Below are 115343 nucleotides of genomic sequence, written 5' to 3'. Positions count from 1 at the left end.
GCCCAACGCAAAGACAAACTCTTCTTGGGCGTTGACCAAGGTCGGCGAATACAAATCGAATAAGGGGGCCCCCTGTTTTACCTGATCGCCGTTGGTTTTGATAAAGCTTTTTTCAATCCAGCCATCGACCCGCGGATGCACATGTACGACCTGTTCTTCGTTGTAACCAAGGTAGCCCACACTACGTATATGGGTGCTGAGCTGCCCCTGTTCAGCAAGTCCGGTACGTACGCCAAGGTTATTGACCACTTCGGAAGCGATGCTAATGGTGCCTGCGCCCATTTGTTCGCCCCCTTCATCGCCGTAGAATGGAATTAAGTCCATACCCATTGGTGATTTTCCTGGCCCATCACGACGGTAATTAGGGTCCATAGGTGCGACCCAGTAAAGCGGCTGTTTTTCACCCGTGGCTGCAACTGGAGCGCCTTGATCGGAACCAGTGTTCGGCAAGAGCCCTAATTCCAAAGCGCCATAAGTTAATACGCCGCCCAGCACCAATGTCCCCACATAGCCTAATGCTTTCATAGCGTCTCTCCTTTACTGCTTGACTCAGTCTGGTTGGCAAGCAGATATTTTAATTCTGCGGCTTGTTTGCTTTGCTCGACTTGAATACCCAGCAACTCAACTTGGGCATTGAGCTCGGCAATGCGTGCTTGGACGATGTCGACAAAACGACCATCGTCGCGGGTATAAGCATTTAGCGCGGCTTCACTGCTGGCGTGGTATTTCGGTAGTAAATCTGTTTGATACAGAGCTTCGCGATTTTTCAACTGCTCAATATTGCTCAACAAAGCTTGGTAACGGGATTGCAACTCGTTCAAAAGTAGCTCTTTATCCGATAGCAAAGCTTCAGCTTGTAAGCGTGCAGCAGACACTTCGGCATCCTGACGTGAGGTTGAGAAAATCGGCATGCTGACACTGACCGCTAATGAGGCAAGATCGGCTCGATCACTGCCATTCGGCGCATCGCCACGATAACCATAACCTAGAGTCACTCCCCATTGCGGTTTGTATTTTTGCTCAGCCAACGACTGATCTAAGCGAGCACTGTCGGTGCGCTTGTCGATCAGCTTTACCAGCGGATGATTCTGCAGTTGCGTTAGCACTTGCTGTGCTGATAAAGCCTCTGTCGTAAGCATGCTTTCTATATTCGCGGTCGACGTGGCAATAGTTAATTCACTCGACAATTGCTCTGGTAGGTATTGTTTAAGTTGATTCAAGGCGTTGTCGCGGGCTTGGGTCAATTCAATCAAGCGCTGATCCAGCTTACTTAGCTCAAGTTCGGCGCGTACCAAATCTTGCTGTCTAGCAGAACCATAAGAGGCGCGATAATTACTCGCCACGGCATCGTTTAACTGCTCAAACAAAGGTTTACTTTGCGTAACAATCTGCAAGGCTCTTTGATAGTAATAGGCTGTTAGCCACAGACGTGAAACGTCTTTCTCAATCAGCCCGATACGATTAGAACGCTGCCATTCAGACTGCTCCGCTTTGGCACGATACTGATCACTGTTGATCTGTAAAGTGTCGCCCACCGGAAACATTTGCGTGACCTGCACGCTCAGCTGGGTCATAGCTTCCTGTTCAAAATCAAAGGTGTCGGTCGGCATATTGAGTAAGCCAAGCGAGATTTTTGGATCAGGTAACGCCATGGCACCTTGGCTCATCGCCATAGACGCTTGCTGTTGTTTACTGTTGGCAACCAGCCAAGCATCTTGCTGGATTGCTTGTTCAATCGCTTGAGTAAGGGTAATTGGCGCGGCATTGGTCGTCGTCGCCAACGCCCATACGCTTAACGCACCACAGGTACGCAGCATAAAAGTACGAATTGGGAACATGGTATTTGCTCATCACATTAATACAAACTGATTCGGACAAACGCTAAAGGTTATCCGAGCAAAAACGGTATTAAGGATTAAACAATCGGTGGGATATAGGGAGTACTCGGCTCACCAGCGCGCATCTGCGGGGTGGCCAATTCTTGAGATTCAGCCGCTAACGCAACTGCTGAAAAATTAAATGGCGTTGCTAACACAGGCAAGGTACTACAATGTGCCTGACTACAGCCTTGATGATCATGACCACTCTGACTCGCCTGGCAATCAGCTGCTTTATCATTATGACAATGCTGATGATCTTGAACATCAGCATGAACCATCTGCATGGCATTTGAACTTGGCTGATCAGGAAACATCGACAGCGTCATTTTTAGAGAAGCGACACTCGAAAAAATCAACGCCATAAGCAATAGCAACAGACATAAGTAGCCCTGTTTATTACTAATTTGATTGATTAAGTGCATTCGTTGCATCGGTTTGAACATCACGCTGAATTGAAATCATCGCTTTAAGGTAATTAAGATTTTTACTGAAAGCAAACGCTTTCATAATACATGCAAACTTTTTATCACTTTTAGTTTTCCTATAGAGCAGCTTTATACGATAGGACAAACATTGAAAAGGATTGGGCAAGTGAACCGCCCAGTATAAAACCTATACTAGTGCCAACTGGGCAAGATGCCTTCCTCCCTGTCATTAAATGGATGTCTAAGAGTTAATTAATTATGAGTACTTCCCAAGCTTTTATCGAGCAAGCTGAATCTAGCCCCACTTCGTCTAACTGGTGGGCCATTCTAGCCATGATGCTAGGGGTCGCGGCTCTGATTTCAGCGGAACTTTTGCCAGTGAGTTTGCTAACGCAAATGGCTCAAGAACTGAATATTTCCATGGGGATCGCGGGACAGATGATATCCACCACCGCAGGTGTGGCCATGCTGTCGGGGCTGATCTTACCGTCACTTTTGATCAAAGTGGATCGCCGCCACTTAATCCTAGGCTTTAGCCTTTTATTGGTTTTATCCTGTTTTCTCACCGCCCAAGCGCAGTCCTTTTGGATGCTATTGCTAGCACGGGTCATGCTAGGCCTAGCGGTGGGTGGCTTCTGGGCCATCTTAGCCGCCGTCACCATGAAATTAGTTCCGGCTGAGCGTGTTGGCCCAGCATTTTCATTTATCTTTTCTGGCGTGTCTTTGGCGCTGGTCGCGGCGGCACCATTAGGTAGCTATTTTGGAGAGCAAGTTGGCTGGCGTTTGGTATTTAATGCCGTGGGGGTCATCTCAATTGCCATTCTGGTATTGCAAGTCTTTACCCTGCCATCTGTTAAAAGCCAACGTGAAGCGCATCATGACGGTATGGGTAAAATTCTGAAACGCCCAGGTGTGCCACTGGCGTTTATTGCCATGCTATTAAGCTTCACTGGCAATCAGATGCTGTACATTTACATGCGCCCCTACATGGAACTTTACTTAGGTTTAAACATTGAACAGATTTCTATGTCATGGGTATTGTTCGGTGTCGCCAGCTTTATTGGTGCGACTTTCGCGGGCTTCCTCGCGCAAAAAGCGCTGAAACAAATTTTGGTCGGTATGCCCTTGACGATGGTAGTGGTTGCCTTCGCCCTTTTGTTGGGACAAAGCCTGCATCCATTGGCGTATTTCTTAATTGCTTGCTGGGGCTTTTTTGGCGCTGTACTCCCAATTATTTGGTCGACCTGGATTACCAAAGCACTGCCCGATGCCGCCGAAGCGGCTGGTGGCCTATATTCCGCAGCGCTACAAGTGGCGGCCATTATCGGAGCGGCGTTAAGCGGCACCTTTATTGATCAATTTGGCGTCAGCGCCAATATGCCATTAACCGGCAGTGTGATGATGGTGACCTTGGTTTTAACCATTGCTTCATTGCAAAAAAAGCGCATTGATTAATGCGCTTTTAGGATCCCTAAGTACACCGATTGCTATCAGTGTACTTCTACCATGTGTTTTGGGCATAAATGCGGTGCCCAAAGCTGCATGGCTTCAAGCAGACTCTCTTTATCAAAGCCGATCAGCTTAGATGCTTCTAAAATATCTAAGTATTGATGCTCTGACTCGTGCTTTGGGGCCTGACCTGATACACGCAACAGATCAGCCTTATTGAAATAACGCCCTTCTTGCAACTCTGCAACGCGAATATCGTTACCAGCAAACACTTCTGAATGGATAGACATAACCAACCTCCTCTACTGACCTAAACAGGCTCTTAGTTGACGCTTTAGTGAATAAGGACGTTATACCTCAGCTAATGATGACAATATGTTACAGCCGCACAAAAATTGATCTACTTTATGATTTCGATAAGTTTCACAGTGCTTGGCATAAATTTTATTTGTACCGTTAAGCCAGTCTTAATTTTAAGCCCTGATACTGGCCTTCTCTTATATATGTTCCGCTCTGCAAAAGACCCTTGCTCACCACAAGGGTCTTTTTATTTGCACAATGTACAAAGATTACACTATTTGAATATTCGGATTTACACAGCTTTGCCATAGTTATTACACCTTATTAACAATGATAATAACGAAGGCTGTAAAGTATGATGAAAACAAAAGTAGCGTTGGCAGTATTGGCCGCAGGTCTTTCGTCGCAAATCTTCGCTGTAGATTTAGGCGAATTCAATGGCACAACATTTAGTGTAGGGGGCTACCTAAAAGCGGAAGCCATCTACGATCAACCTGATGCAGGGGAAAACTCGTTAGAAGGGAGTGTTCGTCAATCTCGTTTCAATCTTTCTACATCTAGCATGGTTGATGGCCATAAAGTACGTGGCTTCATTGAAGGCGACTTCTGGGACAACAACACTGCATCTGATAGTAGTTATGCTTGGCGTCTTCGTCACGCTTACATCAACATCGACAACCTAACTGTCGGTCAAACATGGAACGGTCAATTCTTTGCTAACGGTCCATTTGATACAGAACTCATTAACTTCTGGGGACTTGGTATCGGTACCATCGCAGGTAACGGTGCACCAATTCGTCCTGATCTAGTGGTTCATTACGTTAAAGACGGTCTACGCCTAACGATGCAAGACCCGCTTTACAGCAACGCAGATTCTCCAGATCTAGTGGGTCAATACACAATTCGCACGGAAGGTGGCCACGCATTTAACGTTGCGTTAACAGGCCGTGAAGTGGATACAACGCCTACAGTATCTTCTGACGATGAATCTGAATACGGTGTAGCAATCTCTCTAGCAACAAAACTGAAATTTGGCGACACATCCGTTAGCCTAAGTGGTTTCACGGGTGAAGGCGCGGCAATCTACGCAGGTTGGGGTTACAACGGCTCACGTGGACTTGACGGACAAATGGAAGTTAACGCCAACGGCGACTTGATCACCACAACAGGTTTCAGTGCGGGTATCGGACATAAATTCTCTGACACACTTCGCGCTAACCTACGTTACGGCCAAGTGAAAGCGGATGAGTCTTCTCTATCAGAAGATACGCTAAAACAAACAGCGTTTAACATGATCTACACTTACATGCCAAATGTTGAGTTAGGTTTTGAGATTCGTGATCAGAACGCTGCGAACCGTCCACCTTCATCACAAGGTAGCTCTATCCGCCCTGCGGGTCAGCAGCTAGAACTGATGGCGATGTACAAGTTCTAATGTTCTGATTCACTTATTTAGCTAGCGACTTCAAATAACCCAGGCTCCCCTTTGCTTGGGTTATTTGTTTTTAAAGACAAATTTTTTTAACAAGCAATACTGCGTAATGTTTGCGAAGGCAATTCACCAATGTGCTCACGATACTGAGCCGAAAACCGACCTAGATTTGTAAAGCCATATTTCAACGCTACTTCCGTGACATTACGAATTCTTTCATTATGACTGAGTTCTGAATGAACACTTTCAAGCTTCAAACAACGCACATACGCAGATGGCGTCATACCGAGTTCACGATCGCATAAGTTGTAAAGCGATTTTCGACTGATCTGACAAATCTCAGCTAAGTGATCGATACTGATATCCTGCGTAATGTGGCTTAACACATACTCACGGATACGTTCAATCAATCTATGTTGACTGGTTTGCACTGCACTGGCTTGATTCAAGTTGCTCGCAAAGGTACCAAAAATAGCATTGGCCAACAGTTTGCTGTAGTACATTAAACCGCGTTCACACAAACCACCCTGTGGCTGTTGCAAAATATCATTCAGCAAACTGATAAATGAGCCCGTCGTTGGCAAAGGCTGTTTTTCAAAAGCAAACACAATACTGTCTTTTGAAATGCGATAGCCAAACTCGCGCGCAGTTTGCATCATAAAATGCACTGGAATACGAATGATCAGCTTGCGGCAGTCGGCACTGTAATCACTCACCAAAGCAGAATTTGGAGATACGATCAACGCATCACCCGCCACTAGATGCTGTGACTTACCATGACATTGCACCAGACTTTCGCCACTGAGCAAGACCTGCAAATGGTAAATATCCGACATCATCGGTGTTTGCATCTGCACCTCACAGCCAAAGCTGTGTTCTGAAATCGATAACTCACCGAAGCTTTTAAATTTAATGCCAGCCTTAGAAAAGTAAGAGGATTTTTGAATGAGTTCGTGTTCTCCAAAACGCTTACTCATCAAAAAGCTGGACACAGATTGTGCTGAAATACCGCTGATCTCATGATCACAAGCAGTTAGACAAATTGTCATATCAACCCCCAAAGTATAATTATTGTTATGTAACCAAGGATAGAGAGTTATTCCCTTAGACATTTTGTTTATGGACTAAACAATTAAAGTCTAATGCTTGTTTTGAAAAGTAGGTTATCCAAATTTGTGAAAGAACTATCAATTATTAGCATAAGCCTCCTGCTTATAGCGCTTAGGAAGCTCTAGAAAACCACTGTTTACGCGGGATTTTTTGGTCCAAACACTGCAGCAAGTGAGCCAACCCAAAACACACAAATAGTACAAGAATCACGGAGATCACGACATTTACCCCAAAATCCATCAACCATGTCAGCAAAAACAACAAGGGCACATGAATTAGAAACAGTGCAAAAGACAAATCACTTAACCTAGCAATGGGAGCTTTAAGGAATTGAGGCAAACCATTCAGCAATGACCATGTCGTCGGCTTTAATTTCAAAGCCAGCCAAATACCCAAGCCAAATTCAAACACTCGGCACAAGATAAACCAATCTCCGGGCCTACCCGGCATAAAGCCATATAAACGATAAGCCCAACCTTCGACGTCGTCTAACCAATTACTTGGTACAAACGGCACTCCATATTGCCCCACATACCAACGACTAATAAGACTGATCAACAGCAGAGTTAACAGCGTGGCTTGACTCCAACGACGTAGGCAATAAGCCATCAAAGGGAACAGCGCATAGAGAGGAATGATCAGAGCAATAAACCAGCTGGGTGGGTTGTATGGCCCGCCCCAAAGCCCGAACCAAGGATAAAAACCAGTTAAACTGCCAATGCTGTCTGTTATGAAGCCATTCGGAAACAGGTTACGCCAATCACCATCGATCATGAGACCTTCGAGCAAATAAGCAATCATCACAAGCGGAAGCGACAGCCAATACAGTGGATAAATCCGAATTACTTTTTTCAATAGATAAGATAGGTATGCAGTACGTTTAGGCAAATCTGTGATGCCGGCCAAGAGTCCCGACAACACAAGAAACATACTGACCCCGACGCCACCCAAACTCACATAATAGAAATTCTTTAGACCAAAAAAATCCCCCGTCCAGTGGCCAAGCACCTGACCAAAATGGGCGATAAAAACCAGACTAATGGCCACAATTCGTAGCACATCTAATAGAACTGAGCGTGTCATACCGACTCCGAAGTAATCCCTTTGAAGTCGGTTGTAGCAGGTGAAGATTGCAAAAATGTGAGCAACCATCGCTAGGCGATGGCGTGCGGTCCTTGACGATATAATTGACGAGCCAGATGCTTAATTTCAAAATCCATAGAGATAGAGCGATGCCAATCCTCTGGAATGCCATCAAGACCGTAAAAAGCGCCCGCAATCTGGCCACAAATCGCCGCGGTGGTGTCCGCATCGTCGCCCAAATTCGCGGCCATGAGTACTGCTTCACGATAGCTTGAAGCATGATAAAAGCACCACATGGCAGCGATCAAAGACTCCACCACAAAGCCTGAGCCTTTAATTTGCGTCTCATCCAAGTCAATAAATGAACCCTCTAACAGTGGCCGATATTCTTCGCGATACAATCGATCGCTTAATCCGGTAAAAATCTCAGTTTTTGATTGCGCGGTAAAAGCACGCACCAGCAACTCTGCGAACAACTTACAGGCATCGATACAAAGTGGTGATCCGTGGGTAGTTCGAGAACTCTCCCCTGCCAACTCGATACAACGTGACAGATCATGAGCATAATAAATCGCTACTGGGGCTAGACGCATAATCGAACCATTGCCGGAATAACTTTCATCTTCTAAACCACTAAACGGCTCGAGGGTTTCTTCATAATTCAGCAACGCATTAGAGACCGTCACGCCCACATCGAAGCAGATACCATTACTGCTTAAATAGCCCTCTTGACGCCAACGAAGGTAACGCGCCATTTGATCCTGTGCATCAAAGCCCTTTTGCTCCAAGAGACTAAAGCCCAAGCAAAGCGCCATGGAGGTGTCGTCGGTCCATTCTCCTTTTTCAAGGCGAAATGGTCCACCGCCCACCATATCGATAATGGGAGTAAAGCTACCTCGTGCTTTAAATTCCAGCGTAGTTCCCACCGCATCGCCACAGGCTAAGCCCACCAAAGCACCGATTACACGATTTTCCAAATCCTGCTCCGTCATTAAATTCCCTCTTACTAATAAATAGATTTTATAGCTTAACGCTACAGCACATTGACGTTATAGAAAGATTACAGATAAACACATTATTCATGCATCAAGGCCGTTTTAGTAACAAAACAGTATCATTTTATGATCGCAGCTTAGCGAATAATCTGACTAATTGGTCTACGTTTACATATATGCTCAAAGGACTTGAATGTATGTACAGCAAACATATAAAACACACACAAAAAAGGCTGGCTCAACTCATCGATGACACCCTCTACCCTTTAGGAAGTTCATGGGCAGACATTGCTATTATCGTTCGCAGCAATCCACAGATAACGCACTATACCTTGAGTGAGCTTGAAGATCAGATTGGTATAAAGGGCTTTGCCACTTTAGTCACTGTACTTAGGTTATCTATGCCGCCCTATAACTTATTTACGACAACTTTTGAAATTATGGCAGAGAACGAAGATTGTTTGATATTAAGTTTAGAGGAGTACCAGAAAGCGGTTATGAAGGGCGGAGTTTTGACCGCAGCAGATCAATTTATGGACGTTGAGACAATTAATCAGCGGGCAATTATACACTTATACGTAAACCACTAGCGGCTCAACGCATTTACGCTAAACATAAAAATTCCCCATGCTAGTCTGCACCAACATGGGGATTATTGAATTAGGTTTAGTCGTGAATCTTCACACTTAAACAACCGCGAACAAAGTCTGGGTCAAAGTGCTTAACCGCTTCACCTACGTAGCCAAGATCCAGCGAGGTGATTTGCTCCATTTCAGCATCGCTTAGCGCGAAGTCCCAAATCGCGAAGTTTTCTTCGATACGCTCGGCACGAACCGATTTCGGAATCACGGTTACACCGCGCTGAACATTCCAACGCAGGATCACCTGAGCAACGGATTTTCCATGTGCTGCGGCAATGCCTTGTAGCATTTCATTTTCATATGGCTTGTGACGACCACCACCTAGTGGCGCCCATGCTTCTGGCTGCACCTTGTAATGCTGCATTGTCTTCAGAGCATCGGTTTGCGCTAGGTATGGGTGCAGTTCAATTTGGTTCACCATTGGAGTGATACGAACCGTTTCACAGAAGTTGGTCAACACGTGTGCGTAGAAGTTCGACACCCCAATAGCCTTCAGTTTGCCCGCTTCGTAAGCATCTTCTAGTGCTCGCCAAGCGCTGAAGTAATCGCCCATTGCTTGGTGCAATAAATACAGATCAAAGTACTCTAGTCCAGATCGCTCTAATGATGCTTCGATACCAGCTTTAGCCGTATCGTAACTTTCCATGTCTTGTACCCAAAGCTTTGACGTAATAAACAGCTCTTCACGAGTACAAAGGCCTTCAGCGATAGCTTCACGCACGGCATCACCCACTGCGTCTTCATTGCCATACACTGCAGCCGTATCAATTAGACGGTAACCTGCACGAATGGCACTAACAACTGACTGTTTACATTCTTCTTTGTCAGTAACTTTAAACACACCGAAGCCTGCCATAGGCATCTCAAGGTTGTTATTTAGTGCTGTATATTCCACGGCTTACTACCTCTATCTTGAGTAAAAAATTCATTCTAAAGCAAACAGCAACATAAAATTAGTCGTTAAATCTGAATAGACTTGTGTGCCAGATTCATTAATCAAGCTGCTCTGCTCTCGCCTAAGCTCGAATCACACCGACAAAAAAGCCGACGGATAAAGTCGGCTTTCAACGCTAAAAAGTTAGACGCTTATTCGTTTAAAAGCCAGATTTGGAAGGCTTTTTGATCTTCAGCAGATGCCTTTTGGAACCAGAAACCAAGCATTTCATAAGCGGTCGTCGACGCCTGTGGTTGATGTGATTGATCCACCATCCAAATGCGAATGTCTTTACGAGTCGTTGCATCGGCTTTGTTGTACCAGAACTTCAACATTTCCAATTCTTCTGTGGCAGCAACGCTTGCTGCGGCAGGAACAGGGCTATCAACCGCTGGCTTTTTGTAAGTTGCCGTAAAGTCACGTACTTCTCTCTTGTAGTCACGCAAGATCTGCATGCCAGGCTCACGAGGTAACTCACGTAGTTCGTAATCGAACTCAGCGCCTTGATTGACTAAGGTAAACTCAGGTTTCTTAGCAAAGGCAGCCGCATCATCCTTACGGAAGAAGTAAGGTGCCTTCAAAACCACTTCAGCATCCTCAGCAAGATTCACATCGATGATGTAAGGCTCTGATTGGAATTGCTCCGCGTTACCACCGCCACCAACACGTTGATTAAAGCGGACCACAAATTGGTGCTCACCTGGCTCAACGTTAGTTTTAAAATCACCGCCAAAGCGGCCAGGATCCTGAAGATCCACATACATGATTTCAAAGTTGCGAGGCACTTCAAATGTGGCCGCAAACGTTGGCAGACTCGTCGCACCTAGCAACATACCCAAAACCGCAACACCAGAACGTAAATTCACCTTAGCGACTCCTTAGCAGTGAAACTGACCATTCAAATTTTTCAGATGCAGTAACCTACCACAAAGTATTCGCACTTTATCTTTCTCAAACTCTCGATCAAACACAAATGCAACTTTTTGCCACTTTCAAAACAAAGACAAACATAAAAAGGACAAGATAACCAAATCAATATATCTAAATTCAGAAAGTTTATATGCTCGTGTAAACATCTTTTAAAGAACACGTGCAAAGCACATTTGAGTTTTTACATACTCCGCCAAGGCACGCTAAACTAGTGTTTTATTAAGACATTGTGAGCCCGTTATGAAAGCTTTCTTTACCGTTTGTTTTACCCTCCTTCTCAGTGGCTGTGCGACCTTGTCACAATTGTCCACTTACACCGTCTCAAACGCCGAATTAGAGCAAGCGTTAGACCGCAAGCTTGGAGAGTTACAAACAGATGCCAAATTAGGTGCTATTCCGCTCACATTAGCGGTCGATGATATTACTGTGGATATCGGTCCAGATGGTCGAGACGTGGTGCAACTAGGTACCCTAGCCACCGCTAGCATCGGTGTTTTTGGCTTCAACTACCCAGCAAAATTGAACCTAAAGCTTGAAGGGACGCCATATTACGACAGCGAGAAAAAAGCGATTTTCGTACATTCACTAGCACTACTGGATAGCACCATTGATGCCGGCGGCTACAAAGGCAACATCGCCCCCCTAAGCAATGAAGTGATGATGCTGATCAACGGCTACCTAGCTTCCAACCCAGTGTACACACTGGATACCAGCAACAATGCCGTACAGCTATTGTCCAGCGTGCCACTGAACCTAACCATTGAACAAGGCAAGCTAGCGCTGAAGCCAAGACAGTAACTCGCTTTTTTGAGCGAGCCTTCGCTTAATCTAGGCTCTCCTAAAATAAACAGGCGCATCCCATTGGGATGCGCCTGTTTGCTTTATAGAATATAAGGATTCCTTTGCGTCATATTTTGTCACCGATATTTAGTATGATTTTCCCTCGATAGAGCATGTTTCCAATTGAAGCATTCTGGCTATCCGGCAAGTGCTAATCTGGGTGACGGGTTCTAACTATCAATCGTATTCTTAGCCGTTAAAGGCGCTTCTTTAAACAACAGGATGCAGTTCTAATGACTAACTTTTTCGATAAGAACAAAGACATTGTTCTTATGCTCGCTTTGATCCTATTTGCTTGGATTGGCTTTATTGATCGATATGCTGAAGCCTACATAAACTCATCATTGGTATCAGCAGGCGCTTCTTTTGGGATAGCTAAACTGTTCAATGCGACGGTCTCAGTTCTCTCAACGATTACACTCAACGTTCCTGTTATTGGCTCAATACAGATTGGTGAGCTGTTAGACCCGCTTAATGACCTAGTTGAAGACTTTTCGTCTGTCATGAAGTACGCAATTTCTTCTCTACTGATTCAAAAGTTCTTAGTAGAGATTTTGCAAACCATTCATTTCAAGATCTTCCTAACGCTTTCAGGTGTCGCTTTCCTATTTACAAAATATGCTTTTACCAACTTCCGACTTATAACCTACAAGACCTTTCTATTCGCCGTTATTTGCAAGTTTTCGATTGCAGCCGTTGCGGTAGCAAGTAGCTGGGTAGACAGCGCATTCATAGATGACGTTGTGCAGCGCGAAAACGCCACATTAGAAGCATTCCCAATTTCACCCGATCAACTGGACGAAGCCATCGATCTGACAAGTGAAATAAAGGAACAGATGGTAGTTGAACTTCAGACAAGTCAGACCAAGTACCAGCTACTAGAACAGCAACAACACAGTCTAATGCTGGATGAAGATGACAAACAGAAGCAGGTTGATGGTATTAACTTGAAGCTAGCAGAGTTAAATAAAGGGCGTTCAAGCTTTAGCACAATCTTTGAAGCGGACACTGAAGAGCAAAAAACTTTAGAAGCGCAACGTGGCGTTCTACTTTCACAACTTGAACGAATTCAAGATGACCTAGAAGAATCAGAAGAAAACCTAGAAGACCTCAATGAGGATATTGCTGACTTACAAGACCGATTAAATGGAGAAATCAGCACTATTGAAGCGATTAAAAGTGGCTTCACCCAAATCACCATGGCGGCGAAAAAGAAAGTCACAGGTTTCGTGAGTTCACTAAACCAATCGATGGATCACTTCTTAAACTTGATCGCGCTGTTTGTTCTCAAGACAGTGATTATTCCACTGGTTTTCTTAGTCATCATGTACAAAGTGTTTGTGAAGCTATGGGGCATGACACCACAGACTGCGGTCAATCGTTTTAGAGATGAAGTGAAAGTAACAACCAATGGCCCTGTGATCGAGAAGCAAGAGCCAGTTGATAGACTACCTAAGAATTAAGCTATTCTGAACATCTGATGAAAGGCCTTGGTACTGCAAGTGCCTTTCATCAACGTCTAATGAACTTGTGGCGATTCAATCAGCTACAACCGCACTAATTTTGTGCAGTTCAAAAAGCATACGGTTTAATTTCATGTTTCTAAGAAATTAGCTTTAAAAACACGAAAGCCCCCATCCAGTAAGGGATAGAGGCTTTTTAGCAATTTTTGGCCTTAGAAAAGTTTAAGGTGCAATTCCTAGTTTTTTCGCCAAAAGTTTAAGGTTAATTACAAAGTATACGGTTTAATTGTTTGTTTCCAATTGGGTGCAAGAAATTAGACCGTTAACTTTCTTGCCCTACGAGCGCGCCCTTGTGAGATCATTTTTTGATCAATTTTAAATTGCGCCGTTAACTTTTCTTCACAGGCTACAACTATTCATAAATCATACAAATTAAACCGTTAACTTTTGACAACTACTCCGCACCATAAAGGTGCAGATAATCCATGCATAGTTTACCTGCTACAACTTTTAATTCTTTCATCAATTTGCTATTAAAAGGTAGCAGTACAAGAGACACGTCTAGTGCGACATATTTTGCCGCATCAACATGCCATTATTGATCTAACAGTTAGATTCTTCAAATAGGGACGTTTAATGAATTTCTTCTCTTTCATTCAAAGATCATCGATTGAAAAAGTTCACTCATCTGCGATTGCGTGGCTTCTCTCTGACTTTAACACGGCATTTACCAGCCATGAAAAGAATCTGTTGATCTCTTGTCTAGTAAAGTCTGACGTTAAAGGGCAACTTAATGCTGTTCATGTTGAGTACTACAACATTGACATTCTGCTTGACTACGAAGACGTCGTCATTGCTATTGAGAACAAGATAAAAATATCAGAGCACAGCAATCAGTTAGATAATTATTCCAATACTCTTCAGACAGAATTCCCCGACAAGAAGACCATCAAGGTCTTCCTTAGTTATGCCAATGAGGAGCCATCCGAGAGTGATTGGATAGCATCTTCATATGATGACCTATTGAGAGGAATAGAAAGTATCTCAACTGAAGATCAAATCATTTTAGACTATCGAGCTAACCTGAAAGAGCTCGTTGACTCAAAAAATCAATTTTTAAGTAACCACCAAGCATTCCCAAGTGTCTTCTCTGATGGTTACAAGAAAAAGCATGAGAAAACTCGTTCGCTTTCTAATGTAGCTCAGTACATTTCAGAAAATGGCTTAGAGACTATTCTACAAAAAGCCTTCTTCTTTAAAATGAAAGAAAAAGTGGCAATTGAATGTGCTCATTGCATCATTGCTGAGTCTAGAGGTAATGCACTTTTAGACTTTAAGAATCCATCTCAATGCCCATTCATCGATTTCAATGGACTAAAAATCGATACGGGGATACAAATCCAGGGAAGGAGCATCAAGGTCCAATTTGAAAATGGTTTAGATGAAGAAGGTAAATGGAGAGATAAATCTCCAGAATTTAGGAGAAACCTTCAAGAGATGATCGAATCGATTTTCAGAGTGATTGATGGTATCAACAATGTTCATGGATGGAGGTTGAACAAGCCTAGATCTGCTCAATCTAACTATTACTCGATATCTAAAAAGATAAACTTGCCTGAAGGAGCGAATGGCTTCCAAGATGTACCATTTGACACGCTAGTTAATGTAATTAAAGATGAAATTCAACTTTGCTTTCAGCTTCTTTCTAAATCCAAAGATATCGTAGAAAGAGTCTGCCACACGAGTAGCGATAAATTCTTTGATAGCCGTGATGCAAGTACTTGGAATACTCCTTGCGAGTCATCAATGACATAAGGACTGTTGATATGTTTAAAATTGATACTGATTCTAATCGTATTACTCGCTTAGAGACCAAGCGTTTTAGTGAGCTCGGCTTTCGTGAGCGAGATCATTTACAAGAGTGGCTAGCACATCAACCAGATGCTCTTGGCGAAGAGCTGTTAATCATTCAGAAAGAGTTTGATGGCTTTGAAGACACACGAGAACGTTTAGATCTTCTGGCACTAGACAAGGAAGGCAACCTTGTCATCATTGAAAACAAACTTGATGACTCTGGAAGAGACGTCATGTGGCAGGCTTTGAAATACGCCTCATATTGTTCAAGTCTGAAGAAGGCACAAATTATTGATATTTACCAAGGTTATCTAAATCGTTACTGCAATGGAGGTAATGCATCGAACCTTCTATGCGAGTTTTTAGATACACCAGACCTAAGTGAGATTGTGTTAAATTCAGGAATAAGCCAGCGATTAATACTTATTGCAGCAAATTTTAGGAAAGAAGTTACCAGCACTGTGCTTTGGCTACTCAATCATGGCGTTCAGGTTCAGTGTATGAAAGTGACACCTTATGCAATGGATTCGGCGCTATTCATTAATGTTGAACAAATTATTCCTACACCAGAAGCCAAAGAAATGATGATTGGGATGAGCGAAAAAGAAGCTGATGAGAAAAACACTGAAGCTGAGCTTAAAAGTCGTCATACCATACGATTAGATTTCTGGGAAAAAGTGTTAGAAGCAATGAAAGCCAGTCCTTGTGCCCTATTTAATAACATTAGTGGGAGTAAGGATCACTGGATTAGTGCAGGCTCCGGACTAAGTTCTTGCCCATATACTTTGATCTTTGGAATGAAAGAAATCAGAGTACAGATTGAGATGATGCGATCTAACGCACAAGAGAATAAATTCGTTTTTGACGCTTTGTTAAGCAACAAAGAAGCTATCGAAAGCAACTTTGGTCATCAGTTAATCTGGCAACGCTTAGATCAAAAGAAATCTTCTCGAATTCAATTTCAAAAAGACGTCGATGGTTACAACCGCGAAAATTGGCCAGATATGATCAATTGGTTGGTGAGTAATATGATTAAGTTGGAAAATGCCTTTAAACAGCCATTAGCTGAAGCAAGCGCGGAACTAAGAAAGGCAAATCTAACTACCACTGAAGATAATTGATTTATCCATACTGAAATTAATTTTTAGAATATAAAATCAAAGATATACAATTTTCAGATCAGACTTGTATATAGAAAAGGCTGGTAGATTCAAACTTCCCTACAATGCCGTAGCGGTTATAAACCTTATATAAGAAGAATCTACCAAGGGCCTATAGCGTAACGATCAAAGGTCGCGGAAGTAACTCTCCACGCACTAATCCTGTGCACTCATTAAAAGTATACGATTTAATTTCTTGTTTCTAAGAAATTAGTGTTAAAAACACGAAAGCCCCCATCCAGTAAGGGATAGAGGCTTTTAATCAATTTTTGGCCTTGAAAAAGTTTACGGTGCAATTCCTGGTTTTTTCACCAAAAGTTTAAGGTTAATTACAAAGTATACGGTTTAATTGTTTGAATCCAATTACACAAACTGCCCTGCGGCGAATCCTGACGACCAGGCAAACTGGAAGTTGTAGCCCCCGAGCCAACCGGTTACGTCTAGCACTTCACCGATAAAGTAGAGACCTTTGACGCTATTGCACTCGAAGGTTTTCGAGCTGACTTCGTTGGTATCAATGCCACCAAGGGTCACTTCGGCGGTGCGGTAGCCTTCGGTACCATTTGGCTGTACGTCAAAGTGGGTGAGATATTGAATCAGCTCACTGAGTTGATCATTAGAAAGCTCTGCCATGGGTTTGGTCATCCAGGGCAGATCTTGTTTGATCACTTCAACTAGGCGTTTAGGCAGTAAAGTGTTTAGCTCGGTTTCTAGTGCGCGTTTCGGTTTGTCCTGACGCAATGCCTTAAAGTGTTCTTCTGGATGGATATCAGGGAGTAAGTTGAGCTGAAGCTCGTCACCTGGTTGCCAGAAGTTGCTGATCTGCAGGATCGCAGGACCGCTGATACCTCGGTGAGTAAACAGCATCGGCTCTTTAAAACTAACACCATTAGCGGTTGCTTCAATATCCACACTGACACCAGAGAGTGTGGATAACTTTTCTTTCATAGCAGGCTGGATGGTAATAGGCACCAAGCTCGCACGACGAGGCAGTACTGTTAAACCAAATTGCTCTGCGATTTGGTAACCAAAACCACTGGCACCTAATGTGGGAATAGACAATCCCCCCGTCGCAACGACCAAGGAGTCACATTGGATCTCACCGCTGGTTGTCATGAGCTTGAAGCCTTGCTCAAGTTTATCGATGGCTTTGATACTGGTATCCAAACGAATTTCAGAGCCGGACCACTCACACTCCGTTAATAAGATATTGAGCAAATCTTTGGCAGAATGCTCACAAAAGTATTGTCCAGGTGCTTTTTCGACGTATTCCAATCCATGTCGATCGACTAGCTCAACAAAGTCATTTGGGGTATAGCGTTTCAACGCAGAAATACAAAAATGCGGATTCGCCGAGAGGAAATGTTTCGGTGCGGCATCTAGATTGGTGAAGTTACAACGACCGCCCCCAGACATGAGGATCTTTTTGCCGGCTTTGTTGGCATGATCCAATACCAACACCTTGCGGCCTCGGTAGCCAGCCTGTGCGGCACAAAATAAGCCAGAAGCGCCTGCGCCAATGATTACAACGTCGAAATTTTCCATTATTACCCCTGTATAGTCAGGGGCGCATTATACCTAAGTGGCGAAAAATATGCCCACAATGTGCAATCCCATACAGCAAAAGGCATTCCAGCTTATTTCCACAGAAACCGTGAAAAAGACTGTGGGCATTCCAGTTTTTTCCTTATAAATCAGCGGACTTTTTTAAAGCAAGCGTTTTTTTAGATTTTCTTTCAAAGCTTCGCTTTGCATCAATTTCGATATTTGTTCAAGAAATCGTCAACAAAAGACTTGCGCCACTAAACTGTTTTTATATACAGTACTGTATATCCATACAGCAAAGGTGATTTTATGAACGCTTTCATCCACTTCTTACGCGGCAAAACACAATTTTTCGCTCTAGCAGCCATTGTAGTTGCCATGTACGCTCCGGCTAAAGACCTACTTTCTTATGCTAATAAAACGATCGCAGACGCAAAAATCGAGCTAGCCACTATCTCGTTTGGTGGCTACACACCTTGGCAAAGTCACTCTTCTGATCAAGGCTTTGTTAAAGCCAGTCAGTCACTTTCCGTACCACAGCAGATTTTTACTAAGTTCACATTAAAGAATCCGAGTAATGTTGCGGTCACTTACCGAAAGATTTGGTTGTATTTTGAGCACGCAAACGGTAACCGAGAATACACTACTGATTACACTCTGTATGACCCAGCCACTCGTCAGCGTTTGATTGGCCATTCCATTGAGTTAGGTCCAAACAGCGAAGTGGAAGTGTTAGCCTCGTACCGCTTTATTCCAAGTTATAAACAAAGCACGCCTGAATCCGTGTCGATTTCCTGGGAGTCGAATGACCACTTCCGCGATTCGAGTTGTCAATATCCCTTGTCCACAGATTCACTGAGTCAATTCGGTGTAACCTGTGAGTAACTCTCTAGAAGGCTTGTATTCTCTTGCCTAGCCTTATTTTCGAGAGCGCTATCACTTTTTGCGCTAAATCAATCAACTGACGCGTTGAGGCAAAAAGCACCATTGATAATCATTTTCATTTTAACTAGAATGTGGACACAATTTGCATATGGAGCAGTAACAAATGAAAAAAGTATTGACCCCAATCGCAGCGCTTGTAGCAGCTGGTCTACTGACTGCATGCGGTACACAGTCTGTTAAATCAAATGATGCTGTGGCACTGACACCAAGCTCGGTTGTTGATCAGTATGCCAACATTGCTGAAGCCGCTTATGGTGATTCATACACAACTGCTTTAGCCCTACAAAACAGCATTGACGTATTTCTAGCTCAGCCAACGGAAGCAAACCTTCAAGTGGCGAAAGATGCTTGGATTGCAGCCCGCGCTCCATATCAACAAACGGAAGTGTTCCGTTTCGGTAACGCTTTTGTTGACGACTGGGAAGGTAAAGTCAACGCATGGCCACTAGATGAAGGCTTGATCGACTACGTTTCGACTTCCCAGTACGGTTCTGAATCAGACATTAACCCACTGTACACAGCAAATGTGATCGCCAATACCACTATCAAAGTGGGTGGCCAAACAGTGGATGCAAGCACTATTACCCCTGAGCTGATTTCTGACTTCCTACACGAAGCCGACGGTATTGACGCAAACGTGGCCAGTGGTTACCACGCCATCGAATTCCTACTATGGGGCCAAGATCTAAACGGCACTAACCCAGGTGCAGGCAAGCGTCCAGCAACGGACTACGATGTAAATAACTGTTCAAACGGCCACTGTGACCGTCGCCGTGAATACTTAACAGCCGTTACCGCACTATTAGTGTCTGACCTTAAGTTTATGGCCGATGCCTGGAAAGTGGGTGGTGATGCTCGTACCGCACTGCTTGAACAATCTCCAGAACAAGGTCTAAGCACCATGCTAACGGGGATGGGTAGCTTGGCTTACGGTGAACTTGGCGGTGAGCGCACTAAGCTTGGCTTAATGCTGCATGACCCAGAAGAGGAACACGATTGCTTCTCTGACAACACGCACTGGTCTCATTACTACGATGCCAAAGGCATTAAGAACGTTTACCTAGGTGAATACCAACGTGTTGACGGTAGCTGGGTAAAAGGCCCTTCTTTATCGGCATTGGTGTCAGCTAAGAACCCGGCGCTGGATGCAGAAATGAAAGCAGACTTGCAAGTCACTGAATTTGCCGGCCAAGCCATGGTGGACGCAGCGAAACAAGGTCAAACCTTTGACGTGCTGATCGCGATGAACAACACCGCAGGTAATGCATTGGTACAAAAGTTTGTCGATTCTCTTGTCGGCCAAACACGTACGACTGAAGAAGTGATTCGTGCTTTGAACCTTGAAGGCATTACTCTTGAGGGTTCTGACAGTCTAGACAACCCAAGCGCAGTTTTCTAAACGCTGGATGATTTTGATCTATTAGGGGTGACTCGTTCACCCCTTTTGTCGTTTTAGGTTAGCCATGATGACCCGCTTGTTACTCTCCTTCAGCCTCACTGTATTCAGCAGTTTTAGCGTTTATACGTTTGCCGACAGTCGCGCCTACAACCAACCATTTCCTACGCTTTCTCCTGAAGACAAACAGGCGTTTTATTTGGGCGAAAGTATTTTCGAGCGTTTTTGGGTACCCTCTCCTTCTTCTACTACAGCCAGTGACGGTCTTGGGCCTTTATTTAATGCCCGTTCTTGCCATAGCTGTCATGTGAATAGCGGACGTGGACATGCTCCTCGGTCAGATCAGCTTGGCAGTGAAGTGCCTTCCTTTTTTATCCGCTTTGGTCAGACATCAGCGCAAAATCATAAAACCCTCTTAGGGGATGTGGTTTACGGTCGTCAATTTCAGCCCTTAAGCTCTACCAATGTAAGCCCAGAAGGTGATTACAGAGTCCATTGGCACGAAGTGATCGAAACCTTCCCGGATGGTTATCAAGTCAGCTTACGTAAACCAGTGCTTGAATGGGATCATTTAAACTATGGTGCTTTGTCACCGGACACTGGTATTTCCATGCGTGTGTCACCGCCTTTGGTCGGCATGGGCTTATTAGATCTAGTACCTGAATCCATTATTCTCGAATACGCCGACCCAGACGACACGGATCAAAATGGAATCACTGGCAAGGCCAACTGGATCGAGGACGATCAGGGTAAACGATTAGGCCGCTTTGGCCATAAAGCCAGTGTCGCAAGCCTGAATGAACAGAATCAATCTGCCTTTAATGGTGACTTAGGTTTATCCACTGAACTGTTCCCTTATCCAAGTGGGGACTGCCGCCCGGCTCAGGTGGACTGTATGCGTGCACCAAATGGTAATAGCGCTCATTTGGATAATCTGGAAGTCAGCAAAGAACAAATCGCTTTACTCGACCAGTATGTGGCGTTAAGCATGCCGCCCGCTATGCGTAACTTGAATGAGCCTTGGTTTCTAAAAGCCAAGCAAACCTTTGATGAGTTAGCCTGTGGTAGCTGTCATCGCCCAAAGCTCAGCACCGGGCCGTCGCAATTTAGCGTGCTCAGTAATAGAGATTTCTACCCTTTTACTGATATGCTTCTGCACGATATGGGGCCTGGGCTTGCCAGCGGGTTCCCTGTGTATTACGCATCCCCAAGCGAATGGCGTACGGCACCGCTTTGGGGAATTGGCTTGTCAGAATCCGTTTCTGGTCGCAATGGTTTTCTACACGATGGTCGCGCACGCACCATTGAAGAGGCCATCTTATGGCATGGGGGTGAAGCCCAAGCCAGCAAAGATGCCTACAAATCACTTAACGCCAAACAACGTACCCTATTCGTAAGATTTTTGGAGTCTCTCTAATGCTAATGACTAAAAATATGTTTGCTGCCTCGGTAGTTCTGATGGCAGGAAGCTCTGCATTTGCCGATCAATGGGATAACACCCTTGGGCAAATTCAATCACAGTACATTGTGCCAAAGTATGAGAGCTTCAGCGCTAGCGCCGACAAGTTAGCGCAAGCCACCGCAGCCCTTTGCGCAGCGCCAAACAGCGCAAACTTAGACTCGGCCAAACAAGCTTTCAGCGACAACATCCGCGATTGGCAACAGGTGCAGTGGCTGAATTTCGGCCCAGTGACCTACTTTATGCGTTACTACGCTTACGAATACTGGCCAGACAAAAAAGGCGTGACGCAACGTCAACTGCGCTCATTGAGTTCTGATCCAAGTTCTATGACTGCGCCAAAATTCTGGACTTCAGCCAGTATTGCCGTGCGTGGTATGACTGCGATTGAATCCTTGCTGTATCACGGTGATTTCAATGTGGTGAGCAAAAGCAGCGATTGTGAAGTGTTGGAAGCCATCAGCCGCCATCACGCTACCACCACTCATGATGTGTTAACACAATGGCAACAGAGCAAAGCCACCGACTGGATCTTCCCTGAAGAAGGCGCCACAGCGACGCCCGAACATTTGGTAGTTGAGCAGCTAATGCAGCAATGGATTGAGCACATGTCAGTGGTCAAGGATTCCAAGCTTGAAACGCCGATCGGTTACAAAGATCAGCCAAACTTAAAATTGGCGGAGTTCTACCGCAGTGAGCAAAGCTTGCCTGCCATCGTGACCAATTTAAAAGCCTACCGTAGTTTGTACCACATGGGGCAACCCTCATTGTTTGATACAGCCATGGCAGAGCAATCTGAATTGGCCAAAGCTTTGGAGACCGCTCTAGAGGAAAACGTTAAAGCAGCTACGCAATTACCAAGCGACTACTTCACTGGAGAATACACTCAAGCCGAACGCATCGAGATGGCCAAACCACTGGTTCGCTCTATTTCAAATAGCCAAACCAAACTAAGCAATTTGGTGACCAAATTAGGTTTCCAAATAGGCTTTAACAGCCGTGATGGGGATTAATCTATGTTGCTAAGCCGTCGCGCATTTTTGGCTTCGTCTTTAGCGGCCATGTCGATTCCCACTTGGGCGTCGGCAGTGCCTATTGCAGCCCAAGGCGAGCTGTTTTTTTCGGCCTTTTCCAAGAGTAAAACCGATCACTATATGGGAGCCTTTGGCAGCAATGGTCATCTACTGTGGTCCATGCCGTTACCAGATCGTGCGCATGCTCCGGTAGTGCATCCGACACATTCGGTGGTCGGTGCGGTGGCACGTCGCCCTGGTTTTTATATGGATTTTTTCAATCCCTTGACCGGTGAAGCCATTCAGCGCATTGAACCACTGGCCGAGCATCATTTTTACGGCCATGCAGTGTTTAGCCAAGATGGCAAGCGTCTGATTACGCAAGAAAACCACTTCCCAACGGGTGCCGGTAAGATCGTCATTCGCGCTTGGCCTCAAGGTGACGTGTTGAACGAATACAGCAGTGGCGGTATTGGACCTCATGAGTCGGTATTAATGGGTCAGGACGTGCTGGTCATTGCCAACGGTGGTTTACGAACTCACCCCGATAATGATCGCGAAATCATGAACTTAGATAGCATGAGCCCGAATGTAACATTTCTGTCATTAAAAGACGGTACTGTGCTCAACCAAGCCCAACATGAGCAATCGCTACATAAACTCAGCATCCGACACCTCGATGTGAATAGCCAAGGTGTGGTGGCGCTGGGTTTTCAATACCAAGGTGAATTATGGGAAAACGTTCCATTGGTTGCCTTAGCGTCTATCGACTCGGATACCCTTGACTACCTTGAAATGCCAGAGCAGGTTCGCACTCGTTTCAAACAGTATTGTGGCAGTGTTTGCTTTGATGCAAGCGGCGAAACGCTGGCGATCAGTACCCCACGCGGTGGTTTTGTTGCCTACTGGGATGTGCCGTCAAAAACCTTTTTAGGCGTCGATAATTGTCGCGATGTGTGTGGATTAGTCGCAACAAATGAGAAAAATGAATTTGTCTTGACTAGCGGCACAGGTAAGCAGTTGATTTCCTTGCCTCGTACGCATCAAATAGCTCAGATAAACCAACTCGCTGATCTGCATTGGGACAATCATTTGAGGCGAATTAACCTAAATATATAATTTTTAACAAATTGCATCATACTCAGGATGGTCAGAAGCAGTTTTTTTCGGTAATGTTAATTGGTTAGCTTGCACATTTCGTGCTGTTATAGCGACCAATAATCTGATTGTAGTAGTTTGATGTTATTAAACTTTTTAAAGCAGTTTTTTGTAATCGATGACGCTGAGCACGAATCCGGAAACCCACAAAGCTTCCGTATTAGCGCGCTACGAATTCTATTGGGTGCAAGTTTACTCGTTACCTCAGCGTTTACTTTACACAGTATCCTTCGTTTAGATGGCACAGATACCGCTTACTTGTTGAGTGCGATCGGCGCCACCTGCTCTCTCGTCCTGTTGCTTTTGTTTGGCACCTCAAAACGTTTTAACAAGCAATCATCGTTCGTGTTCATTGCTGCAATCGCAGCGTCCGGAGTGCTTTTTATCAGCTTTTCAGAGCACCTCAGTGGCATTGAGTTTGGCGTTATCTTGCTGTATTCCCTGCCCCTATTAGCGCGTTTGTTTTACAGCTTTAGAATTTCTTTGCTATTTGCTTTTGCTAATACAGCAACGCTGGCGATGGATCTACACTTCTCTGAGAATTTGCCGATTGGCTCCAGTGAAAACGCTTCATTTAGCAGTTTATATGCCCAGTTGATGGTCTTCATGCTGCTAAATTTTGCCTTACCCTTGGCCGTATCACGCTTGATCAAAACACTGCAACGCAGCATCAATCGTTTAAAAGAGTTAGCTCAGAGTCTGAACCATCACTCAGATTTATATGAAGAAATCTTTGAGCACACAGGTACGCCAACCCTGCTATGTGACAAGCGTGGCATCATTATTAAACTCAATCAAAAAGCGTTAGATCTGTTCCCAGGCGTAAACCCAGAAACCATCGAGGGTTCCAAGATCAACGACTGGATTGCTTCTATCTCAGACTCTTCCAATCGCTTTTTCTGGCAAAGCAATGTGTCAGAGTGTGTGCTGAAATCCAATACTCAGAACTCCTTAGAAGTACATCGCTCAACCCTGACCACCCACGGTCACTATGTACTGCACCTACAAGACATCACCCATCTGCGCGCCTTAACCGAAGAGCTGGAAACCACTCAGCAAACCAACTCGCAGCTAGCCCATTTTGATGCTTTAACTCGTTTACCGAACCAACAAAAGTTCTGCAATCAAGTGAATCACCGCATCCGTAATGTCTCCGATTACTACACAGGCGCCATGTTTATCATTCGTATCAGTCAGTTCAAGCTATTGAACAAGCAATACGGGCGCGAGCAAGCCAACCGCGTGATTCTTAATTTTTCTCGCACCCTGCAGTCACGCTTATCTGACAAGACCATTTCTGGACGCTTACGCGGGGTGAAATTTGCCTGTTTCATGCCGGTCGGTCAGACCTATTTAATCCAACGAAACCTGCGTACCTTGATCAAATCAGTACTACCAGATCAAATCCGCATTGGTGATGATGTACTGAACCTCGACTATCAAATCGGTGTGGCCTACTACCAAAATGAAGGGGAAACCGCGGAAGAACTGTTAGAACGCTGTGAAATGGCATTGGAGTACTCCACTTCCACAGAGCGTATTGCTTTCTTTGATCAACAGCTGGAAGCCAAGCTGATTCAAGAGCACAAGTTAGGTCTGGCGCTTGGTGAAGCCATTAAGAACAAGCAAATCCAACTTTGGCTACAGCCTCAAGTGATTTCCACTGGCGATATTCGTTCCTTTGAAGCCCTGTCCCGTTGGCAGTTAGAGGACGGATCCTTTGTCTCACCAATCGTCTTTATCAAGCTCGCCGAAGAGTTAGGATTACTGCCTAAGCTGGCAGAGAACCTATTGAAACAGCTGGTTGCAGTGTTAGAAGAATGGCATGCAGAAAGCATCAAGACTCCGATTGCGTTTAACCTTGCCGGCCAAGAGCTGATGAACGATGTGTTCTTTGCCTTGCTGATGTCGATGACCTCTGAGCGCCCTTGGCTAAGTGAAATGCTGGAGCTTGAGATTACTGAAACCAGCCCTGTGATGACCCATCCGTTGATTCATAAACGCCTGCGCGCCCTGTCTCAATACGGTTATTCCATCGCCATTGATGACTTTGGTACCGGTCAAGCATCCCTTGGACAGCTGATCGATATTCCAGCCAATATTCTAAAAATTGACCGTCGCTTTGTGGCTCCGTTACCGAATGATAAGCGCCACTTGGACATTGTTAAGTCCACTGTGCAGTTAGCGAAGTCTTTAAATATGAGCGTAATCGCGGAAGGGATTGAGACACGTGAGCAGGCAAGCCTGTTGATCGGACTAGGCTGTGATACGTTGCAGGGCTATTACTTTGGTAAGCCGTCACCGATTTCAGATTGGACGCACAACAATCACGAGAAAGCCAAACAATTGCGCATGGTGTACTAAAACACCCGCAACCAAGTCCAAAAGTGAAAAAGCTGGCCTAGAGCCAGCTTTTTTATTTTTGAACGTTAAGATGCGATCAGAATAACAACTTATCAAACACCGCACAGTCGGTGTAATGGTATTCCGTATTTGCTTTCAAACGCGCCGCTTTATCCAGTAGCTTTTGCGAGGCTTCTTTCTGACGCGGTGCAATGTAGTCCGATGCCACATTTTCGCGCAGCGTGGTTAAGTACTTCTCAAGTCGCGCGGTACAATCATCTGCCTCACGCTCGGCAGCATTCACTGCTAACGTTGAAGACGCAAGCAACGCCACAGACACTAATTTCAATGTTTTTGAGAAAACAAACTTCGCCATAACCAACCTCAGACTAATTTCTTTGGCCTATTAAACCACATTGGCCATGGCGAGAGAATGCAACAAAATGAGAGCTGAACTAGTCGCGATAGCTCGGCGAGACTTTTTCCAGTAAGCGCAAGTAACCCATCCATTCCGCGTGTATACCATCACGGATACTCATTTCATCAAATTGCAGGTATTGCTTGTACACCAACTCGCTGGTCTCAGCGTCCACGGGCATAATTGGCTGCCCACTGCTTAAGACCGCCAATTGCACCTTGCAAACACGCTCTAAGTTATACATTAGTGAAAACGCTTCCCAGACACTCTCACCCATGGTCATCAAACCATGATTATCCAAAATTAAGGTTTTATTCTCAGGCCCTAGGTCGGCCACCAAGCGTTCACGCTCTTCAAGGTTTAACGCAATACCCTCGTATTTATGACGCGACACCCCTTTGTAGAATTGCAGCGCCCATTGATTAAGCGGCAGAATCTCAGATTGCATCGACGAAAAAGCCACCCCAGCGACGGTATGAGTATGCAGAGCGCATTTCACATCATGACGCGCCCCGTGAATAGCCGAGTGAATGGTAAAACCTGCTGGGTTCGCACCCATATCGCATGGGTCATCAATGATGGTGCCTTCAAGGTCAATGGTCACCAGCTCACTGGCTTTGACCTCGTCGAATCGAGTGCCGTAGGGATTAATCAGAAAATGCTCTTGATCGCCTGGTACTCGTGCGGAAATGTGCGTGTAAATACTGTCACTCATCTGAAAGTGCTCGATGAGGTGGTAAGCAGCCGCTAAGTCTACTCTGATACGTTCCACCTCAGATAAGTTTGGGTAGACATCACGTACAAAATCCTGTCCCGTTTGAGTAGTCATACTGGCTCCTTGTTATTCGAATAGTGTTCAATACCTCTGAAGCTCACGATAACCCTTCTGCGCCAAAGCAGAGGAGCTTGCTTCACTATTTACCTTAACCGAAACCGGAACCCAAATACAAAAGCTCACCTCACGACCCTTCTCCATTCGAGAAAGATGATTGCGCAAATTAACAATTTTCACGAACGTAAGGCATTTTTATACTGGTTCTAAATAACGATAAGCATCCGTTTTATAGGGCCAGTTATGCAATCACCCATTCGCGAATTTAACCATCAAGATCAATCTTATTTAATCTACGATCTTGAAGCGATTTTAGGTCAAGAGACCTTAAACGCACTGCCATTCAGCTTGCGCATCCTTGTTGAGAACATGGCTCGTAAAGCGCCACACGCTCTGGCAGGTTTTCTAGATTACTTACGTGGCGCATCCAGCGATGCCGAAGCCATGTACTACCCTAACCGCTTAATGTTCCACGACACGACTTGTCTGCCTGCATTAGCAGACTTTGCGGGCATGCGTAATATGCTAAGTGAATTGGGTGGCGATCCTAAGCAAATCAACCCTGCCATCGAAGCCGTCTTAGTAATCGACCATTCAGTGATCGTCGAAGCTTATGGTAGTGACGATGCGCTGGATAAAAACCTTGATAGCGATTACAGCAAGAATCGCGAGCGCTATGAGTTCATCAAGTGGGCACAAGAAAGCTTAGATAACTTCAAAGTGGTACCACCAGGCACAGGCATTATCCATCAGGTTAATATCGAATTTTTGGCCAAACCAATACTGACTACCAAAACTGAGCAAGGCACATTTGTTCACCCTGACAACATGGTCGCAACGGACAGCCATACGCCAATGATTAACGGTGTGGGTGTATTGGCTTGGGGGGTCGGTGGTATCGAAGGTCAAGCAGCCCTATTGGGTGAACCCATAACCTTGTCATTGCCAAAAGTGGTGGGTGTTCATCTAACAGGTGCAACGAAACCTGGCGTAACAGCGATGGATGTCGCCCTGACTTTGGCACAAATGTTCCGCAGCCATGGCGTGGTCGGCAAGTTCATCGAATTCCACGGTGAAGGTGTGGCAGCACTGGATTGGGCGGCTCGTGCGACCATTTCCAATATGGCACCTGAGTACGGCGCCACGGTGGTGTACTTCCCTATCGATAACGAAGCCTTGTCTTTCTTTGAACAAAGTGGTCGTGACTCGGCTGACTGTGATTTGGCCAAACACTACTACCAAGATCAAAAACTGTGGCATGAAAACACAGAAACGATCCGCTACGATGAAACCCTTGCATTGGATTTAAGTAAAGTAGAGCCATCTGTTGCTGGCCCTCACCTACCTCATGAGCATTTAGCGCTAAGCCAACTAGCGACGAGCTACCGTGATGCGGTGCAACCTGAACCTGTTGCTGTCGAACGCGATGCAAACCGTATCAACACTTGCTTCCAAGATGACCAAGAAATTGACCATGGTTTGGTCGCTATCGCGGCCATCACCAGCTGTACCAACGCGGGTAACCCACGTGAATTAATTCAAGCAGGTCTGTTTGCACGCAATGCGGTTACTAAAGGTTTACTACCAAAAGCGTGGGTCAAAACGTCGTTCTCCCCTGCTTCTAAAGTGGCTCGTCGCTACCTAGATCGTACCGGATTGCAACAAGACTTAGATCAACTTGGCTTTAATATTACCGGCTTTGGCTGTATGACCTGTATCGGTAACTCAGGTGATGTATTACCGGAAGTAGATACCCTGATTTCACAGGGCGTCGATTGCGTCGGTGTATTGTCAGGTAACCGAAACTTTCAAGGCCGCGTCAACCCACGCATTTCCAACGCTTACTTAATGTCACCAGTGATGACTATCGCCTTTGCCTTGGCGGGTAATGTGAAAGCCTCGTTAACGGATGCTGCTTACCTTGATCAAGCGGGTCAGGCGTTTGCACTGATGGATTTGATGCCGACGGATCAAGAGGTGGAACAGGTACTTAATGAGTGCATGGCAACCGATGACTATCAGCAAGAGTTAGCCTCTCTTTGGAACGGCGATCATCGCTGGCAAGCACTGAGTGCCAAAGAGTCGGTGTTGTTCCCTTGGAAAGAAGAATCGAATTACTTACGTCGTCCGCAATACCTACAGTCAGTACCGGCACAAAAACCTGGCGTCAGCAAACTAGAGAAAGCCAAGGTGCTGATGCATTTGGGTGACAACATCACCACCGACCATATTTCCCCAGCCAGCAGTATTCCAAAGAACAGCTTAGCGGGTGAATACCTAATCAGCCGTGGTGAAGACCCAAGCAAGCTAAACCAGTTTTCAACCCGTCGTAGTAACCACGAAGTGATGCTACGCGGTGCCTTTATCAACCCGAAATTGGTGAATAAGCAACGCGTTGCACAAGGTAAATTGGCCGTGCTTGGTGCAGATGGTGAGCTTTACCACTCAGTTTACCAAGGTGCTCAGACGCATATTGCCAAAAACCAACCGTTAATGATTTTTGCGGGACGTAACTTTGGCTCTGGTTCAAGCCGAGACTGGGCAGCGAAATCACAAGCACTGCTGGGTGTAAAAGCCGTCGTCGCGATCAGCTTTGAACGTATTCACCGCAGCAATCTCATTGGTATGGGTGTACTGCCTCTGGTGGTAGACGATGTTCACGCTTACGAACAAGTGTCTCTAAACGGTACTGAGTTGGTCAGCGTCACCTCTGAACAAGCATTAAATGTTGGTTTCAACCAACTCACCGTTGAAGCAGAAGGCCTAGAGAGTTTCACCGTGTCGATCTTTATCGATTCGAAGCAAGAACTTGAATACTTGGAACACCAAGGCATTTTACCTTGCATGCTACGTAAGAAACTTGAGGCTTAAGTATGTTTGCATATGTTGGCTGCCGTACAACTAAACGACGCAATGCACGTGGCACAGGCATACAAGTATGGAAGGTATCTGACGACTTTAAGAATTGGACCAAAGCCAGTTCATTTGAGCCGTTAGAAAACCCTTCCTACCTGTTGCTCAACACACGTCAAGATCGTTTGTACTGTATCCATGGGGATCGCAGTGAGATCTCTGCCTTTGCTATCGATCCTTTTTACGGTTCATTAAGCCTTATTAATCAGGTGAGCACCGGTGGGGCCAATCCTGTACACCTAGCCTTTGATGCAGATGAGCGACATATCATGGTGTCAAACCATATTTCGAGCTCTGTCGCTTTGATTGGCGTTGATGGGCAGACAGGGGCTTTAACAGAGCGTACGGATATCTTTGAGATAACCGATAAGCCTGGGCCTCATCGTTTAGAACAATTGTTTCCAAAACCACATGCGAATCCATTACATCGTAATGGCCGTTTTTATGTGCCGGATAAAGGGACCGATTTGGTGCTGTCGTTTGCTGTAAACGAAGGCCAGTTCGTTACTGAAGATGTCCATAAAACACCGATGAGAGAAGGCTCAGGTCCACGACACATGACCTTCCATCCAAAGTTGGAGATTGCTTATTGCGTTAATGAGCTCGACTCCAGCTTGACAACTTTCGCCATTCGGGAAAACGGTGAATTGTCACCGCTGCAATGTATCACGACGGTGAAATCCTGCTTCACTGATTTTAACCGAGCTGCTGGGATAACGATTAACAGCACTGGCACTCAGTTATTTGTCTCCAATCGTGGTGAAGACTCGGTGTCCGTCTTTAATCTGGACGCGCAAGGATTGCCAAACTTTGCTTATAGCATCGCCACCGAAGGGAAAACTCCGCGTTTTATCGATGTTGACACCTTTATGGGGTATTTACACGTCGCCAATGAAGACAGCGACACCATCACGAGTTTCAAAATAAATGAAAACACTGCGGAGCGTGTTCATACGCTCCGCACACCAAGCCCTGTGTGCGTTGTTTTCAAATACTAGCGTTAGATCACTCATGAGGAACAATAAAAATGAAAAAAGTACTCAGCTTTACCCTATCCGCCCTGCTTGCTACTGGCGCAGTTACTACGATAGCCGCACCAGAACAGCCTAAAGGCAAACTGGAATGTATCGCACCGGCCGATCCTGGCGGCGGTTGGGACTTTACTTGTCGTCAGTTCGCATCCGCACTGCGTCAAGAAGGTTTGATCGATAAGGGCATGCAAACGGTCAATATGACTGGTGCTGCGGGCGGTGTAGCCTTTGCTCACGTGGTGAGTAAACGTAATGGTGATGCAGGCTTGATTGTAGCGGCATCATCCTCCAACGCAACGCGCTTGGCACAAAATCAATACCCTGGCATGGATGAATCCATGGTGACTTGGATCGGCACACTGGGGGCTGACTACGCCGTGATTGCCGCACGCAGTGACTACCAATACAACACGATCAACGAAGTAGTGGAAAGTGTTAAGCAGGATCCGCATTCGGTCAAATTCGCAGGTGGCAGCGGCATGCTGGGCTGGGATCAATTAAACCTTTTGCAAGTGATGAACAGCGGCGGCGTGTCCGTGGATAACCTTAAAAAGCTGACTTACTTAGACTTCAATAATGGCGCGACAGCCATCACGCAGATATTGGGCGGTCACTTGGACATTGTAGTGGGTGACATGTCAGAAGTTACCAGCTTCTTAGAAAGTGGTGACTTAAAAGTATTAGCGGTGCTGGCTGAAAAGCGCTTACCAGCCCCTTACGCTGATCTTAAAACTGCCAAAGAACAAGGAATTAACGTGGTTGCCCCTAACTGGCGTGGATTCTACATGCCTACTGGCATCTCAGAAGACGAGCGTCAGTACTGGATCAACAACCTAAATACCGTCTACGAAAGTGACTACTGGAAAGACATTATGAAGAAAAATGCCCTTTCCCCTTTCAATATTTCAGGCCCTCAACTTGATGAGTTCCTGACTCACCAGATCGGTGAAATCCGATCTATTTTTGAGATCCTGCGCTAGCGCAGGGTCTTCTTAGGTCATTGATAAAAATAAGGACAACACAATGAAACTAACACGTACCTTAATTGCTACCGCAGCTGTGTCACTATTCAGTTTGTCAGCCAGCGCTTATGAGACACCAAGCAAAGTTTCCTGTATCGCCCCATCAAGCCCAGGTGGTGGTTGGGATTTTACCTGCCGTATCGGCGGTAAAGTGATGCATGAGTTAGGTATCAGTAAAAACCCAGTGCAAACCGTGAATATGCCTGGTGCAGGCGGCGGCGTGGCTTTTTCTCACGTGGTGAGTAAACGTGAAGGCGAGGAAGGCCTCTTGATCGCTGCATCGACGGCCGTGCCAACGCGTTTGGCACAAGGCCAATACCCAGGTTTGAGTGACGACATGGTGACTTGGATCGGTACCCTAGGCTCTGACTATGGCGTGATCGCCGTAGCAAAAGATTCTAAATACCAAAACCTAAACCAGCTAATGGATGCCATGAAAGCGGATGCTAAATCAGTAAAATTCGCCGGTGCCAGCGCAACAGGTGGCTGGGATCATTTGAAAATGCTGATCACGGCTAAAGCCGCAGGTGTCGAAGACTTGAAACACATTGGCTACCTATCGTTTAACAACGGTGGTGATGCGGTGACGCAAGTGGTGGGCGGTCACGTTGATGCCTTCACTGGTGATGTGTCGGAAGCGAAAGGTTTTATGGAGTCAGGTCATCTACGTGTGTTAGCGGTGCTATCTGATCAGCGCTTACCTGGAGAACAATTCTCACACATTCCAACAGCGAAAGAGCAAGGTATTGATGCAATCGGCCCTAACTGGCGCGGTTTCTATATGCCAGCAAAAATCTCTCCAGAAGCAAAGCAATACTGGATCGATTCTTTAAACAAGATGTATGACAGCCCTGAGTGGAAAGCTGTGATGGCGAGCAACGGTCTGATGCCGTTCCATTATTCGGGTGAAGCGTTTGAGCAAATGATCCGTAAGCAAGAAAAAGACATTGCTGAGTTATCTAAGGAACTAGGCTTCTAATTATGCAAATCGACAAAACCATTTTTGGTGGTGTCATGTTCTCCCTAGCCGTCGCGTACGGCTGGGGAGCTATGCACATCCCTGAACCATACGGCGGCTCTGAGGCCATTGGCCCAGCAACCTTTCCTTACATTTTAGCAGTCATTTTAGGGATTTGTAGTCTGCTTTATATGATCAAACCTTCGGCTGAGACTAAATGGCCCATTGGTCGATCTTTCATCGAAATCTGTGGTGTGATTGTCACCCTATTTCTGTACACCATTTTAATAGAGCCCGTAGGCTTTATCTTAGCCACCATTATTTGTGTGAGTTTTATGTCTTGGCGCTTAGGAGCCCCGATAAAAACAGCCGCACTGGTGTCATCTATCGGCTCAATTGTGATTTTTAGCTTGTTTAACTTTGGCTTGGATCTTCCCTTGCCAATCGGTTTTGGAGTGTAAGCTATGGATGTATTTTCCCATTTAATGGACGGCTTTGCCGTCGCCCTTAGCCTACAAAACTTAACCTTTGCTTTATTTGGTTGTTTTATTGGTACCCTAATCGGCTCTCTCCCTGGACTTGGTCCAGCAAACGGCGTTGCGATTTTAATTCCGCTAGCCTTCAGCCTGGGTTTACCAGCCGATACGGCCTTGATCATGCTGACCTCAGTTTATTGTGGTGCCATGTACGGCGGTCGAATTTCATCCATCCTGTTGAACATTCCAGGGGATGAACCAGCGATGATGACCTGTCTAGATGGTTATCCAATGGCGAAAAAAGGTCGCGCCGCAGAAGCGCTAGCCCTATCCGCTATTGCCTCTTTTATCGGTAGTTTTATTGCCACTATTGGCATGATTTTCTTAGCGCCAATCATGGCAAAGTTTGCTCTAAGCTTCGGCCCTGCGGAATACTTTGCCCTATTTGTTTTAGCCTTCGCCACCCTAGGTGGTGTGACGGGTGGAAACCCAATTGGCACCTTGATGGCGGCGGCGATCGGTCTAATGATTGCAACCGTGGGCATCGATATTTCCACCGGCACACAGCGCTTTACTTTCAACATGCTTGAGCTCTACGAAGGTGTTGATTTTATTATCGCCATCGTCGGTTTGTTTGCTTTATCTGAACTGATCTTATTTGTGGAAGAGCACCATAGTGATGTGGTGCGTAAGATGATCAAGGTAAACAAACTAAAGCTTAGCTGGAAAGACTTTACCAACATTCTACCCACTTCTATTCGTGGCGGTTTGCTGGGTTTCGTTGCAGGTGTATTGCCTGGTGCCGGCGCATCACTGGGCAGTTTTATCAGTTACACCATCGAAAAACGAATTGTGGGTGATAAAGGTCATTTTGGCGAAGGGGATGCTAAAGGTATTGCCGCACCAGAAGCCGGTAACAATGGTGCTGCATCGGGTGCCCTAGTTCCTATGCTAACCCTAGGGGTACCTGGCAGTGGCACCACAGCGGTGTTGTTGGCCATGCTCATCTCGCTAAACGTGACGCCAGGTCCGCTGATGTTTACTCAGCATGCGGACGTGGTATGGGGCGTGATCGCAGCTCTATTACTGGGTAACGTTTTACTGCTGGCAATGAACATCCCTATGGTGGGTATCTTCGTTAAATTATTATCGATCCCAACACGTTACTTACTGCCAATGGTGGCCGTAGTTGCTTTCGTTGGTATTTACTCAATCAGCCACTCGGTATTAGACCTACTGTTCATGTGTGTCTTCGGTGTGATTGGTTACATTCTTCGTAAGATCGGCATTCCTTTAGTGCCTATTATCTTGGGTATGCTACTCGGCCCAGAGATGGAGAAAAACTTACGTCACGCCATTCAGCTATCAAATGGCGACTGGAATATTCTTTGGAGCAGTGGTTTGTCCATTGGTCTTTGGAGCGTAGCAGCAATGGGCTTAATCCTTCCTGTGATTATAGGCCCTCTCATTAAGAAACGTATGGCGGCAAAGCAAGCCAAAGCTTAATGAGTTGCCCCTCATCGAACATGAGGGGCTTTTTTTTGGATAAGAACAATTTGGAGAACAGCCATGAGTCATATTGAAACGCTCCTGCCGAACAAAACCCTTCGCGTAGCGATTAACTTTGGCAACGCCGTATTGGCACAAAAGATCAGCGACAGCGAATTTACAGGCGTGTCGGTATCCCTTGCTCGGTTTATCTGTGAGCAACTAGGCGTGACACCTGAATTCAAATTTTATCAATCCGCTGGCAGCGTGGTAGACGATGCCGAGCACAATGCTTGGGATATTGCCTTTTTAGCGCGCGATAAACAGCGCGCAGTTCATCTAGGCTTTACTAGCCCATATGTAGTCATTGAAGGCGCTTATTTGGTGCATACCGACAGCCCATATCGGGTTTCAGCAGATATTGACCAAGCAGGCCTGTCTTTAAGTGTCGGTAAGAATGCTGCCTATGATTTGTTTCTAACACGCACTCTACAACACGCAAAGATTGTTCGTGCTCCGACCACACCTTTAGCCGTGGATTACTTTATTGAGCAAAACTTGACGGCAGGTGCCGGCGTCCGGGCACCATTGCTTCGCTTCGCTGAAGCAAATCCGCAATACCGTGTGCTAGACGATAGCTTTATGTCGATTGAACAAGCCTTAGCCTTTAATCGTCGTTTAGAACCACTGCGCGACACCTTGCAAGTGCTAGTCGAAGAGTTTAAAGCCAAGGGGATGGCTCGTGCAGCGCTGGACCAAACCGAGCAGCACGACGCGGCCGTTGCTGAGCTTGATCAAATTTCTCATTACGAGATCATCTAGTTTTGCGTATGATTGGGGGCTGATATGGACTCTCCAGTGCGAAATAGCAGTATGAAATACGACCTTACCAGCCTTTATCTTTTTATGTGTGTTGCGGAAGAACGCAGTATCTCTGCGGCTTCCAGACGCGCTCATACCGCCATATCGGCAATAAGTAAACGCATTACTGATCTTGAAGAAAAAGTCGGTGTGCAACTGTTTATAAGAAAAGCCAAAGGCGTTGAACTTACATCCGCGGGGCACTTAATGTACCAACGCTGTGGTGTGATTTTTGATTCACTGCAAAATATCGATTTGGATATGTCTGGATTTGCTGAAGGTATTAGTGGTGAGATTCGCATCGCTTCTACTACCGCCGTGCTGACGCAATTCCTACCTAATGATATTGCCAAGTTTTCTCGTGAATTCCCGAATGTGTCTTTCAATATTGAAGAGCGCATGGGCTATGGTGTAGTAGATTTGATCTTAAATAACGAGGTGGATCTTGGTTTCCTTTCTGAAAACACACCAGTCCCGTCGGGAATAGAGTTGCAACCCTACCGTCAGGATCAGATCGTCGTGGGTGTCCCACTGAATCACCCTTTAACAGAATTTGAATCTGTCACCTTAAAGCAAGTTCTAAACTACCCAATTATTGGTTCCCATAAAGATAGCGCGCTTTATTCATTACTGACGCGACACGCCAGCTCGATCACCCACCTGTTTGAGGCCAAAATCAAAGTCAGCAGCTTTGATTGCATGTGTAACCTTATTGTTGGTGGACTTGGTATCGGACTTTTACCAAGCTACATTGTTGATATTTACGCAAACAGCATCGGTATGAGTAAAGTGACTTTGAATGAGCCTTGGGCAAATCGTAACCTATTCGTTGCCTACTCCGCTTATCAGTCTCAATCCCCAGCGGTGAAAAAGTTTTTAGATCAGGTGCTTTAAAGGTTTTGTGGTACAGTAAGCCACCACACGGAAACAGTGGTGAGACATCTAATGTTTGTGGTGATCTTGTTGACACATGGAGGTGATAGACAGTGCTATTTCAGATCGTAAAGGCTGCCTTGATGACGCTTGCTCTGACCGGTGGCGCAGTGCAGGCACAGCTGCTTAGTTTCACGAAAACATCTGAGCCACCGCTGACCGACGCAGCTAAAGCTCAGATCGAAGCGATGAATATAAGTGAGCTTCGAGCAGTACAAACTCATTACCGAGAGCTATTGGAAAGCACTTTTGGTTATCTTCGACTTGTGAGCGGTAGCCGTCCTCAAGACCCTTCTCTAGTCCGAGCTCTGCTGAAAAGGCAGTACATTAGTAATATTTATGCCCTTAAGCATAAAGCCGCAGAAGTCATACCGCAGTTCAACCAAGCCGTAGAGTTGGCGTTAGAAAAGCGCCAACCGGTACAGTTGTTTTTACACGATATAAAACTGATCGGAAACGGTGAAGAATGCTCCGTCAATCCCATCCTTGAAACAGTCAGCATGGCTGAGCTTCACGGGCTGATCTTTACCTGTAATGAGCAGGATTTGCAGAAGCTGGAACCTGAATACCTCCAAGTAATAGCCTACTCCAGTGACTACTTTATTCGCTTTAAAAACGGCGGCAAAGTTATTCCAGTAAACCCTCTTCTGAGCGATACGCAAACTCGCCCATTTACCCTATCCGATTCAAAGACTGAGATTGTGGTGACTGGCAAGATCAGTATCAAGCCAGTGAAAAATGGGTTCTAAGATAAATCGTCATCTGACTTGGTTTTACTCACCAAAACCAAACAATATGAATCACAGCACGCACCAATAAACCAACACCTGCGCCAGCCAAGGCATAGCGAAAAGTTCGCCCAATGCGTGGACCAATCGCTGAAAAAAGCGCTAAGCCAACCAAATCCACTGGGTTACTGGCCAAACCAGCGATAATATTTAAGTCTCTAACCGACAAGGCGCCTTGTTCTACTTGGTCAATGATGACACCAAGATAGGCTGTGCCCCCTGCGATATATTTAGTAATGATCGGTAGTACTGCGGCCCCTGGTAACCCAAGGATAGAAAACACAGGCGCAAGCCATTCTGATAGCACTGAGATCACTTGAAAGTCTTTCAGCAGGGTAAGAATAAACAGTGTAATGACTAACATGGGTAACATGTTGATCGCTATCTTCATTCCCTCTGTCCCACCTTCGGATAAAGATTGCACAATCGATTTCTTAACGGGTTGGGTGGTGTCTAATAGCTCAACTTGACCATCAGGAATGGTCACATTACGCATTAACAAGTAATAGGTTACCCAAGAGGCTATGACACCACCAATAATGGAGGATGCCAGCAAGACCCAAATATTGATGCCGTAAGCAATCATAGGAAAAGAGGCATTGCCTTGCGTCAGGGTTAAAACCAGTGCCATGGACGCTGCTAATTTGCGCGGATCGGGCTCTAATATCTCGAGTTTTGCTAAGGAGGGAAACGGAGCAATCGAACTGACAAATAGCATTTTGATGGCCGCGACAAGACTTAAGCCCGACGCGCCAAAACTATTGGTAATGCGCGAAAGTTTAATCGACAGCCAGGCTAGAACTCCCTTATTTTCAAATAGCTTCATTAACCCGCCCATTACGACGGTAATAGGAAGCATAAGATATAAGACTAGATCGATCGCCAGCTTTCCCGAATATTGAATGTTTTCAATAAAATCCATTCTACATCACTTCTAAATGTATTTTTGACCATGCATAAAAAAGGAGAAGTATGCCTAATTTGGGTCGCACATACTTCTCCAACAGATGATTAAAACAGACAATAACATAACGCTTTATTAGCACAGGACTGTATTACTAGACGGTCTCCCCATTTACGACTATCTGGCCCTGCCTTATTGCCTGTTCAAATCAACGCCCCCCATAGAGCTCAAGGAACAGCAGCTTACATGTAGCCAAATAATTTAGGCAGATATAATGCCAACGGCGGCCAGTAGGTAGTCACTAACATCACTGGCAAGGCCGCAAAGAACATAAAGAATAAGGCTGGCTTCATGACCTGACTCATCCCTACCTTACCAATACGACAAGTCATAAATAGAATTGGTGCCATTGGTGGGCTATTACAACCGATAACGACACTGGTACCCACGATGGCGGCAAATTGAATTGGGTCGACACCAATACTCACCATGACAGGCAGTAGCAAAGGACTAATAATCGCTACCACACTCACATCGTCCATGATCATACCGAGCAAAATCAAAAACACATTAACAATTAATAGGATCAAGATTTTATTTTGGAATGTGTCCATGAGTAGTTCAGTTAACTCTTGTGGCACACGTTCAAAAGTAAAAATTCGGCTTGAAACAAATGAGAACAGCAAAATAACCATGATGACACCGGTAGTTGCTGCTGCGCCGATTAAACAACGACCTAATTCTTTAAAAGACAATTCTTTATAAACAAATAAACCGACAGGAATTGCATATACCACAGCGATGGCCGCCGCTTCTGTTGGCGTAAATACACCTCCATAGATACCACCTAGAATAATAACGGGTAGCATCAAAGCAGGAATGGCCTTCCAGAAATTTTTATTAATTAAATCAGCACGCTCTTTGAAAGTTAACTTAACAACTTCGCCTGGGGCATTGCGCATTTTGAGCCAGTTAAGAAAACATAGCAGGATGATTAATAGGATACCTGGACCAATGGTCGCCAAGAAACAGGCTGCGACCGATTGGCGTGTTACAACCGCGTACAAGATCATGGTCAAGCTTGGCGGAATCAACAAACCAAGCAATGAAGAAATACCCAACAAAGCGCTAGTGTATTCACGCTTATAGCCATGTTTCTCCATGGGACCAATCATAATCGTACCGATCGAAGCCACAGCAGCCGATGCAGTACCTGAAATAGCACCAAATACGCCACAGGCCATCACCATGGAAGAGCCCATACCAGTACGTGATTTACCTACTAGCGATTCCACGAAATAGACCAAACGTGAAGCCATACCACCGGCTTGCATCAAGTAGCCCGTCATGACAAATAAAGGTAACGCTAACAGAATAATTGAGTTAACTGACCAAAACCCTGTGGTCATTAATGATGAAACGTCCACTTCATACACAATGGATAAAACTAAGGTCATAGCAGCGAATGAATAAACAACCGGAACACCGATCATCATTAACACTATTACTGCCCCGATTGCTAATAAAGCACCCATAAAATAACCCTCAAACAGTCATTAAAGTTTAATAAATTTCTGGCAATCTTTAATTAAATCTCTAAACAAATAGAAAGCCAAAGCAACGCTACCGGCAAACAAACTACTTTGAGAGATATACCAAGGCATTTTAAATACTGGAGTGGTCTGCGACCTTGCAAAAGAGAATGACATTAATTCATAACTCCAAGAAACAAAATAGCATGCCATAATGATGGAAATGATTGTTGCAACGACAGAGAAACCGGCAAGAACCTTTTCGTTTTTAAAAATAACAGCAACAAAGTCTGCCGTTAGATGTGAGCGATCCTTAGCGGCCATCACGGCGCCCAAAAGGTACAGCCACATAGCTGAGATCAGAACCAGCTCTTCGAGCCCAAAGACTGGAGCGTCTAATATAGATCTGCTAAATACTCCCCAAGCCAACATTGTGGCAATTGCAATACTTAGTAGAACTATAATAGGTGATATTACAAACGTTATTACCTTATCGATTAGAGCGACAAGACTGTTGAGAGAGAACATAAAAACCTCGAGGACAACAGATAAAGGCAGTTAAAGGATTAACTGCCTTTAGATATAAGAAATTATAGACAGTAATTATTGCGGTACCGAAGCATTCGCACGAATTTTATCCATAATTTCTTTACCAATTGATTGCTCCGCAATTGGCCATACTTCTTCGCGTACTTTCTTAACCCAAACGCTCATTTCTTCTGCGTTCGGCTCAATGTACTGCATACCATTTTCTTTTGCCGTCTTGATCCATTTATCGTCTTCTAACTTAGCTTCAACAAACTTTAGGTTAATCACTTGTTGAGCTGCGTCTTCGATAATGGCTTGGTCTTCTGCATCCAGAGACTCCCAAGTGGCATTATTCATTAACATACCGTAAGAAGAAAAATTATGTTTCGTATGGACATAGTAATCTAGCTGATCGCGGAAGTACTCGTAGTCGTAGTAAATAACGTTGCTTGAATCACCATCAACCACCCCAGTTTGAATTGAGGTGTACACTTCGTTCCAGTCGATTGGCACCGCTTGGAAACCCATCGCTTGGATCGTCTGTGGTAGCGGGAACACTGGAGCTGAACGTACTTTCAGGCCTTGCTCCACCGCTTGTTGGTAGTTGGTTGCATACTTGCCCTTAGTGGCTACACCACCAAAACCTTCTGGGTAAGGACCAAAGTATTTAAGACCGATGTCTTGGTACAGTGGGCCAAAAATTTCTTTCAACCAACCGCCTTCGCCGTAGGCTTTTAGTGCATCTTCCCAGCCCAACGTTAGGTAAGGAATATAATTCACACCAAGGCGTTCATCGTAAGAGGTTTGTGGCCAAGTTAGCATCATATCAATGTTGCCATGGACTAGCTGGTCAAATAGCTCTTGCTGACCGCCTAGCTCGCCTTGATAAAAGATATTGACCTTCATTCGACCGTCAGAATTCTTTTTAATCAGATCCGCCCACATCTGCATCGATTTACCTGAAGCAGAATCACGATCACCCGATTCTAAAGCCAAACTGAACTTGTGATTATCACTGCTAGCAAAAGCTGCACTCATACCTGCTACCGCAAGCGTGGTAGTGACTGCGAATAGCTTGGTGTATTTCAAGCTTGTTGTAATTACTGTATTCATCGTTCCAGTTCCTTTATTTATGGTTTTTAAACTCGGTTTAAAAACCATCTTGTTAAACTTATTCTGGGACTTACAGAATATGTTTTGGGCTCCTGAAGCGTCCAATAATATATTTAGCCATCAAACCATAACCTGAAGTCATGGATCTTTTGATCAATAACTGAACGAAAAAAGCCACCGTCTTTTTCAAGACGGTGGCTTAAAGACTTGAACTTAAGGATAGTTCAAGTGGGAGGAAAGTCAGTGCCGAGGAGTAAGGTCAGCACATCAGACTGTGGCTCTAGCTCATGTACAATTCATAGAAATATCAGACAAACTCTTTAGAGTTCAATACCTGACAACCACTCTTTCCACCTTAAGGTGGCGTTTGCGCCCACGGAGAGGAAAGGCTCAGGCGGCAAACGCTTCGGTTCTTGATAAATCAAAAATTCTTTTAGTCGCTCCGAGCTGCCAAGGATCGCTTGTTCAACGGCCATCATCCCAGATAGCATGCCCTTCACTGTACCTAGGCCATTTTGGCAACAGGCAGACCACACCCTATTCTCAATTTCACCGAAGGCAGGCACCGAGTTATAGGTCAGGCATAAACGCCCGCCCCAGCGGTATTCCATCTCCACGCCACTCAGCATAGGAAAACGCCTCGCAAAGGATCGATCCTGCAATCTTGCCGCGTCTTTAAGATTCCCTTCTGAGGCTTCTAGATTCTGATTGAGCGTCGCATGGTTACGGACAATAATCCGGTGTCCTGAGCCGTTATGATCAGATATCTTTCTGATCGTGCTACCCATCGGATCCGCCGGCAATACGCCCCAGTTATCCATTCCCCCCAATGCCTTGAGTTCATGGGCTTTCAGCGCTCGAGTCATGGAAGAATAGGTAAAAATATGCAGCAAAGACTGTTTGAAGAAACCAAATGACTGTATATGCCCGTTGACCGCCATAATGACGTTCTTCGCTTTGATGGTGCCATTCTTACATATTAAGGTATGCACACTGTCCCCGAGGTTCATTTCAAGCACAGGTGAGCACTCATAAATTTGTACACCTTCACTTGCAATGCCTTTATAGGCCGAGTGAATAAAGCCTGCCGGCTGTATCATGGCGGTTTTTTCAGTGCGCAGCCCTTTGGTATAAAACTCAATACCCAATAACTCTTTCAGATCGGCTTCATCCAGTAGCTCAAAAGGCTCATTTAATGCGCTTAAGTGCTTAGCATAGGTTTCAATGCTCTTATATCCGCGATTGGTTGCCGAAGCCGTTATTTTGCCAGATCGACTGAATAACGCTTTATCCATACCGTATTGCTGGGCAATGCTCTCAGCTAAGTTAATGGCTTCACGGTTTAAACGAATTTGCCTCAAGTCTTGGTCTTTTGATCCAGCGTAGGTATCAGAATTCAATTCATGAGGAAGATCGAGCATAAAACCACTGTTTCGACCGGCCGGGCCTTGGGCAATGCCTCGCGCCTCAACCACGGCAATTTTTTCATTCGATCCAGTTAATTGCAGCAAGCGTTTCGCTGCCCCTAAGCCAGCGAAGCCACCACCAACGATGACCCAATCCACTTCAATATCTGAATCCAATGCTGGGAAAGAAGATTTATCGCGGTAGATTTCATTCCAACCGCTCAGGCCAGGATCTTTAGGAAGACGTTTTGTCTTTATTGTTTTGCCCATAAGGATTACCACATTACAACAAGCCAAAAGCTACACTCGCATGTAGCCGACACTAATCAGGCAACACCTCTCTGGTGCTGCCTGACCGCAATGCATTACTTAGAGTGATCAGTCAGATCCACCCAGATGGTTTTCAGTTCCGTGTACTGATCGTGCGCGTGGATCGAGTTATCACGTCCACCAAATCCCGATAGTTTGTAACCACCGAATGGTGTGGAGATATCCCCTTCACCGAAGCAGTTCACTGTTACCGTACCCGCTTTAATAGTGCGAGCCGCTTTGATCGCACGCTTAGCATTGGCAGTAAACACAGACGCTGCTAGGCCGTACTCGGTGTCGTTTGCCACTTCCATGGCCTCTTCAAAGCTAGAAACCGTAATCACAGACAGGATTGGACCAAAGATTTCTTCTTGCGCCATACGATCACTGTTTTTCACGCCAGCGAAAATCGTTGGCTCAATAAAGCGACCGTCACGGGAGTGACCACCGATCACGACTTGATAACCTGCTTGTTTGCCAAGCTCTAGGTATTCACACACCTTGTTAAAGTGGCCTTGGTCAATCATCGCGCCGAGGTTGTTTTGTGGATCTAGTGGATCACCTAAACGCCAATCTGCTGAGTACTTCTTCACCAGTTCAAGTAGCTTATCTTGGATCGCTTCGTGAACGATCAAGCGTGAGCCTGCTGAGCAGTTTTCCCCCATGTTCCAGAACGCTGCAGCACAAACTTGTTGCGCCACTTGGTCTAGATCTTCCGCATCATCAAGCACCACACAAGGGTTCTTACCACCAAGCTCTAGAACAACTTTTTTAAGGTTGGATTCGGCTGAGTACTGTAGGAAACGACGACCTGTCACCGTTGAGCCAGTGAAGGTCACCATGTCGATGTCCATATGACGACCAATGGCTTCACCCACAGCCACACCACCGCCGGTGATAACGTTTAAAACACCGTTTGGCATGCCTGCTTCCGATGCCAATTCAGCGATACGAATGGCCGTCAGAGAAGTTTGCTTGGCAGGCTTGATAATCATTGAACAACCGGCCGCTAACGCTGGGGCAATTTTCCAAGCCAACATAAGTAACGGGAAGTTCCAAGGTAACACTGCACCGACCACGCCCACAGCTTCACGCACCACCATCGCCATGGCATTAGAACCAACTGGCGCCGTTTGATCGTAAATTTTGTCGATCAGCTCAGCGTGCCAACGGACGGTGTGCACAAATTCAGGGATATCAATCGACTCACAATCACAAATAGGTTTGCCTGAGTCTAAGCTTTCCATCACGGCTAATTCGTGCTGGTTTTGCTCCACAAGGTCACATAACTTCAGTAGCACAGCTTTACGCTCATTTGGGTGAAGATCACTCCACACACCGCTATCAAAGGCACCGCGGGCACAAGACACGGCGTAATCCACATCATCGGATTGGCAAGCGGTAATATTCGCCAACACGTCGCCAGTCGCTGGGTTAATGGAAGTAAAGGTTTCGCCACTCATAGCACGGTAGGCTTCACCATTAATGAAACTAGTTTCTGGTAGTGCTAGGGTTCTAGCGATGACTTTGTATTGCGCAGTCGTTAGTAATTCAGACATGTTCCTTTCCTATGTTGTTATGATTGAAGAGTGAGGTTGAATTCGTAATTACTCAGCAGCAATCGCCGCGATTTCTTTTTTCAGAGAGATAATTACTTGCTCTAATTCACCTTTCTCAGCGTCAGAAAGGCCCATCAAAGGAGAGCGTACGATGCCAGCCTCACGACCATCGAAAGTCACGCCGTGTTTTACGCTTTGAATGAACTTGCCACCTTGCTCTAACACACTCATTAGAGGCATAAGCGCTGCCATGATTTTGCGCCCTTTGTTAAAGTCGTTCTCAATCACACAAGCTTGGTACAGAGCAATGTGTTCTTTTGGTAGGAAGTTGGAACCCGCGCACACCCAACCTTTCGCGCCCCAAGCAAAGAACTCTAGTGCTTGGTCGTCCATACCACAGGTCACTTGAATGTGTGGAAACTCATTGATCAGTATGTGTAAGCGGTTGATGTCGCCAGAGCTTTCTTTGATACCGCAGATGTTTTTCGCACCTTTCACTAATTCAAAGAACTCGGCTTCCATGTTCACACCCATACGATCTGGGTAGTTGTAAAGCATCACAGGAAGGCCCGCGACGCGGTCGATTTCTAGGGCAAGGGTTGCCAATTCTTGTTGTGTTGGCAGAGAGTAAGGTGGTGTTGCCAATAGAATGCAGCTTGCACCCGCTGCTTTCGCTCGCTCTGCTAACCACAAAGAATCTTGTGGATTTACTGAGCCCGTACCAAAGATGATGGTTAGCTCTTCGCCCACCGCTTGGCGTACTGTGGATAGGATTTCTAGACGTTCTTCAAGTGTTTCAACGTAGTACTCACCCGTTGTACCGCCAATCATCAGACCGTGTACACCAGCCTCTTTTAGATACTTAACGTGCTGGGAAAGTGACTCAAAGTTGATCGAGCCATCGTCAAAGAAAGGGGTAATAACGGGGGTGTAGATCCCTTCAAATTTCATATCGTTCGCCTTATATCAAATACGTTTACCTATGGGTGAGCACTGTCACCTAACCTAAACTGATATTACCGAGCGTCATGAAACTGCCACAATCAACCATTTTTCCAAGCTAATGATGAGATTAGGTTATGGATAAATCCAATGGAGCGAGTCTGTGAGACATAAAAAAAGCGGCTTAATCGCCGCTTTTCCTAAAATAATATGGGGAGGTTGTCGTGGATATCTTTTAAGAACCAAGCCCTAAAAGCTTGCAAAGCTTCATTACTTTCATTGCGTTCTGAGTAGGACAAGTAATGCTTCTTCTCCCGATAGACGATCTCTTTACCACCGACTTGGACTAGCGCCCCCTGCTCGATTAACGGCGCCACCAAATGGTGCCAACCTAAACAGACCCCATGACTGGAAACGGCAAGTTGAATCAGCATGTTGTAGTCATTGGTTTTAAAATAGTGCACGTTACCTATGACTTCCGGCCCTAACCCCAAGCTGTTCAACCACACATCCCAATCCACATGTTCTGCCACTTGGGAACGACCGTAGGGGGTTAAATTCAGCAGTGTCACAGTGTCCATATTTTTAAAGTGATCTAATTCAGGGTGCTCCTCTAAATAAAACGGAGAGCACACTGGGTAAACCAAATCGTGAAACAAGGGCTCAGAATGATAGCCTTCGCGGGGATCACTCAGCTTACTGATGAAGATATCAGGGTGAACACCCGGTTCGGTATTAAGCATACTGCTGGTTGAAATCACATTGATATCAATATCAGGATATTGCTCAACGAAGTCAGGCAAACGGTTGGTGAGCCAAAATGAAGAAAACGCTGGGGTACAGCAGATACTCAATTCTTTTTTCTTTTTCGCAGTGCTGTGTATACGTTGTGCCGCTTGGGCAATGTTCACAAATGATAAATAGGCCGCGTCATAAAAAATCTGCCCTGCTTCTGTGAGCTCAACGGCACGTCCCGTTCGTTTAAATAGAGGTACCTCTAAAGCAACTTCTAGTTCACGAATCTGTCGGCTGATCGCCGCTTGCGTGACACATAACGATTCTGCCGCGCGGGTAAAATTTAGATACTTCGCCGCCGCAACGAACGACTTCACGGCTCGCAGCGAAGGCATTTTTAACAGTATTTGATCGGGCTCTACGGGCTTTGCCATGCGTTATTCTTCTCTTAATTCTTCACTTCATTTTAGTCACATCAACAACATCGGAGCAATTTTCAGTCCGCACCACATTGTTAATGTCTTTGCTAGAAAATGGCAGCAGCTATTATCCAGCCCCTTAATTTCGTCACAAATAACTTTTATTGCCCACAAACGATAACCTCGCGTTATTAATAAACACTTATAAATCAATCACTAAAAGAAAACTTGCAAAGCCCTTCTCACTCCTCAACACTGCTCAAGCAAATGTGAGCTAGTAGGCTCTGCAAAAGAGTATAAAGATGCAACACCAGATTCTTCACAGAAGAATATTGCATACTTTTTGTTCTTGGAAACGTTAACTAAGGTAGGGATTTGTGAACGAATTTCAAAAAATGATTGCTGGAGAGTCCTATCAGCCAAACGACGATGAGCTGCTTTCACTTAGATCACGCGCAAAAGCAATACTCCACCAATTAAATAGCTCAATCTGTGACGATGCGAAGAAGCCACTTATTAAAAGCCTGTTTGGGCATACTGGTGAAAATATCTCGCTCCAAGCAAATTTCTACTGCGATTACGGCAGTAATATTTACGTAGGTGAGAATTTTTTTGCCAACTACAACTGCGTGATTCTCGATTGCGCGCCAATTCACTTTGGTGACGACTGCATGCTAGGCCCTCAAGTAGGCATTTATACGGCCACTCATCCCATTGATCCCGATGAAAGAGCCAGCGGCATTGAATCCGCAAAGCCAATACACATTGGTGATCGATGCTGGATTGGGGGCAACGCGACCATTAACCCTGGCGTTACATTGGGCAACAACGTGGTGGTGGCCTCTGGCAGCGTGGTAACCAAAAGCTTTGGTGATAATGTGGTGATTGCGGGAAATCCCGCCAAGATCATTCGTGAAATTGAAGTGACCGAAAAGTAAGGTTAAACCCTTAAAGAACAATGCAGAGCTAAATGATAGCTCTGCATTTTTAGCAACCGTTTTAAAGACCGGCTTTCTTCGCGCGGTGAGCGTGAAGCTTTTTGTAGCTGTCGATCAGTTTCAAATGACGATCTAGGCCTTCTAGCTTCATGCTGGTCGGCGTTAAGCCATAGAACTTCACTGTGCCATCTACTGAGCCGACTACGTTTTCCATCACTTCTTTGCCGAACATGCGTGATAGGTTTGGTAGGAAGTCTTCCAGCTCTAGCTCATCATCCAAGGTAATCTCAAGGACAGCACTGATGGCTTGGTAGAACAAACCACGTTCCACGGTATTGTTGTTGTAGCTTAAGAATTCCTGCACCTGGTCTTTGGCTTCTTCGTGCATTTGCAGCGCTAGGAACAATAAAAGTTTCAGCTCACCCACATCCAACTGCCCCCATGGGGTGTTTTCATCGAACTCCACACCGATCAAGGTACGAATATCGTTGTAGTTATCCAGCTCGCTTTCTTCTAAGCGTTCTAGTAAAGCTTCAAGGGCTTCATCGTCAAGCTTGTGGATGTTGAGAATGTCTTCACGGAACAACAAAGCTTTGTTGGTGTTGTCCCAAATCAGGTCGTCCGCTGGGTACACTTCTGAGTAATCCGGTACTAGGATGCGACAGGCGTTGGCACCTAGATCATCAAACACCGCCACATAGACTTCTTTGCCCATGTCTTCGAGGATGCCCATTAGGCCGTCGCGCTCTTCCTCATTGGTACCGGAGAAATCCCACTCGCAGAATTCATAGTCTGCTTTGGCGCTAAAGAATTTCCACGAAATCACACCGGTTGAGTCGATAAAGTGCTCTACGAAGTTATTCGGCTCTTGTACCGCAAAGGAGTTAAACGTCGGCAGTGGCACATCGTTTAGACCTTCGAAGCTACGACCTTGCAGCAGCTCAGTTAAGCTTCGCTCCAGCGCTACTTCAAAGCTTGGATGCGCACCAAACGAGGCAAACACACCACCTGTACGTGGGTTCATCAGCGTCACGTTCATCACAGGGAATTGACCTCCCAAAGAGGCGTCTTTCACTACGACAGGGAAGCCGTTTTCTTCTAGGCTTTGAATGCCTGCCAAGATACTTGGGTATTTTTCCAATACGGACATGGGCACATCTGGCAACACGATTTCTTGCTCGATGATTTGCTTCTTCACCGCCCGTTCGAAAATCTCAGACAAACACTGCACCATGGCTTCTGGTAGCGTGTTACCGGCACTCATACCGTTACTTAGGAATAAGTTTTCGATCAGGTTCGATGGGAAGTAAACCGTTTCTTGGTCTGACTGACGCACGTAAGGAATCGCACAAATGCCACGTTCGATATTGCCTGAGTTGGTATCAATTAGGTGGGAACCTTGCAACTCTTGCTCTGGATCGAAGATGTCGAGACAGTAATCGTCTAGTAGACCTTCTGGCAGTGAATCGTCCTCGGTCAGTGGGAACCATTTTTCCGTTGGGTAATGCACGAACTCGGCGTTCGCCAACTCTTCGCCAAAGAATTGATCGTTATAGAAGAAGTTACAGCTGGCACGTTCGATAAACTCACCTAAAGCAGAGCACAGAGCACTTTCTTTAGAGGCACCTTTACCGTTGGTGAAACACATATGGGATGCAGCATCACGCAGATGAAGAGACCAAACGCCTGGCACAATGTTACGCCAAGACGCCACCTCGATTCTCATACCCAAATCCGCTAACAAGCCAGACATATTGGCAATGGTGTCTTCTAACGGTAGGTCTTTACCTAGGATAGTCGTTTTCTCTGTGCTGTCGGACTGCGCCATCGCCATCAGCGACGTACCCGCATCTAAGTCCTCAACATCTTCAATCTTAAATTCTGGGCCTTCTTGGACAACCTTCTTCACCGTACAACGATCAATCGAGCGTAGAATGCCCTGACGGTCTTTGTCGCTGATGTACTCAGGTAGCTCTACTTGGATTTGGAAAATCTGGTTGTAGCGGTTTTCCGGATCAACGATGTTGTTTTGCGATAAGCGAATATCCTCGGTTGGGATATCACGTGCTTTACAGTACACCTTAACGAAGTACGCCGCACACAGTGCAGAAGACGCTAGGAAGTAATCAAATGGGCTTGGCGCAGAGCCATCACCTTTGTAGCGGATAGGTTGATCGGCAACGACGGTGAAGTCGTCAAACTTGGCTTCTAGGCGAAGGTTGTCTAAAAAATTTACTTTGATTTCCATGATGGGATTCCAGCGTCAGTGTGGCGCGAAGTCTAGCATCATTCGCGGCGTTGTTCGCCTGATTCACTGTGTAAAGCTGGGGTATTTTTGTCGTCGTAGAAGTATCAAAACCTTAGATGTGAACGACAGTTATGGGCATAGCGCAGGCGATTTCGTATTAACCACTGTTGCCGAGCGTCTAAATGGCGTCCTCCGCCAACTTAGTGATCAGCTTGAGTACTTTCTTTGTCGTACCGGTGGCGATGAGTTTGCGATTTTGTTAGAGCAAATGAGCGAAGCTCAAATCACTAAGGCTAGCCTGCTGCTACAGCAAGCAATCCAACCCGTGATGACGCTACCGCAAGGAAGCGAAATATACATTTCTGCCACACTAGGTGTCAGCATCCAATATCAGGGTGAAAGCCGAGACCTATTGCAAGAAGCGGATGCGGCGCTGTATTCCGCTAAACATCAAAGACGTGGCTCCGTTGGATTTTATGAAGAACGTTTAACCGCGATCAGCCAACGTAAATTACTGGTCAGTGCTCGCCTAAAACAAGCACTAGAGAATCATCAACTAAACGTGCTCTATCAACCACAATATTCGGGGCGGGAGCAGCGCCTAGTGGGCGTTGAAGCCCTAGTGCGCTGGCATGACAGTGAGCTGGGCAACGTTTCGCCGGTAGAGTTTATTCCTATCGCAGAGGAAATGGGCATGATCGAAGCTTTGGGCGAATGGATCCTATTCCAAGCTTGCCAGCAAGGCCAACTGTGGTCTGAATCGTCCTCTCATCCCATAAAAGTATCGGTCAATGTGTCTGCGCATCAACTGCGCTTTGGACGCTTTATTGAAACCGTCAATGAAGTTCTCAAAAACACCCGATTCCCACCCTCTTTATTGCAATTGGAGCTCACCGAATCGTCCTTTATTGAGCGAGAGCAAGAAGTCATACCGCAACTCAACGCACTAAAGGCCCTCGGCATCTCATTAGCCATTGATGACTTCGGTACAGGCTACTCATCATTATCCTACGTGGCATTGATGCCTTGGGACACGCTAAAAATCGATCGTAGCTTTATCGATAAATTACCAGACGACGAAATTCAACAGAAAATGGCTGCCACCATCATTCAATTGGCTAAAAATATGTCGCTGCAGGTGGTAGTAGAAGGCGTAGAGACTAAGGCACAACTGGATTATTTAACCAAGTTAGGCTGTGATGTTATTCAGGGATTCTATTTCTCTAAGGCCATCTCCGCGATAAGGTAAACGATCAGAACACGCCTAAGCTATCAGAATGATAATTCGTGTATGACATCTAAAGACGAAGATGAATGATGTAACAGTTAGAAACTGTCATAAAAGAAATAATACAGAAGATGTGAAAATACAGATAAATATGAGGTATATAAAAGAAAATTGGTGGGTGTGGAGAGGTTCGAACTCCCGACATTCGCCTTGTAAGGGCGACGCTCTCCCAACTGAGCTACACACCCATCCTGAGATCTTGAACTTACTTTAAGGGCTAAAGTAAGTGGCGGAATGGACGGGACTCGAACCCGCGACCCCCTGCGTGACAGGCAGGTATTCTAACCAACTGAACTACCACTCCATTGTCATAAGTTGTTTTTCCACTGCTTATAAAGTGGTGGGCGTGGAGAGGTTCGAACTCCCGACATTCGCCTTGTAAGGGCGACGCTCTCCCAACTGAGCTACACGCCCGCTCATTGTTTTACATCTTGGGAAAGATGGTTCTTTACCAACTTACTTTAGAAAGTAAGTGGCGGAATGGACGGGACTCGAACCCGCGACCCCCTGCGTGACAGGCAGGTATTCTAACCAACTGAACTACCACTCCTAACCTCAACACAAACAATCATCTGCGTCAGAAGATGGAGGGTATTATAGGGAAACTTTTCTTGAACACAACCACTTTATTAAAAATAATTCTTTAATTAACAGCAGGTTAAAAAGCAGACAACCACAAGACTAAAGTACTAACCCTTTTATACCTTGTTGGACGTTATGCTTTGTCTTAGCAAACTATCAATTTTGAATGTCCGTCCATAAAAAATCATTTCAAAAGAAACAGTATTGCACCCATATTGAAACATCACGTTATAAGCGATACCCCCAAGCGTTATTAAAATAAAAACCGTAACAAGGAGAACGAAATGACAGTCATGCTACATATTGGTGGTCAGGATAAAGCCGCCAGCCATGGCAAAACCTTTGATCGCATCGATCCTGTGACAAGTGACGTGGCGTCAAGCGCAGCAGCCACCTCCGTTAGCGATGCTTTGGAAGCGGTACAAGCAGCTCACAATGCTTTTGCTACTTGGAGCACATCCACTCCCGCTGAACGCCGTAGTTTGTTAAACAAGGCGGCGGATATTATGGAAGCGAAAAGCGAGCAGTTTACTGCGGCCATGATCACAGAAACCGGCGCTACTACTATGTGGGCAGGGTTTAACGTGTTTTTGGCTGCGGGCCATATCCGCGAAGCCGCCGCGTTAACCACTCAGATTAACGGCGAAGTGATTCCCTCTAACAAACCAGGCACCCTCGCCATGTCGGTCCACAAGCCGAAAGGCGTTTGTCTGGCTATGGCACCATGGAATGCACCAGTGATTTTGGGTGCTCGCGCGATCGCTGCGCCACTGGCTTGTGGCAACACTGTCATTTTAAAAAGCTCCGAGTTCTGCCCGCTGACGCACCGTTTGATTATTGATTGCTTTATCGAAGCAGGTTTTCCTGATGGCGTCGTGAACGTTCTTTCTAACGCCCCAGAAGACGCGGCAGAAGTTGTTAAATCCCTAATTGAAGCCCCACAAGTACGCCACGTGAACTTCACTGGCTCTAGTCCGGTGGGTCGAATCATTGGTCGTTTAGCGGGTGAAAACTTAAAGCCAGCCCTATTAGAACTTGGCGGCAAAGCGCCCATGTTGGTGTTATCCGATGCAGACATAGACGGTGCTGTGAACGCTGCCATCTTTGGTGCCTTTATGAACCAAGGCCAAATCTGTATGTCGACCGAGCGTTTGATTGTCGATCAAAGTATCGCCGATGTCTTTGTTGAGAAGCTTGCCGCCAGAGCAGCAGCCTTACCATGGGGTAATCCTCGTGATCAGGTGGTGCTCGGCTCTTTAGTTAATCCGAATGTCTCGGTCAAAATGCATGAACTGATTGAGGATGCGGCCAGTAAAGGCGCCAAAGTGGTCTGTGGTGGTGAGTCCGACGGTGCCATGTTCGCGGCTACCCTACTGGATAACGTGACCTCAGATATGCGCATTTTCTCTGAAGAAAGCTTTGGTCCAGTGAAATCGATTATTCGTGTGAATGGGGATGCCGAAGCCATTGCTGTGGCAAACCAGTCTGAATACGGCTTGTCAGCGGCCGTGTTTTCACAGGACATTAACCGTGCCCTCGCCTGCGCCAATGCCATTAACAGCGGTATTTGCCATATTAACGGCCCAACCGTGGGTGATGAACCGCATATGCCATTTGGCGGTGTGGGGGATTCTGGTTACGGACGCTTCGGTGGTAAGGCCGCTATTGCGGAATTCACCGATCTGCGCTGGATCACCATCGAAGATCCTAATCAGCACTATCCGTTTTAATCAATACAGTTGTAGTCATCTGCTTGGGTGCCAACTAAGTGGATGACTTGTTCAATCAAAGCCCCTCTTCGTAACCACTCTGCTTATGCGTTAGCATGCAGGGTGGTTACTTTCTAAACAATTGAGTCGTGCCGTAGGTCACATGAATTATTTACACCTTACTTCACGCAGGAATCCCTCTAAAATACCCTCACTTAATAAATCTGGTTATGGAGTTCCAATGAAAGCCCTGTTTTCTGCTGCGTTACTCGGCACTGCACTGTTCAGCCCCCCAAGCCTTGCGGCAACAGATTACCCGCTGACGATTGAAAACTGTGGTTGGGAGCAAACGTTCAAACAGGCGCCAAGTAAGGTCGTCACCATTGGTCAAGCGGCGACTGAGATTCTGTATAGCTTAGATTTGGCTGATAAGGTTTCTGCAACGTCCGTTTGGTTTAACGAGGTATTGCCAGCCTACCAAGCACAAAATAATGCCATCCCGCGCCTAGCGGACAATGACCCAAGCTTTGAGTCCGTACTAGCCAAACGCCCCGATTTTGTAGCGGTGCAATACGAATGGCATGTGGGTGAACAAGGCATAGTGGCGACCCGTGCGCAATTTCATGATGTGGGCGTGCCTACCTACATTCTACCCATGGACTGTGACCAGAAAGACAATTCGATTGGTTTGGATGGCACCCGTTTAGATCAGTTTTCTACCGCGGCACTGTATAAAAGCATCGACCAACTGTCGGCTATTTTTAATGTCCCGGAACGCGGTCAGCAAGTCATCGCCTCACTTAAATCTCGTGAACAAGAGGCCATGCAACGCGCTCAAGCGGCCCAAACTCAGCCGCGCAGTGCGGTTTTTTGGTATTCCAGCGCCAACATTGCGATAGACCCCTATGTGGCTGGTCAAAAAGGCCCAGCAGGGTATTTAATGAAAACCTTGGGCATTGAAAACGTGGTTCAGTCCGATGAAGAATGGCCCAGCGTTGGCTGGGAAACCATTGCCAAGGCCAATCCTGACATTATTGTCATTGCTAAGATGGATCGCCGCCGCTTCCCAGCCGACGACTATCTTAAAAAAATTGAGTTTTTAAAGTCTGATCCCGTCACCAAGCAAATGGATGCGGTGAAACATGACCGAATTGTGGTGTTGGATGCGCTGGAAATGGATGCCACCATCCGCTTAATTGATGGCTTAGAAACGCTAACCCAAGCCTTAGAAGACTTATAAGAGATGCCGTTTCGAACCTTGCCAGGGCTGCTACTGCGACATCCTATCAGCTTGGTCTTACTAAGCTTGGTGTTATTGATACTCGCCATCACATCGGGCATTGCCATTGGTGAAACCAATATTCCGTTTAGCACTGTGCTCCAAGCGCTAGCAAATGGCACCTTAGCGGGAAAGTATCCCGTGCATCCTATCGACCAGGGTGTGATCTGGAATTACCGACTGACACGGACTCTGGTCGCAGCCTGTTGCGGTGCCGCTCTGGCGGTCACGGGACTGGTTTTGCAGTCCCTGCTGCGTAATGCCTTGGCGGACCCTTATCTACTTGGTATTTCTGCGGGCGCGTCCACTGGCGCTGTGACCATTACCATTGCTGGTATCGGCGCAGGGGTATTGAGCATGTCCTTTGGCGCGCTGATTGGCGCCATGCTGGCATTTGCCTTTGTCATGTTATTAGCGGCGCTGGCATCAGGCCGCAGAATGAATCATATTTCCACGCAAATCATTCTTGCCGGCATCGCTGGCTCGCAACTGTTCAATGCCCTGACCGCCTTTATCATTGCTAAATCGGCTAACGCTGAGCAGGCGCGAGGCATTATGTTTTGGCTATTAGGCAACCTGTCTGGTGCCAGATGGCAAGAAGTCAGTATTGCAGTGCCAGTGCTGATTGCAGGCTTATTAATCGTCATTTGGCATGCCCGCTCTTTAGATGCCTTTATCTTTGGTTCCGATGCGGCTGCCTCCATCGGCATCTCAGTGCGTCGAGTACAGCTAGTGCTCATCCTCGCTACCGCCATGATGACCGCCGTGATGGTGTCCATGGTCGGAGCGATTGGCTTTGTCGGCTTAGTCATTCCCCATGCGGCACGCTTTTTATTTGGCAGTTCACACCTCGTGCTAATTCCTGCCTGTGCCGTGATTGGCGCCATCTTTTTGATTATCTGTGACATTGGCTCTCGCACTGTGGTGCCAGGACAGGTGCTCCCGATAGGCGTGGTCACTGCCTTGATTGGTGCGCCCTGCTTTGCTTTAGTCCTTATAAGAGGGCAACGCAAATGAACCTCGTCGTATCCAATTTGGCCTATCAGCAAGGCAAGAAGTCTTTATTACAGGATATTTCCCTTAGCATACATCAAGGGGAACGAGTGGCCTTAATTGGCCCCAATGGTTCAGGCAAATCCACCTTACTGCGGCTGATCTGCGGCTTAAACCAGCCATCTGCAGGACAAATATTACTAGAGGGTCAGTCTGTTCAGCGTTATCCAAGGCGTTTATTGGCTCAGCACCTATCCTTTGTGCAACAAAAGGCCAATACCGAAGAGCAGATCAAAGCAGAAGACGCCGTCGCACTGGGCAGGATTCCTTGGCTCAGAGCCTTTGAGCGCTGGAGCAAAAGCCATCAGCGTTATGTGGATCAAGCCCTACAGCAGGTAAATATGAGCCATAAACGCAACCAATCTTGGCACACGCTTTCTGGCGGTGAACAACAGCGCTTACACATTGCCCGAGCCCTAGCACAAGACACGCCTTTTATTGTCATGGACGAGCCTACCAATCATCTAGATATCAAGCAGCAACTGGGCGTATTAAGTTTGATTGAACACATTCAACGCACCATGCTCGTCGCGGTTCATGACCTAAACCATGCCCTGCGCTTTGACCGCATCATCGCACTCAAGGAAGGTCGCATCGTGGCACAAGGGACGCCTGATAGCTTAATCAGCGAAGACTTTATTGCTCAGGTATTCGATGTACAATCACGAATCATACGCTCGCCTGAACATCCAACACACATCCAGCTGCTCACCTAATCATCGGTCAGCAGCCTGTGTTTCTGCTTGGTGAGCAATTAATCCCCCAATACCACTCCTTCTCTGCGCGGGTCTGCCCCGCCATACAGCTTACCGCTTTCAATAAGAATGCCTTGCAGGCCTGAATTAAGGTCTGTAACGGAAACTTTAAAGCCCATCTTTTCTAATTCTGGCGCTAACGCTTCAGCGCTGGTTCCTTGCTCAACATCATAGGTACCAAAGCGGTTGAGCATATTCGGTAATGAAATCGCCTGTTGCATATCCATGTCCCACTCTAGCTGGGCAATCAAAGCTTTTGATACATAACCAATGATGCGACTGCCCCCTGGCGAGCCGAGTACCATGTACGGCTGGCCATCTTTCATAACAATGGTGGGTGCCATAGAAGAACGCGGACGTTTACCGGGTTCTAGGCGATTCGCAATAGGGTAGCCATTGCTATAAGAAGCAAACGAAAAGTCAGTCAGCTCGTTATTAAGCAAAAAACCATGGCTCATCACTCGTGAGCCAAAGCCATTTTCAATGGTGGTAGTGACCGACAAGGCATTACCGTCGCCATCCACAATAGAGATATGACTGGTGCTAGGGAATTCGATGGCCTGATCATCCGCTTGAACGATCGCCTTTTGCCAACGAGGTTCACCGGCCTCGACACTGGTTAACGCTTGCCCTGGTGTGATTAACTTAGCCCGCTCTGCTAAGTAGCTTTCATCCAATAGCCCCTCTGGCATGGGAACAAAATCTGTGTCCGCCATATAACGTCCGCGGTCGGCAAAGGCTAAGCGCGAAGCATCACCGATGATTTGCCAAGCCTCCGGCGAATCAGGCCCCATGCCCGCTAAATCAAAATGCTGGGTAATACCTAAAATTTGACCTACAGTAAGCGCACCTGAGCTTGGCGGCCCAATGCCACAGATATCAAATTGCTTGTACGGCAAACAGGTGGCCTCTCGCTCTTTCACCTTGTAGAGCATGAAGTCATTGAGTGATAGCACACCAGGATTATCCGACACCGAACGGACGGCGTTCACAATGTCTTTTGCAATCTGACCTTGATAAAAAGCGTCCGCTCCCGATTGCGCAAGGCTAGTGAGAGTGCTGGCGTAAGCGGGATTTTTTAGTAACGTCCCTTCTGCTAACGGCTCGCCCTGCTCTGTTAGAAAATACGCCGCCGTATCAGGATATTTAGCCAGCGATTCCTTGCTACTCGCAATGGCCCCCGCCATGCGTGGCGATACCGAGAAACCGTCATTGGCTAACTGGATCGCCGGCTGAAATAAGCTCTGCCAAGGCAACTTACCATTCACGTCATGTAGCGTTTGCATCAAGGCAACAGTGCCAGGAGTGCCCACGGAACGACCTCCGATCACAGCATCATAAAATTTATAGGTGCTTCCATCGGGATGTTGAAACAATTCAGGGGTAGCCTCTTGGGGCGCGGTTTCTCGGGCATCAAAGGTCGTTAAGCGCTGCTTGCTGGCATCGTAATACACGGCAAACGCACCGCCTCCTAAACCAGAAGACTGCGGTTCAACCAACCCCAGTACCGACTGAACCGCCACAAAGGCATCCATGGCGGAACCACCTTGCTTAAGCACTTCATAACCCGCCTCTACGGCTTTAGGGTGCGCCGCTGCCACCATAAAATGTTGCGCCTCGACTAGCGCTTTTTGCTGAATATCACTGGTCGCTTCCGGTGCATAAGCATCGGCCAGCTGACCCGCCGCCAGCGCACTGTGACAGATAAACAGAGAGAGCGAAAGTGCCAAGGTATTGAGGGGAAAAGTCATATATACATTCCTTATATTGGGAGCTCGGAAATCAAAGGGCTGTCTTAACTGCCCATATTAAGGAATTTAGAAACGATTGCTATGTAAGAAAAACCAAGACAGATGAGCCTATTTTAAAATTAATGCGATAACATAACCCCAGATACATAAGCTTGGAGTTCGCCATGGCCGCATTTCGCTATCAAACTTTGGAAGTATTATTACGTCAGCAGGTGCTCACTGGCCGCTTTAAAGTCGGCGAAAAATTGCCCTCTGTTAGAACCTTATGCAAACAACATGAGCTGTCCAAGGCCACGGTCATGCACGCCTTGCATAAGTTAGAGTCTGATCAGCTGATTTATGCGGTGCCAAAATCCGGCTACTTTGTTGCAGACCTCGACCAAAAGGCAAACACGCCCGATAAGGTTGTCACTCCGCCCGCTCCTGCCCAGGTGAATGTGCCAGATCTCTTCCGCGATATTATGTCCCGCAGTGCAGCGTTTGATATTTTACCAAGCGAACATAGTGCGCCAATCGCAGCGCATCTAGTGACCCTAAATCGCATGATCGCTAAAGCGGCACGTTCTCATCCGGAGAAGAAAGCCCATTATTACGATGAGCCAAAGGGCAACCTTAGCCTACGCCAAGCCATCTCTGAGCTTTACCGACAGCGAGACACGGCCGTTACAGCAGATGACCTGTGCATCACATCTGGCTGCCAGCATGCGCTGTTTTTGGCACTAATGGCCACCTGTCAGGCGGGCGATACAGTTGCCATTGAATCGCCCGCATTCTATGGGGTATTACAGCAAATCGAGCAGCTCGGGCTGAATGTGATTGAGGTATCGTCCGATCCTAACAGTGGACTGGACTTAATCGAGCTGGCACAAAAGATCGCGCAATTTCCAATCAAAGCCTGCGTCGTCACGCCTAATTTTCATACTCCGACGGGGGCAAAAATGTCCGTTGTGGATATGACCACCTTGGTACAGTTAGCCAATCAAAACGACTTTTACCTTATTGAAGATGATATTTACGGCGAATTAAATTTTAGCAATGAGCCACGTCCTGCTCTAAAAAGCGTCTGTCGCGAGGGGCGTGTGATCTTATGTGGCTCATTTTCAAAATGCTTGTCACGCGACCTGCGTATCGGCTGGGTCGCTGGCGGTAATCTGCATACTAAAATCACACAGCTAAAACTCATTACCCAATTAGCCAGCCCGCAAGCGACACAACAAGGCTTAGCAGAATTTATTCACCAAGGGCATTTTAAGCGCTATCTCAATCAGCAGCGTCAGCAACTTAAAGAACAACGGGATCAGTTGCTACAAGAATTAAAGCATCACTGGGGCAGTGTCATTAAATTCAGCAAACCAAGTGGCGGTTTGAGCTGTTGGGTAGAGTTGCCTGAACAGATTGATACTCAGACGAGTTATCATGCTTTATTAGAGAAAGGCATAGTGTTAACACCTGGCGTGCTGTTTTCGGCGCAGGGTCTGTACAAAAACCATATGCGTTTGAGCTTCTCACAAGCGCTGACAGAGAACCGCAAAGCGGCACTCCATCAACTGTTTAAAACACTCTTAAACACTTAAACAAGCCTCAGCACTAAAGTGAAGCGGCGCTTTGAGAAACCAGCGCCATGCGTTTGACGCTCACTCGATAAAACGCTGAATAGGCTCGGTATAGATAAGCAAACATCGCTGCTACCACAATGACTGTTGCCCATAATGCCAGCGATAAGCTCGCGTGTTCTGCGGCAGCGTTATGAACCGTCACCTGGGTAGGCAGGATCGCCGGCCAAAGGCAGGTAATTAGGGTGAAGTAAATGGTGCCTAAGAAAATCAACACAATCGAAATCGGCCATACTTTCCAAGTGGAAAAGCGAATCACGTAGTAAGCCCACACGAATGCCATCAAACCTAACATTGGCACAAAGCCCATGTAGAAGAAATTTGGCAGTCCGAGCCAACGCTCTCTCAAAGCCTCAGTTAAAAACGGCACAATAAGCTGCAAGCAGGTAACAGCATAACCGAGCCAGACCAATAAATGATGGGAATAACGACGCATGGTCTGATACAGCATTGGCTCCTTGATGGTAATCAACAACCAAGTGGCGCCCAATAATGCGTAGGCAAGCACTAGACTTACGCCGGTCAAGACACCAAACCAGCTGAGCCATTCCCATGCCTGACCAACATATTCATGATTATCAACCGTCACCCCTTGCAGTATGGCTCCGACCATTGCACCTTGGCAAAAGGCCGCTAGCAGCGACCCCATACTGAATAAGAGCCGCCCCGTGGCTTGATGATTCTGAGCAGCGCTCAGTTGATATTTAAACCCCATGCCGCGCAGTACTAGACCCGCTAGCATCAGCAACAAAGGCACATTAAACGCCTCCATCATCACTGAATAGGCAGTGGGGAAAGTCACCATTAGCGCAAGACCACATAGCAGTAACCAAACCAGATTTGCCCCGCAAACGGGTGCTAAGGACTGCATCAGCGCGACTTTATCTGTTGGTTGTCGTACTCCTAACAGGAGCGCCCCAACGCCTAAATACACACCATCCAGCAAGACATACACCATCAATCCAAACGCCAGCACTAGCGTCCAAATCGTTACCAGATCCAAACCCATGATATTTCCCCATCTCGACTCAACATGACCTGACCATACTAGGAGCGAAGTCAAAACTAGGACAGGCACACATTTTTAGAAAATAGATAGGGACAGATTTAACTGAGCTAAATGCCTCTTATGCTAGGAGAAATCCAGCAGCAATTGTTTGGCATTTTCTTCTGGCTTCAACATGACATGCAATCCAAGCAGCCTTATTTCACGGCCATTTTGTCGGGTTAAGACTTCCTGCAATAAATCACGGAAATACGCTAAGTCTAAAGCACCGTGCACATGTTCAATGGTGGTTAACTGAAAGTCTGCGAACTTAACCTTAATGCCCTGCTTGGCAATGGCTTTAGTGGGTGAGGCTTTACCTAAGCGCAAATAAAGCTCGGGGAAAAGCTTGTTTTCAATGACCTGCCAACATTCCTCAAAGCTTGAGATATTGCTGGCAAAAGTGCGCTCCACGCCAACCGACTTACGCTGTCGATGGGGGGTGACTTCCCGCGGATCAATGCCGTGACTGCGATTCCAAAGTGACTCCCCTAGTCGCCCAAATTGTCTGACAAGTTTTAAGTAGTCACTGCTACGAATGTCTGAACAGACATAGAAACCGGCCTTATGTAGCTTCTGCAAACTCACTTGACCAACACCGGGGATTTTCTCTAACGGTAGCGAGTCGATCACGCTCTGCATTTCATCTGGCGTGATAACAAATTGGCCGTCCGGCTTATTGAGGTCTGAAGCGATTTTGGCAAGGAATTTAATCGGGGCAATGCCCGCTGAGGCAGTCAGGTTTAACTCGGTACGAATCTCATGGCGGATCGCCTCGGCGATTAGCGTGGCTGAGCCATGTAATTGCTGGCATGCGGTCACATCCAAATAGGCTTCGTCCAACGACAGCGGCTCAATCAGCTCAGTATAACGAGCAAAGATCTCACGCACCTTCTGAGACACTTCACGGTAGACATGCATTCTGCCCGGTACCACAGTCAGCTGTGGGCAAAGCTTCTTTGCCAGCGCTGTCGACATGGCCGATCGCACTCCGTACTTACGAGCTTCGTAATTACAGGTACTGATCACACCACGCTGCTTTTCACTACCGCCCACCGCCAGTGGAATGTTGCGATATTCTGGATAATCACGCATTTCAACCGACGCGAAAAAGGCGTCCATATCGATATGAATGATTTTCTTTGGTGGCGGACTAGAAAGCGGCATAACAAAGCACTGTTTAAATAAACAGTATTAATACAGGGGTAACTTAGGTTTGTCTAGATAAAGTAAGAACGAAAATTAATCTTTTAATTAAAAGAGGAACACGAAAGGGACTTACTAAGAAAATGATCTGATGGGTATTGCTTGAGGAAGTATGGTGGGCGTGGAGAGGTTCGAACTCCCGACATTCGCCTTGTAAGGGCGACGCTCTCCCAACTGAGCTACACGCCCGCTCATAGTTTTACATCTTTGGGAAAGATGGTTCTTGACCAACTTACTTTAGAAGTAAGTGGCGGAATGGACGGGACTCGAACCCGCGACCCCCTGCGTGACAGGCAGGTATTCTAACCAACTGAACTACCACTCCAATGTCATAAGTTGTTTTACCACGGCTTATAAAGTGGTGGGCGTGGAGAGGTTCGAACTCCCGACATTCGCCTTGTAAGGGCGACGCTCTCCCAACTGAGCTACACGCCCGCTCATAGTTTTACATCTTTGGGAAAAGATGGTTCTTGACCAACTTACTTTAGAAGTAAGTGGCGGAATGGACGGGACTCGAACCCGCGACCCCCTGCGTGACAGGCAGGTATTCTAACCAACTGAACTACCACTCCGTTGTCATAAGTTGTTTTACCACGGCTTATAAAGTGGTGGGCGTGGAGAGGTTCGAACTCCCGACATTCGCCTTGTAAGGGCTAAATATCAAAAGAACTTTAACTTACCTCAACTAACCTTGCAGAGCATTCTAACTTAATAAACACTAAAATCAATAACTTATAAAAAAAATTATTGGTTTATTTCAGCTCTACAAGAAAGACTTCTTTAGCAATATGTCCAATTTTCTAAAAAAAGTGGTCACAACACAAATCTATTAAATCAACAGAAATGCTACTTACTAATGAGCTTCGCTCTACAACGGGCGCAGATAATACAGCATTGATTCTTTTTGTCTAGTGTTGTCTGATATTTTTTAAAAATAGTACTAAACACGAGAGGCTCATTAGCTAAAAAGGCTACACAACTTTTATCAAATCATCCTATACAACTAAGGTTGTAAAGTGTTGAAAACCGATAGCCTTATATTTAAATTTGGTAGCGCTCAATTTTCTTAATGAGCCCTTGGCGCGACAAGCCGAGAAGCTTCGAAGCTTGAGTTTTGTTATACTCCGTTTTCTCAAGCGCCGCTTGAATCAGCGAGATTTCCAATTCTTGCACTTGCTCTTCTAAGCTACGTTCCAGGCTGACTTCAGCAGAAGTAATATTTGTTACCGCAGACAATATGCACTGAGACTCAATGGCGTAATTTAGCAGCTGAATATCAGCCAAGGTAATCTGGCCGCCCATACTGATGGCGGCGACACTTTCTAAAGTATTTTTCAACTCACGCACATTACCCGGCCACTGGCGTTGTCGAAACCATTGCAGAGCATCGTTGGAAAGATAAAAGCGCTTACCCTGCTTGACCTCGAGCGCACTTAAAAAGTTTTGTAATAAGGTCGGAATGTCCTCTGGTCGCGTATCCAAGGCCTGCGTTTCAATGCTCACGCCCTTGATTCGATAATATAAATCTTCACGAAACGAGCCCTGCTCAACACGCTCAGCCAAATCAGCATTGGTGGCTGACACAATACGCACATCGATTTGCTCTAAGCTGCGTCCACCGACTGGGTAATAACTGCCTTCTTGTAGCACACGCAGCAGCTTGATTTGCATTGGAACCGGCATTTCACCGATTTCATCGAGAAACAAAGTACCGCCATCCGCAAGCTTCAGTAAGCCCTGCTTATCTTTGTCTGCCCCAGTAAACGCCCCTTTAACATGACCAAATAGCTCGCTTTCTAATAACTCTGCAGGAATGGCACCACAATGCACTGAAATAAACGGCCCTTTCGCGCGAGCACTTAAATCGTGGATTGCTCGAGAAACCACTTCTTTGCCCGTACCAGAAGGCCCTGTCACCAACACTCGCACATCCGTCGGCGCGATACGCTCGATTAGAGCTCGAATACGCTGAGTACTCGCAGAAATGCCGATATAGGTATCGGCACCAGCTTTTGTGGCGCTGCCTTGTAAGCGTGCCACTTCACGCTCCAAGTGCGTTTTCGCCAATGCTCGGCGCACCACTACCGCCAGCATATCCGGATCAACTGGCTTAGCGATAAAATCCCAAGCCCCTTGGGCAATGGCTTGCAAGGACAGCTCACGCTCAGCGTGGCCAGTAATAATTATCACTGGGCAGCCTTCAAACTGCGGCATGGCCAATAGAGTTTTCTGCGGGTCAAAAAACGGTGGCAGCGACAAATCAAGCAGCACCAAGTCTGGTAACCCTTGGCTTTTTTTGGCTTCTAAGGCTTCCTCCACTGACCCCACCGTTTTAACTTTGAAACCTTGCTGAATCAGCCAGCCACCGGCCAATTCACGAAAAGCCGGCTCATCGTCAACTAATAAAATATAACCACTATCCGACATCCGGTGTTTCTCCTGAAAATGCTTGTGAAGTAAGAGGCAAACGACATTCAAAGGTCACTGGCCAACCTAAATCGCTGCGATGACAAATCTGACCATTGTGAGCATCCATAATCCGGCGCACGATCGCTAATCCTAAGCCGCTACCGCCCTGTCGTTTACTAACAAAAGGACGAAACAGCTGATCTTTTTCGATGCTAGGATCAAGCGCTGGGCCGTTGTTGTGAATACGACAGACCAACTCAGTTCCCTGTTGATGGGCTTCGATGCAAATAGAGCCGCCTGACTGATTGCGTACATAGACCAAGGCATTATCAATCAGATTAATAAACACCTGCTGCAACCGATGTGGATCGGCACTCAGCTCAAGACCGTCTTCCAGCTGCAAGGTCATCAGCACCTGATCCGTATTGAGAGAACTTAAGACAGTGCCCAATAATGGTCTCAACGCCACAGGTTGATAATGCAAGGTAAGCTTGCCTGAGTAGACCAACATATCACTGACCAGACGATCGGCCCGACTCAACTGCTCTTGGATATGACGCCGCGTATCAGCGGGGGCATTGTAAGAAGCCATCGATATGATATTTAACGGGTTGCGTAGCTCATGGGCCATGGCTGCCGACAGACTTCCAAGCTCTACCAAATGCTGTTCATCTAGGCGTTTACGCTCAGCCTCCGCCAGTGCTAAAGAGCGCTCTAACGCTGCGCATTGGGTGGCGAATAGCGAGCCGAACACATCTAATGTTAGGCGCATACCAGGACTGATATCTTTACTGTTAAAAGGCTGGGCAAACCAACCATTGGCATCTTTTTCAACGCTCACATGCAGACCATCAAAACAGTCCTCCTGATTCAAACGGATGGTGACAGGCTGTCGCAAATGCCGCGCTAGCAGCTGCTCCCCTTGAGTTTTCAGGGCCTGCCAAGAGGCCGCCTGATTGAGTTCGCGGTTCCAGTTTTCTAAAATCTGCTCGTTTAATACCGCGCCTGGGAAAACTAAGCGCTCACTAAAACGGCGTACCCATGGATACACCGCAGCGGCGATCAACAAGACGATTAGTGAATAAAGCCACAGTTGCCATATGGGGACATTCGTTAACGCCTGCAAGCCAATCGGTCCTGACACGGCACCTAGTACTGCAATCACGCACAGCACTATCAGCATCATAACTAAGGCTAATAAAGCTCGATTGGCAAAGCGATTCACATCAAGAATTTGATAGCGCACTACGCCATATACCAATAGCAACAAATAGCTTGGCAACAGCAACATGGGATAAGGAAAGACATTGATCCCAAAGGATGGAAAGACAAAACTTGTCGCTAGCAACAAGCCCCACGCAGCGACGCCAAACATGGCTAAGATTGAGCGCTTTTTATTACCTGAGTGCTGCTGCCAGCCCAAAATCAATACACCATGACCGAGCATGCCGATCAACACGGTATAAGCAAGATTCACAGCACCAAGCTCGTTGAAGACAAAGAATGGACGACCGTCTATAAGAGGCACCGTATCCCCTGCACTCACCCAAACACTGTACATCACGATGGCACCACTGGTGGCGTACACCCAAGGAATATGGCTAGCAATCGACGTTAACCAAGGCCGCTTAGCGGGCCCTTGATTGACAAACAAAAGCGCGAAATGCAGGAAAAAAGTCGGCATCAATGGATTGGCTAACAGCAATACCATGCCTAAAGATTGCTGATTATGGAATAAGGCTAAATGACCAAAACACCACAACGCCATCATGGCAGCGAAGCCCGCTAGGGCACGCAAATCTGCTTGATGACGTGCGCGCCAAAGAAGCCACGCCGCCACCAAAACGCCACACACACTGGTCACCCAGATAGACAGTTCAAACGCAATCGATAGTGCCAAAACGTAAACCTCGTTTACACCTATAATTCATCTAAAATCGTAAACTTAGTTTACACACACTTCAAATTTAATTTTTTATCCAATGATTTCAATACGTTAAAGAATCTATTTTGTTGGCACGCATGCTGCTATAGATCAATTGAACTGATTTAACTCAATACACTAATAACGATACAGTCGACGAGGTTACACCTATGAATTACAGCCAGTTTCTTATTGATGCCAGTGTTCTATTTAGCATTGTGGGTCTTGCCGTGGCACCACTCGCTCTGCGCCGCTTAGTTTCTAAAGCCTAGATTCCACTTTTTACCTGACAACGGATTCGCTTATGGAACTTGATACAGCGTTACTCTCGCGCCTGCAATTTGCATTTACGGTGAGCTTCCACATTATCTTCCCCAGCATCACCATCGGCTTGGCGACCTTGATCGCTATATGGGAAGGCTTATGGCTTAAAACCCACGATCCACGCTATCTGCAATTGGCAAAATTTTGGATCAAACCTTTTGCCATCACCTTTGGCATGGGGGTGGTGTCTGGGATTGTTTTGTCCTACGAATTTGGCACCAACTTCTCTAAATTCTCCGACATCGTCGGCCCTGTTTTAGGTCCATTAATGGCCTATGAAGTATTAACTGCATTCTTCTTAGAAGCTGGCTTCTTAGGGGTAATGCTATTTGGCTGGCAACGGGTAGGACGCAAGCTGCATTTCTTCTCAACCGTCGTGGTCGCCATTGGTACTTGGATTTCCGCGTTTTGGATCATTGTTGCCAACTCTTGGATGCAAACGCCACAAGGGCACATCATTGTTGATGGCCAATTTCACGTCGCCAGTTGGTTTGAAGTGATTTTTAATCCTTCGATGCCTTATCGCTTAACACATATGTTGTTGGCGTCTTTTATCACCGCCACATTTGTTGTCGCTGGTGTCAGCGCTTATTACCTACTCAAAAAGCAACATATGGCGTTTGCCAAAAAGGGCTTGTCTATGACCATGTGGATCGCTCTGATATTAGCGCCACTGCAAGCGCTGGTTGGCGATCATCACGGTTTAAACGTTAAAGAACATCAGCCCACTAAACTCGCCGCGATGGAAGGCATTTGGCCTGCTGAAGAAGAGCGCGTACCGCTGTTGTTGTTTGCAATGCCCAACATGGAGACTGAGTCCAATGATTATGAGTTAGGTATTCCAAGTTTGGGCAGTTTGATTTTGACGCATAGCTTTGATGGCGCGGTACAAGGTCTTAAAGCCGTGCCACCTGAAGATCGCCCCAATGTACCGCTGGTATTTTGGTCTTTCCGTGTCATGGTCGGATTGGGCTTTGGCATGATTGGTCTAGCTGTGCTCGCCCTGTGGCTGCGTAAACGCGGCACCTTGTTTAGCAATAAACCCTTCTTAGCGGCATTAGCTGTGTTTACGCCTTCTGGCGTGATTTCAGTACTGGCTGGCTGGTATGTGGTCGAGGTCGGACGCCAACCTTGGCTCGTGTATAACCTAGTGCGCACCAGTGAAGTGGTCTCGCCGCTGCCAGCGGAGCGTGTGCTATTTACTCTGATCGGCTTTGTCGTGATCTACACCTTACTACTAGGGGTTTATCTCTACTTTATGCGTAAGCTTATCAAGAAAGGCCCGCCGTCGATGGCACATCTTGAAGAACAATTAATCGGCATGAAAGCCCCTGGCTACGCGCTCGCGTGGGTAAAAAATCTAATACACGAAGACGGAGAAAAATAATGGATTTGGCACTGTTCTATTTCTTAATCCTTGGTTTTGCTGTCTTGATGTACGTGTTACTGGACGGCTTTGACCTAGGCGTTGGCATTCTCTACCCATGGTTCGACCAAGATGGTGAGCGTGATCACTTAATGCGCTCGATCTCGCACGTATGGGATGGCAACGAGACTTGGCTGGTGTTTGGTGGCGTGGTGTTATTCGCCGCTTTTCCAGCCGCCTACGCGGGCATTTTATCGACTTTTTATCTGCCGATTATTTTGATGCTGTTTGCCTTGATCTTTCGTGGCGTGGCTTTTGAGTACCGCTTTAAAGCGCACCGCTCGCGCCCTTATTGGGATTTTGCTTTTAGTGCTGGCTCCGCCACCGCAGCGTTTTGCCAAGGCTTGATCTTAGGATCGATTGTACAAGGTGTGAATGCCAGCCACATTCAGCTGGACAGTTGGTATTGGCTGTCACCATTCGCCATCTTAACGGGCTTTAGTGTTATGGCAGGTTATGCGCTACTAGGTGCAAGCTATCTCTATATGAAAAGCCGTGGTCGCATTCAGCAACATGCTGCTTACTTAGCAAAGCGACTGATTGTGGCCGTGATGCTGGCTATGTTACTGGTCAGCCTGTGGACGGTACTTTCATCAGAAGACATTCGAGCGCGCTGGTTTGCTGATATGAACTTCTTATATTTAAGCCCACTGCCGCTGCTCTCCATCCTATTCGCCATTTTAGCTTGGAAAGGACTAAGCGATACCGCCCATGAAATCCGCCCATTTTGGTATGCAGCAGGGATATTTGCGCTGGGTTTTATGGGGTTGGTGGTGAGCTTATTCCCTTACCTAATGCCGAATCAGCTCACTATTTGGGACGCAGCGGCACCCGATTCTAGCCTAACGTTTCTGCTGGTTGGCATTGTCATTTTTGTGCCGCTGATCTTGGCTTATACCCTATGGGGTTACCGAGTCTTTGCCGGCAAAGTCGAAGACTATCAGGAGGGCTATTAATGCAAAAAAATAAGGGAAAATTAAAATCCTGGCAGTGGTTTGTACTGCTGTATTTGCTTGGCTTTCTTAGTTTAACCATTCTTGCTTATAGCCTAAAATTTTTTATAAACGCTTCATTTTGATCAAAAAAACGCTAGGTTGGATGAGACACTCCACCTAGCGCGACTGTACAACCTTTGCTGATAAGCAACTTTTTAACCCTCTTCTTTCATCCCAGACAATATACTCAAAGCCCAGCTACGACTTTCTAGGTAAAAAGAATTAAGCATCTCTACTGTTTTCCCGCTTGCCAAGTTCAGTTTCGCATTTTCAAAAGAAATTACGATGGTCAATATTCTGCCTATTTTTCCCTCATGAAATAATAAAGCATTATATAACTCATCACTTAACGGTAGCTGATCGCAGATTTCTTTCAGGCTTTGGTCTAACATTAAATCTGATAAAGAAAGTAACCCCACCAAGAAAGCTTCGTCTGCTTCAACTTTGAAGTGCCGTTCCGCTAAAATTCGACACATAGAAGCCCTAGTGAGTACTTTTGGTAACAATAGCATCTTACAAGGATGATCGTTTGCTAATACGAGAGTGCTAACTAGAGTTCGCAGCTTTTGTATTCCTAGCAACGTAACAGCCTGATGCAAAGTATGAATGGTATTCACACGTTTGTAATAGGCAGAATTAATCATCTTAAGTAGACGCAGTACCAGTTGAGGTTCTTGAACTAAAAGGGACTCTACTATTTCGAAATCCACATCTTCTTTATAGAGCTCTTTTAAAATTTCTAATCGCACTTTAGCATTACTACTACGCTTTACCGATGTTGCACTTTTTACCTCAGCCTTTGCATAAAAGTAACCTTGAAATAAGCTAAAACCCAACCTTTTACAATTTTCAAAAACTTCAAGATCTTCTACTTTTTCTGCAAGAAGAGTTAAGCCCTTAGAAAGATAGTAAGCAATATCATCGTCACTTTGATAAGTCAGCATATCAAGTTTAACAATGTCTGCTATCTCTAAAAGAGGCTCAGTATCCGCACAAAGCTCAAAATCATCCAGCGCTATTTGATAGCCCAAAAACTTTACATTTTTTAATGCTTCAATTACCTCATAGTCTCCCTTGACACTTTCCAAAACTTCCAGAACTACTCTATCAGGGTAAGGAGGAAGTAACTCTGGATTTAGAATCCATTCTCTAGGTGCATTAAAAAAAAGCTTTCCATTTCCACATAATTTTTCTATTCCAGTTTCATAAAATGCAGCGTTACACACTCTTGCTGTAGCAATTAGATCATCATCAATTTGAGCATAGGGTGCCGTTGATGTTGACCGGTATAATAATTCGTCGGCAACATGAATCATTTCACGGTCACATATTGGCTGTAAAGCTACGCAATAAGACGGAGACTTTGGCATAAACAACTAAACCCTAAAACTAGTAATCAACAAATCTATTTATACATGCCATATCTAAAACATCACGACAATATTCATTAACTCCACTAAACTCAATAATAGAGGTTTTTTTTGAATAAATAAGATGGAAAAGGCCAATAAAAAAACTGTCTATTGTTTCTACGCCCTCAAAATAGAATTCAATTTTCTTAGCACCAAGGGTTTTAATACTTTCAAGCGAATAATCATCAAATCTATTAACCCGACCAAACATCTTCACCTTGATCAAGTCATCATATATCTCTATATAACTCATCTCACCAAAACTCACTTAAATATCAGATGTCAATTTACTAAATTCATTAACCATACTTGAAAGCTCAATAAGATTATTAGATGCTTCATTTATAGCTCGATCTGATAAATCAGCGTGAGATTTAGTGAGTGAAACATTATGCACAAGATCTTTTATAAGGCCTGAGTTAATGTTAATAACGGTCGTTATCTCGTCAGATTTTTCACTGGTTTTCAGCGCAAGTTTCCTAACTTCATCGGCAACAACAGCAAAACCTCTTCCATGTTGCCCTGCTCGAGCTGCTTCTATTGCTGCATTAAGAGAAAGAAGATTTGTTTGAGACATAACTTCTTGAATTGAATCAACTATAGATTCAATTTTTTTAGCTTGCTCTAGAAGAGACTCAGATATTCGTTCAACCTTAAGCATTTCCGAAGACACTTCTAATGATGCTTTCCTTGCATCAGCTAGTTTTTGCGCACTTTCTTCAGAAAGAGCATTACTCTTATCAGCTGTTATAATAGCAACTTCTTTTATTTTCGCTGAATTTTCAACATGAGCAGAAACGTCCAGAGCAAATTTAACCACTCTATAAACCTTGCCATTACTGTCATACACAGGGCTATAAGATGCATCCAGCCAAACATTATTTCCTTGTTTTGATTTCCTAAGAAATCGACCTTTCTGACTTACTCCCTGTGATAGCTGTTTCCAAAAATCAGGATTCGCCTTATAAAAGCCGTCTTCACAGAATATTTTATGATGTTTATTGACTATTTCTTCACTCTCATAGCCCATAACTTTCAAAAAGTTATCATTCGCATCAATTACTGTTCCAGAAGGGGTAAACTTGATAACAGCCATATTAGCATTTAAAGATCGAAGTAGTGCTTCGTTTTCCTTTATCTCATCCATGCTGCTAGTTACATCTGAAGCCAGCTTAACTATATTAACAACTTCTCCACTTTCATTTTCAATAGGAAAATATGATGATTCAAGCCAGACTCTATTCCCATACTTTTCTATTCTAGCAAAAGTGCCTTTTTTAAACCCTCCAGATCTTAGTGACTCCCAAAACTCGATATAATCTTGACTTTCAGAATAATTCTTGTCACAAAACCCTGAATGATGTTGACCTAGAGCTTCTCGCTCACCAATGTTCATCAATTTTAAAAAGTTTTGGTTTGCATCAACAACGTAACCTTTAATATCAAAAACAACGTAGCACAGCCACTTCCTTTGAGCTTTAATGATTGAAGATAGTTTCTTATTACGTTCCATTAGCGAAACAATCTCAATGTCATTCTTAGTATTTTTGCCTATCCTAAACAAAACAATCACCCTACAACATCATCTGAATAATTTAATCATAATGTAACACTATCGAGTAAAAATAAAACAGATAAACCTAATATATTTGTTAAAAAACAACCAATTAACACTAAATATAGGTCTAATGTACGATCTATGTAAAATTACGTAAAAGAATGTAACGGCATTATTATCCACAAAAAAAGAGTGGTTTTATATTTTAATAGCCATAAAAACATTAAGTAATTATTAATCAAGTCTGTAAGATGGATTTAAATCCATCTTACAGACCATTTCTGTTATTTATCTAGTTTAACAGTTCTTAGATAAGGTAATTTGACATCCATATTGCCAAACTTTTCTGTCACCTGCTGATCACTAAGTGATAATGAAGCAATAACATCATCTCCTACTTGCCAATTCGCAGGCATCGCAATAGGTACGCCATAACTGGTTTGCAGCGCATCCAAAGCACGCAATACTTCAGAAAAGTTTCGCCCTACTGACATTGGATACGTCATAGATAACTGCAGTTTTTTATCTGGGCTAATGATGAAAACTACACGAACACTGGCGGAGTCAGCAGCAGTTCGCCCGTCAGGTAAGTAGGCATCGGCAGGAAGCATATCTAATGCTTTTGATACATCTAAGGATTCATCTGCAATGATCGGAAAAGTTGGAACCGCACCAGAGTACTTTTCGATATCGGCTTTCCATTGTTTATGTTCTTCAACACCATCCACGGATAAGCCAATTACTTTGGTACCTCTCTTTTCCCATTCTGCTGCAAGGCTTGCTACAGCTCCAAATTCCGTTGTACATACGGGCGTAAAGTCTTTTGGATGACTGAATAATATTGCCCAACTGTCACCAATCCAGTCATGCAGACTGAAGTTTCCTAGATCAGTCTCAAGCTCTAAGTTTGGTACAACTTCATTGATACGTAATGACATAGTATTTTCCTCATTTAGTGATATCAGCATTACAAATCTCCATATGCAAAATATACATATACTTATAACCAATAAATATTAGGATTTAGCTATGCCTTTAGTAGTTTTACACTATAAGAAAATTATTTTTTATTGATAATTCGCTGGACTTAGCCCTACATAAAATGAGAGCTAAGCTCGGAGGTAAGTAGACATAGGAAAAGATCAGGTTTTATAGAGAAGGAGTAAGCTTATGTTTCAAGTTACATCAATGTACTTAACCCTTTCATCTTGACAAAAATTTTTTCTTTATGTGTTTAAGACGATTGATTGTAACTTTTGCCGTGGGGGGATTGAGAATGGTGACGATGGGTTACGCCCCTACTATGAAAAGTAGGGGCTCTGGTTCCTATACAAGCAAACTGCCTTTTGAGATATTCAGGGAAAGCCAGCTAACTATCTAAAAGAGCTAGACGTTCGCATTTTTCGGAGATCACACGATTTAAAGAAATATCTCCTTTGAAGACTACTGACAGCCAACAAGTAGTTACTGATCACTAAGCGATTGAATCCGATGCAGCTGTTCTCAGTGAGTTCTGCCGTCTAATTAATCGCCAATACCCTGCTACTCAACTTCATTTTCAGGAATATACTCCGCCAGCTCCTCTAAAGAGCATCCAAAGTAAGCACACAGCTTATCTAGGTTATCAGTGACCGTGCTGTACCCTTTGTGGTTAATCATCTTTGACAAGGTCATGCGGTTAATCCCTGTTTCTTTGGCAACCTCACCAATCGTGATCCTTCTTCCCTCTTGAAATGACTTCTCAGAAATCATCTCGTTCAATCTAAATCTGATCATAAATAAGCTCTTTTGATTATTTTTTTAATCAAAAACATTGACAACTTACAGCCTCTGCCCTAAATTTACACATATTGATAATATATATTATCAATTATTAGAGTTTCTAATCATTGGATAGGATATATACATATGAGTACTTACCTTAGCACAGAACAGCTGTCAGAGAGAATCCATTACACGCCTCGAACCATTCGAAATGAACTTTTGGATTCCTGTCTATTCGAAGGACGCCACTACATTCGTCCATTTAACCGTCGCAAGATTCTGTTCATCTGGGAAAACATTGAAGCAGATATGTTGAGCCAAGATGACTCCCTAGCATTGGCATATACAGAGGAGGCTTAAGTATGGCTAGTGTCAGCATTCGCAAGGAAACCAATACCCTCTACCTCGATTTCCGCTACATGGGGAAACGTTGTCGAGAACAAACCACGCTAAAGCCAACCTTGGCAAACCGCAAAAACCTCGAACGTGTGCTAGTGCAAATTGAGTCTGAAATCGTTGCTGGTACGTTTCGTTATAAAACGCATTTTCCTAATAGCAAATCGGTTGAGTACTTCACAGACTTAGAGTTACAAATTCATCTGCCTGATGAATGGAAGGCTCTTCAAGAACAGGTCGAGACACCATTTTTTGAAGAGTTTGTTGAAGGCTGGATTGATCGCAATAAAGTCGCTTGGCGTCGTTCTCATATCGTCAATATTGAAAGCATTGTTTCCAAACACTACTTGCCTTTCTTTGGAAAGATGAAAGTCGACGACATCACTCGAAACGACATTCTTAAATTTCGCACCTCACTCGCCAAAGTTCCGGGTCGAAATGGAAAAGAAAGCCTAGCTAACACACGTATCAATAAGATAGTTAACCCATTAAAACGCATATTTGAGGACGCCGCCGACGAGTACAACTTTACCACGCCTTACATCCGTATCAAACCGCTTAAAAGCCCAAAGACGGACGCTTTTCCGTTCACTATTGAAGAGGTGAACTTAATTCTTGATACCGTCCGTCCAGACTATCGAGACTACTTTTTGATTCGCTTTTTTACGGGTATGCGCACAGGCGAGATTGATGGCCTGAAGTGGAAATATGTCGATTTCGATCATCGAGTAATCAAGATCCGCGAAACTATCGTTGCTGGTGAAGAGGACATTACAAAGACAGAATCATCTATCCGTGATATTCACATGAGCACGCCAGTCTACAATGCTCTACTGCGTCAGAAAAAACACTCAGGGCATTTCGGTAAATTTGTCTTCTGCAATCGTAATGGCGAAGCCATCAATCACAATAATGTCACTCAACGTGTTTGGTACCCTCTTCTCAAACGCCTCAACCTTGAAAAGCGACGTCCTTATCAAACTCGCCATACGGCTGCGACATTATGGTTAGCTTCTGGCGAGTCTCCGGAGTGGATTGCTCGTCAAATGGGCCACTCAAATACATCCATGTTATTCCGTGTGTACTCTCGATACGTACCAAACTTGACTCGCATGGACGGTTCCGCCATTGAGAAATTGCTACAGAAAAAATTGGGGGTGAAGTATGCATAGTCTAACGGCTCAACCAAGCTTGTCAGAGGTTGCAAACTGTCAGCGTTTCAAGGGCTGCTACCTGCTAGAGTCTGTAAAAGTAAAGATTACAGATAGCGGCTGGCCAGTACGTGTAGCAACCATAAAGGATGTTGAGGGGCAGAATTCCTTGGAACTACGACTGCTAGGAAGCAACTTCTTAGCAATCAATCTTTTCGTTGGTGATTATGTTCAACTGGAAGCCGCAGTAAAGCGCTACAGAAATGGTCAGTTTTATTATTTGGCTTGGTATGAGCCTGTAACAGGGCTTTTAATGGAGCAGAGTATTCGTGATAAGAATGCAGTGCAACAAATAAGTCGAGAGGCCTGTTTACTGACTTTAAGACACCACATTCAGTTTTTCCAATCTAAACAGGAACAGTCCTTGTGTTTTGGCATACTGAAAAACTTCAGCCATGAATTCTCGACCTATGGACTACAGAAACTATGCCAACGGCTTATCCAATTAGACGACAACCAATTGGTCGTTGAACTGGTACACCAAGCTGAGAAACAAAGTGATGACATTGGCTCAACAGGCAAGCTATTAGATCAATTAAACAATAAGTTGCCTTACCAAATCTGGGAGCAAAAGCTCTTAGGCCTTTAACTTAGAAAGCTGCTATTGTGAAATTTCACATAGCGGCTTTTGTCCTATCAAGAAATTGCTACTCGGCTAGGCTAGCTCCACAGCTTACTTACTCACTTCCCTAGCCCCAAATTCCCTAAGATGCTTAAACACCCAAGGATATACCGTTGCAGACTTATGTTTGATATGCCAAACCATAAGAGACTGCCAGAACCACTCAGGTATAGCTCCTGACAGTGTGCTTGTAACATGATAGATATGGTGAAAATTATCTAAGTCCTGTTTCGAAGGGCCTGAAGAGCCAATTGAGTAAAGGCCATTCTCACGATTACGCCAAATTCCAGCTGTTATGTACATTGGGCCATCCTCAGCCGAACGCCAGCTGGTTTTGATTCGATAACCGCATTCCACTAAATAGTGATAGAACGCTTGATTTAATTTGCTTCTATAACTGATTGCCTTAAATGCACTGACTGGGATAGCTTGCGAATGAGTATCTAAAAGCTTTACTAAGTCTTTCTGTAACTCTGAGCCTTCTAATTCTACCTTGTGACAAGCCAAATACTCTTCAAGCAAACTTTTTGGCACACCTGAAGCCGTAGTTTTATCCAATTCCTTGATGAGCTGGTACACATTCACTTCATTTGGCAGAGTGATGGCGGCAGTATCCGTGATTAACATAAATTCACCAGAATCAGGCCAGAAAATCACATCTGCACGATCGAAGCCAGTAAACACTTGAAGCTTTTCAGCTGGCGTTAAGTTAATTTTTAAGGAGTCTTCCATTTCAGACGTCACCCAGCCAAATTCCAACCCTTCAGCGCCAACACGACAATAAGATAATGGCCAAGGTACTTTATGAGCATCGTTCACATTAGGCCTTACTGGATGAATAAACCAAGCATCGGTTGGCAGTGCCGGATAGCCGAGCTGCAATTGTCGATGTTGCACTTCAAACTTCACAAGCAGCTCTTTCAATAAAACCTCAACCACGCTGTCTCGGCCTTTGCCTATAAGGCTCTCAGGATAACAAGATTGAACAACGGCTTCGGGATACTGTGCACGTAATACCTGATAAGGGTCTGCCTCAGGTGCTTCTTTATAAGATTCCTTGGGGTCAACAATCAATATTGTTAATTGCTTCGGCTGCAGCATTTCAGAGGCAGTAGCGGGTATATTCTTAGCACTAAGCATTGATAGCAGCTGCTGTCCGGCTTCAAGTGTTTGGCTTTTGTTTACAACATTCACTGGATGATTTGTGAACCACTGTTGGATTTCTTTGTAGCTCTGGGCCATATTGCCTTTATGGAGCAGACTATGATCATCTGCTTGAATGGTTTTAAGTTTGATCTCAAAAGCGCCACTATAAACATCTTCGATATCTTCCAGAAACATGGAGATCACGCCTAGCCGAGTTTTATAATAAGCTTCTAGGGTGTTGCTATTACTTAAATTAATCGCTTTTACTCGGTTTTTATTATTTGGATACAACGCCTTTTTTATGTATTCACCACTTGGACAGCGAATTAGTTGCTGAGTGATGGTGTCGAATGTAAAGCGGCGTAGCTTAGCGACTTGATACGGCAAGTCTCCATTTGGCAAACGATGAGCCTGCACATTAGAAAATGTTGCGACGCTTACGTTTAATACCCCCTTTCCCGTAAACGTACCAAAAAAAGGTTCCACTTTGACGGCCACGATCTGGTAGCCGCGAATCGTTTCTTTACTTTTCACCACATAGTGCAGTCCATCTGCTTCGATACGATTCTGATCTCTATTAATCGGAGAAAGCACACGAGGCATGGCTCTAACAAGGAGGCAGGCAAGTAGCCAGTCAGGCACCTTTTCAAGTCGTTCTCTACGGTAAGCAACACTGTCTTTATCAAGAAACAATTGAGTTCCTCGGGGTCTCAACAGCCAATACTCACTTTGCTTTCGATACTGAACAAGAGACAAGACTGGACCAGATTGATATATCTGATTAGGAAGGCTAAGCAACTTTTGGTCGCGCATTTCACTATCCCATCCTTTATAGGATACACAATCAACTTCAAACTGATCGCTCAGCTTCTCATAATCAAAGCTAATTTTTTCAATAAATGTTGTAAAAACATCCATTAATCCGCCTCCTTCATCCATAGCAAAAAGTGATTTATATGATTTACTAAAGTGGCACCTGTTACTCTATGAACCAAGCCAGATATTTCTAAAATGGGGGACATTACCTCACTTGTTGGGATGAACTCTGAATCCAACCGACGACAATGAGCCTCACCATCACCAAAGAGATTGATATAAGCAAAGCGCTTTACACCTAATGCACTATGTAAGTTTTCCAATTTAGACTCATAACGCTTTACTTCTCCAGCATAGCGCCAGTGTTTTGCATCCACCGCAACAGGTTCACTATTTGAAGATAAGCGAACAATAAAATCACATTCCTCATATGCTGCACTGGGTACTGATTCAATAATGCATCCTGCGTGCTCCAAAATCGCTTTAACCCCTTCTTCGCCGATCGCCCCTTTATAGAGATTAAAAAACGCCGCTGGATTCATCGCCCAACAAAAAGACTGCCATCGAACAGCGTAGCCATGCCGTTCAAAATAATGCTTTACGACTCCATTTTTCATTAAAGTTGGTAAGCCACTCTCCTCTTCTGATATCCAGCGCTTAGCCTCCAACTCATCAAAAAAAGCCCACTCTTTATTTAAATTTGTCAGTTCATCATAAGCATCCAAATTGCCAGAAAACTGATAACCATCCGCAGACGGTGCCTCAAGGTACAAACGAGGGTAATCTGATACAGGAGACTCTACTGTTGGGTACATTAAAAGCTGCTGTCTCAATTGCTCCCAACCAGAGATCGAGAACATAACCTTAGCTCCTTTAAACCCTGACAAGAATTCACCGATCTGCGCCAATGTTCCGGCCGTATAAAGTTTAGCGAGATTACGGCGCTGCAATGCTTGCCGATCAATAAGCGATGAGTCCTGCAACAGATATTGAGCACTGTCACGAAGCGCTGCATACTCAAGCGACAAGGTATCCGAAAGTCGATGATCCTGTACTAAGGCCTGCACTAAATCACTATCCGCCATAATCAAAATCTGAGCACGTTTGAACGCTGTTCGAGCAGTCCTCCCTATGGCTTGCTCCAACACTTTTTGAATAAGCGCAAAGTAATCTTCTGTCTCGTAGTACTGACTTAGATTTGTTGTATGGTTCCCTTCAATGAGAAAACGATAGCTCCAAGCGCGTGCTTGATTCATCGAGATATAGCCCCGCTCCTGCAATGAAAGAATCTGATGAAGCTGCAATAGTTGATTTGTATGATATTGCTCGCTGCTAAGCAGCTGATGGGTTGGCTTCTCTAAATACAGGGTATCAATATCCGTTTTTAATCGCCCTTCCGGAGCACCATCACCAACCCAAATCAAACGCTCCTGATCACAACTTTGCTTAACGTAATAGTCAGGGTTCTTGCCTTCCCCCATCGTGGCGTAGGTTGATAGCACGATGACTTTGTCAGTTGTATCAGACAGGGCCTGCTGTACATCGCTAAAACGACCTTGTTTAAGAAACTGAGCATCCACTCCTGAAAATAGTCGCACCTGTTTAGAACCGTTTTGTGTGACAAGCCAGTTTAGAAACTCGATCAATTTAGCGTGCTTGGTGGGCTTTATTACTCGGTTTAACAACACGAGCATATATCGATTACCGTCTTGCCCGACAAATTGTTCTAGCGCTTGAACAAGGCGTGACACCCAACTGATTTGAAATGTGCTGTTCTCGGCAGAATCAATCGCTAACCAGCTTGCTAAGACAGAACTGGGATGACGAACCTTTTTTCCTGTGTAAGCTTCCAGTCTAGCCTTCAAGATATCTGAGTCAGCCTTGAGAAAAGTCGGTTGTATCTGCACACCTCGTTCAGCATATTGTCGGCGTCTACGATAATACTCACCAATACGTTGTTTCTGGCGATCGGTCAGCTCGACAAATTGCGTTCCTAAACGCGTTTTTAAATACCCAAGGTCAAAGTTCTTAATCACCGTATCTGAGGTTGCCGTCGCACTGATACCCACAATTTTAGTGCCGCTTTCAACTAAGCGAGCAAGCAACCCAGATGGTGTCAGTGCAAGTCCTGTGTAGTGACATCCCACAGTATCCTTCGCGCCATCATTAAGGCTCACTTCCGTCAGCTTAAGACCAGAATCATGATAAGTACGAACCAAATTACTGCGCTCTGACTTGGCAAGCCCTTTACGTCCAGTGAAGCTCACTTGAGCATCCAACGCATCAAATACAACGGGGATGAGATCTTGAAGATTGAGATGTCGCAGAATAGATACAACGGCTTCTTGCTGAGTTGGCACATTAGTCTGCCGTGAAGAGACTTCATGACGAGTGTACGTCCAAACAGACGATCGAATCAGATAAATAAAACGACGGAATAACCAGTCAGCTTCATTAATAAATCGCCCTAATGTTCCATTCACTTCATGACTAGACAAGTTCGCTTCTAGACGATTTTCACTATGAATTAAATTTTTTTGCAGTTGAACATGCGTCTTTAAGTGCAAAGTATGCTTCGCGCTGTGCACATGAGTCACAGTGCGATCTGAAAACAAACGCACACGTTCTTGCTCCAGACTAATGCCATCAATATTGAAGGCATATTGTAATTGCCAGCGCTCAGCAAAATCTTTCAGGGAATCGGCTAGCTCATTAAATCCAGACTGCATCCCTTGATAACGGTCTGATTGCTCTAGTTTATACTGCGGAATATTGGCATATAGAGTACGCATCAGCTCTATTAGATCGATGACCTGTTGTTCTGCCATGGTTTGCAAAATAACTTCATTTTGGCGATCTACTTCATCAATCAATAATAAGGCATTCCCCAACTCTCGCGTAGGGTGCATTACACCTCTCATAGTTTTATAGCCTGCTAAAAACTTTTTAGTGGTCATAAAACCAACACAAGCATCCCCCCTGTACAAGCGATCACCGGGGATCAGTGCATCTATGATAATTTCGTCTTTAGCTTTAAGAGTAATCGCGGCAGGACTTTTCTGCCGTGCCTGCAACGCGCTAATTAATTGAGAATAAACCTGTCCTGCTTTCGCCTCTATATCACGACTAAATTCCGCCCGAATGGCGGGATGCTCTCTGATAACCTGTCGCTGGGCTTTTAGTTGCTGCCACTCCTGAATGAGTCCCGAATGACCCGATAACTCGAAACGCTCAATCAAATAATCGATATCTTGTTCAGAAACACTTAGCAACTGACTGCTTTGATTGGGTAAATAGACAATTTGATCTTTAAGCGATTGACAACTTACTAATGCATCACTCGAATCACTGTATTCAGCATCAATCAACTCCATAAGCTCTTGATATGTAGAAGAAACATTATCAACGGAGTTCGTAATATAATAGATAGGGCGAGATTCAGATTGACCTCTAACGATCTGCACGACCTCTCGTAAAATCGCATTCTTAATGGTATGTGTTTTGCCAATACCAGTTTGAGCGGGGACCAATAGCAGACAACCACGTTCTGACTCAGGGCATAGAACTTCTTGGAAGTCATGCTGTAGCAATTGGTCTAAAGGTGATGATTCTTTCTGTGCCATTAAGCCCCCTCGCAATTTCGTAACATTCTGCACGGTTAGGCTTAAAAGCATAGAAGAGTAAGGCGACAAAACGTGTCGCAACCTTTACAAAGAAATAGCGAATGGCTGAGGATTTATCACACAGAGTTTGATAACTAATATTACCCGACAACAGGCTGTGAGATAGGAATTATCAAAATTGGATCAATGTACCCAATCTTCCCACGTTAAGCCCTCTACTCGCTGAAATTCCCTAGCGTTGTTTGTCACCAAAATGCAGCCAGCGGAAATAGCGTGCCCCGCTATGGCGGTATCATTTGGGCCGATGGGTGTGCCTCGCTCCATCAAGCCACGCTTAACTGTGACCGTAGCATCTACCGCCGCTTTGTCCCACGGTAAAATAGCATCTACACGTCGCAAGAATTCATCTACTAGTAACTTATGTTTTTGCGAAGCATTTTTACCCAATAAACCATATTGCATCTCTTGGTAGGTAATCGCCGAAATTACAACGCGATGATGTTGCCCTACTACCTCCTGCAATCGCTTTAATACTGCTAGTGGGTGTTCACGCATGATAAAAGAACAGATACAGGTATCTAGCATGTAAGTAATAGACTTATTCAAAGCTGAAACGCCCCTCATCTGGAATCATCTCTTCTCTTTCAACCATAAAATCCTTGTCGGCTTTTGCTTGTTGAGCGAAGGACAACCAATCTGGTCGTACTGGCCGCAGTATGATCATGTCTCCTTCTTTGTAGATTTCCAGTTCACTGACCCCCTCAAACTCAAAGTCTTTAGGTAAACGGACTGCTTGGTTTTTGCCATTCTTGAAAATAGATACGGTTTTCATAAGGCCTCCTTTAACAGGCATATGCTTGACCTATGTTATAGTTCGTCATAAGACATATGTCAAACCTATGCCTGAATGTCTACCTAGCATTTGTTCACTAAACTCCAGCCTCGCTTGACGATAATGATCCTTATGATTGGGTCTCTTCAACCACATCATGCCCACAATAACGACACACTTTTGCATCTGGTTTGATCATCTCAGCGCAGTAAGGACATTTTTTCATTCCCTCTGAAAATTGCTGCTTTTCTAATGTTTGTTGATCCGCTTTCATGATCAGCGCATGAGGCATAGCCACGATAAAAATCGCAGCGCCATACAACCACCAGAGCAGAAATGATTTACCTTTACTTTGAGCAACAAGGGCAGGAATCAAACCAATAAAAATTGCAGTAACAAAAACTTCCATTCGCTTACCTCGAATATTTCTTGCCGTTCGTAGAAACTAAGTAAAGCGTCTCGCTATATGGTAAACGCATTATGATGTTCGACTTATTGACTACTCCGCTTAACATCAGACCTCGACACAGTAAACTGACTCCGCCTTGGCTACGTTCACACATTGCATCGGGGCTATCTATAAATTTTGTTTTGTTTAATCGCCACAACACCACCGTTTTCCCATCTGGCAAAGCACCTATTGGAGGAACAACAAACAATGTTAACTGTGTGTATGCACCAAGCCCTAAAAGAGCTAAGAAAACCAATGAAATCACTACACCTTTATTTTTCATGTCTAACAGTCCTTGTTAATAGTTTTGCATCGCATCAAAGCCATTTTTTTCATTCTGCATACACACGGCTTGTAGCTGAAAAGCTTCGAATATTTGTGCTCAACGGCTTTTAGCCTTATGAGCTTCAGTCACTGAGAAGCCAAAATTCCCCTGCATTGCTTTATAGCCGTTTCTCTCATTGTCCATACAAACGGCTTGCAGTTGATAATTATCAAACAGCTGGGCACAGTACTTGGCGGACTGTTGTTTCTCCACTGACCATGAATTTTGCCAATCTGCCGCCTGACCAAAACTACTGAAGACCACCATACCTAAACCACAAAAGCTCGATATAAGCTTCACCATCCTTTTCTCCTTTATCAGATTTTTGGTTGTAGAGAGACAGCACACCAAAGGTTTGTTTGGTAATTGGTCTCAGCTGTTCTTAGTGAATAGTGATAGCGTAAGGTAAAAAAGCGACAAAGCGTGTCGTCATATCTATACTGAAGACACGCTTTGAATAGGCTAGGTGTGATAAGGGACTGTAACCTAGAACAAAAGGTAAACTTATTTAAACAACTAACTTCCCCTCAGTTTATCAAGCGTGTTCATTAAACGCCTGCTTGCTTCGAAAGTATCGATGCAGTAAACCTTGTTAAATTGGCTTCTAAGCTCAACTAGTGACTCATTTATCACTTCAGATGGTGATTCTAATACATCCCAAAAAGGGTGAACGACCATATAAGCCTCTGCTCCATCGGTCACTACCGGCAAGTTAAGTGCTCCTACATGGACCACTTTCCTGGTATTGGGATTTAGCCTTTGAATTGATTGAGCTGCGCTTTCTGCCAATTCGGGCCAATCGCTAAGTTCTCTGAAATCCTGAAAATTACCATCTAGCCCTACGCGATGTTCAGGATCTAACAGACAACGCATAAAGCTGAGACCGAGACGCCAGTCAAGAAGGCCATGATAGTTTTTATTGCCAAACCGTTGAATACAGCGATAACAGGAAAGCGCACACTGCTCAAGGTGCTGCGGATCAAAAAATGCACTTGTCATTTGATCATTTTGCTTATCAAGCATCGATCGCATCAGCTCTACAGCTAAAGGCTCATTGCGGTCGTTTTCTGCAAGTCGCTTACTAAAACCTGCACCGTTTACTAAAGTATCGGCAATCTGCAGATAAGGGTGCCCTTCTCGTAAACGAGGCTCCAATACTTCAAACTCTTCTGGCGCTATATCCATCTCCAATGCCGCACGCTGAACCAACATGTGCGTTGCGCTGAGAGCTGCAGAACGAATTTTTGTATGCTCCCTATCTCGCGTACCTACTTTGCTTAGATCCAACCCTGAAGCTATGTTGATCATTCCTAAACTAATTGCATCTGTTTTCTTTTTTGAATACAGAAGCACTTGCTCTGGTTCAGAACCTTCAGGTGGGGCTTGCCAATAGTTGCCTTTGAGAAGCTCTGTATCTATGGTTTGATTAGGCATTTGACTTATTCGTTTACCATTCTCAGCGTAAACATTTGTTTGCGTCTTTCTAATCAAGTTAAAAGGTTTATATTCAAATGCCGAGTCAATTGCCCCCCTATTTCGCCTAATAACGAAGGCATCACTGCCACTATCGATCATAACATTAGTTCGTTGGACCTTATTACTTACCATAGGCTCAATAATAGACCCAGTTTCTCGTCTTAGGATTGGCTTTTGCGGCTCTGTTCCATCAGAAACTTGCGGCTTAAAATCTGTTCTAAAGGCCGCTGGTGAAAAGTACTGCTCAAACATAGCAACGGGTATAGATTGCCCGCAGCCAGAGCAGACTTGGTCTGCAATCAAACTATCCGAATATCTACTCTGCAAAGCTCCACACTTAGGACAGTCCGCCAACATCTCTGTGTCTGTCCACCACTGAGCTACTGGCTCCGGTATAAGTTTGACCCCCTCTTTTGAAGGCTGGATAAAACCTAACGAACTGGTTACACCAATACTAGTATGCAAGCGCTTATCTCGAACTAATATCTGTCCCGGCGAAAACTCGTAGATTGCTATGTCTAAATCACGATCAACGGCATCCCATTCATAGTTATTATCACCTTTGGATTTCATCCCCAGATAAAGTGGGCGTACTCGTGTCGGCATTCCAAACATAGGTAGTAATGCACTTTCTGCCAAGAATTGACCGAGTCCTACATCTCTATTTTTTCCCGCTGATTTAAACTTCTTTATTTCCTTAAGAAGTTTTGCTGTTGATTCAGTGTACTCAACCAATTGCTTCAATCTTTCAGGCTCTAGCCGGCCTAAACTTTCGGCAACTTCTATGGCATAACAACTTGTTTGATTCAACGCTTGTCCAAGTCGATCAAACCAATTCTGTGTGTCATCATAAAAAAGTGCTGCCGGTATAAACTCACCGTGAATATCTGGCGCTGCAGTGTCACCAGGGTACTTAGCACCGTCTTCATCTCGTAAAATCTGAAACGCACGCGTTAACCAAGCTTTGCGCAGCAATCGAAGGCTAATGTCGATATGATCTTGTGTTAAAAAAGGCGGTGGCGGAGCATCGCCAGTAATCTCATCCGGATGCTGAAAATAGTGCTGATCATGACTTCTTCCACGGCACAAAGTCATGGCTAATGAGAAGGCTTGTCCTCGTCGACCTGCTCGGCCGACACGCTGCTGATAGTTAAATCGCTGTGGAGGCATGTTCGCCTGATAAACGGCCTGCAGAGAGCCAATATCAATCCCTACTTCCATAGTGGTCGTCACCGATAACAAATCAATTTCTTCAGACAGTTTTTCAAGCTCATTGGTATTATCAATGAAAATCCCATTAAAACGGCGTAAGCGATCTGCAGGATCATCGGTTTGCCCAGTCAACTCCTCACATCTCATTCGGAAGCTATTATCCTCATTCGATGCTCGTGTTAAGCGTCGTGAAATATAGTTTCGCTTACGCAGATCTTTCGTTACGCCATTGCTTTCAATTGGAAGAGGAACATGACAACGCGTGCAAATCCCTGCACCTAAATGTAAATGAGCACGTCCACAAGTTGTACATTCATATACAGGATCATTTTCTTGAACAAGACAAATATGCAGTTTCTGTATTCGAATCACACCATTAATATGACCATGTTCCGAAAAAAGTTTTAGTAGTTCATTTACTTTAGTTTCAGTGAGCCCAGCTTTGCTGATAAATGTTTTTACTCTTTTGTTATTAATATCTGAGTAAACAACCCACTCTTTAAAGTCATCTTTATTAAACCACTTATTTGCTTCGACACGATAGTTATCTGACAAGACGCGTAGAAATGCATCAGCAAGGTCCGAACTTTGATCTCGTTTATTCGTTAAACATGGATAGCCCAATCCGGTTTCTTCAAGTGAGAAATAGTTTCTAGCAAAAAGAACATCATCTAGTAATGCAAACTGTTCTGTTGAGATATGCCCACGGGCGGCAAGAATATCGGTTGCGGATTTACGCTCATCCCAATAGACCTTGTCATTTTCGATTTTAAATAAATCAGTCCAGTTATAACTTACTTTACGATCTGCACCGTAAATTTTAGATACCCCAGAATCATCTATGGGATGCATTCCTAAGCGACTCATATTTCCAAGCAGGGATTTTGTTTCTCGTGCTTGGTTTTCCACTTCAAGAACATGAGTCAGTGCTACTCTGTTTGCATCCCCAGAATTTATAACTTCCTTAATTTTCTTTGACAATTCATTAAAAAGATCATCATCACCATCATCTTCAGCCTTTTCACGCCTTTTTCTTAGCTCTCCTACCGACTCTTTTGGCAACTCAATTTGATGGAGCGCTTCGATTAGAAGTTTTCTACGTGTATCAATATGGTGATTACGCTCAATATTTAGAGCGGTCTTTGCTGCATCTTGACGACTATCGGAAAATGAAATGAGTTTTGTAGCTGTTCCCGAGCGTTTTAGGATTTCCATTACCTCAGTTGCTAACAACTGTGATGTCTTGTCAAAACCGGTTTTAAAGCTACGAATGGGAGACCTGCGATACTCTTCACTTCGTCTAGAATAATCAGAGCCGCAGGCAGGACAAACATGTGGAGCAGCCGTTTTTGGGCTTCTCAATGTAGAAGGCGAACCTTGCTTTATAAATAGGCGACCAGACAATATAAAGGGACTATCGGATATGCTTGACGCATCTTGCTTTACCTGACCATTCCGAGTGTCCAGAAATGCTGGTTGCCAAGTTTCCTTCTCAGCATCCCCCTTTTGTGCATCACTCTGTGCAGGCCAAAACAGCAAAAAGTCATCATGACTCAATTGCTCGATTGCTACTTCAGCACCAGCTTCAGGTAAGCGCTCCAGCTCTGGAGTATTAGGTAAAATCTCATAGTCATCTTTAGGCCCCCCTTGGCTTAATTTACCTCTACGACCACCAATAAACTCTTCATGACAGCTTTCACAGTGAAAAAGCTCAAAAAGTCTTATAGATTCTTCGCCAACTTTAATATGGCTACTACCCTTATCTACGGTGAGACCATGATACGTCAGTTGACCGTCCTTTAACTGAGCGCTTGCATAAAGTCCTTCTAGACTGCGTAAGAAAAGATGTTGTCTAAAGCTAGTCGCATCAATATTTTTTAGTTTATCACCCAACCCTCTCAACAGCGTCAGACCTCGTAAAGCTTCTCGATGATCGCTCGATCCGAAAATGGCTTGAGAAAGCAAAGATATAGGCCGCGCTTTGATTCCATCCTCCCCTTTACAAGCTAGCATCAACCGTGTTGCGGCCTCTTTTATCACTTCCTCAGGTGCGGATAATTTTTCTGCCCCTAATGACTGCCCGCATTCAGCAATTAGCTGCATAAGTTGTGGATCGTCATCCAGCGCAGTACGGAACTGCCCAATAAACTCATTATTTGACGTTGAAAGGTAACTAAGCAGCTTTACAAAGGGCTCTGGACTCAACATATTTTGCTGCTTTGGCTTAGGTAAAAGAGGATGCCCTGTTACTACCGCCTCCTCCCAGTTGTCAGGGCTCTCAGCGCCTGATTCAAGAGGAGCAGAATGCGTACCTGCATCACCAAAGAAATCATAGAGATACTCAAGGCTTTGCCCCCGCATATCCCCCTCAAGTGGTAAAGATGCACTCGAAGCTAAAATACGTAATTTGTGTCTAAAAGCTGGACGATCTAATCCCAGACGATTAATCAGCAGGCGCAACAAGCCAGCCATCTCAGTACCGGCAGAACCCCGAATTAAATGCAGCTCATCAAGGACCAAGAAAAAATAGGCATCAGGGTCTGTTTCCAGCCATGCTCTTGTCTGATTAAAGATGGGAGCTTCTACTTCCCGAGACAACATTGCATTCAGCATAGAAACGTTAGTGACCAACAGATCCGGTGGTGTCTCCTGCATATCCCAACGAGAAATTAGCTCGGCACCATTAGGTGAAGGAAATAGAAATCTCGTGGAATCATTTTTTTTCTGGTCTGGCTCTTTAACTGTGCTATTAAATTCCTCAGCACTTTGATCAGCATTGCATGCCGCCTGGTAGTGCTTGGCAGCATCCTGTATAGCCTTCTTCACTCGCGTCTGGCGCAGCTTCTCTTTCTTAGAATCTTTAGACCTAGGGTGTTCACGATAACCTGCAACAGGACTAGCGCCGGTATAGCGGCCAAAGAATATTCTGTTGCCATTAGCTCTTGTATCTAATATTTCGCAGGCTTCACTTGAGTCAAGCATTTTCCTTAGACGTACCATCTGGTCTTCAACCAGAGCGTTCATAGGATATAGTAGAAGAGCCCTAACTGCTTTTGGTCTATCAGGGCTTTCTCCATCTCGATGCGGAGAGAACTGACTGCCTTCATTCCACCACTGATTTCTAAGATAATCAGACTTAGGTACAGGCCAACGAGTCGCTTCAGCAACCAGTTCTGAGAGCACTGGTAATAGAAAAGACTCTGTTTTACCAGATCCAGTACCGGAGGTAACGATACCAGGCTGCCCAGACTGCAAACCACGCAAAAGCATCTCTACTTGATGTTTATAAGGTTTAAAAGCACTAACTCTTTTTAACTCACCAGTCCCTTTCTTGCCAGGGAAAAGCCCCGAATAAATCATTTCTAAGATGGCTATTCGCTGCTCTCGGCTGAACCTTTTAAACGGATTCGACTCAGTTTCATCATCTAAAAATGATTCTAGTGCACTGTCTGATGGCTGATACCGTAATATTGGCTCTAAAAATGGCTCGGGCATTAGTGTCCCTGGCTGACTTAGCAAACGTCTTCGTTCAGTTGCTAATTTATCTCGGCGTAAACGATAAGCAGTATCCAAGTAGGACAAATACAATTCGTGAATTTCTTTATAAGCTCCAATAGGATCTAACATGACGACTTCCTTGAGAATTTATTCGATAATGCCTTTTAACCACTCTACCCCTTGCTCTCTGAGGCTTTTCGTTTCAAGTAACTGTTTACTAATAGGAGAATCAGAGCGATTGATCTTAGCTAACTCTCGATATAAAGAGGTCTCAGTTCTTAGTGCGAAATAGTCATTTTGATCACAAAGTTCGATTACCTCGTCTAAATCATCTTTATTCACCAAGATATCAGCCCCCGAACTCCAGCAAATGGAGGTGTTTTTCTGCTGATCAGGGTTTGCAAATTGCTTCAAACCACATCGCTGGGTTTTAGGCACAATAGGAAAAGAAGCTTGTGGTAACTCCTTCCATAGTCGATCGTGATCCAGTTGGTTATGCTCAAGGCTGGCTATCACTAGAAGATTTGCAGGCCTTTTCTCGTTATTTAACACACCAATCAAACTAGGTAGCCATAAATCCATCGGACTACGATGTAGTCCATCTAACCAGACTAACTGGACTTGGTCAGGGTTACTTTCTGCTTCTAGCCAAGCATATGCAAACCCAGTTGGTTGACTTTTGGCAGGATGCGCCCAAAGATCATCGAGCTGCAATACACTGGGGCCAAGGGCAACACGAATAAAATCCCCACGGCTAACTGCACGAGCATACGCAGGCACCATTACTTCAGCTTGTGCTTGAGGCACAATCACAAACGCCCCCGAACGTGCTCCGACATCAAACAGACTCATAGAATCAGATGATATTCCAGCTTCACGGGCGACTATTTTGAGGCGATCAGGCAATTGCGAGAAGTTTATATGCTCACTGGAACTAGCGATTTGTGCCAGTGACCAAGGCGGAATCTGTGCATAACGAGGCGCTAGATATTTGGCATGATCACCCAATACTGACCGAAGACTATTCAGTAATTGCTCGAAGTCTTTTTCTGGTAAATCATGTTCAGCACCAAGTACAGAATTAATGCGCCGGATTTGACCAAGCAGTTCTTCACCCAAAAGGGCGATTGTCTCTTCTAAGCACTCTGCTTCTTCTTGCTTTGATAACAACTCGTCAGATACAAGTTTTAGTTGGAGGCGAGCATCTTCTAATGCTTGCTTGAGGTTGTGATGACTATCCTCAAGCTGTGAACGAACTTCTGGCTCTAGCTCTGCACGCAACCTATTTTCAATTTCACAACGAGTTTCTTCCAGCTGCAGCTTAACCGGCTCAATTTGAGTTAGCGTTTTTGCAATACGAGTTGGCGCGTCTACATAGGTATCTATGCGCGTACAAAAGGTAGGGAGCCAAGAAGCAAGATACGCAAAATCCGTAGACTCATTTGCTATGTTCTTAGCTCGGGTAAAAATACTTACTAACTCATCACGCTTATTCTTGCTGAGACCATGACTATCGCTCTTACGAAACGCATCTAGCAAGTCGCTCAACAAGTCTTGATCAAATTTCCAAGGCAAGTTATCCAGAACCTCACCAACTGTCTTATCAGGCACTTCGTAAAGCCGATCATTAATTAGATCACTTTTAAAAATCGCTGGATTGAATGAACAGATCGTCACGGTGCCACTTGGTGAAACGTAGCGATTAGTCACTTGGTCTAGAGCTAAGGGTACAACTAGGCATTTTTCATCCGATATAGGCATGATAACTTCTTCGGAGTCAATATCATTAATTTCAAGCCCAACTTCAAGACACTGATAGCGCGCAAACTCAAAACCACCTTTACGGTAATCTAGAATTTGACGAGCAGGCTTAGCGCCGAGATCTACGACGAATAGGTCTAGATCTAGCCTCTCTTCTTTTACTTGTGAGTTAGGTTGCACCTTAAAAGTTACTAGTTGATCACATTTAAGCCAGTTTAAACTTCTATCAAAAGCAAATGCTTTACCGTTATGAGGGAGGTCATGTTTGAAGTTATCGGATATCACCCAGTAGCCACCAGACTCTTTTGCTAATGCTTCAATTTGTGACTTATTACCATTGTTGTTGTAATCTCTAACGCATTTACCTAAATACATTTCATCTAACATCTATCCTAATTCCTTGTTACTCAACCAATAGCTACGTTGACCTTTATGTCTAGCCTGAGCCACTGCCTGAATGAAATTTTGTTTTCTTACCAAGCTTTTATCATCAATCGCTTGACCAAATATTCGCTTTAAAACGGACAACTGTGAATTTGTTACGCCGTAGCAATACTCCGCACCCGCCTTCCTAGGTCCTGTTTGCTGGGCTGTGGCTCGTCTCAGCCATTTAGCGATACACAACGGTAAATACCCAGATTGCGCCTGACGAATTAGACTGTCTGCTTGTTTTAAAAATAGAGGACTACTGGTCTGTCTCGAATACTCCAACAAAGCTACTAAACGCTCAGAGGTGCAGAACTGAACTTGATCTTGATTGGTAATACAGAAAAGATCCTGACTATCATCGCGTACATGCCTAGATAACTGTAATTCCCCTGATCCAGGCGGAACCGCTGCATTTTCAAAGCTTCTATTTTTAGAGTTCCAAATACTCGCTAATTTACGACCTTGTTGAGTTCGGCTATCAGAAAACCAGCAACTAGGAGCAGGCTGTAACAAAGGCTCTCGTGCGTGAGTCAAAGGCCAATTTAAAGCCTCAGCTAGACTTTGAAGGTTCTCTCCTTCAATACCGATAACGGGGGTAGACCAAGGGTGCTCTACATTAAGGAAATAATTCACGCCATGCCTTTTGGCTTCAACTTCAAGAAGTTCTCGCTCAAGGAATCCAGCAGCCCCTTCTATAATTGCTGTACTAGGCCCAGTTTTCACTATACTGGGGGGTAATACTCGCCAACGTCTTCCGCGCCACTTTTTGCTAACATCCTGTTCCAACCATCCTGCTTCTTCTAACGAACGCAGTAAATCCCATGGATTCAGTGTTCCAGGTAATACAGGCCTTAAGCAACTAATGATTTCACGCTCAGTCCGAACAGAAGAAGCTTTGGCGTAAATGACTTCTAAAGCATCAAATAGTCGTAGGGTGGGAAGACTTGTATGTATGGGCATTTCGCCATCAAAGATTAAACCGCCCTCCTCGAACTGCGCTTCCCGAGCGTCAACAAAACCATTTTGAGGACGGCTAGGCCACTTATCATTTCGAGAAGCTTTACTTGTGAACGAAAAATTGAGTGATTTATAGAGCTGGTCACCACTTATCTGAATATTCCACTGACCATCCAACGGCTGATTGGCAGCAATAAATGCTGTATGATTGTTGACTTGAATATTCAATTCTGACGAGGGTTCAATATGAATAGATTCAGGCATATTGATATATGGAAAATATCCCGGAATACCTAACCACCGCCCCATTCGGTCTTTCACCCCTCCTTCAACGGAAAGCTCACGGGTAAGCGTATTTTGGTCTCTATCAAATACATCCTCAAAAGTGATTTTTTTAGCTTGATTAATATCCATTGGCTCAGATGCAAACCAACCGCCAGCTAACTCTAGCGGCTTTTCAAATGAGAGCCTATAAAGCCTTACATTAGTCAAAATAACGACAGATACATCATCAATAGGCTGATCATCTTGGGTCCACAATCCATCAGCCCCCTCAAACAAAATGATAATTCCCTTTGATAGGATCTTTTGAATCTGGGAAGGGAACTTGGGGTTATCTCTTGAGCTTAATAACTGCTTGAAACTTCCTTCCCAAAAAGGCTGACTTAGCTCTTCTCTTTTGTTCCCTTTTGAGATCAGAACGTCTACACCACCTTCTTCAGCCCCATAAAAATCAATGGAAATACGCCAAAACAACGAGGTTTGAATGGAAGACTCGTTACTTGCAATGTCATCCATTACTCGCTCTACAATTCGCCAGAATGCATGATTTTCTATAGGTTTTTTATTGCGAAAGCGAGATTCAAGCTCAGAGATATGCGAACCCACTCGGTTACGTGCAGTTTCAGGTAATTCGTACTGAGAGTTTCGCATATGCTGCAACAGTGCAAAGCGACTTTGCATGTCGCTCGCCCGCGCCTTTTTTAAAATTTTCTTAAGTGCGGCCAAGTCTTCCCAAGATGGATAGGCTAGTTTGAGGGCAATACCAATATTTTTATAACTACCAGGGTTTGGCAAAGTAATTGGTCGCCAAGAAGAGGATTTTTGAGTCCATTCAGCGAGAGCTTCCCACAAGCTGTTGATACCTGAGACGCCCTGCTCTCTACCACCTCCATCATTAAATAGCTCACCAAGTCGGTCACGAAAGTCTTTGTTATCACCCGCACCAATGGGAGTTGACGTCACAAAACAACTTAGAAGCAAATAGTGGAAGTTATTAAAAGCAAATATCCCCTGATGCTTTGCAACCTTATTACCAAGAACACTGCGTACCTCTTTTCTACTGAAAAGGTTCATAAATGCTTTGAGCACTTGCTCTTGGGCAGTATTTGGAAAGCCAACTGCAACAGCGAGTTCTTCTGCAGTTGCATTTAGCCACTCTACAGGCTGTTTACCGTAGGGGCCGTCAACGGAAAGGTAGTGCTTTTGCAGTCGCAGCTTCCATTCGGCTGGACTTAATGTCTCTAAACGATTATTTAACTGTTCATCAATAAAACCGGTCACGCAGTTGTCCTTTTACTGTGAGCCATACTTTTCTTGCCTATGATGCTTTGACAGAGTCCACACAGACTCTGCCTATCTTCAATCAATGGTTCTTTTTGTAGTTCTCGGCCTGTTCTAAGACATTTTTGTAGACGTCGTCGTTGGCGACGGGTGGGAAGCCGAATTTATGCAGTAGCAGTATGAGGTCTACTTTAAGTTTGGCTTTGATGTCGTCGCGGTTGCTCCAGTCCGGATATTGGGCACTGTCGTCGACGACGATTTTCATTTGTTTGGCGAGTTCGAGCATTTTGTCGTGGTCGTAGGTGAACTGGTATTTCGTACACATGTGTTCCAGAATATCGAGGAAGGCTTTTTCTTCCATATCGATGCCGATGTCTTCAAATGACATCATTTCTGCTTTGATGTCGTAGATCATGTCGGCCATTTCTTGGCTGAAGGTGTCGAACTCCTCGCCTCTTAGCTCGTCGTTTTCTTTGCGCTCGTTGTATTGCTCTACCAAGGCTTGGAAGCGTTTCGAGAAGTTAGTGCCTTGCAGTTGGTTGACCTTTTTAAACTCGCTGATGGCTTTTTGCAGCATCTTTTGCAGTAGCTGCATTTTGGTATTCGGCAGTTTGATCTTGTTGATGCGATCCATGTATTCATCATCAAAGATGTCGATGGTTTCGGATTGCTCTTGCCCAAGGGCGAAGATCTCTTCTACACCGTCAGCACGAATCGCCTCGGCAATCATTTCACGAACGCGGGCGTTCATTTGCGCAGTATCCGGCGCATCGCCTTTGGTGAGTTTGTAGACGATCGAGCGCACCGCGAGGTAGAAGTGAATATGCTCACGTTCTGATTGAGTAATGGATTCACTCCCCACACACACGTCGTAGGCGGCTTTTAGACGCTTAACTAAACCCATAAAGCGCAGTTCGAGCTTTTTAGTGGTGAGCACAAACTCAGCAGCTCGGTTTAAGCAGGCCAATTGATTAACAGGGTTATCAATGAAGTAATCACCGCTATCAAACTTATGAAACATTTGTGACAGTAAATGCAGGTGGTCACGTACTTCCACCAGTGACTGCCTAATATCTTCGATATTGGCACCATCGGCTTTTGAATACATGGCTAAGGCTTGGTTCATGCGGGACTTGATGCCTATGTAATCCACCACCAAGCCTTTGTCTTTGCCTTCAAACTTACGGTTCACCCGTGAAATAGTCTGAATTAAGCTGTGTTTTTGCAGCGGCTTATCAATGTAGATGGTATCCAGCTCTGGCACGTCAAAACCGGTCAACCACATATCCACCACAACAGCGACTTTGAAATTCGATTTCGGATTCTTGAACTGCTTATCCAGCTCTTTACGATAATCCTTGGTGCCAAGCAGATCATACATGGCGCGGTCATCGTCTTTACCGCGGGTCATCACCATATTCACCATCGGTAATGACATCAGCTCTTTCTTGTCTTTATCAGTCAGCTCAACGCCATCAATAGCTTGTTTCGCTTCAAACCATGTTGGACGCAGTTCTTTTACTTCTTTGTAGAAGTCATAAGCGATCTCACGGCTAGCACAGACAAACATGGCTTTGCCCTTGATGGTGGATCCTTCCTCGACACGCTTCTCGTAATGCTCGACAAAGTCTTTTGCCAACATTTGAATACGGTCAGGGTCGCCCAATATGGCATTCATATTGGCAGAGGCTTTTTTACTCTCCTCTATCTGGTGCTCGTTGGCTCCGGCAGCTTCGCACTCTTGGTAATACTTTTCGATCTCTTCCAGCTTGCCATTGTCCAAAATGACTTTTGCTGCGCGGCCTTCGTAAACAATGCGTACCGTGATTTCGTCATTCACCGACTCGGTCATGGTGTAGCTGTCGATTGGGTCACCGAACACATCCAACGTTGCATCAATGGGGGTACCGGTAAAGCCCACATAAGTGGCATTAGGCAATGAGTCGTGCAGATATTTAGCAAAGCCGTAGGTCTTTTTCACCTTGCCAGTCTTTTCATCTACGGTGACTTTCAAATCTAAATTGACTTGGCTGCGGTGCGCTTCATCGGAGATACACACCACATTACTACGGTTAGTCAGTAGTTTGATATCTTCGGTGAATTTATGAATGGTGGTTAGGAATACACCGCCGCTAGCGCGCCCTGCTAACTTATCGCGTAGGTCTTGGCGGCTAGAAACAGGCTCGATCACTTCATCGCCAATATAGCCTGTGGCATTACAGAACTGTTTGGAAAGCTGCTCGTCCAGATCGGTTCGGTCGGTGATTAACACAATGGTAGGGCTGGCAAAGTCCACACTCTTCATCAGCAAGCGAGCTAAGAACTGCATGGTAAAACTCTTACCACAGCCTGTCGCGCCAAAGTAAGTTCCGCCCTTACCGCTGCCGCCCTCTTTGGATGGGATCACCTCACCGTTGGCGTCTAATACTTTGCGCTCTTTTTTGATGTTGTAGTAAAGCTTTCGTGCCGCGTAATACTGTGGGTAGCGACAGCAAATCTTGGTTTCGTGTTTGCTGGTGTCAGGAAAGAAGACAAAGTTTTTCAACACATCTAAAAAACGGGTGGGATGAAATAGACCATTCACCATCGTAGTAAGGGAATCAATCCCCTGCTTTTCGTTGGATTCATTACCCGTTATCTTGCGCCATGAATAGTAGAACTCATAGGGCGCAAACAGGTTGCCCATTTTGTTGTTCACCCCATCGCTAACGATACATAGGGCGTTGTAAACAAACAGTTTGGGAATATCGCGACGATAGCGCACCGCCAATTGACGCCACGCATCGTAGGTCGTTGCGGATTCTTCGCGCACGGCTGACTTCAACTCAAACACAACCACCGGTAAGCCGTTGACGTATAAAATCACATCAGGGATACGCTTTTGCTGATCTGTGCCTTCGATCTCTAATTGATTGACCAAGCGGTAACGATTGTTATCAGTGGGTATACCATCATCACCTTCCACAAATAAAGCGTTCAGTCTTTGTGGCAATGTACGAGTATCGATCAGCTCGATATACAGGTCTTTCTTGTTGCGCTCTTCACGCTTTAACAGGAAGCCATTACTTAACCAATGACAGAAGGTCTTATTGCTTTGGTACAAGTCACTCGCGGGCAGGGTTTGCAACTGGCGCACAATGGTGTCGATCTCGCCCGATGTGATGCCATCGGCTTTATATTGCTGCGCCAAAAACGCACGCAAGTCATCGAGGATCAGGACTTCTTCATCACTGGCTCGTGGAATACTACTGCCTACAAAATGCGGATATACCGACTCGCCAGCAGAACGCTGCTGCAGCCCCAGCAGAGTGATAACGGCTTGTTCCAATTTGGCTTCGTTAAAGGTCGTGGTCATAACATCCTGTACTGTTTATCTGTTTTTAACGCTTAATTTTCTAAAGCAAAAAGGCAGCCTAAGTGACTCAGGCTGCCTATTATTTACGCTGTCATTGTTTCTTCAATCGTCGCTTCCACCTCATCTAAGCGTAATTCGCCGGAGATAAGTTTGGGTAGCAAGGTATCGCGAAGGTTAGCAAGAGTATCATTTTCTAGGCATGTTTTTTTTATCTTCTCAAGAAAACAACCACTCTTACTTTGAAATACTTTAAGTATTTCATCTGAAGGGTTAAGTATCTTTACCCTTGAAAAAATACTCGTATTCATATTTAAAGTCGTGCTTCCACCACTAGCAAGATCATGAAATTCTTTATTTTTTTCTTTCATGGTGAAATATAAAAAATCTCTATAATAGAAGTAGTTTGGTACGATACTATTAATCTGTTGATTAGTATGAAGCGGTTGAGATGATATAGAAACCACTCCAACAGTCGCAATACAGCTAACACAGATACTGTCTTTAGGAATCAATTTATTTATTTGTGATCGACTGCCTTTAATACTCAAATTATCGGTAGTTCTAATTACAAACACATTACCATGCATATCTGGGATTTTTAAGAATGGTATATCTTGACCATAATATTCAGCATTTTTCTTTGATGGTGTTTTACCACAAATAACATTTCCGAAATCTTTTATTGTACTAACACCCCACCCTTTCGGCACCCAGCCTAGTTCACTTTCCTCAAATTCACTGGGAAACAGTTTGCGGATGTTATCCGGTAGCGGCTTTGCACTGCCCACTGGCGTTGCGCTAGCGTTATACTCTTGAGTTGCCGAATTACGCAGAGCTTGGCGCTGCTCGGCGCGGGCTTGCAGTTCATCAGGAATGGCATTGCCCGCATCCAATGCGTTATCAATCACCGGATCGAAATCCACAAACCAAGACTTAAACAGCGTCTGCGCCATTTGTTCTAGGGTTTGGTTGATTTGGCGGTTGAGAGTGATTTTGTTGTCGAGGTTTCTAACAGATTGGATAACTTCAAGTTGCTCAGCTTCTGTTTGCGGCATTTTAAACCGAAACTCTCTCATCATTTTCAACGATACATTCTTAATTGTACTGCCTGTTGAGCACCTTTGAATGTATTCCTGAAATAGATAACCAGACAAAACATATCTGATAAAATGTTTTGAAACGCCGTTTTTTAAGTTGATGTAACAAGCACTTTTTCCTAGTACCACAGCTTCGCCCGCATAAAGAGCGACATTTCCTATGGTTCCATTAATTGAAACTAAAACGGTGTTATCGGTTAGATCCTTTTTGTGTTTTAGATACTCATCTTTAGAAACTCTCTTCGTCCCATCCTTTATGACGATAGAACCATACTCAAGGTTGTTGCCGTTGATAAATGGGTAATCACCATTATCTGTGTAGGTTGGTGTTCCATGCAAACCATCACCAATCCGATCAGAGACTTCAGCAAGTGAAACTTCAATCCAATCACTCCCCATAACCCAATGCCTCCATATTGGCACGAATAGCTTTATCCAGCGCTTCGGCTTCATCCAATTGGCGATATAAGGTTTGGGTCAGTTCCGACATCTTGACTTCGAACGGGATGCCATCATCTTCTAAATCGGCTGCGCCCACATAGCGCCCCGGTGTTAGCACAAAGTCGTTGGCTTCGATCTCTTCTATGGTGGCAACTTTGCAGAAACCGGCTTGATCTTCGTATTGCTCAACACTGATCTCTTTGGCGTCTAGGCGGCGTTTAATTTCGGCTTCATCACTGCGCCATGCGTGGAAGGTATCGGCGATTTTGGCGATATCATCAAAAGTCAGCTCTTTATTCACACGACTGACCATGGTGCCCATTTCACGGGCGTCGATAAACAGGGTTTCACCGCTGCGGTCTCGGTAGCCAAACTTCGAGTTGGCGCCTTTGTTTTTCGACATAAACCACAAACACACCGGAATTTGCGTGGTAAAGAAGAGTTGCCCCGGCAATGCGATCATACATTCGATGCGGTCGTCTTTTACTAGCTTGGCGCGGATCTCCCCTTCACCACTGGTGTTGGAACTCATGGAGCCGTTCGCCAAGACAAACCCTGCGGTTCCGTCTTCGCTTAGCTTCGACAGCATGTGCAATATCCACGCGTAGTTGGCATTGCCCGTCGGTGGCGTAGTAAAGCCGTTAAAGCGCGGGTCATCGGTTAGCTCGGCATCGTTACGCCAGCTCTTCAGGTTAAACGGCGGATTGGCCATGATGTAATCGGCTTTTAAGTCTTTATGCTGATCATCATGGAAGGTATCCGCAGGGCGTTCGCCTAAGTTACCGGTTAAGCCACGAATGGCAAGGTTCATCTTCGCCAGTTTGTAGGTAGTCGTGGTCAGTTCTTGACCATAAATGGCAATGTCTTTGCTCTTGCCTTGGTGGCTTTGAATAAACTTCAAACTTTGTACGAACATACCGCCGGAACCACAGCATGGATCGTAGACTTTGCCTTGGTAGGGTTCGATCATTTGAGCAAGCAAGGTAACAACGGATTTAGGCGTATAGAATTCACCGCCGCCTTTGCCTTCATTCGCAGCAAAACGACCGAGGAAGTATTCGTATACACGACCGATCAAGTCTTCTTCACTGGTACCTTCTTCGCATTCCTGCGCTAGGGTATTGATGTTCTCGACCGTATCAATCAAAGATGCAAGGCGTTTAACCTCAAGGTTCATGCGGGAGAAGTAGTTATCCGGCAAAGCGCCTTTTAGACTTGGGTTGTTCTTTTCAATGGTTGCTAAGGCGGTATCGATGACCACGGCAATATCATCTTGCTTAGCGCGCACTTTGACATAAGACCAGCGCGCCGCTTCTGGCAGGAAGTAGATATTGTCCTGCTGGTAAAACTCCGGCATATCGACAAAGGCTTCCATACCGGTGCTTTGCAGTTGCTCGCGCTTGGCTTCGAATTTATCGCTGATAAATTTAAGGAACACTAAGCTCAGTACAACGTGTTTGTATTCTGAAGATTCGACACTGCCGCGTAACTGGTTCGCGGTATCCCATAGGGTTTCTTCAAAACCTTTGGTACTTTTCTTTTTTGCGGGTGCTTTAGCCATGAGTCTGTTTCTTTTATCCGTATGGCGTACTGTTTGAGTACGGTTTTAATAACTAATAATAACGATACACTTTTAATGCGTCAGAACGTGTCGTGACATTTAATTCTGACAAGTTGTTCTATTCTACCCCAAGAACTTCTCTAGCCTGCTGGTGTATGTGCTCGCGCCATTGCTTTGGTTCATGAACATCAATCGCCGCGCCATAGCCTTGTATCCACCAGAGTGTTTGCTGATCATCTGGCACATTCGCTGTGAGCCAGTACCATCCCTCGTCAGCTTGTTTTAATTCTTGGTCTTCGCTTAAGGGCGTTTCAGAAAGCAACCAGGCGATTTCATCTTTTACACGGGCTTTTAAGTGAACATTGTCTAAAGACTGTCGATAGCTGAAGCCACCATGATTGATGTATTCGTTTAAATCGAAGCCATTTAAAGGACGGTAGTCTTTCGTTGATCGCTCAGCCTGCTGGATTCTATGTAAAGCGAATTGGCGAATGTCATCGTAATCATTCACGGTCGCCAATAAATAGCTGACGCTATGGCGTACTACGATGGCTTGAGGATGAAGAGTGTAGTGTTTTGGCTCATTGTGCGTGCGGCTTAGATAGGTGACGTCGATGGCGTACTCTTCTAGAGCGGCCTCTGACACAGCTTCCCATATACCACTTTTGATTTGCGCAGGGATTAGCGATTTACCATTCGGTATGGCTTTCACTCGACTGGCCCAACCAGAATAATGGTTACTGGGTAAACCATTTAGAAATCGACGAGCCGCTTCAAACTGAGGTGCAATTTGATCTACGGCGATCTGAGGTAAAAGCCCTGATAGATATTCGTGGGCGAGCACTAAAGTTAGCGCCGTTGGCGTATCTAGTCCTAATTTCGTATCCGTAAAACTGGATGATAAGCTCCAACGATGCTCGCCCTCACCTTCGTAACAAAACAATGGCAAATGCGATGACATCGCACTTAAGTCCCGTTGAATGGTTCGTAAAGAAACCTGAAAGCCCTTTTCTTCTAATGCGGCATGAATGGTCGAAGTGGCTTTGTATCTAGGCTCTTTCGGTATGATTTGTAACATCGCCAATGTGCGAAATAAGGTGTCGTGCTTAGCACCCATGTTGTATCCCTACGCGTTTTGTATGCAATCCGTCAGCGAGCTTACACAAACTCATCATGGCAGCAAAGTTCAACTATGGAAGAACCTTGGAATTCGGTGATTTAGGGGCATGAAGCGCTTTTTAAAAGCAGCTCTCAATTATGAAAAAGCCGCTTACAGTGGTAAGCGGCAAATAAAGGGAAACCTGATAAAGCAATTTTAGAAGTGGTAACGTGCGCCAACAGAGAAATTAGACAAGTCCACTTGCTCAATGTCGGCTCGTTGATATTCACCTGTTAAACTAAAGTTTGGCGTCAACTTAGCCTGAATACCAACACCTAGAAGAAAGTCGGTACCATCGTTTGTATTCGCAATATTCTGACCGTTGTACGTCAGATCAGATGTCCAAAACAGAAAGCCACCTTTCGCAAAAAGGCTGACAGTTTCATTGATTGGGAAAGTGCCTACAACGTTTAGGTTAAGACCTTGCAGATCCTCTGAATACTCAGGTGAATCTGTGTATTCAAAATCACCATACATGGTGTAACCCGCTTCGAGGCTAAAGTTGTCATTCACTTGGTAGCCCGCAACGATGCCGTACGAGGTATCGTCTTCCGCATCATCATAATCACCAACATCCAAGCTTGATTGACCAACGGATACACCAACATAACCACCTTGCGCAAAGACTGACGCAGACAAAAATGCAGTGCCGATTAGTGCAAACTTACGAATACTCATCCTGTTATCCTTTCTGAAAAACGCTAATTAGTAGAGTGACAGATACAATGATTATGTGGCTGTCACAGATGTCCTTCGTGGACAGGGGAAGAGTAAGGGGGAATAGCGACAGAGTGTGTCGCGGCACACAGATGTTATTTAAGTATTGGGCAGTTTCTTAGCTCTTCGAAAGTGAAGATAAATTCTCAATCAACTGTAGTAAAAACATCGCATGACTAAACTGCGGAATTGAGATCGCTTCGTTGCTTAAATCTAGTCTTACTACTGGTAGTGAGTCATATACCACACCAACCAAACGTCGATTTATTCTTTCATCCCCTAGATATAAGCTCATCTGGCATGCAGAGAAGATGTCTTTTGCCTGATCAGCTTGTGAGAGCGGAATATAAAGCTTCTTTTTGCTGTCGTACCAAGCTTGTGCCCAAACTCTTTCAAGTTCAAAAAAGGCTTCTGGGTTCGATTGTTTCATTTGAATCAAATGCGTCAACAGCTGGTAAAATGCCGGCTCTTTGAAATAATTACGTGCTTCATAAAGACGTGGCTGTCCGATGAAATCCACACCCTCTTCATTTGAAGATATGTTATAAGCCCTATAGGAAACATCGTCAGTAAGCACTGATTGATATGCTTGCCTGATTTGAGAAACATAGTGTTCTGTCAGTCCATATTGAAGGTCTGATGGCTGAATAGTGTTCTCGCTAGGAGCACATCTACTCTGTTTCTCGGCATCTTCAATGTACCTAAGTGCTCGTTCGGCATTTTGGATTTGGTTTATAACAGGTAGAACCTTGTCAGTTTCTCTTGAGCTCAATATCGGTTTTTTATCGAACTCTTCGATCTTCAACTCGTTCACTGCAGCCTCTGTTACATCCTTCTTTCCATCATGAATTCTCTTTAAGACTGCATAGCTCGCAGACAGCCCCCATTCACTTTTGATCTCAGTAAGGCGTTTTCTGTTGATCTTGGCTAGTGCTGAAAGCGTGCCATCCATTGTTTTAACTTTCTTAAAGTCCATTTCGACAGACTGCCATCTCCAGTATTCCAGCAAATGAGTATACGAAGACAATGTGGTTGCAGCATTTGAATGACCTACCATAAGCGCCAATGCCGGAAGCAAAGCATGGCGTGTAGAAGGTGTTGCGACTGTTGTTTCCATGAATTGCTTTTGGAAATTAGAAAATATATCAATGCGCAGCCACTCTTTAACGACTTTTGCGATCGCATCACTTTGCTTATCATCTAGAACTAAAGCCGAAGCCGTAAAGCTGATATGAGTATGGCGTCCGTCATGTAGTCGCATATAAGGGTCGCCCGTAACTAGCTTTAACGCTTCAATCACTCGACTAAAGTGACTGTCCATTTGTCGAATTTCTTTCGAGTTGACCGGGTCAAAGAAGACAGTCACAGATGAATCATTTACCCCTTGGGCCCTTTCGATACATGAATTAAGTATTTTCAGCTCTTCTTCGTTCAGAAACAGTGAATATGGAATTCGACGGTTTCCGCTTTTCGATTTTACCCTCACCGTTTCTTTTGATACGCGGTGAGTCCTTATGTAAAGCACTTGTTCTTCAGTCGAGAAATCTCTTAACTTCACGCGCCTTATTTCTTCTCGCCTTAGCCCTAAACGGCAGCAAAGAATTAAAATTGCAGCATTCGTAAACTGCTCTTCTGAGTTCATATCTTTATCAGATAGTAAAAGTGAGAGCGCTTGTTCGTATTCCCACGGCATAATGATTCGGCCGGTGAGACTCTCTGCATTTAACTCAACATCCAAGTCCCGAAAATCAAATTTAATAACACCAAAATAGTCTTGAATGACAGAATGAAAACGAGCCAATATCTTCACTCTTTCGGCACGATTCTCAATGTCTCCTGCATCAATAATGTCTTGATAAAGATCTGAAAAATCTTCGTAGTCGAAGGTCGTCAGAGACTGGTTTGCAGCAAATTGAAAAAGACGAGGAACTAGCTTAGAGAAGTACGTTTGAATGGAGGAAGTGGCTAAGCCACCATAGCGCTGACCTTTACGCCCAGAAATTTCATATAACCACGTTAGAATAAGGACAATAATTTCCGGTAGCTCTCGGGACGCCTTAACCAAGTCAGAAAGTTTTTTGGATGTATCTAACGAAATCAATTCCTGCCAAAAGCAGGTAATTTTATCTTTTGAGGTACCAGGGTACTTAACAAACTTATTACGAAAGTCTGCCATGAACCCCTTAAAGTAATCGTTTGAACGTGACTTTGCTTTGAAAAAGGAACGCTCTGCAATAACGCTCAACGTGGCTTCATCACTAGATGGCATGATGTAACGATGCTTACGATCCAACAATCTTAATAAGGTGTGCTCAGAAAGGCCTTTTACTTTGAGGGTTCCTTGGCGCAGCCCATAAAGAGCACCTGCTTCAGTCCGCTTCGGAGCGTGATCAATCAGTTGATAAAGCTTACTAAGGGTCATTTTTTTATCATGCATCTGCCGAAACATCGCAGATAACTTTGTAAATCCTTTTGCGATGGACTGATCGACTTTGACTTCAGGGCATTGGCCATTCATCAATAACTCTAACTTTTGTGGGTTAAGGTAAACTTTCTGGGATTTAACCCTCTTGACCAACATCGCCAGTAGCAACGCAGATAGTCCCCCAAAGAAAACACGCTCACCCTTATCCATCTTCGCTGTTAGGTAACCATTCAAGTACTTAACTGAGTCGATAGTCACTGCTTTACGAAGCTTTTCTGGGGATAGACTCCCTGTGCTGTCCAGTATCATTGAGAACAGCAGAAGATTACTTAAGGTGTCAGGAGAAGCGTGCTTATAGTGAATGATCAATGCTTCCGCAAAATCATAAAAAATCGCACTAATCTGTGTGTAGTTTCGCTCACTGAACATCACGTCGTAAGGCAAGACCGCTTTAGCTACAGGAGATTTTTTAAAATAATTACCGAGTGCGGAATGTAATGCATCGCAGTCGATTTCTGTCTGATCGCCATCACTTAGTTCCAGTTTTTTAAACAATATCAATGCTTGTTCATGCAAGTATGGGTCACCACTGTAATGCTCTGACAACAGCTCGTAAAAGTCTGAATTTGTCTTAATCGCTTTGTTTAATAAAGACTTCAGATCAGACTCTATGATTCGTTCAGTACTTTTCGATTGATTGTGAGACTTTTTCTGAATAGACCTCGGGACAAACTGCCCTTTGTTGTACATTTTTGAGTGAGAAAAGCTTGTGCGCCCTAGCAGGCTAAAACCCAGCTCTTCAAGGCATCTTGAGATGACATTTCGATGTATTTCAACTCCAGGGCCGTCATACTTCATTAAAGAGGTATTTTGAAACGAATGCATATCAGTAGAAATATGCCCCATGTGATGGTCCAGGAATGGAACAGCGTCTTCAAAAGTAAATAGCGTGTGATAGGAAAGATGACGCACTGCATTCTGCGGTAAAGTCCAGTCACCTCCCATAAACACTTCAACTTGTGATGTGCTCGGTGTCGCTAATTCACCATTTTCTAACCAAAGCCCTAAAAATGAAGTATTACTATCTCGGTGAATGGATGCGTTCAGCTTCACCGCTATTTTTTTATCGAACAGTTTAACTCTCTTAATGATTTGCTCAATCCACCCAAGAGTATTGTTGATCTGCTTCGTCATTAATTCCGGCACTGGGATGATGCGGGTAGCACTCTCACCAAAATGGATTTTGTCGGCTATCAGTACACTGGTGTAATCATCATTCCAGCAGTAATGCTCAATGAACATACTTTTGTGTCGGCGATGACTGGTAGCTGCACAGAACATCAACACAGTGTAAGAGACGAGCTGATTATAAATTTCACGCAAAGCATCAAGAGATCGACTCTTCCTTACGCTTCGAAGGGAAACATTTAAGAATTCTCGCCTTTCAGCCAAACGCGCTGAAAAGACCGCTTTGTTAATTGCTAACTTAGAGCCGATGACCGAATTACCTTCGGTAAAATCTACTTGATGGCCAAAATCAAAACCTAATGATTCGGTACAGGTGTTCATAAATGCCAATTGCGAATGGTAAGCCGTGTCCGACATGTAATAATGCCATGTCGATAACCCAAATTCGTTATTCGCAAAGATCAGTGCCGCTTGATGACGCCCGTATTTAGAAGCGACGCATCCATACAACAGATAACGAAGTACCTTATTAGTAAGGCGCCTATTTAAACCACCAGAGTGAACGATCTCATTGCATGCTCTTGTTAAAGATTCATTCGCATTTTGTAAAATATCATCAGGTAAGATTTGTTCTATTAACCCTGCTTGATATCCGGTAAAGAAAGCTCTGAACAGTTTCAAAAATGGGCTTGGTATTGGCAGAGCCAGCCATTCAGTGTGTGGTAGCAGCCATTGTAGATCTGTTTCACTAGGCTCGTAACGATCAACGATATTCAACTCTTTTCGCCAATAAATCCCCGATTCAAGATCAATCATGCCGTAGCAGCCATCCAACTGCTTAAATGAGTAGATGTCACTCACTGACTTAGCAATATGGAGCCCGAGGACTTCGTGCAATTTTAAAGTCGTTAGAATGGTTAAAAATCCTAGCGCTGAGCTTGCAGTGGGTTGTGCGTTATTGATCCATTGAATCGCTTTACTGAGTTCATGAGGCGTCAATCGGTAGGTAACAAACGCAAGACCAAATTGCTCTTTAGCCGTTAGAATCTGATTTCTAAAGAGTTCACGTTCCGCTTTAACCGATGGGCTAATCGCGTCTTGGTCTAACTCGATGCTGTCGACATCTATCGAATCTTCGATATCTAAATCGTTCCCAGAAAAAGGGAAAGGAGCGACATTAACTAGATCTTTTACACTAGGATCAGGCCGTCTTGATCTAATCCCTGTTTTAACCTTTAACGGTGGCTCTTCTTTGTAGTTTGAGCATAGGTTCCAACCATCACGAACCATTTTCAAATAAGCCTGAGAAACCGTGTACTGCCCTGTAATTTCATTACAGAGGTACTGAAGTGTCTCAAAAACTGAAAGCTCTTTAGGAATTTGCTTTATTTTTGAACTGCTGGCTCTTTGCGACAAAATTAGTCGAATGTTATCAGCGGCCTCAGCAACCGTGACAAAACTAAAATTTACCTCGCTTGATACCAAGGCATAGAAAATAGATGCTTGGAGCTTGTGAAAGACTACGTGATCAATGACGTTAGGGAGTTTTTTTAAATCTAAAGACAGAAAAGCAAGAATCGGTAATTGACTCATCTTGCGTTTACATAGCTTCCTTCCTTCTTCTAGCGTTGCTTGAAAGTCCGTGCCCCTTAAAATAGCGGCTTCATCTAAAATAATCTTGGTATCAGCACTCCCAGAGCTTACAAGATAAAAACCAAGAAGCTCTCTGCCGATCCGTTGGAGCTTTACATTTGCAAATTCTGGCTCACTATTCTTAAGAGCTTTGTTTAGGAGAGGATGTATGGTCAATGCTCGATTTCCATTTGAACACTACTAAGCGAGAAGCTTATTAATTCATACTGTTTCTCAGAAACCTGCTTAACGGTAAAATCAAACAGCACGTAGGTATCAATAGAAAAAGCCTTACCTTTCTCCAATTCAGAATATTGCTCAGCGTTAACGAGCACAACTTTTTTGCCTTTGCCACTTTTAGGAACAACTTCTATGCTCGGCAATTTCTTATGGGTATCACTAACTTCATACTCAAGGAATGAGATTTCTTCGGCGTCAGGTTTAAAATCCGGTTTTTCAGGTGGGCTAAGTATTCCTATTTTATGATGCTCTTCACGTCCCTCTACTTGGACATCAAATTCTTTAACTCCTTGATGCTCAGCAATCTCATAAAGAATTTTAGTAACCTCGAACGCATCTTGAATATTTGAAAAGCCTGATGCCTTATAGGAATCTGATGCAGGTTGGTCAACTTCGTTAAGTTGCTTGATTGATTTGGTTATTCCATTGAAATGCAGGGTTAAAACATCATAGACAATCTCTTTTACAGGCTGAATAAGATCAGGAGAGCTACCTGAAAAGTCGTAATTTATTTGAATATGATCTTCAAGCGCAGCGACTGAAAACTTTCTTGCATCGAGCTTAAAGCCCGCTTTCTTCTTACGCTCTTCTACAGGAGATCCCTTACCGTTCGCAGCTTTTGCAAGTAAGCGTGCTAGTCGACCTATTAGATCTACTGATTTATTACCACTTTTAATGATATTGCTGAAAACAATCGCATTTCGCTTCTTATCAAACGTGACATCTTTAAGTTTTACGTTAATCCTGCATACAGTCTCTACCATTCATCCTCCAAACATTATCAATACCGCTACCAGCGACAACTAATTGATTCTGATTAGAATTTACACAGTTCTAGCAAAGAAGAAAAACATAATGACTGATAAATGTCGCCTATTTACATAATGCTACAATTTTCACAAAAACAAACAATGCTTTTCTATTTAATTTTAAGACCTAGCCCATTTAAGCTGATAGACAACGTTTGAATAGATGCGACTTCTTCCAGTAACTCATCCCTTAGAGATACAGGTTCACGCACAATTAAGCTGGCCCCTTGGCTAAGTAACCAAGCACGCGTGTCTCTATCATCAGGGATAACAGCTCGAAGCAGGAACCACTCCTCAGAATCAGTTTCTAATATAGCCTGAGTCTCACTCAGTTTTGTTTCCTCAAGTCTTTTAGCTAATCCTTTGTCAATCAATGCCACAAGATGGAATGATTCATCAGAGTATTTAACGCCAGACTCGCCATCGTCTATGTAACGTTGAAGTGAAAAACTTGGATTAGGCCGGAAATCAGACGAAGATAGTTTCACGCTTATGAAACGATGCAGTGCATATTGCCTAACGTTATCATAATCGTTATAAGCTCCCAGAACGTATGTGGCACTTTTTCGGATCATTAATCCATGAGGGTGAAGAACACCTGAATGAACTTTGTCTTTAGAACGGCTGTAGTACACCATATCTAATGCCCTATTTGACATAATCGCTTCGCATACAGTTGCCCAAATATCTGGCTCAATCTGTGCAGGCATTAGTACCTTACCATCTGAGACTATTTTGACTTTTTCCAACCAATTTACATAAGTGCTGTCAGAATGAGATTGAATAAAGCTCTTCGCGCGATTCAATTGCGGGGATAGCTGAGATAGAAGCGGAGCCGGCATTATGCCTAGTAAATATTCGTTTACGAGAATTGTACTCACTGCAGATGATGCGTCCATTGCAGCAAAACTTCCCTGATAGTCTTCAGAAAAGCGCCACCTGTGCGGACGAACTTTGTCGTTGCAGATGATTGGATAGTATTTTGCTAAAGCAGCAAGATCGCGTTGCAAGCTTCGGGAAGTTACAGAAAAGCCTTTATGCTCTAACTTTTTGAGTATGTCTTTTGTTGAGATACTTGGCTTAGGCGCAATCGGCAGAAGCTCGAGTATACTGATATATCGAATGACAGAATCCATCTCTACACCCATTACTTATTTGTAATGAATTCTACCCTAGGGAGCACTTTGATTGTTCGCTATATATCGTTTTAAGTGCCCCCTGATTAATACATCACAAAACATCGTGAATAAGATTTACCCACGCCTATAGGACTCAAGCCATTGAATACCTCACTCGATACACTTAGCTATTTTTGAGTTTTTTCCTTATTGCCAAAACGCGATTTCAGCCAAGGCTGATATTTCTTGCTATCAAAACCTTTAGACATACTCTCCAAACTCCATTTTACGCAACACTTGCAAAACATCTTTACGGCCACCCTGTTTATTCATCAATGTGACTGGCACACAGTTACCTAAAACAGGAATTTCCGAGTGCATCCATTCCTGAGCTCGTTCAAATGATTCGTAGACCTGGACAGCTTGAACATAAATCTTCAACACCTCAATCTGACCATTTAAAGTAAAGTCATGCTGATTAGGATATGTTTCATACGACTCGATAACTTCTAGTAGCTCTTGATGCTCGTAATTTATAGATGGGCAATTAAGCAGTTCTGCAATCATATTCTGAAGGTCCATAGTGGTCTTCAATCTACCTTGTCTACTTTCCGATGGCTTGTTGGACATACTCATACCCTCCTGATCACACGTTAATAAAAATACTAGCACGCTTATAGCGTTTCGTTAGCTTTAACTCATGAGCTACCATCACGTGCAGACCAACCTCAGCACCGCTAAGAGCATTGATCGAAATAAACTCAGGCCACAACATTTTTTTATAGAAACCTACTCACACAAGATCTGGCGAGAGCATAAAGCAATTCAAGCTTTAAATTAACTGAGAGGAAGAGAAAGCCAATAAGGTCAAACAAGGTGCTGAAAAAGAGAAACTACGAAATCTGTGACGTATTGGTACGAACTGCAAAATAACACAAGAAATGCCATTGAAAAAATGGTCACAAAAATTTGATTTATCAAAATAAGACACGAAGAGGTCACACTGTGGTCACATCGAAAATAAAGAAAATTTTGGTCACAGCGTGTGTCACAATGATTATGTGACTTGAGGAAAGCAAAAGCTTTGTAATATCAGATACTTATGGATAAATCTATCAATATCAATGAGTGGTGGGCGTGGAGAGGTTCGAACTCCCGACATTCGCCTTGTAAGGGCGACGCTCTCCCAACTGAGCTACACGCCCGCTCATAGTTTTACATCTTGGGAAAGATGGTTCTTTTACCAACTTACTTTAGAAAGTAGGTGGCGGAATGGACGGGACTCGAACCCGCGACCCCCTGCGTGACAGGCAGGTATTCTAACCAACTGAACTACCACTCCATTGTCATAAGTTGTTTTACCACGGCTTATAAAGTGGTGGGCGTGGAGAGGTTCGAACTCCCGACATTCGCCTTGTAAGGGCGACGCTCTCCCAACTGAGCTACACGCCCGCTCATCGTTTTACATCTTGGAAAAGATGGATCTTTTTACCTACTTACTTAAGGAAGTAAGTGGCGGAATGGACGGGACTCGAACCCGCGACCCCCTGCGTGACAGGCAGGTATTCTAACCAACTGAACTACCACTCCATTGTCATAGATTGTTTAACCACTGTTCTATAAGTGGTGGGCGTGGAGAGGTTCGAACTCCCGACATTCGCCTTGTAAGGGCGACGCTCTCCCAACTGAGCTACACGCCCGCTCATCGTTTTACATCTTGGGAAAGATGGATCTTTTTACCTACTTACTTAAGGAAGTAAGTGGCGGAATGGACGGGACTCGAACCCGCGACCCCCTGCGTGACAGGCAGGTATTCTAACCAACTGAACTACCACTCCATTGTCATAAGTTGTTTTACCACTGCTTATAAAGTGGTGGGCGTGGAGAGGTTCGAACTCCCGACATTCGCCTTGTAAGGGCGACGCTCTCCCAACTGAGCTACACGCCCGCTCATGGTTTTACATCCTGGAGAAGATGACCCTTTTTGCTAAAAGGATTAAAAAATTGGCGGAATGGACGGGACTCGAACCCGCGACCCCCTGCGTGACAGGCAGGTATTCTAACCAACTGAACTACCACTCCATTGTCATAAGTTGTTTTACCACTGCTTATAAAGTGGTGGGCGTGGAGAGGTTCGAACTCCCGACATTCGCCTTGTAAGGGCGACGCTCTCCCAACTGAGCTACACGCCCGCTCATGGTTTTACATCCTGGAGAAGATGACCCTTTTTGCTAAAAGGATTAAAAAATTGGCGGAATGGACGGGACTCGAACCCGCGACCCCCTGCGTGACAGGCAGGTATTCTAACCAACTGAACTACCACTCCATATTGTCGTAGGTGTTTAGCCACTTTCCTATAAGTGGTGGGCGTGGAGAGGTTCGAACTCCCGACATTCGCCTTGTAAGGGCGACGCTCTCCCAACTGAGCTACACGCCCATTGCTATTTGTAGCAATGGTGCCGCCACCAAGAGTCGAACTCGGGACCCCCTGATTACAAGTCAGGTGCTCTACCAACTGAGCTATAGCGGCATAAATACGTTTGGACTGTCAATTTAGGTGGTGCCGCCACCAAGAGTCGAACTCGGGACCCCCTGATTACAAGTCAGGTGCTCTACCAACTGAGCTATAGCGGCATAAACCGTTTTGACTATCAATTTGATGTGGTGCCGCCACCAAGAGTCGAACTCGGGACCCCCTGATTACAAGTCAGGTGCTCTACCAACTGAGCTATAGCGGCAAAACCGTTTTAATCATCAAATTTGATGGTGCCGCCACCAAGAGTCGAACTCGGGACCCCCTGATTACAAGTCAGGTGCTCTACCAACTGAGCTATAGCGGCATAAACGCTTTTACTAACAAATTTTAAATGGTGCCGCCACCAAGAGTCGAACTCGGGACCCCCTGATTACAAGTCAGGTGCTCTACCAACTGAGCTATAGCGGCAAATCTTGCCAAAGTGTTTAAGTGGTGCCGCCACCAAGAGTCGAACTCGGGACCCCCTGATTACAAGTCAGGTGCTCTACCAACTGAGCTATAGCGGCTTAAACGCTTTTACAAATTGTATCAACCAGACTTTAGATGGTGCCGCCACCAAGAGTCGAACTCGGGACCCCCTGATTACAAGTCAGGTGCTCTACCAACTGAGCTATAGCGGCAAATCAAATTGTCTGGTCGGGACGGCAGGATTTGAACCTGCGACCACTAGCACCCCATGCTAGTGCGCTACCAGGCTGCGCTACGCCCCGTTACTAACGAGAGCGCTGCCCCTGTCAGCGGGTGCGTATATTACTATAACAAATCGAAAAGGGAAGGCTTTTTTTTGATTTTTTTAGATTAAATCAAATTAAACACACCCTTCATATAAGTAGCTAACTACTTTATATATATACAAAAATTGATCAAGTCACGGTAATCCCAGAGTTCATAAGGCTTTCAGCAGCCCCCACCTTCTAATGATGTCACCAGAGGTCAGAATATCCACGTAGAAAATAATGCCCTATTGTGTACTCGCTCACAGGATAATTTCTCAGCCAGTTACTAACTTACAACCGCCAAGACAACGCCATAGACATAAAAAAACCGCCTGTAAAATACAGACGGTTTTTCAAGAGCTTTATAAAAAGCGCTTATTCTTCCATGTAACTCTCAACCTTAGACTTAAGCTTCTGCCCAGGTTTAAAAGTCACAACGGTTCGCGCCGTAATCGGGATCTCTTCCCCTGTTTTCGGGTTACGCCCAGGACGCTGGCTTTTTTCGCGCACTTCAAAGTTACCAAAACCTGATAACTTCACCTGCTCTCTTTCCACAAGTGTTTCTCTGACTGCATCAAAGAAGCTCTCAACAAGGTCCTTCGCATCTTTTTTGCTTAGGCCAAGAGAATCAACTAAGTTTTCCGCTATATCTGCTTTCGTCAAGGACGCCATATCATTACCCCCGAATAACTGCTCCGAGTTTCTCAGCAAGTGCACCAGTCACTGCTTCCACAGCGCTGTTTACTTCTTCATCACTAAGAGTGTGTGAAGGATGCTGCCACGTCAAGCCCAAAGCGACACTTTTTTTAGATTCATCAATACCTTGGCCTTGATAAACGTCGAAAACTGCGACTTTCTGGAAGGCTTCACCCGCATTCGCTGCGATGACTTTCTCAAGCTCTCGTACCGGTGTCGCACGATCCACTAGTAACGCCAAATCACGGCGCACTTCTGGGAACTTGGATACACGTTGGTATTCTGGAAGCTTGGCACCTAGCACAGTGTTCAAATCAATTTCGAACACGTAAACCGCTTGGTTCGTACCAAGTTGTTTCGCTAGTTGTGGGTGTAGCTCACCAATCACACCCACACGATCACCGTTTACTAACACGTAAGCTGAACGACCTGGGTGCAAGTAAGTTTCGTCCGCACGCTCGAATTCAGGCTGAGCACCTTGGTTCAAATAAAACAGTGCTTCAACGTGCGCTTTCAGGTCGTAGAAGTCCACTT

General features: G+C 44.9%; 86 protein-coding genes and 27 tRNA genes (2 of these 113 running past the window's edge). 34 read left to right on the top strand and 79 right to left on the bottom strand.

The annotated features are described in order from the left end of the window. The 3 genes from ACOSVP_RS03485 to ACOSVP_RS03475 form a co-directional block, all read right to left on the bottom strand. Positions 1–525: the 5' end (the start) of an efflux RND transporter periplasmic adaptor subunit gene (locus tag ACOSVP_RS03485; RefSeq protein ID WP_487346099.1), read on the bottom strand. 981 nt of this gene lie to the left of the window's left edge; only the first 525 of its 1506 coding nucleotides appear in the window; its start codon is at positions 523–525; its stop codon lies beyond the left edge, outside the window. Next, positions 522–1838: a TolC family protein gene (locus ACOSVP_RS03480; protein ID WP_487346098.1), complete on the bottom strand. Its 1317-nt coding sequence runs from the start codon at positions 1836–1838 to the stop codon at positions 522–524. Before ACOSVP_RS03480 ends, ACOSVP_RS03485 begins: the two co-directional genes overlap by 4 nt. A gap of 77 nt (positions 1839–1915) precedes the next feature. Further along, complete coding sequence (locus tag ACOSVP_RS03475; protein WP_487346097.1) at positions 1916–2326, bottom strand: hypothetical protein; 411 nt, start codon at positions 2324–2326, stop codon at positions 1916–1918. 237 nt (positions 2327–2563) lie between these two features. On the opposite strand from ACOSVP_RS03475, the gene ACOSVP_RS03470 reads away from it, so the two are divergent. Next, entirely contained in the window at positions 2564–3760 is a 1197-nt protein-coding gene (locus ACOSVP_RS03470; protein ID WP_487346096.1) for an MFS transporter, read from the top strand. A gap of 35 nt (positions 3761–3795) precedes the next feature. Here the strand turns inward: ACOSVP_RS03470 and ACOSVP_RS03465 are convergent, their stop codons facing one another. Continuing rightward, positions 3796–4044, bottom strand: a complete 249-nt coding sequence (locus ACOSVP_RS03465; protein WP_487346095.1) for a hypothetical protein — start codon at positions 4042–4044, stop codon at positions 3796–3798. A gap of 365 nt (positions 4045–4409) precedes the next feature. On the opposite strand from ACOSVP_RS03465, the gene ACOSVP_RS03460 reads away from it, so the two are divergent. After that, complete coding sequence (locus tag ACOSVP_RS03460; protein WP_487346094.1) at positions 4410–5489, top strand: hypothetical protein; 1080 nt, start codon at positions 4410–4412, stop codon at positions 5487–5489. Positions 5490–5575: 86 nt separating this feature from the next. Here ACOSVP_RS03460 and ACOSVP_RS03455 read toward each other — a convergent pair whose 3' ends face one another. From ACOSVP_RS03455 to ACOSVP_RS03445, 3 genes are all read right to left on the bottom strand, one after another. After that, positions 5576–6535 (bottom strand): AraC family transcriptional regulator, encoded by a 960-nt coding sequence (locus ACOSVP_RS03455; RefSeq protein WP_487346093.1) that lies wholly within the window; start codon positions 6533–6535, stop codon positions 5576–5578. Between the two features lie 172 nt (positions 6536–6707). Next, complete coding sequence (locus ACOSVP_RS03450; protein WP_487346092.1) at positions 6708–7679, bottom strand: acyltransferase family protein; 972 nt, start codon at positions 7677–7679, stop codon at positions 6708–6710. A gap of 71 nt (positions 7680–7750) precedes the next feature. Then, the gene (locus tag ACOSVP_RS03445) at positions 7751–8671 is read right to left on the bottom strand and encodes an ADP-ribosylglycohydrolase family protein (RefSeq protein ID WP_487346091.1); all 921 of its coding nucleotides are present in this window, start codon (positions 8669–8671) and stop codon (positions 7751–7753) included. Positions 8672–8871: 200 nt separating this feature from the next. On the opposite strand from ACOSVP_RS03445, the gene ACOSVP_RS03440 reads away from it, so the two are divergent. Beyond that, positions 8872–9264, top strand: a complete 393-nt coding sequence (locus ACOSVP_RS03440; RefSeq protein WP_487346090.1) for a hypothetical protein — start codon at positions 8872–8874, stop codon at positions 9262–9264. Between the two features lie 76 nt (positions 9265–9340). On the opposite strand, the gene ACOSVP_RS03435 is transcribed toward ACOSVP_RS03440, so the two are convergent. Both ACOSVP_RS03435 and ACOSVP_RS03430 read right to left on the bottom strand, forming a co-directional pair. Beyond that, complete coding sequence (locus tag ACOSVP_RS03435) at positions 9341–10210, bottom strand: aldo/keto reductase (RefSeq protein WP_487346089.1); 870 nt, start codon at positions 10208–10210, stop codon at positions 9341–9343. A gap of 191 nt (positions 10211–10401) precedes the next feature. After that, positions 10402–11115 carry a YccT family protein gene (locus tag ACOSVP_RS03430; RefSeq protein ID WP_487346088.1) on the bottom strand — a complete coding sequence of 238 codons (714 nt, stop codon included), beginning with the start codon at positions 11113–11115 and terminating at the stop codon, positions 10402–10404. 304 nt (positions 11116–11419) lie between these two features. On the opposite strand from ACOSVP_RS03430, the gene ACOSVP_RS03425 reads away from it, so the two are divergent. The 4 genes from ACOSVP_RS03425 to ACOSVP_RS03410 all read left to right on the top strand — a co-directional run bounded on the left by ACOSVP_RS03425 (position 11420) and on the right by ACOSVP_RS03410 (position 16457). Then, positions 11420–11977 (top strand): YceB family lipoprotein, encoded by a 558-nt coding sequence (locus tag ACOSVP_RS03425; protein WP_487346087.1) that lies wholly within the window; start codon positions 11420–11422, stop codon positions 11975–11977. Positions 11978–12252: 275 nt separating this feature from the next. Then, complete coding sequence (locus ACOSVP_RS03420; protein ID WP_487346086.1) at positions 12253–13482, top strand: hypothetical protein; 1230 nt, start codon at positions 12253–12255, stop codon at positions 13480–13482. A gap of 636 nt (positions 13483–14118) precedes the next feature. Further along, positions 14119–15297, top strand: a complete 1179-nt coding sequence (locus tag ACOSVP_RS03415) for a PD-(D/E)XK nuclease family protein (RefSeq protein ID WP_487346085.1) — start codon at positions 14119–14121, stop codon at positions 15295–15297. Between the two features lie 11 nt (positions 15298–15308). Beyond that, on the top strand, positions 15309–16457 hold the full coding sequence (locus tag ACOSVP_RS03410) for a DUF4268 domain-containing protein (protein WP_487346084.1): 1149 nt from the start codon (positions 15309–15311) through the stop codon (positions 16455–16457). Between the two features lie 402 nt (positions 16458–16859). On the opposite strand, the gene ACOSVP_RS03405 is transcribed toward ACOSVP_RS03410, so the two are convergent. Continuing rightward, positions 16860–18041: a BaiN/RdsA family NAD(P)/FAD-dependent oxidoreductase gene (locus ACOSVP_RS03405; protein ID WP_487346083.1), complete on the bottom strand. Its 1182-nt coding sequence runs from the start codon at positions 18039–18041 to the stop codon at positions 16860–16862. 309 nt (positions 18042–18350) lie between these two features. Between ACOSVP_RS03405 and ACOSVP_RS03400 the strand changes: the two genes are divergently transcribed. The 6 genes from ACOSVP_RS03400 (at position 18351) to ACOSVP_RS03375 (ending at position 26376) form a co-directional block, all read left to right on the top strand. Then, the gene (locus ACOSVP_RS03400; protein ID WP_487346082.1) at positions 18351–18926 is read left to right on the top strand and encodes a hypothetical protein; all 576 of its coding nucleotides are present in this window, start codon (positions 18351–18353) and stop codon (positions 18924–18926) included. Between the two features lie 163 nt (positions 18927–19089). Further along, positions 19090–20385, top strand: a complete 1296-nt coding sequence (locus tag ACOSVP_RS03395; protein WP_487346081.1) for an imelysin family protein — start codon at positions 19090–19092, stop codon at positions 20383–20385. Between the two features lie 64 nt (positions 20386–20449). Further along, positions 20450–21799 carry a di-heme oxidoreductase family protein gene (locus ACOSVP_RS03390; RefSeq protein WP_487346080.1) on the top strand — a complete coding sequence of 450 codons (1350 nt, stop codon included), beginning with the start codon at positions 20450–20452 and terminating at the stop codon, positions 21797–21799. Beyond that, the gene (locus tag ACOSVP_RS03385; RefSeq protein ID WP_487346079.1) at positions 21799–22854 is read left to right on the top strand and encodes an imelysin family protein; all 1056 of its coding nucleotides are present in this window, start codon (positions 21799–21801) and stop codon (positions 22852–22854) included. The genes ACOSVP_RS03390 and ACOSVP_RS03385 overlap by 1 nt, the downstream gene beginning before the upstream one ends. A 3-nt stretch (positions 22855–22857) precedes the next feature. After that, the gene (locus ACOSVP_RS03380) at positions 22858–23973 is read left to right on the top strand and encodes a DUF1513 domain-containing protein (protein WP_487346078.1); all 1116 of its coding nucleotides are present in this window, start codon (positions 22858–22860) and stop codon (positions 23971–23973) included. Positions 23974–24093: 120 nt separating this feature from the next. Beyond that, the gene (locus tag ACOSVP_RS03375) at positions 24094–26376 is read left to right on the top strand and encodes an EAL domain-containing protein (protein WP_487346077.1); all 2283 of its coding nucleotides are present in this window, start codon (positions 24094–24096) and stop codon (positions 26374–26376) included. A gap of 76 nt (positions 26377–26452) precedes the next feature. Here ACOSVP_RS03375 and ACOSVP_RS03370 read toward each other — a convergent pair whose 3' ends face one another. Further along, on the bottom strand, positions 26453–26731 hold the full coding sequence (locus ACOSVP_RS03370) for a hypothetical protein (RefSeq protein ID WP_487346076.1): 279 nt from the start codon (positions 26729–26731) through the stop codon (positions 26453–26455). Positions 26732–26810: 79 nt separating this feature from the next. Next, complete coding sequence (locus ACOSVP_RS03365) at positions 26811–27602, bottom strand: class II aldolase/adducin family protein (RefSeq protein WP_487346075.1); 792 nt, start codon at positions 27600–27602, stop codon at positions 26811–26813. Positions 27603–27848: 246 nt separating this feature from the next. Between ACOSVP_RS03365 and acnA the strand changes: the two genes are divergently transcribed. The 9 genes from acnA to ACOSVP_RS03320 all read left to right on the top strand — a co-directional run bounded on the left by acnA (position 27849) and on the right by ACOSVP_RS03320 (position 38036). Further along, positions 27849–30476 (top strand): aconitate hydratase AcnA, encoded by a 2628-nt coding sequence (gene acnA, locus ACOSVP_RS03360; protein ID WP_487346074.1) that lies wholly within the window; start codon positions 27849–27851, stop codon positions 30474–30476. 2 nt (positions 30477–30478) lie between these two features. Further along, a complete protein-coding gene (locus tag ACOSVP_RS03355; RefSeq protein WP_487346073.1) occupies positions 30479–31516 on the top strand; it encodes a lactonase family protein in 1038 nt (345 codons plus the stop codon). A 29-nt stretch (positions 31517–31545) separates the two neighbouring features. After that, positions 31546–32529 (top strand): Bug family tripartite tricarboxylate transporter substrate binding protein, encoded by a 984-nt coding sequence (locus tag ACOSVP_RS03350; RefSeq protein WP_487346072.1) that lies wholly within the window; start codon positions 31546–31548, stop codon positions 32527–32529. Between the two features lie 43 nt (positions 32530–32572). Beyond that, positions 32573–33550 (top strand): Bug family tripartite tricarboxylate transporter substrate binding protein, encoded by a 978-nt coding sequence (locus ACOSVP_RS03345; protein WP_487346071.1) that lies wholly within the window; start codon positions 32573–32575, stop codon positions 33548–33550. 2 nt (positions 33551–33552) lie between these two features. Beyond that, on the top strand, positions 33553–33990 hold the full coding sequence (locus ACOSVP_RS03340; protein WP_487346070.1) for a tripartite tricarboxylate transporter TctB family protein: 438 nt from the start codon (positions 33553–33555) through the stop codon (positions 33988–33990). A gap of 3 nt (positions 33991–33993) precedes the next feature. Next, on the top strand, positions 33994–35511 hold the full coding sequence (locus tag ACOSVP_RS03335; RefSeq protein WP_487346069.1) for a tripartite tricarboxylate transporter permease: 1518 nt from the start codon (positions 33994–33996) through the stop codon (positions 35509–35511). A gap of 63 nt (positions 35512–35574) precedes the next feature. Further along, positions 35575–36315 carry a transporter substrate-binding domain-containing protein gene (locus tag ACOSVP_RS03330; RefSeq protein ID WP_487346068.1) on the top strand — a complete coding sequence of 247 codons (741 nt, stop codon included), beginning with the start codon at positions 35575–35577 and terminating at the stop codon, positions 36313–36315. Between the two features lie 24 nt (positions 36316–36339). Then, entirely contained in the window at positions 36340–37248 is a 909-nt protein-coding gene (locus ACOSVP_RS03325) for a LysR family transcriptional regulator (RefSeq protein WP_487346067.1), read from the top strand. 92 nt (positions 37249–37340) lie between these two features. Next, positions 37341–38036 carry a hypothetical protein gene (locus tag ACOSVP_RS03320; RefSeq protein WP_487346066.1) on the top strand — a complete coding sequence of 232 codons (696 nt, stop codon included), beginning with the start codon at positions 37341–37343 and terminating at the stop codon, positions 38034–38036. Between the two features lie 28 nt (positions 38037–38064). Here the strand turns inward: ACOSVP_RS03320 and ACOSVP_RS03315 are convergent, their stop codons facing one another. The 8 genes from ACOSVP_RS03315 to ACOSVP_RS03280 all read right to left on the bottom strand — a co-directional run bounded on the left by ACOSVP_RS03315 (position 38065) and on the right by ACOSVP_RS03280 (position 47537). Then, positions 38065–38997, bottom strand: a complete 933-nt coding sequence (locus tag ACOSVP_RS03315; protein ID WP_487346065.1) for a nucleoside recognition domain-containing protein — start codon at positions 38995–38997, stop codon at positions 38065–38067. Positions 38998–39221: 224 nt separating this feature from the next. Continuing rightward, complete coding sequence (locus tag ACOSVP_RS03310) at positions 39222–40514, bottom strand: TRAP transporter large permease (protein ID WP_487346064.1); 1293 nt, start codon at positions 40512–40514, stop codon at positions 39222–39224. A gap of 21 nt (positions 40515–40535) precedes the next feature. Beyond that, entirely contained in the window at positions 40536–41039 is a 504-nt protein-coding gene (locus tag ACOSVP_RS03305) for a TRAP transporter small permease (protein ID WP_487346063.1), read from the bottom strand. 75 nt (positions 41040–41114) lie between these two features. Then, positions 41115–42152, bottom strand: a complete 1038-nt coding sequence (dctP, locus tag ACOSVP_RS03300; RefSeq protein ID WP_487346062.1) for a TRAP transporter substrate-binding protein DctP — start codon at positions 42150–42152, stop codon at positions 41115–41117. A 320-nt stretch (positions 42153–42472) separates the two neighbouring features. After that, positions 42473–43828, bottom strand: a complete 1356-nt coding sequence (locus ACOSVP_RS03295) for an NAD(P)/FAD-dependent oxidoreductase (RefSeq protein WP_487346061.1) — start codon at positions 43826–43828, stop codon at positions 42473–42475. 95 nt (positions 43829–43923) lie between these two features. Beyond that, complete coding sequence (locus ACOSVP_RS03290; RefSeq protein WP_487346060.1) at positions 43924–45426, bottom strand: aldehyde dehydrogenase; 1503 nt, start codon at positions 45424–45426, stop codon at positions 43924–43926. A 48-nt stretch (positions 45427–45474) separates the two neighbouring features. Beyond that, positions 45475–46377: a dihydrodipicolinate synthase family protein gene (locus tag ACOSVP_RS03285; protein ID WP_487346059.1), complete on the bottom strand. Its 903-nt coding sequence runs from the start codon at positions 46375–46377 to the stop codon at positions 45475–45477. 191 nt (positions 46378–46568) lie between these two features. Continuing rightward, positions 46569–47537, bottom strand: a complete 969-nt coding sequence (locus tag ACOSVP_RS03280; protein WP_487346058.1) for a LysR substrate-binding domain-containing protein — start codon at positions 47535–47537, stop codon at positions 46569–46571. Positions 47538–47899: 362 nt separating this feature from the next. Between ACOSVP_RS03280 and ACOSVP_RS03275 the strand changes: the two genes are divergently transcribed. Further along, entirely contained in the window at positions 47900–48460 is a 561-nt protein-coding gene (locus ACOSVP_RS03275; protein WP_487346057.1) for a sugar O-acetyltransferase, read from the top strand. 61 nt (positions 48461–48521) lie between these two features. Here the strand turns inward: ACOSVP_RS03275 and ACOSVP_RS03270 are convergent, their stop codons facing one another. Further along, entirely contained in the window at positions 48522–50708 is a 2187-nt protein-coding gene (locus tag ACOSVP_RS03270; RefSeq protein ID WP_487346056.1) for an OsmC domain/YcaO domain-containing protein, read from the bottom strand. Here ACOSVP_RS03270 and ACOSVP_RS03265 point away from each other — a divergent pair. Beyond that, complete coding sequence (locus tag ACOSVP_RS03265) at positions 50680–51957, top strand: putative bifunctional diguanylate cyclase/phosphodiesterase (protein ID WP_487346055.1); 1278 nt, start codon at positions 50680–50682, stop codon at positions 51955–51957. The two genes, ACOSVP_RS03270 and ACOSVP_RS03265, sit on opposite strands and share 29 nt — an antisense overlap. Before the next feature lie 151 nt (positions 51958–52108). Here the strand turns inward: ACOSVP_RS03265 and ACOSVP_RS03260 are convergent. The 4 genes from ACOSVP_RS03260 to ACOSVP_RS03245 all read right to left on the bottom strand — a co-directional run bounded on the left by ACOSVP_RS03260 (position 52109) and on the right by ACOSVP_RS03245 (position 52546). After that, positions 52109–52184: transfer RNA gene (locus ACOSVP_RS03260), tRNA-Val, on the bottom strand. Between the two features lie 39 nt (positions 52185–52223). Then, positions 52224–52300: transfer RNA gene (locus ACOSVP_RS03255), tRNA-Asp, on the bottom strand. A 34-nt stretch (positions 52301–52334) separates the two neighbouring features. Beyond that, positions 52335–52410: transfer RNA gene (locus ACOSVP_RS03250), tRNA-Val, on the bottom strand. A 59-nt stretch (positions 52411–52469) separates the two neighbouring features. Then, positions 52470–52546, bottom strand: a tRNA-Asp gene (locus ACOSVP_RS03245). Positions 52547–52862: 316 nt separating this feature from the next. Between ACOSVP_RS03245 and ACOSVP_RS03240 the strand changes: the two genes are divergently transcribed. The 4 genes from ACOSVP_RS03240 (at position 52863) to ACOSVP_RS03225 (ending at position 57335) form a co-directional block, all read left to right on the top strand. Beyond that, a complete protein-coding gene (locus tag ACOSVP_RS03240) occupies positions 52863–54308 on the top strand; it encodes an aldehyde dehydrogenase (RefSeq protein WP_487346054.1) in 1446 nt (481 codons plus the stop codon). A 220-nt stretch (positions 54309–54528) separates the two neighbouring features. Beyond that, the gene (locus ACOSVP_RS03235; protein ID WP_487346053.1) at positions 54529–55527 is read left to right on the top strand and encodes an ABC transporter substrate-binding protein; all 999 of its coding nucleotides are present in this window, start codon (positions 54529–54531) and stop codon (positions 55525–55527) included. A gap of 3 nt (positions 55528–55530) precedes the next feature. Continuing rightward, positions 55531–56583, top strand: a complete 1053-nt coding sequence (locus ACOSVP_RS03230; protein WP_487346052.1) for a FecCD family ABC transporter permease — start codon at positions 55531–55533, stop codon at positions 56581–56583. After that, on the top strand, positions 56580–57335 hold the full coding sequence (locus tag ACOSVP_RS03225; RefSeq protein WP_487346051.1) for an ABC transporter ATP-binding protein: 756 nt from the start codon (positions 56580–56582) through the stop codon (positions 57333–57335). Before ACOSVP_RS03230 ends, ACOSVP_RS03225 begins: the two co-directional genes overlap by 4 nt. 38 nt (positions 57336–57373) lie before the next feature. Here the strand turns inward: ACOSVP_RS03225 and ggt are convergent, their stop codons facing one another. Continuing rightward, positions 57374–59125, bottom strand: coding sequence for a gamma-glutamyltransferase (gene ggt, locus ACOSVP_RS03220; protein ID WP_487346050.1), 1752 nt, complete (start codon positions 59123–59125; stop codon positions 57374–57376). Between the two features lie 164 nt (positions 59126–59289). On the opposite strand from ggt, the gene ACOSVP_RS03215 reads away from it, so the two are divergent. Beyond that, positions 59290–60699, top strand: a complete 1410-nt coding sequence (locus ACOSVP_RS03215; protein WP_487346049.1) for an aminotransferase-like domain-containing protein — start codon at positions 59290–59292, stop codon at positions 60697–60699. A gap of 13 nt (positions 60700–60712) precedes the next feature. Here ACOSVP_RS03215 and ACOSVP_RS03210 read toward each other — a convergent pair whose 3' ends face one another. The 8 genes from ACOSVP_RS03210 to ACOSVP_RS03175 all read right to left on the bottom strand — a co-directional run bounded on the left by ACOSVP_RS03210 (position 60713) and on the right by ACOSVP_RS03175 (position 67298). Continuing rightward, positions 60713–61747 carry a cytochrome d ubiquinol oxidase subunit II gene (locus tag ACOSVP_RS03210; protein WP_487346048.1) on the bottom strand — a complete coding sequence of 345 codons (1035 nt, stop codon included), beginning with the start codon at positions 61745–61747 and terminating at the stop codon, positions 60713–60715. A gap of 123 nt (positions 61748–61870) precedes the next feature. Continuing rightward, complete coding sequence (gene dinB, locus ACOSVP_RS03205; protein ID WP_487346047.1) at positions 61871–62950, bottom strand: DNA polymerase IV; 1080 nt, start codon at positions 62948–62950, stop codon at positions 61871–61873. 152 nt (positions 62951–63102) lie between these two features. After that, positions 63103–63178, bottom strand: a tRNA-Val gene (locus ACOSVP_RS03200). A gap of 59 nt (positions 63179–63237) precedes the next feature. Then, positions 63238–63314 (bottom strand) — tRNA-Asp (locus tag ACOSVP_RS03195). Positions 63315–63348: 34 nt separating this feature from the next. Continuing rightward, positions 63349–63424 (bottom strand) — tRNA-Val (locus ACOSVP_RS03190). Positions 63425–63484: 60 nt separating this feature from the next. After that, a tRNA-Asp gene (locus ACOSVP_RS03185) sits at positions 63485–63561 on the bottom strand. 469 nt (positions 63562–64030) lie between these two features. After that, entirely contained in the window at positions 64031–65416 is a 1386-nt protein-coding gene (locus ACOSVP_RS03180) for a sigma-54-dependent transcriptional regulator (RefSeq protein WP_487346046.1), read from the bottom strand. Next, a complete protein-coding gene (locus tag ACOSVP_RS03175; RefSeq protein WP_487346045.1) occupies positions 65406–67298 on the bottom strand; it encodes an ATP-binding protein in 1893 nt (630 codons plus the stop codon). The genes ACOSVP_RS03180 and ACOSVP_RS03175 overlap by 11 nt, the downstream gene beginning before the upstream one ends. A gap of 328 nt (positions 67299–67626) precedes the next feature. Here ACOSVP_RS03175 and ACOSVP_RS03170 point away from each other — a divergent pair, with 328 nt between their 5' ends. Together ACOSVP_RS03170 and cydB are read left to right on the top strand one after the other, a co-directional pair. Next, complete coding sequence (locus ACOSVP_RS03170; protein ID WP_487346044.1) at positions 67627–69033, top strand: cytochrome ubiquinol oxidase subunit I; 1407 nt, start codon at positions 67627–67629, stop codon at positions 69031–69033. Further along, positions 69033–70028, top strand: a complete 996-nt coding sequence (gene cydB / locus ACOSVP_RS03165) for a cytochrome d ubiquinol oxidase subunit II (RefSeq protein WP_487346043.1) — start codon at positions 69033–69035, stop codon at positions 70026–70028. The genes ACOSVP_RS03170 and cydB overlap by 1 nt, the downstream gene beginning before the upstream one ends. 194 nt (positions 70029–70222) lie before the next feature. On the opposite strand, the gene ACOSVP_RS03160 is transcribed toward cydB, so the two are convergent. From ACOSVP_RS03160 to ACOSVP_RS03140, 5 genes are all read right to left on the bottom strand, one after another. Then, a complete protein-coding gene (locus ACOSVP_RS03160) occupies positions 70223–71437 on the bottom strand; it encodes an EAL and HDOD domain-containing protein (RefSeq protein WP_487346042.1) in 1215 nt (404 codons plus the stop codon). Between the two features lie 19 nt (positions 71438–71456). Next, positions 71457–71747 carry an STAS domain-containing protein gene (locus ACOSVP_RS03155; RefSeq protein WP_487346041.1) on the bottom strand — a complete coding sequence of 97 codons (291 nt, stop codon included), beginning with the start codon at positions 71745–71747 and terminating at the stop codon, positions 71457–71459. Next, positions 71748–72992: a methyl-accepting chemotaxis protein gene (locus ACOSVP_RS03150; protein WP_487346040.1), complete on the bottom strand. Its 1245-nt coding sequence runs from the start codon at positions 72990–72992 to the stop codon at positions 71748–71750. Positions 72993–73321: 329 nt separating this feature from the next. After that, positions 73322–73975: a peroxiredoxin gene (locus tag ACOSVP_RS03145; RefSeq protein ID WP_487346039.1), complete on the bottom strand. Its 654-nt coding sequence runs from the start codon at positions 73973–73975 to the stop codon at positions 73322–73324. A 604-nt stretch (positions 73976–74579) separates the two neighbouring features. Further along, positions 74580–74813 (bottom strand): helix-turn-helix domain-containing protein, encoded by a 234-nt coding sequence (locus ACOSVP_RS03140; protein WP_487346038.1) that lies wholly within the window; start codon positions 74811–74813, stop codon positions 74580–74582. A gap of 132 nt (positions 74814–74945) precedes the next feature. On the opposite strand from ACOSVP_RS03140, the gene ACOSVP_RS03135 reads away from it, so the two are divergent. The 3 genes from ACOSVP_RS03135 to ACOSVP_RS03125 are packed head-to-tail and all read left to right on the top strand — an operon-like array spanning position 74946 to position 76997. Then, positions 74946–75161, top strand: coding sequence for a hypothetical protein (locus ACOSVP_RS03135; protein WP_487346037.1), 216 nt, complete (start codon positions 74946–74948; stop codon positions 75159–75161). 2 nt (positions 75162–75163) lie between these two features. Further along, positions 75164–76369: an Arm DNA-binding domain-containing protein gene (locus tag ACOSVP_RS03130; RefSeq protein ID WP_487346036.1), complete on the top strand. Its 1206-nt coding sequence runs from the start codon at positions 75164–75166 to the stop codon at positions 76367–76369. Further along, a complete protein-coding gene (locus tag ACOSVP_RS03125) occupies positions 76362–76997 on the top strand; it encodes a hypothetical protein (protein WP_487346035.1) in 636 nt (211 codons plus the stop codon). The genes ACOSVP_RS03130 and ACOSVP_RS03125 overlap by 8 nt, the downstream gene beginning before the upstream one ends. Positions 76998–77081: 84 nt before the next feature. Here ACOSVP_RS03125 and ACOSVP_RS03120 read toward each other — a convergent pair whose 3' ends face one another. From ACOSVP_RS03120 to pheT, 40 genes are all read right to left on the bottom strand, one after another. Next, positions 77082–79094: a hypothetical protein gene (locus ACOSVP_RS03120; RefSeq protein WP_487346034.1), complete on the bottom strand. Its 2013-nt coding sequence runs from the start codon at positions 79092–79094 to the stop codon at positions 77082–77084. Then, positions 79094–82615: a hypothetical protein gene (locus ACOSVP_RS03115; protein ID WP_487346033.1), complete on the bottom strand. Its 3522-nt coding sequence runs from the start codon at positions 82613–82615 to the stop codon at positions 79094–79096. The genes ACOSVP_RS03120 and ACOSVP_RS03115 overlap by 1 nt, the downstream gene beginning before the upstream one ends. Positions 82616–82798: 183 nt before the next feature. Beyond that, the gene (locus tag ACOSVP_RS03110; protein ID WP_487346032.1) at positions 82799–83221 is read right to left on the bottom strand and encodes a type II toxin-antitoxin system VapC family toxin; all 423 of its coding nucleotides are present in this window, start codon (positions 83219–83221) and stop codon (positions 82799–82801) included. Then, a complete protein-coding gene (gene vapB, locus ACOSVP_RS03105; protein ID WP_487346031.1) occupies positions 83214–83447 on the bottom strand; it encodes a type II toxin-antitoxin system VapB family antitoxin in 234 nt (77 codons plus the stop codon). Before vapB ends, ACOSVP_RS03110 begins: the two co-directional genes overlap by 8 nt. Before the next feature lie 130 nt (positions 83448–83577). After that, on the bottom strand, positions 83578–83856 hold the full coding sequence (locus ACOSVP_RS03100) for a zinc ribbon domain-containing protein (RefSeq protein ID WP_487346030.1): 279 nt from the start codon (positions 83854–83856) through the stop codon (positions 83578–83580). Positions 83857–83860: 4 nt separating this feature from the next. Continuing rightward, entirely contained in the window at positions 83861–84181 is a 321-nt protein-coding gene (locus ACOSVP_RS03095; RefSeq protein ID WP_487346029.1) for a hypothetical protein, read from the bottom strand. Between the two features lie 99 nt (positions 84182–84280). Further along, positions 84281–84526 carry a hypothetical protein gene (locus ACOSVP_RS03090; RefSeq protein WP_487346028.1) on the bottom strand — a complete coding sequence of 82 codons (246 nt, stop codon included), beginning with the start codon at positions 84524–84526 and terminating at the stop codon, positions 84281–84283. A 213-nt stretch (positions 84527–84739) separates the two neighbouring features. Next, positions 84740–90538, bottom strand: a complete 5799-nt coding sequence (locus ACOSVP_RS03085) for a DEAD/DEAH box helicase (protein ID WP_487346027.1) — start codon at positions 90536–90538, stop codon at positions 84740–84742. A gap of 18 nt (positions 90539–90556) precedes the next feature. Beyond that, positions 90557–92557: a hypothetical protein gene (locus ACOSVP_RS03080; protein WP_487346026.1), complete on the bottom strand. Its 2001-nt coding sequence runs from the start codon at positions 92555–92557 to the stop codon at positions 90557–90559. After that, positions 92558–95119 carry a hypothetical protein gene (locus ACOSVP_RS03075; RefSeq protein ID WP_487346025.1) on the bottom strand — a complete coding sequence of 854 codons (2562 nt, stop codon included), beginning with the start codon at positions 95117–95119 and terminating at the stop codon, positions 92558–92560. An 82-nt stretch (positions 95120–95201) separates the two neighbouring features. Next, on the bottom strand, positions 95202–98474 hold the full coding sequence (locus ACOSVP_RS03070; protein WP_487346024.1) for a type I restriction endonuclease subunit R: 3273 nt from the start codon (positions 98472–98474) through the stop codon (positions 95202–95204). A gap of 83 nt (positions 98475–98557) precedes the next feature. Next, complete coding sequence (locus ACOSVP_RS03065; RefSeq protein WP_487346023.1) at positions 98558–99970, bottom strand: restriction endonuclease subunit S; 1413 nt, start codon at positions 99968–99970, stop codon at positions 98558–98560. Further along, a complete protein-coding gene (locus tag ACOSVP_RS03060) occupies positions 99960–101573 on the bottom strand; it encodes a class I SAM-dependent DNA methyltransferase (RefSeq protein ID WP_487346022.1) in 1614 nt (537 codons plus the stop codon). The genes ACOSVP_RS03065 and ACOSVP_RS03060 overlap by 11 nt, the downstream gene beginning before the upstream one ends. Before the next feature lie 118 nt (positions 101574–101691). Further along, a complete protein-coding gene (locus tag ACOSVP_RS03055) occupies positions 101692–102690 on the bottom strand; it encodes a helix-turn-helix transcriptional regulator (RefSeq protein WP_487346021.1) in 999 nt (332 codons plus the stop codon). A gap of 198 nt (positions 102691–102888) precedes the next feature. Continuing rightward, positions 102889–103410: a porin family protein gene (locus tag ACOSVP_RS03050; RefSeq protein WP_487346020.1), complete on the bottom strand. Its 522-nt coding sequence runs from the start codon at positions 103408–103410 to the stop codon at positions 102889–102891. A gap of 157 nt (positions 103411–103567) precedes the next feature. Continuing rightward, complete coding sequence (locus tag ACOSVP_RS03045; protein WP_487346019.1) at positions 103568–108871, bottom strand: site-specific integrase; 5304 nt, start codon at positions 108869–108871, stop codon at positions 103568–103570. Continuing rightward, positions 108868–109698, bottom strand: a complete 831-nt coding sequence (locus ACOSVP_RS03040; protein WP_487346018.1) for a hypothetical protein — start codon at positions 109696–109698, stop codon at positions 108868–108870. Before ACOSVP_RS03040 ends, ACOSVP_RS03045 begins: the two co-directional genes overlap by 4 nt. 155 nt (positions 109699–109853) lie before the next feature. Further along, positions 109854–110879 (bottom strand): helix-turn-helix transcriptional regulator, encoded by a 1026-nt coding sequence (locus ACOSVP_RS03035; RefSeq protein ID WP_487346017.1) that lies wholly within the window; start codon positions 110877–110879, stop codon positions 109854–109856. A gap of 243 nt (positions 110880–111122) precedes the next feature. Beyond that, positions 111123–111491: an antitoxin Xre/MbcA/ParS toxin-binding domain-containing protein gene (locus tag ACOSVP_RS03030; protein ID WP_487346016.1), complete on the bottom strand. Its 369-nt coding sequence runs from the start codon at positions 111489–111491 to the stop codon at positions 111123–111125. A gap of 499 nt (positions 111492–111990) precedes the next feature. Then, positions 111991–112066: transfer RNA gene (locus ACOSVP_RS03025), tRNA-Val, on the bottom strand. A gap of 60 nt (positions 112067–112126) precedes the next feature. After that, positions 112127–112203, bottom strand: a tRNA-Asp gene (locus tag ACOSVP_RS03020). 34 nt (positions 112204–112237) lie between these two features. After that, a tRNA-Val gene (locus ACOSVP_RS03015) sits at positions 112238–112313 on the bottom strand. Positions 112314–112374: 61 nt separating this feature from the next. Beyond that, positions 112375–112451 (bottom strand) — tRNA-Asp (locus ACOSVP_RS03010). Positions 112452–112485: 34 nt separating this feature from the next. After that, positions 112486–112561, bottom strand: a tRNA-Val gene (locus ACOSVP_RS03005). A 61-nt stretch (positions 112562–112622) separates the two neighbouring features. Then, a tRNA-Asp gene (locus tag ACOSVP_RS03000) sits at positions 112623–112699 on the bottom strand. 34 nt (positions 112700–112733) lie between these two features. Beyond that, positions 112734–112809: transfer RNA gene (locus ACOSVP_RS02995), tRNA-Val, on the bottom strand. A gap of 57 nt (positions 112810–112866) precedes the next feature. Further along, positions 112867–112943: transfer RNA gene (locus ACOSVP_RS02990), tRNA-Asp, on the bottom strand. A 34-nt stretch (positions 112944–112977) separates the two neighbouring features. Continuing rightward, positions 112978–113053 (bottom strand) — tRNA-Val (locus tag ACOSVP_RS02985). A 57-nt stretch (positions 113054–113110) separates the two neighbouring features. Beyond that, a tRNA-Asp gene (locus ACOSVP_RS02980) sits at positions 113111–113187 on the bottom strand. Positions 113188–113222: 35 nt separating this feature from the next. Beyond that, positions 113223–113298, bottom strand: a tRNA-Val gene (locus tag ACOSVP_RS02975). Between the two features lie 17 nt (positions 113299–113315). Continuing rightward, a tRNA-Thr gene (locus ACOSVP_RS02970) sits at positions 113316–113391 on the bottom strand. A gap of 28 nt (positions 113392–113419) precedes the next feature. Continuing rightward, positions 113420–113495, bottom strand: a tRNA-Thr gene (locus ACOSVP_RS02965). A 28-nt stretch (positions 113496–113523) separates the two neighbouring features. Then, positions 113524–113599 (bottom strand) — tRNA-Thr (locus tag ACOSVP_RS02960). Positions 113600–113625: 26 nt separating this feature from the next. After that, positions 113626–113701 (bottom strand) — tRNA-Thr (locus tag ACOSVP_RS02955). Between the two features lie 28 nt (positions 113702–113729). Further along, positions 113730–113805 (bottom strand) — tRNA-Thr (locus tag ACOSVP_RS02950). Positions 113806–113827: 22 nt separating this feature from the next. After that, positions 113828–113903, bottom strand: a tRNA-Thr gene (locus tag ACOSVP_RS02945). Between the two features lie 38 nt (positions 113904–113941). Then, positions 113942–114017, bottom strand: a tRNA-Thr gene (locus ACOSVP_RS02940). Between the two features lie 13 nt (positions 114018–114030). Next, positions 114031–114107 (bottom strand) — tRNA-Pro (locus ACOSVP_RS02935). A 381-nt stretch (positions 114108–114488) separates the two neighbouring features. Next, a complete protein-coding gene (locus ACOSVP_RS02930) occupies positions 114489–114785 on the bottom strand; it encodes an integration host factor subunit alpha (RefSeq protein ID WP_487346015.1) in 297 nt (98 codons plus the stop codon). 4 nt (positions 114786–114789) lie between these two features. Continuing rightward, positions 114790–115343: the end of a phenylalanine--tRNA ligase subunit beta gene (gene pheT, locus ACOSVP_RS02925; RefSeq protein WP_487346014.1), read on the bottom strand. Its footprint extends 1831 nt past the window's final position; 554 of the gene's 2385 nt are visible here — the last part of the coding sequence; the start codon falls outside the window, past its right edge; it ends in the stop codon at positions 114790–114792.

Source organism: Marinomonas sp. HM11-D, from assembly GCF_057626615.1.
This window is presented reverse-complemented; position numbering and strand designations above follow the sequence as displayed.

Bases quoted from the DNA above. Each gene is read 5' to 3' on its own strand.
- ACOSVP_RS03480 (WP_487346098.1), bottom strand. From the start codon at position 1,838: ATGTTCCCAATTCGTACTTTTATGCTGCGTACCTGTGGTGCGTTAAGC.
- ACOSVP_RS03470 (WP_487346096.1), top strand. From the start codon at position 2,564: ATGAGTACTTCCCAAGCTTTTATCGAGCAAGCTGAATCTAGCCCCACT.
- ACOSVP_RS03465 (WP_487346095.1), bottom strand. From the start codon at position 4,044: ATGTCTATCCATTCAGAAGTGTTTGCTGGTAACGATATTCGCGTTGCA.
- ACOSVP_RS03460 (WP_487346094.1), top strand. From the start codon at position 4,410: ATGATGAAAACAAAAGTAGCGTTGGCAGTATTGGCCGCAGGTCTTTCG.
- ACOSVP_RS03455 (WP_487346093.1), bottom strand. From the start codon at position 6,535: ATGACAATTTGTCTAACTGCTTGTGATCATGAGATCAGCGGTATTTCA.
- ACOSVP_RS03450 (WP_487346092.1), bottom strand. From the start codon at position 7,679: ATGACACGCTCAGTTCTATTAGATGTGCTACGAATTGTGGCCATTAGT.
- ACOSVP_RS03445 (WP_487346091.1), bottom strand. From the start codon at position 8,671: ATGACGGAGCAGGATTTGGAAAATCGTGTAATCGGTGCTTTGGTGGGC.
- ACOSVP_RS03440 (WP_487346090.1), top strand. From the start codon at position 8,872: ATGTACAGCAAACATATAAAACACACACAAAAAAGGCTGGCTCAACTC.
- ACOSVP_RS03425 (WP_487346087.1), top strand. From the start codon at position 11,420: ATGAAAGCTTTCTTTACCGTTTGTTTTACCCTCCTTCTCAGTGGCTGT.
- ACOSVP_RS03420 (WP_487346086.1), top strand. From the start codon at position 12,253: ATGACTAACTTTTTCGATAAGAACAAAGACATTGTTCTTATGCTCGCT.
- ACOSVP_RS03415 (WP_487346085.1), top strand. From the start codon at position 14,119: ATGAATTTCTTCTCTTTCATTCAAAGATCATCGATTGAAAAAGTTCAC.
- ACOSVP_RS03410 (WP_487346084.1), top strand. From the start codon at position 15,309: ATGTTTAAAATTGATACTGATTCTAATCGTATTACTCGCTTAGAGACC.
- ACOSVP_RS03405 (WP_487346083.1), bottom strand. From the start codon at position 18,041: ATGGAAAATTTCGACGTTGTAATCATTGGCGCAGGCGCTTCTGGCTTA.
- ACOSVP_RS03400 (WP_487346082.1), top strand. From the start codon at position 18,351: ATGAACGCTTTCATCCACTTCTTACGCGGCAAAACACAATTTTTCGCT.
- ACOSVP_RS03395 (WP_487346081.1), top strand. From the start codon at position 19,090: ATGAAAAAAGTATTGACCCCAATCGCAGCGCTTGTAGCAGCTGGTCTA.
- ACOSVP_RS03390 (WP_487346080.1), top strand. From the start codon at position 20,450: ATGATGACCCGCTTGTTACTCTCCTTCAGCCTCACTGTATTCAGCAGT.
- ACOSVP_RS03385 (WP_487346079.1), top strand. From the start codon at position 21,799: ATGCTAATGACTAAAAATATGTTTGCTGCCTCGGTAGTTCTGATGGCA.
- ACOSVP_RS03380 (WP_487346078.1), top strand. From the start codon at position 22,858: ATGTTGCTAAGCCGTCGCGCATTTTTGGCTTCGTCTTTAGCGGCCATG.
- ACOSVP_RS03375 (WP_487346077.1), top strand. From the start codon at position 24,094: ATGTTATTAAACTTTTTAAAGCAGTTTTTTGTAATCGATGACGCTGAG.
- ACOSVP_RS03370 (WP_487346076.1), bottom strand. From the start codon at position 26,731: ATGGCGAAGTTTGTTTTCTCAAAAACATTGAAATTAGTGTCTGTGGCG.
- ACOSVP_RS03365 (WP_487346075.1), bottom strand. From the start codon at position 27,602: ATGACTACTCAAACGGGACAGGATTTTGTACGTGATGTCTACCCAAAC.
- acnA (WP_487346074.1), top strand. From the start codon at position 27,849: ATGCAATCACCCATTCGCGAATTTAACCATCAAGATCAATCTTATTTA.
- ACOSVP_RS03355 (WP_487346073.1), top strand. From the start codon at position 30,479: ATGTTTGCATATGTTGGCTGCCGTACAACTAAACGACGCAATGCACGT.
- ACOSVP_RS03350 (WP_487346072.1), top strand. From the start codon at position 31,546: ATGAAAAAAGTACTCAGCTTTACCCTATCCGCCCTGCTTGCTACTGGC.
- ACOSVP_RS03345 (WP_487346071.1), top strand. From the start codon at position 32,573: ATGAAACTAACACGTACCTTAATTGCTACCGCAGCTGTGTCACTATTC.
- ACOSVP_RS03340 (WP_487346070.1), top strand. From the start codon at position 33,553: ATGCAAATCGACAAAACCATTTTTGGTGGTGTCATGTTCTCCCTAGCC.
- ACOSVP_RS03335 (WP_487346069.1), top strand. From the start codon at position 33,994: ATGGATGTATTTTCCCATTTAATGGACGGCTTTGCCGTCGCCCTTAGC.
- ACOSVP_RS03330 (WP_487346068.1), top strand. From the start codon at position 35,575: ATGAGTCATATTGAAACGCTCCTGCCGAACAAAACCCTTCGCGTAGCG.
- ACOSVP_RS03325 (WP_487346067.1), top strand. From the start codon at position 36,340: ATGGACTCTCCAGTGCGAAATAGCAGTATGAAATACGACCTTACCAGC.
- ACOSVP_RS03315 (WP_487346065.1), bottom strand. From the start codon at position 38,997: ATGGATTTTATTGAAAACATTCAATATTCGGGAAAGCTGGCGATCGAT.
- ACOSVP_RS03310 (WP_487346064.1), bottom strand. From the start codon at position 40,514: ATGGGTGCTTTATTAGCAATCGGGGCAGTAATAGTGTTAATGATGATC.
- ACOSVP_RS03305 (WP_487346063.1), bottom strand. From the start codon at position 41,039: ATGTTCTCTCTCAACAGTCTTGTCGCTCTAATCGATAAGGTAATAACG.
- dctP (WP_487346062.1), bottom strand. From the start codon at position 42,152: ATGAATACAGTAATTACAACAAGCTTGAAATACACCAAGCTATTCGCA.
- ACOSVP_RS03295 (WP_487346061.1), bottom strand. From the start codon at position 43,828: ATGGGCAAAACAATAAAGACAAAACGTCTTCCTAAAGATCCTGGCCTG.
- ACOSVP_RS03290 (WP_487346060.1), bottom strand. From the start codon at position 45,426: ATGTCTGAATTACTAACGACTGCGCAATACAAAGTCATCGCTAGAACC.
- ACOSVP_RS03285 (WP_487346059.1), bottom strand. From the start codon at position 46,377: ATGAAATTTGAAGGGATCTACACCCCCGTTATTACCCCTTTCTTTGAC.
- ACOSVP_RS03280 (WP_487346058.1), bottom strand. From the start codon at position 47,537: ATGGCAAAGCCCGTAGAGCCCGATCAAATACTGTTAAAAATGCCTTCG.
- ACOSVP_RS03270 (WP_487346056.1), bottom strand. From the start codon at position 50,708: ATGGAAATCAAAGTAAATTTTTTAGACAACCTTCGCCTAGAAGCCAAG.
- ACOSVP_RS03240 (WP_487346054.1), top strand. From the start codon at position 52,863: ATGACAGTCATGCTACATATTGGTGGTCAGGATAAAGCCGCCAGCCAT.
- ACOSVP_RS03235 (WP_487346053.1), top strand. From the start codon at position 54,529: ATGAAAGCCCTGTTTTCTGCTGCGTTACTCGGCACTGCACTGTTCAGC.
- ACOSVP_RS03230 (WP_487346052.1), top strand. From the start codon at position 55,531: ATGCCGTTTCGAACCTTGCCAGGGCTGCTACTGCGACATCCTATCAGC.
- ACOSVP_RS03225 (WP_487346051.1), top strand. From the start codon at position 56,580: ATGAACCTCGTCGTATCCAATTTGGCCTATCAGCAAGGCAAGAAGTCT.
- ggt (WP_487346050.1), bottom strand. From the start codon at position 59,125: ATGACTTTTCCCCTCAATACCTTGGCACTTTCGCTCTCTCTGTTTATC.
- ACOSVP_RS03215 (WP_487346049.1), top strand. From the start codon at position 59,290: ATGGCCGCATTTCGCTATCAAACTTTGGAAGTATTATTACGTCAGCAG.
- ACOSVP_RS03210 (WP_487346048.1), bottom strand. From the start codon at position 61,747: ATGGGTTTGGATCTGGTAACGATTTGGACGCTAGTGCTGGCGTTTGGA.
- dinB (WP_487346047.1), bottom strand. From the start codon at position 62,950: ATGCCGCTTTCTAGTCCGCCACCAAAGAAAATCATTCATATCGATATG.
- ACOSVP_RS03180 (WP_487346046.1), bottom strand. From the start codon at position 65,416: ATGTCGGATAGTGGTTATATTTTATTAGTTGACGATGAGCCGGCTTTT.
- ACOSVP_RS03170 (WP_487346044.1), top strand. From the start codon at position 67,627: ATGGAACTTGATACAGCGTTACTCTCGCGCCTGCAATTTGCATTTACG.
- cydB (WP_487346043.1), top strand. From the start codon at position 69,033: ATGGATTTGGCACTGTTCTATTTCTTAATCCTTGGTTTTGCTGTCTTG.
- ACOSVP_RS03160 (WP_487346042.1), bottom strand. From the start codon at position 71,437: ATGCCAAAGTCTCCGTCTTATTGCGTAGCTTTACAGCCAATATGTGAC.
- ACOSVP_RS03150 (WP_487346040.1), bottom strand. From the start codon at position 72,992: ATGGAACGTAATAAGAAACTATCTTCAATCATTAAAGCTCAAAGGAAG.
- ACOSVP_RS03145 (WP_487346039.1), bottom strand. From the start codon at position 73,975: ATGTCATTACGTATCAATGAAGTTGTACCAAACTTAGAGCTTGAGACT.
- ACOSVP_RS03140 (WP_487346038.1), bottom strand. From the start codon at position 74,813: ATGATCAGATTTAGATTGAACGAGATGATTTCTGAGAAGTCATTTCAA.
- ACOSVP_RS03135 (WP_487346037.1), top strand. From the start codon at position 74,946: ATGAGTACTTACCTTAGCACAGAACAGCTGTCAGAGAGAATCCATTAC.
- ACOSVP_RS03130 (WP_487346036.1), top strand. From the start codon at position 75,164: ATGGCTAGTGTCAGCATTCGCAAGGAAACCAATACCCTCTACCTCGAT.
- ACOSVP_RS03125 (WP_487346035.1), top strand. From the start codon at position 76,362: ATGCATAGTCTAACGGCTCAACCAAGCTTGTCAGAGGTTGCAAACTGT.
- ACOSVP_RS03120 (WP_487346034.1), bottom strand. From the start codon at position 79,094: ATGGATGTTTTTACAACATTTATTGAAAAAATTAGCTTTGATTATGAG.
- ACOSVP_RS03115 (WP_487346033.1), bottom strand. From the start codon at position 82,615: ATGGCACAGAAAGAATCATCACCTTTAGACCAATTGCTACAGCATGAC.
- vapB (WP_487346031.1), bottom strand. From the start codon at position 83,447: ATGAAAACCGTATCTATTTTCAAGAATGGCAAAAACCAAGCAGTCCGT.
- ACOSVP_RS03100 (WP_487346030.1), bottom strand. From the start codon at position 83,856: ATGGAAGTTTTTGTTACTGCAATTTTTATTGGTTTGATTCCTGCCCTT.
- ACOSVP_RS03095 (WP_487346029.1), bottom strand. From the start codon at position 84,181: ATGAAAAATAAAGGTGTAGTGATTTCATTGGTTTTCTTAGCTCTTTTA.
- ACOSVP_RS03090 (WP_487346028.1), bottom strand. From the start codon at position 84,526: ATGGTGAAGCTTATATCGAGCTTTTGTGGTTTAGGTATGGTGGTCTTC.
- ACOSVP_RS03085 (WP_487346027.1), bottom strand. From the start codon at position 90,538: ATGTTAGATCCTATTGGAGCTTATAAAGAAATTCACGAATTGTATTTG.
- ACOSVP_RS03080 (WP_487346026.1), bottom strand. From the start codon at position 92,557: ATGTTAGATGAAATGTATTTAGGTAAATGCGTTAGAGATTACAACAAC.
- ACOSVP_RS03070 (WP_487346024.1), bottom strand. From the start codon at position 98,474: ATGACCACGACCTTTAACGAAGCCAAATTGGAACAAGCCGTTATCACT.
- ACOSVP_RS03065 (WP_487346023.1), bottom strand. From the start codon at position 99,970: ATGGGGAGTGATTGGATTGAAGTTTCACTTGCTGAAGTCTCTGATCGG.
- ACOSVP_RS03060 (WP_487346022.1), bottom strand. From the start codon at position 101,573: ATGGCTAAAGCACCCGCAAAAAAGAAAAGTACCAAAGGTTTTGAAGAA.
- ACOSVP_RS03055 (WP_487346021.1), bottom strand. From the start codon at position 102,690: ATGGGTGCTAAGCACGACACCTTATTTCGCACATTGGCGATGTTACAA.
- ACOSVP_RS03050 (WP_487346020.1), bottom strand. From the start codon at position 103,410: ATGAGTATTCGTAAGTTTGCACTAATCGGCACTGCATTTTTGTCTGCG.
- ACOSVP_RS03040 (WP_487346018.1), bottom strand. From the start codon at position 109,698: ATGGTAGAGACTGTATGCAGGATTAACGTAAAACTTAAAGATGTCACG.
- ACOSVP_RS03035 (WP_487346017.1), bottom strand. From the start codon at position 110,879: ATGGATTCTGTCATTCGATATATCAGTATACTCGAGCTTCTGCCGATT.
- ACOSVP_RS03030 (WP_487346016.1), bottom strand. From the start codon at position 111,491: ATGTCCAACAAGCCATCGGAAAGTAGACAAGGTAGATTGAAGACCACT.
- ACOSVP_RS02930 (WP_487346015.1), bottom strand. From the start codon at position 114,785: ATGGCGTCCTTGACGAAAGCAGATATAGCGGAAAACTTAGTTGATTCT.